Origin of the sequence: Serratia sp. CC22-02, assembly GCF_900182895.1 — a bacterium.
Lineage (GTDB): Bacteria > Pseudomonadota > Gammaproteobacteria > Enterobacterales > Enterobacteriaceae > Serratia > Serratia nevei.
Genome location: NZ_FXUD01000004.1, coordinates 387,530 through 496,522 on the forward strand (window position 1 = coordinate 387,530; position 108,993 = coordinate 496,522).

General features: G+C 61.4%; 100 protein-coding genes. 57 read left to right on the plus strand and 43 right to left on the minus strand.

The annotated features are described in order from the left end of the window. The 4 genes from rsxC to QOL81_RS16555 form a co-directional block, all read right to left on the minus strand. On the minus strand, nt 1-1,934 hold a 1,934-nt coding region (gene rsxC / locus QOL81_RS16540), incomplete at its 3' end, for an electron transport complex subunit RsxC (RefSeq protein WP_283439933.1). Continuing rightward, complete coding sequence (gene rsxB / locus QOL81_RS16545; RefSeq protein ID WP_004938428.1) at nt 1,927-2,499, minus strand: electron transport complex subunit RsxB; 573 nt, start codon at nt 2,497-2,499, stop codon at nt 1,927-1,929. The genes rsxC and rsxB, both read right to left, overlap by 8 nt. Next, on the minus strand, nt 2,499-3,080 hold the full coding sequence (gene rsxA, locus QOL81_RS16550) for an electron transport complex subunit RsxA (protein ID WP_004938443.1): 582 nt from the start codon (nt 3,078-3,080) through the stop codon (nt 2,499-2,501). The genes rsxB and rsxA overlap by 1 nt, the downstream gene beginning before the upstream one ends. Nucleotides 3,081-3,215: 135 nt before the next feature. Continuing rightward, nucleotides 3,216-3,656: a DUF2569 domain-containing protein gene (locus QOL81_RS16555; RefSeq protein WP_047567683.1), complete on the minus strand. Its 441-nt coding sequence runs from the start codon at nt 3,654-3,656 to the stop codon at nt 3,216-3,218. A 231-nt stretch (nt 3,657-3,887) separates the two neighbouring features. Here QOL81_RS16555 and QOL81_RS16560 point away from each other — a divergent pair, with 231 nt between their 5' ends. Together QOL81_RS16560 and QOL81_RS16565 are read left to right on the plus strand one after the other, a co-directional pair. Further along, nucleotides 3,888-4,928 (plus strand): oxidoreductase, encoded by a 1,041-nt coding sequence (locus QOL81_RS16560; RefSeq protein ID WP_159317965.1) that lies wholly within the window; start codon nt 3,888-3,890, stop codon nt 4,926-4,928. A 74-nt stretch (nt 4,929-5,002) separates the two neighbouring features. After that, the gene (locus QOL81_RS16565) at nt 5,003-6,007 is read left to right on the plus strand and encodes a bile acid:sodium symporter family protein (RefSeq protein ID WP_038873888.1); all 1,005 of its coding nucleotides are present in this window, start codon (nt 5,003-5,005) and stop codon (nt 6,005-6,007) included. Nucleotides 6,008-6,018: 11 nt separating this feature from the next. Here the strand turns inward: QOL81_RS16565 and QOL81_RS16570 are convergent, their stop codons facing one another. The 3 genes from QOL81_RS16570 to QOL81_RS16580 form a co-directional block, all read right to left on the minus strand. After that, nucleotides 6,019-6,564, minus strand: a complete 546-nt coding sequence (locus tag QOL81_RS16570) for an AAA family ATPase (protein WP_070914928.1) — start codon at nt 6,562-6,564, stop codon at nt 6,019-6,021. A gap of 113 nt (nt 6,565-6,677) precedes the next feature. Next, the gene (add, locus tag QOL81_RS16575; RefSeq protein ID WP_016927887.1) at nt 6,678-7,676 is read right to left on the minus strand and encodes an adenosine deaminase; all 999 of its coding nucleotides are present in this window, start codon (nt 7,674-7,676) and stop codon (nt 6,678-6,680) included. A gap of 136 nt (nt 7,677-7,812) precedes the next feature. Continuing rightward, on the minus strand, nt 7,813-8,568 hold the full coding sequence (locus QOL81_RS16580) for a DeoR/GlpR family DNA-binding transcription regulator (RefSeq protein ID WP_049201919.1): 756 nt from the start codon (nt 8,566-8,568) through the stop codon (nt 7,813-7,815). Between the two features lie 97 nt (nt 8,569-8,665). On the opposite strand from QOL81_RS16580, the gene QOL81_RS16585 reads away from it, so the two are divergent. Both QOL81_RS16585 and QOL81_RS16590 read left to right on the plus strand, forming a co-directional pair. After that, nucleotides 8,666-9,262, plus strand: a complete 597-nt coding sequence (locus QOL81_RS16585; RefSeq protein WP_060419136.1) for an NUDIX hydrolase — start codon at nt 8,666-8,668, stop codon at nt 9,260-9,262. Beyond that, a complete protein-coding gene (locus QOL81_RS16590; protein ID WP_060419134.1) occupies nt 9,259-9,627 on the plus strand; it encodes a hypothetical protein in 369 nt (122 codons plus the stop codon). The genes QOL81_RS16585 and QOL81_RS16590 overlap by 4 nt, the downstream gene beginning before the upstream one ends. Nucleotides 9,628-9,659: 32 nt before the next feature. Here the strand turns inward: QOL81_RS16590 and QOL81_RS16595 are convergent, their stop codons facing one another. Then, the gene (locus QOL81_RS16595; protein WP_060419132.1) at nt 9,660-10,841 is read right to left on the minus strand and encodes a MalY/PatB family protein; all 1,182 of its coding nucleotides are present in this window, start codon (nt 10,839-10,841) and stop codon (nt 9,660-9,662) included. Beyond that, complete coding sequence (malX, locus tag QOL81_RS16600; RefSeq protein WP_049201912.1) at nt 10,834-12,453, minus strand: maltose/glucose-specific PTS transporter subunit IIBC; 1,620 nt, start codon at nt 12,451-12,453, stop codon at nt 10,834-10,836. Before malX ends, QOL81_RS16595 begins: the two co-directional genes overlap by 8 nt. A gap of 221 nt (nt 12,454-12,674) precedes the next feature. On the opposite strand from malX, the gene QOL81_RS16605 reads away from it, so the two are divergent. Further along, the gene (locus QOL81_RS16605; RefSeq protein WP_047727638.1) at nt 12,675-13,706 is read left to right on the plus strand and encodes a Mal regulon transcriptional regulator MalI; all 1,032 of its coding nucleotides are present in this window, start codon (nt 12,675-12,677) and stop codon (nt 13,704-13,706) included. On the opposite strand, the gene QOL81_RS16610 is transcribed toward QOL81_RS16605, so the two are convergent. Then, on the minus strand, nt 13,703-14,584 hold the full coding sequence (locus tag QOL81_RS16610; RefSeq protein WP_049196838.1) for a LysR family transcriptional regulator: 882 nt from the start codon (nt 14,582-14,584) through the stop codon (nt 13,703-13,705). The genes QOL81_RS16605 and QOL81_RS16610 overlap by 4 nt on opposite strands. A 206-nt stretch (nt 14,585-14,790) precedes the next feature. Here QOL81_RS16610 and blaSRT point away from each other — a divergent pair, with 206 nt between their 5' ends. Then, entirely contained in the window at nt 14,791-15,927 is a 1,137-nt protein-coding gene (gene blaSRT, locus QOL81_RS16615; protein WP_060440035.1) for an SRT/SST family class C beta-lactamase, read from the plus strand. Nucleotides 15,928-15,953: 26 nt separating this feature from the next. Here the strand turns inward: blaSRT and QOL81_RS16620 are convergent, their stop codons facing one another. After that, nucleotides 15,954-16,862: a LysR family transcriptional regulator gene (locus QOL81_RS16620; RefSeq protein ID WP_225528848.1), complete on the minus strand. Its 909-nt coding sequence runs from the start codon at nt 16,860-16,862 to the stop codon at nt 15,954-15,956. Nucleotides 16,863-16,964: 102 nt separating this feature from the next. On the opposite strand from QOL81_RS16620, the gene QOL81_RS16625 reads away from it, so the two are divergent. Continuing rightward, entirely contained in the window at nt 16,965-18,119 is a 1,155-nt protein-coding gene (locus QOL81_RS16625) for a serine hydrolase domain-containing protein (RefSeq protein ID WP_060419721.1), read from the plus strand. 45 nt (nt 18,120-18,164) lie between these two features. Here the strand turns inward: QOL81_RS16625 and QOL81_RS16630 are convergent, their stop codons facing one another. After that, nucleotides 18,165-19,697, minus strand: a complete 1,533-nt coding sequence (locus tag QOL81_RS16630; protein ID WP_060419122.1) for a YdgA family protein — start codon at nt 19,695-19,697, stop codon at nt 18,165-18,167. 140 nt (nt 19,698-19,837) lie between these two features. Next, entirely contained in the window at nt 19,838-21,016 is a 1,179-nt protein-coding gene (gene manA / locus QOL81_RS16635) for a mannose-6-phosphate isomerase (RefSeq protein WP_060419119.1), read from the minus strand. 117 nt (nt 21,017-21,133) lie between these two features. On the opposite strand from manA, the gene QOL81_RS16640 reads away from it, so the two are divergent. The 5 genes from QOL81_RS16640 (at nt 21,134) to QOL81_RS16660 (ending at nt 24,663) form a co-directional block, all read left to right on the plus strand. After that, the gene (locus QOL81_RS16640) at nt 21,134-21,256 is read left to right on the plus strand and encodes a hypothetical protein (protein ID WP_255359321.1); all 123 of its coding nucleotides are present in this window, start codon (nt 21,134-21,136) and stop codon (nt 21,254-21,256) included. 237 nt (nt 21,257-21,493) lie between these two features. Then, a complete protein-coding gene (locus QOL81_RS16645) occupies nt 21,494-21,826 on the plus strand; it encodes a hypothetical protein (RefSeq protein WP_283439934.1) in 333 nt (110 codons plus the stop codon). A 229-nt stretch (nt 21,827-22,055) separates the two neighbouring features. Further along, entirely contained in the window at nt 22,056-23,453 is a 1,398-nt protein-coding gene (gene fumC, locus QOL81_RS16650) for a class II fumarate hydratase (protein WP_060419115.1), read from the plus strand. Nucleotides 23,454-23,514: 61 nt separating this feature from the next. Next, nucleotides 23,515-24,204: a helix-turn-helix transcriptional regulator gene (locus QOL81_RS16655; protein WP_060419108.1), complete on the plus strand. Its 690-nt coding sequence runs from the start codon at nt 23,515-23,517 to the stop codon at nt 24,202-24,204. A gap of 90 nt (nt 24,205-24,294) precedes the next feature. Continuing rightward, nucleotides 24,295-24,663, plus strand: a complete 369-nt coding sequence (locus tag QOL81_RS16660; protein ID WP_060419106.1) for a VOC family protein — start codon at nt 24,295-24,297, stop codon at nt 24,661-24,663. On the opposite strand, the gene tus is transcribed toward QOL81_RS16660, so the two are convergent. Further along, nucleotides 24,653-25,591 (minus strand): DNA replication terminus site-binding protein, encoded by a 939-nt coding sequence (gene tus, locus QOL81_RS16665; RefSeq protein WP_038873930.1) that lies wholly within the window; start codon nt 25,589-25,591, stop codon nt 24,653-24,655. The genes QOL81_RS16660 and tus overlap by 11 nt on opposite strands. A 331-nt stretch (nt 25,592-25,922) precedes the next feature. On the opposite strand from tus, the gene QOL81_RS16670 reads away from it, so the two are divergent. After that, a complete protein-coding gene (locus tag QOL81_RS16670) occupies nt 25,923-27,719 on the plus strand; it encodes a glycoside hydrolase family 3 protein (protein ID WP_060419105.1) in 1,797 nt (598 codons plus the stop codon). 129 nt (nt 27,720-27,848) lie between these two features. Continuing rightward, nucleotides 27,849-29,135, plus strand: a complete 1,287-nt coding sequence (locus QOL81_RS16675) for a glycoside hydrolase family 10-like protein (RefSeq protein WP_502950667.1) — start codon at nt 27,849-27,851, stop codon at nt 29,133-29,135. 51 nt (nt 29,136-29,186) lie between these two features. On the opposite strand, the gene QOL81_RS16680 is transcribed toward QOL81_RS16675, so the two are convergent. Continuing rightward, nucleotides 29,187-30,455, minus strand: coding sequence for an MFS transporter (locus QOL81_RS16680; protein ID WP_197757869.1), 1,269 nt, complete (start codon nt 30,453-30,455; stop codon nt 29,187-29,189). 147 nt (nt 30,456-30,602) lie between these two features. Here QOL81_RS16680 and QOL81_RS16685 point away from each other — a divergent pair, with 147 nt between their 5' ends. The 3 genes from QOL81_RS16685 to bioD all read left to right on the plus strand — a co-directional run bounded on the left by QOL81_RS16685 (nt 30,603) and on the right by bioD (nt 33,680). After that, nucleotides 30,603-31,493: a LysR family transcriptional regulator gene (locus QOL81_RS16685; RefSeq protein ID WP_047727629.1), complete on the plus strand. Its 891-nt coding sequence runs from the start codon at nt 30,603-30,605 to the stop codon at nt 31,491-31,493. Between the two features lie 159 nt (nt 31,494-31,652). After that, the gene (gene mlc, locus QOL81_RS16690) at nt 31,653-32,870 is read left to right on the plus strand and encodes a sugar metabolism global transcriptional regulator Mlc (RefSeq protein WP_060419101.1); all 1,218 of its coding nucleotides are present in this window, start codon (nt 31,653-31,655) and stop codon (nt 32,868-32,870) included. 144 nt (nt 32,871-33,014) lie between these two features. Continuing rightward, nucleotides 33,015-33,680 (plus strand): dethiobiotin synthase, encoded by a 666-nt coding sequence (gene bioD, locus QOL81_RS16695; RefSeq protein WP_049199186.1) that lies wholly within the window; start codon nt 33,015-33,017, stop codon nt 33,678-33,680. A gap of 6 nt (nt 33,681-33,686) precedes the next feature. On the opposite strand, the gene QOL81_RS16700 is transcribed toward bioD, so the two are convergent. After that, nucleotides 33,687-34,181: a DUF2938 family protein gene (locus QOL81_RS16700; RefSeq protein WP_169318394.1), complete on the minus strand. Its 495-nt coding sequence runs from the start codon at nt 34,179-34,181 to the stop codon at nt 33,687-33,689. Between the two features lie 69 nt (nt 34,182-34,250). Between QOL81_RS16700 and QOL81_RS16705 the strand changes: the two genes are divergently transcribed. Next, nucleotides 34,251-34,643 (plus strand): helix-turn-helix domain-containing protein, encoded by a 393-nt coding sequence (locus tag QOL81_RS16705; RefSeq protein ID WP_142109824.1) that lies wholly within the window; start codon nt 34,251-34,253, stop codon nt 34,641-34,643. On the opposite strand, the gene clcB is transcribed toward QOL81_RS16705, so the two are convergent. The 5 genes from clcB to QOL81_RS16730 form a co-directional block, all read right to left on the minus strand. Further along, nucleotides 34,640-35,941, minus strand: a complete 1,302-nt coding sequence (gene clcB, locus QOL81_RS16710) for a voltage-gated ClC-type chloride channel ClcB (protein ID WP_038873948.1) — start codon at nt 35,939-35,941, stop codon at nt 34,640-34,642. The genes QOL81_RS16705 and clcB overlap by 4 nt on opposite strands. 125 nt (nt 35,942-36,066) lie before the next feature. Continuing rightward, nucleotides 36,067-37,206, minus strand: a complete 1,140-nt coding sequence (osmV, locus tag QOL81_RS16715; protein ID WP_047727625.1) for an osmoprotectant ABC transporter ATP-binding protein OsmV — start codon at nt 37,204-37,206, stop codon at nt 36,067-36,069. Next, the gene (gene osmW / locus QOL81_RS16720; RefSeq protein ID WP_049199194.1) at nt 37,203-37,853 is read right to left on the minus strand and encodes an osmoprotectant ABC transporter permease OsmW; all 651 of its coding nucleotides are present in this window, start codon (nt 37,851-37,853) and stop codon (nt 37,203-37,205) included. Before osmW ends, osmV begins: the two co-directional genes overlap by 4 nt. A gap of 11 nt (nt 37,854-37,864) precedes the next feature. Then, nucleotides 37,865-38,722, minus strand: a complete 858-nt coding sequence (locus QOL81_RS16725; protein WP_204275976.1) for a glycine betaine ABC transporter substrate-binding protein — start codon at nt 38,720-38,722, stop codon at nt 37,865-37,867. Nucleotides 38,723-38,786: 64 nt separating this feature from the next. Further along, the gene (locus tag QOL81_RS16730) at nt 38,787-39,503 is read right to left on the minus strand and encodes an ABC transporter permease (RefSeq protein ID WP_004938551.1); all 717 of its coding nucleotides are present in this window, start codon (nt 39,501-39,503) and stop codon (nt 38,787-38,789) included. A gap of 509 nt (nt 39,504-40,012) precedes the next feature. On the opposite strand from QOL81_RS16730, the gene QOL81_RS16735 reads away from it, so the two are divergent. Next, a complete protein-coding gene (locus QOL81_RS16735; protein WP_055312384.1) occupies nt 40,013-41,500 on the plus strand; it encodes an MDR family MFS transporter in 1,488 nt (495 codons plus the stop codon). A gap of 50 nt (nt 41,501-41,550) precedes the next feature. Here the strand turns inward: QOL81_RS16735 and QOL81_RS16740 are convergent, their stop codons facing one another. After that, nucleotides 41,551-41,850: a DUF1161 domain-containing protein gene (locus QOL81_RS16740; RefSeq protein ID WP_049199199.1), complete on the minus strand. Its 300-nt coding sequence runs from the start codon at nt 41,848-41,850 to the stop codon at nt 41,551-41,553. Nucleotides 41,851-41,939: 89 nt separating this feature from the next. Further along, nucleotides 41,940-42,308: a DUF1283 family protein gene (locus tag QOL81_RS16745; protein WP_038873959.1), complete on the minus strand. Its 369-nt coding sequence runs from the start codon at nt 42,306-42,308 to the stop codon at nt 41,940-41,942. A 148-nt stretch (nt 42,309-42,456) separates the two neighbouring features. Here QOL81_RS16745 and QOL81_RS16750 point away from each other — a divergent pair, with 148 nt between their 5' ends. Next, nucleotides 42,457-42,783 carry a YnfA family protein gene (locus QOL81_RS16750; protein ID WP_025302721.1) on the plus strand — a complete coding sequence of 109 codons (327 nt, stop codon included), beginning with the start codon at nt 42,457-42,459 and terminating at the stop codon, nt 42,781-42,783. A gap of 36 nt (nt 42,784-42,819) precedes the next feature. Here the strand turns inward: QOL81_RS16750 and ydfG are convergent, their stop codons facing one another. From ydfG to fecI, 5 genes are all read right to left on the minus strand, one after another. Beyond that, entirely contained in the window at nt 42,820-43,569 is a 750-nt protein-coding gene (gene ydfG / locus QOL81_RS16755; protein WP_016927858.1) for a bifunctional NADP-dependent 3-hydroxy acid dehydrogenase/3-hydroxypropionate dehydrogenase YdfG, read from the minus strand. Nucleotides 43,570-43,694: 125 nt separating this feature from the next. Further along, nucleotides 43,695-44,216 (minus strand): GNAT family N-acetyltransferase, encoded by a 522-nt coding sequence (locus tag QOL81_RS16760; protein WP_060419092.1) that lies wholly within the window; start codon nt 44,214-44,216, stop codon nt 43,695-43,697. Between the two features lie 199 nt (nt 44,217-44,415). Continuing rightward, entirely contained in the window at nt 44,416-46,767 is a 2,352-nt protein-coding gene (gene fecA / locus QOL81_RS16765; RefSeq protein WP_070914942.1) for a TonB-dependent Fe(3+) dicitrate receptor FecA, read from the minus strand. Between the two features lie 115 nt (nt 46,768-46,882). Beyond that, complete coding sequence (fecR, locus tag QOL81_RS16770) at nt 46,883-47,839, minus strand: ferric citrate uptake sigma factor regulator FecR (protein ID WP_060419088.1); 957 nt, start codon at nt 47,837-47,839, stop codon at nt 46,883-46,885. Beyond that, nucleotides 47,836-48,360, minus strand: coding sequence for a ferric citrate uptake sigma factor FecI (fecI, locus tag QOL81_RS16775; protein ID WP_060419087.1), 525 nt, complete (start codon nt 48,358-48,360; stop codon nt 47,836-47,838). Before fecI ends, fecR begins: the two co-directional genes overlap by 4 nt. A gap of 429 nt (nt 48,361-48,789) precedes the next feature. Between fecI and guaD the strand changes: the two genes are divergently transcribed. Further along, a complete protein-coding gene (gene guaD / locus QOL81_RS16780) occupies nt 48,790-50,106 on the plus strand; it encodes a guanine deaminase (RefSeq protein WP_060419085.1) in 1,317 nt (438 codons plus the stop codon). On the opposite strand, the gene QOL81_RS16785 is transcribed toward guaD, so the two are convergent. Then, nucleotides 50,091-51,254 carry an MFS transporter gene (locus QOL81_RS16785; protein ID WP_283439936.1) on the minus strand — a complete coding sequence of 388 codons (1,164 nt, stop codon included), beginning with the start codon at nt 51,252-51,254 and terminating at the stop codon, nt 50,091-50,093. The genes guaD and QOL81_RS16785 overlap by 16 nt on opposite strands. A gap of 103 nt (nt 51,255-51,357) precedes the next feature. Between QOL81_RS16785 and QOL81_RS16790 the strand changes: the two genes are divergently transcribed. Then, nucleotides 51,358-52,272 (plus strand): LysR family transcriptional regulator, encoded by a 915-nt coding sequence (locus QOL81_RS16790; protein WP_060419082.1) that lies wholly within the window; start codon nt 51,358-51,360, stop codon nt 52,270-52,272. Between the two features lie 106 nt (nt 52,273-52,378). Next, a complete protein-coding gene (gene dcp / locus QOL81_RS16795; protein ID WP_060419080.1) occupies nt 52,379-54,580 on the plus strand; it encodes a peptidyl-dipeptidase Dcp in 2,202 nt (733 codons plus the stop codon). A 72-nt stretch (nt 54,581-54,652) separates the two neighbouring features. Here dcp and QOL81_RS16800 read toward each other — a convergent pair whose 3' ends face one another. The 5 genes from QOL81_RS16800 to QOL81_RS16820 all read right to left on the minus strand — a co-directional run bounded on the left by QOL81_RS16800 (nt 54,653) and on the right by QOL81_RS16820 (nt 59,455). Further along, the gene (locus QOL81_RS16800; protein ID WP_004938595.1) at nt 54,653-55,963 is read right to left on the minus strand and encodes an MFS transporter; all 1,311 of its coding nucleotides are present in this window, start codon (nt 55,961-55,963) and stop codon (nt 54,653-54,655) included. Nucleotides 55,964-56,105: 142 nt separating this feature from the next. Beyond that, on the minus strand, nt 56,106-56,735 hold the full coding sequence (locus QOL81_RS16805; RefSeq protein ID WP_055312376.1) for an N-carbamoylsarcosine amidohydrolase: 630 nt from the start codon (nt 56,733-56,735) through the stop codon (nt 56,106-56,108). Between the two features lie 9 nt (nt 56,736-56,744). Beyond that, on the minus strand, nt 56,745-57,497 hold the full coding sequence (locus QOL81_RS16810; protein WP_016927838.1) for a maleate cis-trans isomerase family protein: 753 nt from the start codon (nt 57,495-57,497) through the stop codon (nt 56,745-56,747). A gap of 15 nt (nt 57,498-57,512) precedes the next feature. Continuing rightward, entirely contained in the window at nt 57,513-58,307 is a 795-nt protein-coding gene (locus tag QOL81_RS16815) for an alpha/beta hydrolase (protein ID WP_283439937.1), read from the minus strand. Continuing rightward, nucleotides 58,304-59,455: an FAD-dependent monooxygenase gene (locus QOL81_RS16820; RefSeq protein WP_084826295.1), complete on the minus strand. Its 1,152-nt coding sequence runs from the start codon at nt 59,453-59,455 to the stop codon at nt 58,304-58,306. Before QOL81_RS16820 ends, QOL81_RS16815 begins: the two co-directional genes overlap by 4 nt. A gap of 327 nt (nt 59,456-59,782) precedes the next feature. Between QOL81_RS16820 and QOL81_RS16825 the strand changes: the two genes are divergently transcribed. The 5 genes from QOL81_RS16825 (at nt 59,783) to uilS (ending at nt 66,534) form a co-directional block, all read left to right on the plus strand. Continuing rightward, entirely contained in the window at nt 59,783-60,841 is a 1,059-nt protein-coding gene (locus QOL81_RS16825; protein ID WP_283439938.1) for a 2,5-dihydroxypyridine 5,6-dioxygenase, read from the plus strand. A gap of 66 nt (nt 60,842-60,907) precedes the next feature. Then, complete coding sequence (locus QOL81_RS16830) at nt 60,908-61,381, plus strand: MarR family winged helix-turn-helix transcriptional regulator (protein WP_197756521.1); 474 nt, start codon at nt 60,908-60,910, stop codon at nt 61,379-61,381. 85 nt (nt 61,382-61,466) lie between these two features. Continuing rightward, nucleotides 61,467-62,009 carry a (2Fe-2S)-binding protein gene (locus QOL81_RS16835; protein ID WP_197756522.1) on the plus strand — a complete coding sequence of 181 codons (543 nt, stop codon included), beginning with the start codon at nt 61,467-61,469 and terminating at the stop codon, nt 62,007-62,009. Beyond that, on the plus strand, nt 62,002-65,574 hold the full coding sequence (locus tag QOL81_RS16840; protein ID WP_283439939.1) for a molybdopterin cofactor-binding domain-containing protein: 3,573 nt from the start codon (nt 62,002-62,004) through the stop codon (nt 65,572-65,574). Before QOL81_RS16835 ends, QOL81_RS16840 begins: the two co-directional genes overlap by 8 nt. 99 nt (nt 65,575-65,673) lie before the next feature. Next, nucleotides 65,674-66,534, plus strand: a complete 861-nt coding sequence (gene uilS, locus QOL81_RS16845) for a UilS family quorum-quenching N-acyl-homoserine lactonase (protein ID WP_283439940.1) — start codon at nt 65,674-65,676, stop codon at nt 66,532-66,534. On the opposite strand, the gene QOL81_RS16850 is transcribed toward uilS, so the two are convergent. Beyond that, on the minus strand, nt 66,518-67,423 hold the full coding sequence (locus QOL81_RS16850) for a LysR substrate-binding domain-containing protein (RefSeq protein ID WP_283439941.1): 906 nt from the start codon (nt 67,421-67,423) through the stop codon (nt 66,518-66,520). The two genes, uilS and QOL81_RS16850, sit on opposite strands and share 17 nt — an antisense overlap. A gap of 106 nt (nt 67,424-67,529) precedes the next feature. Here QOL81_RS16850 and QOL81_RS16855 point away from each other — a divergent pair, with 106 nt between their 5' ends. The 4 genes from QOL81_RS16855 to QOL81_RS16870 all read left to right on the plus strand — a co-directional run bounded on the left by QOL81_RS16855 (nt 67,530) and on the right by QOL81_RS16870 (nt 71,126). After that, on the plus strand, nt 67,530-68,276 hold the full coding sequence (locus QOL81_RS16855) for a sulfite exporter TauE/SafE family protein (protein WP_060419064.1): 747 nt from the start codon (nt 67,530-67,532) through the stop codon (nt 68,274-68,276). Nucleotides 68,277-68,564: 288 nt separating this feature from the next. Continuing rightward, nucleotides 68,565-68,831 (plus strand): hypothetical protein, encoded by a 267-nt coding sequence (locus tag QOL81_RS16860; protein ID WP_283439958.1) that lies wholly within the window; start codon nt 68,565-68,567, stop codon nt 68,829-68,831. 395 nt (nt 68,832-69,226) lie between these two features. Continuing rightward, nucleotides 69,227-70,285, plus strand: a complete 1,059-nt coding sequence (locus QOL81_RS16865) for a P1 family peptidase (RefSeq protein ID WP_049199395.1) — start codon at nt 69,227-69,229, stop codon at nt 70,283-70,285. Nucleotides 70,286-70,301: 16 nt separating this feature from the next. Next, a complete protein-coding gene (locus QOL81_RS16870) occupies nt 70,302-71,126 on the plus strand; it encodes a M55 family metallopeptidase (RefSeq protein ID WP_060419052.1) in 825 nt (274 codons plus the stop codon). Nucleotides 71,127-71,138: 12 nt separating this feature from the next. Here the strand turns inward: QOL81_RS16870 and QOL81_RS16875 are convergent, their stop codons facing one another. Continuing rightward, complete coding sequence (locus QOL81_RS16875) at nt 71,139-71,630, minus strand: DUF1003 domain-containing protein (RefSeq protein WP_283439942.1); 492 nt, start codon at nt 71,628-71,630, stop codon at nt 71,139-71,141. A gap of 269 nt (nt 71,631-71,899) precedes the next feature. On the opposite strand from QOL81_RS16875, the gene QOL81_RS16880 reads away from it, so the two are divergent. The 6 genes from QOL81_RS16880 (at nt 71,900) to QOL81_RS16905 (ending at nt 77,416) form a co-directional block, all read left to right on the plus strand. Further along, entirely contained in the window at nt 71,900-74,122 is a 2,223-nt protein-coding gene (locus QOL81_RS16880) for a xanthine dehydrogenase family protein molybdopterin-binding subunit (RefSeq protein ID WP_197658298.1), read from the plus strand. Continuing rightward, nucleotides 74,122-74,580 (plus strand): (2Fe-2S)-binding protein, encoded by a 459-nt coding sequence (locus tag QOL81_RS16885; protein ID WP_060419049.1) that lies wholly within the window; start codon nt 74,122-74,124, stop codon nt 74,578-74,580. The genes QOL81_RS16880 and QOL81_RS16885 overlap by 1 nt, the downstream gene beginning before the upstream one ends. Before the next feature lie 11 nt (nt 74,581-74,591). Then, a complete protein-coding gene (locus tag QOL81_RS16890; protein WP_060419047.1) occupies nt 74,592-75,896 on the plus strand; it encodes a cytochrome c in 1,305 nt (434 codons plus the stop codon). A gap of 383 nt (nt 75,897-76,279) precedes the next feature. Beyond that, entirely contained in the window at nt 76,280-76,480 is a 201-nt protein-coding gene (locus QOL81_RS16895) for a lipoprotein (RefSeq protein WP_089185938.1), read from the plus strand. A gap of 317 nt (nt 76,481-76,797) precedes the next feature. Then, nucleotides 76,798-77,079, plus strand: a complete 282-nt coding sequence (locus QOL81_RS16900) for a hypothetical protein (RefSeq protein ID WP_060419045.1) — start codon at nt 76,798-76,800, stop codon at nt 77,077-77,079. 67 nt (nt 77,080-77,146) lie between these two features. Then, the gene (locus QOL81_RS16905) at nt 77,147-77,416 is read left to right on the plus strand and encodes a hypothetical protein (protein ID WP_197785361.1); all 270 of its coding nucleotides are present in this window, start codon (nt 77,147-77,149) and stop codon (nt 77,414-77,416) included. Here the strand turns inward: QOL81_RS16905 and QOL81_RS16910 are convergent. Continuing rightward, nucleotides 77,402-78,292, minus strand: a complete 891-nt coding sequence (locus QOL81_RS16910) for a LysR family transcriptional regulator (RefSeq protein WP_283439943.1) — start codon at nt 78,290-78,292, stop codon at nt 77,402-77,404. The genes QOL81_RS16905 and QOL81_RS16910 overlap by 15 nt on opposite strands. A gap of 110 nt (nt 78,293-78,402) precedes the next feature. Between QOL81_RS16910 and QOL81_RS16915 the strand changes: the two genes are divergently transcribed. The 6 genes from QOL81_RS16915 to QOL81_RS16940 all read left to right on the plus strand — a co-directional run bounded on the left by QOL81_RS16915 (nt 78,403) and on the right by QOL81_RS16940 (nt 84,203). Then, nucleotides 78,403-79,146 (plus strand): SDR family oxidoreductase, encoded by a 744-nt coding sequence (locus tag QOL81_RS16915; RefSeq protein WP_099782966.1) that lies wholly within the window; start codon nt 78,403-78,405, stop codon nt 79,144-79,146. 60 nt (nt 79,147-79,206) lie between these two features. Beyond that, nucleotides 79,207-80,157 carry an MBL fold metallo-hydrolase gene (locus QOL81_RS16920; RefSeq protein WP_283439944.1) on the plus strand — a complete coding sequence of 317 codons (951 nt, stop codon included), beginning with the start codon at nt 79,207-79,209 and terminating at the stop codon, nt 80,155-80,157. A 167-nt stretch (nt 80,158-80,324) separates the two neighbouring features. Beyond that, nucleotides 80,325-81,140 carry an AraC family transcriptional regulator gene (locus QOL81_RS16925; RefSeq protein WP_227818404.1) on the plus strand — a complete coding sequence of 272 codons (816 nt, stop codon included), beginning with the start codon at nt 80,325-80,327 and terminating at the stop codon, nt 81,138-81,140. A gap of 67 nt (nt 81,141-81,207) precedes the next feature. Further along, nucleotides 81,208-81,840 carry a LysE family translocator gene (locus QOL81_RS16930; RefSeq protein WP_084827841.1) on the plus strand — a complete coding sequence of 211 codons (633 nt, stop codon included), beginning with the start codon at nt 81,208-81,210 and terminating at the stop codon, nt 81,838-81,840. Nucleotides 81,841-81,967: 127 nt separating this feature from the next. Then, on the plus strand, nt 81,968-82,717 hold the full coding sequence (locus QOL81_RS16935; RefSeq protein ID WP_033634470.1) for an SDR family NAD(P)-dependent oxidoreductase: 750 nt from the start codon (nt 81,968-81,970) through the stop codon (nt 82,715-82,717). Between the two features lie 22 nt (nt 82,718-82,739). Further along, entirely contained in the window at nt 82,740-84,203 is a 1,464-nt protein-coding gene (locus QOL81_RS16940; protein WP_283439945.1) for an aldehyde dehydrogenase family protein, read from the plus strand. 39 nt (nt 84,204-84,242) lie between these two features. Here QOL81_RS16940 and QOL81_RS16945 read toward each other — a convergent pair whose 3' ends face one another. Beyond that, nucleotides 84,243-85,157 (minus strand): AraC family transcriptional regulator, encoded by a 915-nt coding sequence (locus QOL81_RS16945; protein WP_060439999.1) that lies wholly within the window; start codon nt 85,155-85,157, stop codon nt 84,243-84,245. Between the two features lie 225 nt (nt 85,158-85,382). On the opposite strand from QOL81_RS16945, the gene QOL81_RS16950 reads away from it, so the two are divergent. The 4 genes from QOL81_RS16950 (at nt 85,383) to QOL81_RS16965 (ending at nt 89,773) form a co-directional block, all read left to right on the plus strand. Next, entirely contained in the window at nt 85,383-86,585 is a 1,203-nt protein-coding gene (locus QOL81_RS16950; RefSeq protein ID WP_142109846.1) for an MFS transporter, read from the plus strand. A gap of 487 nt (nt 86,586-87,072) precedes the next feature. After that, entirely contained in the window at nt 87,073-88,128 is a 1,056-nt protein-coding gene (gene add / locus QOL81_RS16955; protein WP_203090049.1) for an adenosine deaminase, read from the plus strand. After that, nucleotides 88,125-89,090 (plus strand): nucleoside hydrolase, encoded by a 966-nt coding sequence (locus QOL81_RS16960; RefSeq protein ID WP_203090047.1) that lies wholly within the window; start codon nt 88,125-88,127, stop codon nt 89,088-89,090. Before add (QOL81_RS16955) ends, QOL81_RS16960 begins: the two co-directional genes overlap by 4 nt. A 272-nt stretch (nt 89,091-89,362) precedes the next feature. Beyond that, nucleotides 89,363-89,773, plus strand: a complete 411-nt coding sequence (locus QOL81_RS16965) for a GNAT family N-acetyltransferase (RefSeq protein WP_145957296.1) — start codon at nt 89,363-89,365, stop codon at nt 89,771-89,773. A 121-nt stretch (nt 89,774-89,894) separates the two neighbouring features. On the opposite strand, the gene QOL81_RS16970 is transcribed toward QOL81_RS16965, so the two are convergent. Continuing rightward, nucleotides 89,895-91,064, minus strand: a complete 1,170-nt coding sequence (locus QOL81_RS16970; RefSeq protein ID WP_283439946.1) for a cupin domain-containing protein — start codon at nt 91,062-91,064, stop codon at nt 89,895-89,897. Nucleotides 91,065-91,505: 441 nt separating this feature from the next. On the opposite strand from QOL81_RS16970, the gene hsdR reads away from it, so the two are divergent. From hsdR to QOL81_RS16990, 4 genes are all read left to right on the plus strand, one after another. Further along, nucleotides 91,506-93,938 (plus strand): EcoAI/FtnUII family type I restriction enzme subunit R, encoded by a 2,433-nt coding sequence (gene hsdR, locus QOL81_RS16975; protein ID WP_283439947.1) that lies wholly within the window; start codon nt 91,506-91,508, stop codon nt 93,936-93,938. A gap of 72 nt (nt 93,939-94,010) precedes the next feature. Then, on the plus strand, nt 94,011-95,483 hold the full coding sequence (locus tag QOL81_RS16980; RefSeq protein ID WP_283439948.1) for an N-6 DNA methylase: 1,473 nt from the start codon (nt 94,011-94,013) through the stop codon (nt 95,481-95,483). After that, nucleotides 95,483-97,108 carry a restriction endonuclease subunit S gene (locus QOL81_RS16985; protein ID WP_283439949.1) on the plus strand — a complete coding sequence of 542 codons (1,626 nt, stop codon included), beginning with the start codon at nt 95,483-95,485 and terminating at the stop codon, nt 97,106-97,108. The genes QOL81_RS16980 and QOL81_RS16985 overlap by 1 nt, the downstream gene beginning before the upstream one ends. Before the next feature lie 11 nt (nt 97,109-97,119). Then, nucleotides 97,120-98,223, plus strand: a complete 1,104-nt coding sequence (locus QOL81_RS16990; RefSeq protein ID WP_283439950.1) for a DUF8606 domain-containing protein — start codon at nt 97,120-97,122, stop codon at nt 98,221-98,223. A 27-nt stretch (nt 98,224-98,250) separates the two neighbouring features. Here the strand turns inward: QOL81_RS16990 and QOL81_RS16995 are convergent, their stop codons facing one another. After that, on the minus strand, nt 98,251-99,162 hold the full coding sequence (locus QOL81_RS16995) for a LysR family transcriptional regulator (RefSeq protein WP_283439951.1): 912 nt from the start codon (nt 99,160-99,162) through the stop codon (nt 98,251-98,253). Between the two features lie 103 nt (nt 99,163-99,265). Here QOL81_RS16995 and QOL81_RS17000 point away from each other — a divergent pair, with 103 nt between their 5' ends. Next, nucleotides 99,266-99,832, plus strand: coding sequence for a chromate transporter (locus QOL81_RS17000; RefSeq protein WP_033634481.1), 567 nt, complete (start codon nt 99,266-99,268; stop codon nt 99,830-99,832). Beyond that, nucleotides 99,829-100,350, plus strand: coding sequence for a chromate transporter (locus tag QOL81_RS17005; RefSeq protein WP_033634482.1), 522 nt, complete (start codon nt 99,829-99,831; stop codon nt 100,348-100,350). Before QOL81_RS17000 ends, QOL81_RS17005 begins: the two co-directional genes overlap by 4 nt. Before the next feature lie 4 nt (nt 100,351-100,354). Here QOL81_RS17005 and QOL81_RS17010 read toward each other — a convergent pair whose 3' ends face one another. Next, the gene (locus QOL81_RS17010; RefSeq protein WP_089185945.1) at nt 100,355-100,708 is read right to left on the minus strand and encodes an AprI/Inh family metalloprotease inhibitor; all 354 of its coding nucleotides are present in this window, start codon (nt 100,706-100,708) and stop codon (nt 100,355-100,357) included. A 411-nt stretch (nt 100,709-101,119) separates the two neighbouring features. Here QOL81_RS17010 and QOL81_RS17015 point away from each other — a divergent pair, with 411 nt between their 5' ends. Beyond that, nucleotides 101,120-102,736 (plus strand): serralysin family metalloprotease, encoded by a 1,617-nt coding sequence (locus QOL81_RS17015; RefSeq protein WP_084827835.1) that lies wholly within the window; start codon nt 101,120-101,122, stop codon nt 102,734-102,736. Between the two features lie 42 nt (nt 102,737-102,778). Here the strand turns inward: QOL81_RS17015 and QOL81_RS17020 are convergent, their stop codons facing one another. Continuing rightward, the gene (locus tag QOL81_RS17020) at nt 102,779-103,429 is read right to left on the minus strand and encodes a dihydrofolate reductase family protein (protein ID WP_084827834.1); all 651 of its coding nucleotides are present in this window, start codon (nt 103,427-103,429) and stop codon (nt 102,779-102,781) included. A gap of 69 nt (nt 103,430-103,498) precedes the next feature. Beyond that, nucleotides 103,499-104,500: an alpha/beta fold hydrolase gene (locus tag QOL81_RS17025; RefSeq protein ID WP_283439952.1), complete on the minus strand. Its 1,002-nt coding sequence runs from the start codon at nt 104,498-104,500 to the stop codon at nt 103,499-103,501. Between the two features lie 234 nt (nt 104,501-104,734). Here QOL81_RS17025 and QOL81_RS17030 point away from each other — a divergent pair, with 234 nt between their 5' ends. Both QOL81_RS17030 and QOL81_RS17035 read left to right on the plus strand, forming a co-directional pair. Further along, the gene (locus tag QOL81_RS17030; protein ID WP_033634486.1) at nt 104,735-105,166 is read left to right on the plus strand and encodes a DcrB-related protein; all 432 of its coding nucleotides are present in this window, start codon (nt 104,735-104,737) and stop codon (nt 105,164-105,166) included. A gap of 31 nt (nt 105,167-105,197) precedes the next feature. Next, on the plus strand, nt 105,198-108,993 hold a 3,796-nt coding region (locus tag QOL81_RS17035), incomplete at its 3' end, for a PAAR domain-containing protein (RefSeq protein WP_283439953.1).

Genomic DNA, 108,993 nt, shown 5'->3' on the forward strand with positions numbered 1-108,993 from the left:
GCCGCTTTCTTGGCCTTTACACGCGCCAGAGCGGCAGCGACCGCGGCCTTGCGCGGGTCTTCCTCGGCGGTTGCTGGCGTCGTTTCCGCTGGAGCAGGAGCGTCCGCCTGCTGCTCTGCTTTTTTGGCTTTGACGCGCGCCAGGGCGGCAGCGACCGCCGCCTTACGCGGATCGTCCTCTGTTACGGCAGGAGCATTGCCATCTGCGGCCGGCGCTTCTTTGCGTGCTTTCACACGGGCCAGCGCTGCGGCCACGGCGGCTTTGCGCGCGTCGTCGCCGGAAACGGCCGGTGAGGCTTGCTCTGCTTCGGCATCCAACTGGGCTCGGCGTTCGCGCGCCTGCGCTTTACGCGCTTCGCGGGCGGCGATCATCTCGCTGTTATCCGGCTGCTGGCCGTCGACCGGCGTGACCGCCGCTTCGGCATTTTTGCTGCGTACGCGCGCCAACGCGGCCTGCACCGCGCCCTGATCGTCGTCGGTCAGTTTGACGGCGGCTTTTTTGTGCCGCTCTTCGCGCGCCAGCTTCTCGCGCTCCAGACGGGCCAGTTTGGCTTCGTAACGCGCCTTGGCCTCGGCGGTGCGCGCTGCCTCCAGATCGATAGCCTTGATCTCGGCCTTTTCCTGACGGTAGTACTGCACCAGCGGGATGTTGCTGGGGCAGACGAACGCGCAGGCGCCGCATTCGATGCAGTCGAACAGGTTATGGTTGCGCGCCTTGTCGTGTTCTTGTCCGCGGCTGAACCAGTACAGCTGCTGCGGCAGCAGCCCAGCAGGGCAAGCGTCTACGCACAGGCCGCAGCGGATGCAGGACTGCTCCGGCTCCTGCGGCGTCATTTCATCGACCGTCGGCGCCAGAATGCAGTTGCTGATCTTGACGATCGGTACATTCAGCGCGGGCAGGGTGAAGCCCATCAGCGGGCCGCCCATGACTACCATCTGCTGCGCCTGCGGGCGGAAACCGGCGAAGTCGAGCAGGTGCTGCACCGGCGTGCCGATGCGCGCCCACAGGTTGCCCGGGCGCTCGATAGCCTCGCCGGTCAGGGTCACCACGCGCTCAATCAGCGGTTCGCCGTCGACGATTGCTCGTTTGATGGCGAAGGCGGTGCCGACGTTCTGCATCAGCACGCCGATGGCGGAGGAGTGCTTGCCGTGCGGCACTTCCTTGCCGGTCAGGATCTTGGTCAACTGCTTGGCGCCGCCGGACGGGTATTTGGTGGGGATAACGCGCAGCCCAATGCCGGACTGGCCGCGCAGCGCCTGCTTCAGCGCCGCGATCGCCTCCGGTTTATTGTCTTCGATGCCGATCAGCGTGACCTTGGGCTGCAGAATGTGTTGCAGGATCTGCGTGCCTTCGATGATCTGGTCGGCATGTTCCTGCATCAGGCGGTCGTCGGCGGTAATGTAAGGCTCGCACTCGGCGGCGTTGAGGATCAGCGTTTCCACGCCGCTCATGCCGCCCTGCAGTTTGCTGGCGGTCGGGAAACCGGCGCCGCCCAGACCGGCGATGCCGGCCTGATGAATACGTTGAATCAGCTCTGCGGCGGGCGCCTGGCGGTAGTCCGCCACCGGATCGCGCTCGCACCAGCGGTCTTCCCCGTCCGCCTCGATAATCACGCACAGTTCCGTCAGCCCGGAAGGGTGAGCGGTGATGTGCGGCGTGATGGCGCTGACGGTGCCCGAGGTTGGGGCGTGTACCGGCACGGTGCGGCCACGGCCGACGGTCAGCGGCTGGCCTTTCAACACCCGATCGCCGGCGTTGACGCACAGCTCGCCTTCCGGCCCCAGATGCTGCTGCAGCGGAATGATAAAGGTCTTGGGCAGGGGAGCGACACGCAGCGGCGCACCGCTGGACTGCGTTTTCATTTCCGGTGGATGGATCCCGCCGTCGAAATCCCAGATCCGGTCTTTTTTAAAGGCGGCGAACAGATTAAGCATGTTGCTCCACGTGGATCACTTGCACCGGGATCGTCTTCATGTCCCACTTCCAGTTGGCAGTGGTGGTGGCGACCGGTCTCATTTCAATACAGTCGGTAGGGCAAGGGGCGACGCACAGATCGCAGCCGGTGCAGAGGTCGGTGATGACGGTGTGCATGGCGCGGGTGGCGCCGACGATGGCGTCCACCGGGCAGGCCTGAATGCACTTGGTGCAGCCGATACAGTTGGCCTCGTCGATATAGGCCACTTTACGCTCCGGCTCGGCGGCGGCTTCGCTGCCCAGCGGCTGCGGCTCGACGTTGAGCAGCTCCGCCAGCTTCAGCATCACCTGTTCGCCACCCGGCGCGCATTTGTTGATCATCTCGCCGTTGGCCACCGCCTCGGCGTAGGGGCGGCAACCGGGGTAGCCGCACTGGCCGCACTGGCTCTGCGGCAGGATCGCGTCGACCTGCTCGGCGACCGGATCCTCTTCCACCTCAAAACGGCGCGCGGCATAGCCCAGCACCAGTCCGAACAGCAGCCCGAGCGCGCTTAAAGCCGCGATAGCTATCCACAACGCAGTCATTAGAATTTCACCAGCCCGGTAAAGCCCATAAAGGCCAGCGACATCAGCCCGGCGGTGATCAGCGCGATCGAGGAGCCGCGGAACGGCGCCGGCACGTCGGCGACCGCCAGGCGTTCGCGAATGGCGGCGAACAGCACCATGACCAGCGAGAAGCCGGCGGCGGCGCTAAAGCCGTAAACGGCGGACTGCAGGAAGTTGTAGCCGAGGTTGACGTTAAGCAACGCTACGCCCAGCACCGCGCAGTTGGTGGTGATCAACGGCAGGAAGATGCCCAGCAGGCGGTAGAGCGCCGGGCTGGTTTTGCGCACCACCATCTCGGTGAACTGCACGACGACGGCGATCACCAGAATGAAGGAGAGCGTGCGCAGATACACCAGATCCAGCGGAACCAGAATAAAGGTGTTGATCACCCAGGCGCTGACGGAGGCCAGCGTCATGACGAAGGTGGTGGCCATTCCCATGCCGATGGCGCTTTCCAGCTTCTTGGAAACGCCGAGGAACGGGCACAGGCCAAGAAACTTCACCAGAACGAAGTTGTTCACCAGTACGGTGCCGACAAACAGGAGCAGGTATTCGGTCATTGCGATGCCTAAAAAAATAAAAGCCGCCTATTATCGGGAATCGGCGGCCGGACGACAACATATGAATCGCAGGGGTATTGCCTTTTTTGGTGAAAATTTACACAAATCACCCAATAAAACGTGCTGCAAGCGCCTTTAACGTTCGGTAAAGGTCCCTTTGACCCGCTGCGAGCGCTTGATGTAAGGCACCAGCAACGCCGCCATCAGCAGCGGCCAGCCGAGGCTGCGCACCGCCACTTCATCCGGCACCGGCGCGAAGGCGAAGGCTTTCACCGCCAGGATCACCGTGATCAGCAGCCACAGCAAGAACAGCTTGGGGAAGCGCTGCGAGCGCTGGCAAAACAGCCACAGCAGCCACAGGGTGAAGCACCACATCAAGAGCGTGGTCAGCACCGAAAAGTACCATTGCAGGGTAAACGCCTGGGCGTTGGTCAGCAGGTAGTCGCGCGACTCGGGCATAAAGATCGCCATGGCGTACAGGAGCAGCATCAGGCTGGCGCTGAGCAGGGTGACGATCAGATAGGCCATCGGGGCCAGCAACCAACCGCCGATACGAGAGTATTCAGCTTGAGACATAAAGGCTTCCTGATTGAAACGGGGATCACAGGCGGCATAGCTTAGCGGGTAATACCGGCTTCGTCATCTCTATCAACCGGATAGCTCGGCATCGCGGCGCGTGGCAGCACGTTTGGCTACTCGACGCCGTATTGAGCCTGCTTCAAATTAACATCTCATTTACTTCTTGTTCCATCCGGCCGCATGGTGTCAAATCGAAAGGTCTGTCGTGAGCCTGCAAGAGGAAATCCCATGGCTGAAAAAATTCGTGTTGGGCTGGTCGGTTACGGCTACGCCGGCAAAACCTTTCATGCGCCGCTGATCGCCGGTACGCCGGGGCTCGAGCTGGCCGCCGTCGCCAGCAGCGATGCCGGCAAAGTGCACGCCGACTGGCCGTCGATGGCGGTGGTGGGCGATGCGCAGGCGCTGTTCGCCGATCCGGCCCTCGATCTGATCGTGATTCCTACCCCCAACGATACCCATTTCCCGCTGGCGCAGCAGGCGCTGGCCGCCGGCAAGCACGTGGTGGTGGATAAACCGTTTACCGTGACATTGTCACAAGCGCAGGCGCTGCAACAACAGGCGCAGCAGAGCGGTTTGCTGCTGTCGGTATTTCACAACCGCCGCTGGGACAGCGACTTCCTTACCCTGAAAGCGCTGCTGAATGAGGGCGCGCTGGGTGAGGTGGTCTATTTCGAGTCGCATTTCGATCGCTACCGGCCGCAGGTGCGCCAGCGTTGGCGCGAACAAGGCGGCGTCGGCAGCGGAATCTGGTACGATTTAGGGCCGCATCTGCTCGATCAGGCGCTGCAGTTATTCGGCAAGCCCGACCGGCTGTTCGTCGATTTGGGGGAGCTGCGGCCGGGGGCGCAGGCGGTGGACTATTTCCACGCGCTGCTGAGTTATGGCAATCGTCGCGTGGTGCTGCACGCCAGCATGCTGGCGGCGGCGGAGAGCCCGCGCTACGTGGTGCACGGCACCCGCGGTAGCTATATCAAATACGGCCTGGACCCGCAGGAAGACCGGCTGAAGGCCGGCGAGCGCCTGCCGCAGGCCGACTGGGGCTATGACATGCGCGACGGCGTAGTGACGCTGTCACGTGGCGATCTGCTGGCGGAGCAACCGCTGCTCAACATTCCCGGCAATTACCCGGCCTATTACGCCGCGGTGCGCGACGCGATCGCCGGCACAGGCGAAAACCCGGTGCCGGCCGCCGACGCCATTGCGGTGATGGCATTGATCGAACTGGGGTTGGAGTCGGCCCGGCTGCAGCAGGCGCTGCCGGTGGCCTGATACCGCCCGTTTCTCCAGTGGCCCGGCGCAACGTCGGGCCTTTTTACGACTTTACGTGCAAGGAAATCCGTTTCATGTCCTGGTTGCAGCGTTTGCGCATTGATAAATTTTTGCTGGTTCTGATTTTGGTGGTGATCGTCGCCTCGCTGTTCCCCTGCGAAGGCATCTGGAAAACCTTCTTTGAACACCTGACCACCGCCGCCATCGCGCTGCTGTTCTTTATGCACGGCGCCAAGCTGTCGCGCGAGGCGATCGTCGCCGGCATGAGCCACTGGAAGCTGCATCTGCTGGTGTTCCTCAGTACCTTTGCGCTGTTCCCGCTGCTTGGGCTGGCGATGAACCTGCTGGTGCCGGGCATTATGACGCCGACGGTCTATCTCGGCTTCCTCTACCTGTGCGCGCTGCCGGCCACGGTGCAATCGGCCATCGCCTTTACCTCGGCGGCGGGCGGCAACGTGGCGGCGGCGATCTGCAGCGCCTCGGCGTCGAGCATTCTCGGCGTGTTCCTGTCGCCGCTGCTGGTGGGGGCGTTGATGCATACCCAGGGCGGCAACACCGACGTGCTGCACGCCATCGGTTCAATCATTCTGCAGCTGATGGTGCCGTTCGTGGTTGGCCATCTGGCGCGGCCGCTGATCGGCAAGTGGGTCGATCGCCATCGCAAGCTGATCAACCTGACCGACCGCTCGTCGATCCTGCTGGTGGTGTACACCGCGTTCAGCGCGGCGGTGGTGGAAGGGATTTGGCACCGTATCGACGGCTGGTCGCTGCTGACCATCCTGGTGATGTCGCTGGTGCTGCTGACGGTGGTATTGGTGATCAACACCTATGCGGCGCGCTGGCTGGGCTTCAATACCGCCGATGAGATCACCATCGTTTTCTGCGGCTCGAAAAAGAGCCTGGCGAACGGCATCCCGATGGCCAACGTGCTGTTCCCGGCTGCAGCGGTGGGCGCCATGGTGCTGCCGCTGATGATTTTCCACCAGGTGCAACTGATGGTGTGCGCGGTGCTGGCGCAGCGCTATGCGCGTAAAACCGCCAAACAGCGGGCCGAGGCGGAGGCGCTGGTGGCCAAATAAAGCACAGGCCGCTAACGGCGGCCCAGCGCGTCGAGCAGAAAGTCGGCGCGCTCGTCGGGTGAGGCGCGCGGCAGTTCCTGCAGCCGATAACCCGATCGGCGGTAGACGGCCAGCATCGCTTGGTAGGTCTGCTCGGCTTCGGCGAAAGATTGTTTTCTCTCGCTGTCCTGCGCGTAGATCGCTTGCCACGGCGGGGCGATGAACACCGTATCGGCATAGCGAAAAGCGCCGATCGCCGCGGTTAAGGGGGCGGGGATCGGCAACCCGCACAGCGTCAGGTAACCGGCGATATCCGGCAGGCCGCGATCGAAGAACCAGCATGTTGCGCCCGTCGCTTCTCGCCATGAGCGCAGCTCCCAATCCAGCATCCGCTCGGCGAAAGCCTGGCGATCGCCCCATGGCAGCGCATTGCCGCCAATACCCACCTGATCCTGAATAATCGCCCGGCCCGCCTCCTGCGAATGCGGGTAACCTCGGCGATGAAGAACGTCGATGAGCGTGCTTTTGCCCGAACCCGGGCCGCCGGTCAGCACGATGCGGCGTAGTTTGTCAGACATACGGAATTCCTCTCTTGCGGCAGAGCTATGGGTGAAAACAGCGATAAAGACGAGCAGGCGGAAGAAAATGGGGGGGGGTGAGAAGAAGGCGCCGCTTGGCGCCTTGGGGAGATTTAACCCTGAACTTTGGCGCGCAGCGCCTGTTTTTCCTGCTCGCTGAGGAAGGCCAGCTTCAGGCCGTTTTCCTGTGCGGTGCGGATTTCCTCCGGCGTCAGCCCGGCCTGCGGCGCGGCGACGCGGTATTCGTGCTCGATCTCGATGCCCTGAACCGCCGGATCGTCGGTGTTGATCGATGCCAGCACGCCGTGGCGCAGGAAGGTGGCCAGCGGATGCTGCGCCAGCGAAGGCACGGTGCTGGTCTGGATGTTGGAGGTCAGGCAGGATTCGATGCCGATGCCGTGTTCCGCCAGGAAGTCCATCAGCGCCGGATCTTCGACCGCTTTCACCCCGTGGCCGATACGCTCGGCGCCCAGTTCGCGGATCGCCTGCCAGATGCTTTCCGGGCCGGCGGCTTCGCCCGCGTGCACGGTGATGCGCAGGCCGGCGTCGCGGGCGCGGTTGAAGTGGCTGAGGAACAGGCTGCCGGGGAAGCCCAGCTCATCGCCCGCCAAATCCAGCGCGGTAATGCCGTCGCGGTGCGCCAGCAATCCTTCCAGTTCCTGCAGACAGGCGGCCTCGCCGAAGGTGCGGCTCATGATGCCGATCAGGCGAATGTCGATGTCGCGATCGCGGCAGCCCGAACGGATCCCGTCGATCACCGCTTCCACCACGCCGGCGACCGGCAGCTGGTGCTTCATCGCCATGTAGTAAGGGGAAAAACGCAGCTCGGCGTAGTGCAGGCCGGCGTTGGCGGCGTCTTCGACGTTTTCGTAGGCCACGCGGCGGCAGGCGTCCAGATCGCCCAGCACCGCTACGCCCCAGTCCAGTTTCTGCAGGAAGCTGACCAGATCCGGTTCGGCGTGGGTGATCTGCACGTGCGGGCGCAGGCTCTCCAAATCGTTGGCCGGCAGGGCGAGATTGAACTGGCGACCGAGGTCGAGAATGGTCTGCGCGCGGATGTTGCCGTCAAGATGGCGGTGAATGTCGGTAAGCGGTAGGCGGGGATCGATCATGCTGGGCACTCGCTAGTTTATCGTAGGTAAAGTGCAGAACAGTATAAAAACAAATGAATGAAACTTGCCATCTCGTTGCATAAAAAAGTGACTTGCATCACAAATAATGCGAGGTGTATCGCATTATTGTCGTGAATCAGGCTTTCAACACGCTGACGCCCGCCTGCTGCAACGGCGCGATCAATGCGTCGTCGGTGGCGCGTTCAACGATGATGGTATGCGCCAGCGTAATGTCACCGATCGCATACTGCGAGGCGGCGTTAAGCTTGGCGGCGGAAGCCAGCACCACGGTTTCCGCCGCGCGGGCCGCCAGCGCCCGCTTGATGTAGGCCTCTTCCAGATCGCCGGTGCTCAGCCCTGCAGTGGGGTGCACGCCGGTCACGCCCATAAAATAGAGATCGGCGCGAATATGCGACATCGCCTCCACCGCGGCGGCGCCGACGCTGACGATCGAATGCTTGTACAGCCGGCCGCCGATCAGGATCACCTCCACCGTGGGGTGATCGACCAGGCCCACGGCGACGCTGGGGCTGTGGGTGACGATGGTGGCGTTCAGGTTGAGCGGCAGCTGCCGGACCAGTTCTGCAGAGGTGGTGCCACCGTCGATAATCACTACCTGGCCGGGGGCGATCAGCGCCGCTGCGGCTTTGGCGATCGCGCGTTTGGCGCCGGATTCCAACTGATTGCGCTCGGCGAAGCTGGCAATGGCAGAGGAAACCGGCAGGGCGCCGCCATGTACCCGCTGCAGCAACCCCTCGGCGTCCAGTTCGCGCAGATCGCGCCGGACAGTATCTTCTGACAACCCAAACATTTCGCTGAGCTGCTTGGCCAACACCTGGCCGTCCTGGGCCAGTTTTTCCAGGATGATCTTCTTGCGCTGGCTGGTCAACATGGCCATTTTCCTCTCAAATTTGGGTTGCACGAAATTTCTTGATCATACACGAAACTGCACGATAGTATCAATTTCCTTCCTCTGGCGGAGTAAACCGATGATAGCCACCAAAGACAGGGTTCGCATTGTCGAAACCCGGGTGTTGTCCGATGACTGGTACCTACTGAAAAAAACCACCTTTGATTTTCTGCGGCGCGACGGCGTTTGGCAGCGACAAAGCCGTGAGACCTACGATCGCGGCGATGGCGCGGTGATTTTGCTGTTCAACCGGCAGGCGCAAACGGTGATCCTGACGCGCCAGTTCCGTTTTCCGGTGTTCGTCAACGGCCATGACGGCATGTTGATTGAGGCCGCCGCCGGTTTGCTGGACAACGCGTCGCCGGAGGCGCGCATCCGCGCCGAAGCGGAAGAGGAAACCGGCTATTTCGTGCAGAGCGTGGAAAAGGTGTTCGAAGCCTACATGAGCCCAGGCTCGGTCACCGAGAAGCTGCACTTTTTCGTCGGCGAATATCAGGCGGGCGACCGCATCAACGAGGGTGGCGGGGTGGCGGCGGAGGGGGAAGATCTGGAGGTGCTCGAGCTGCCGCTGGCGCAAGCCCTGCAGGCGGTTCGCCAGGGCACGATCGTTGACGCCAAGACCATCATGCTGCTGCAGTTTGTCGCCTTGAACCGGACATTGGAGGAAGAACGATGAAAGCCCAACAAATCTTGATCGCCGGCCCCTATCGCAGCGGCACCGATGGCGATCCGCAGCGTATCGCCGCCAATCTGGCGCGCCTGGAACAGGCGGCGCTGGCGGTTTACCAGCGGGGGCACGTGCCGGTGATCGGCGAGTGGCTGGCGCTGCCGTTGGCGGCGGCGGCGGGTTCCACTCAGGTTGGCGATGCGGTGAGTGAGGCGTTTCTTTACCCGGTGGCGCATCGGCTGATTGCGCAGTGTCAGGCGGTGTATCGCATCGAAGGGGCGTCTGCGGGAGCCGATAACGACGTGCGGTTGGCCAACGAGTGGGGCCTGACGGTCTATCGCCGCCTGGAGGACATTCCGCCTGTTCAGGGGTAATCGAGGGGCGGGCAGAGGCTCGCCCCCTCGCGCTATTGCTCGCCCAGCACCAACCGCAATCCGGCGATCAGCTTGTCCATGCCGGCCTCCAACTTGCTGCGCGGGCAGCCGACGTTGAGGCGCAGGAACCCGCGACCTTCCTCGCCGTAGGTAAAGCCCGGCATGATCGCCACCTTTTCGCGCTCGATCAGCACCTGCTGCAGCGCCCGATCGTCAACGGCCAACGGCCGCAGATCGATCCAGGCCAGGTAGGTGGCCTGCGGCGGGCGCCAGCCCAGCGCCGGAAACGCCTGCTCCAACCGCTCGGCGACGTAGGTCAGATTATCCTGCAGATAGTCGCGCAGGGAATCCAACCAGGGTTCTCCGTGGCGATAGGCGGCCACGTGCGCGGCGACCGCCAGCACCGCCGGCGAGGAGAGGCCGTCGCGGGCTTTGAGCTGCTGGAAGTAGGCTTCGCGGCTGGCGTCGTCGCTGATGAAGCCGTAGGCGCCGGTCAGCGCCGGGATATTGAAACTCTTGGAGCCGGAGGTCAGCAGGGCCCAGCCGCCGGTCGCCACCTGGCTCCACGGCGTATGGCGGTGTTCCCCCCAGACCATGTCCATGTGGATCTCATCGCTGATGACGCGCACGTCGTGGCGCTCGCACAGTTCGGCCATCTGCTGCAGCTCGTCGCGGCGCCACACTTTGCCGGTGGGGTTATGCGGGCTGCACAGCAGCAGGATCTTGGTCTGCGGCCGCGCCAGCAAGGCCTCAAGGTGCGCCATGTCGCAGCGCCAGTCGTCGCCGGCTTTTTGCAGCGGGCAGGCCAACAGCTGGCGCTGGTTGGCGAGGATCACCTTGTAGAAGGCGTCGTAGGCCGGAGTATGGGTCACCACGTAGTCGCCCGGTACGGACCATTGGCGGATCAGCTGCGCCGCCATGTAGATAACGGAAGGGCCGTACACCGCCGTTGCGGTGTCGATGGCGGCGTTGAAACGTTGCTGATACCAGTGGCGCAGCGCGCCGAGAAAATCCTCGTGCTGCCAGCGGCTGTAGCCCAGCACGCCGTGCTGCAGGCGCTGCTGCAACGCCTCGAGAATGCACGGCGCGGTGGCGAAATCCATATCGGAGATGGTGAACGGCAGCAGATCGGCGCTGCCGAAGCGATCGGCGATATAGTCCCACTGGGTGCACCAGGTGCCGTGGCGGTCGATCGGGGTGGCGAAATCAAACATGGGTGGCTCCCTGCAGCGCCGCGGCAGGTTGCGCCGTGGCTATCAGTGAGTCTAATTCATCCTTCACCGATTGCACCTGTGGGCCGATCACCACCTGCAGATTATGCTCGTTGAGATGCACTACGCCGATGGCGCGGTTGGCCTTCAGCGCCGCGTCGTCCACCCGGCTCATGTCGTTGACCGACAGGCGCAGGCGGGTGATGCAGTTGTCCAGCGTGATGATGTTGTCCGGGCCGCCGAGCGCCGCCAAAATCGCCGGCACGTTGTAGCCGGATTTGCCCACCGCGCCGGCCGGCGCGCTCTGGCTGACGGCGCTGTCGCTTTCGCGGCCCGGCGTTTTGATGTTAAAGCGCTGGATGGCGAAGCGGAAAATGGCGTAATAGCCGACAAACCAGACGGCGGCCACCACCGGCACCAGATACCACTTGGTGGCGGTGCCGTGCAGAATGCCGAACACCACGAAGTCGATGATATTGCCGTCGGTGTTGCCGATGGTCACGCCCAGCAGCGCCATCACGGTAAAGCCCAACCCGGTGAGCAGCGCGTGGATCAGGTAGAGGAACGGCGCGACGAACAGGAACAGGAACTCGATCGGCTCGGTGGTGCCGCCGACCACACAGGCCACCACGCCGGAAATCAACAGCCCTTTGATTTTATGGCGGTTCTCAGGTTTAGCGCAGTGATACATCGCCAGCGCCGCGCCCGGCAGCCCGCCGAGGAACGCCGGCATTTTACCCTGCGAAAGGAAGCGAGTGGCGCTCTCGGCGAAGCCGGTGGTGGTTGGGCAGGAGAGCTGCGCCTGGAAGATGGTCAGGGCGCCGCTGACGCTGTGGCCGCACACTTCCATCGTGCCGCCCGCCTCGGTAAAGCGGATCAGCGCCACCAGTATGTGCTGCAGGCCGAACGGCAGCAGCAAGCGTTCGCCGGTGCCGAACAGCATCGGGCCAAAGGCGCCGGCGCTGTTGATCACCCAGCCCAGCCCGGTGATGCCGGCGGCGAACCACGGCCAGATCAGCGGGATCACCAGGCCGCACAGGCCCAGCACCACGGTGGTGACGATCGGCACGAAGCGCGTGCCGCCGAAGAACGCCAGCGCGTCCGGCAGGCGGATGGTGTGGAAACGTTCATGCAGGCGATAGACGATGATGCCGACGATCACCGCGCCGAGGATGCCGGTATCGATCGACTGAATGCCGAGAATGTTCTGGATGTTGTTGGCTTTCAGCACCAGCGGATCGCTGGTGGGCAGCACGCCGGCGGCGGTCAGGTAGAAATTGGTGCCCAAATTCAGCACGGCGAAGCCGACGAAGCCGGAGAAGGCGGCGACGCCCTTGTTTTCGCGCGCCATGCCCAGCGGAATGGCGATGGCGAACATCACCGGCAGGAAGCTGAAGGCGAAGGAACCGACCTTGCTCATCCAGGTAAAGATCAGCTGGAAGATCGGGTGGCCGATAAACGGCATCAGGGTGATCACGTCGCGGCTGCTCAGCGAGCTGCCGATCCCCAGCATGATGCCGCAGAAAGAGAGCAAGGCGACGGGCAACATGAAGGTTTTGCCCAGGCTCTGGAAGAACTCCCAGAGGGTGATTTTTGGTTTGTTGGCTGCTGACATAACCGACTTCTCCTGGCGAAAAGACGAGCAAAAAGGGGACTTCTGATTAGGTAAAAAGAAGATAAAACGTTTTACCTAGCAAAAATGCGCCGCCAATCACAAATCTGCCGCCCGGTTTTTGGCGACAATGCGGCAGGCAGTAAAACGTTTTACTGAGCTAACGGATTCGGTATACCCTTGATCATTACGGCGGGTTGCCCAGGAACGGGTTCGCAGAGACTATGAGCATCAAAAAAATCACCATCACCGATGTGGCGCAGCAGGCGGGCGTGTCGGTCACCACGGTTTCCCTGGTGTTGAGCGGCAAGGGGCGCATTTCGCCGACCACCGTCGAGAAGGTCAATCAGGCGATAGAGCAGCTGGGCTACGTGCGCAATCGCCAGGCGGCGACGCTGCGCGGCGGGGAGTCCGGAGTGATTGGCCTTATTCTGCGCGACATCTGCGAACCCTTCTATGCCGAAATGACCGCCGGGCTGAGCGAAGCGCTGGAGGCGCACGACAAGCTGCTGTTTTTGACGCAGAGCGGGCGCGACGGCCAGGGCCTGCAGCGGGCGTTTGACGCGCTGCTGGCGCAGGGCGTCGACGGCATCGTGCTGGCGGGCGGCATTCGCGCGGCGGCGGGCCTGAAGGAGAAGGCGGCCGAGCAGGGCGTACCGCTGGTCTGCGTGGCGCGCTCCAGCGGTCTCGATGGCGTGGACGTGGTGCGGCCGGACAACATGCAGGCCGCCAAGCTGGCCACCGAATTTTTGATCAAGCGCGGCCACAGCCAAATCGCCTACCTCGGCGGCCAGAGCGATTCATTGACGCGCGCCGAGCGGCTGGGCGGCTTTTGCGCCACGCTGGTGCAGTACGGCCTGCCGTTTCGCAGTGAATGGATCGTCGAGTGCGATTGCCGGCAGCGTGAGGCGGCGGAAGCGGCGGAGCAACTGCTGCGCCATTACCCGAACATTACCGCCATCGTCTGCCACAAGGCGTCGGTGGCGCTCGGCGCCTATTTTGGCCTGGCGCGCAGCGGCCGCAGCATCGGTTCGGACGGGGTAGACGCCTACTACGGACGGCAGGTGGCGCTGATCGGCTTCGGTGACGTGCCGGAAGCCGAACTGACCGAGCCGCCGCTGACCTTCGTCTCCAGCTCGGCGCGGGAAGTGGGGCGCAGCGCCGCCGCGCGCCTGCTGCAGCGCATCGGTGACGCCGACCTGCCGGCGCAGAACGTCATTCTGCCGCCGACGCTGATCCGGCGCGGTTCCGCCTAGCCCTGCCGCTGTTCCTCTTCCGCCTCCCGGCGGATCCAGCCGATAAAGGTTTTCATCGCCGGCGTCAGATCCCGCGATTTCAAATGGGTCAGCCAATAGGCGCCGAGCGCGGCCTCGGCGGCAAACGGCCGCTGCAGCGCGCCGGCGGCCAGTTCGCGGCGGAACATGCTGACCGGCGCCAGCGCCACGCCGTCGCACTGGATAGCGCCTTCCACCATCAGCCTTGACGAGTCGAACACCGGGCCGTTGATCCGCCACGGCGTCACCTGTGCCGCCGCGAACCAGCGCTCCCATTCATCCTTGCGGTAGGTGCGCATCAGCTGCTCGTGCTGCAGATCCTGCGGCGTGCGCAGGCGCGCGGCGACCGCCGGCGGGCAGAGCACCGTCAGCGGCGCGTCGAACAGCTTGATATTGCAGGTGGCGGGCCAGAGCCCTTCGCCGAAGCGGATGGCGAAATCCATGCCGTCGGCCGACAGATTGACCAGGTTGTTGTGGGTGAGCACCCGCAGATCGATAAACGGGTGCGCCGTGCGGAACGCCGCCAGCCGCGGCATCAGCCAGCCGACGGCGAAGGTGCCGACCACCGCCACCGTCAGCACCTCGTGGAAATGCCCGCCTTCGAACTGCTGCAGCACCGCCTCGATGCGGTCGAAGGCGTCGCTCAATACCGGCAGCAGCGCCTGGCCCTCTTCGGTCAGATCCAGCCCGCGCGGCAGGCGGCGGAACAGCTGAATGCCCAGCTGTTCTTCCAGCATGCGCACCTGCTGGCTGACGGCGGCCTGGGTGACGCGCAGCTCCAGACCGGCGCGGGTGAAGTTCAGGTGACGAGCGGAGGATTCGAACGCCCGCAGGGCGTTGAGGGGAAGTCGATTGCGCATTGTCGATAGCCATAAGTTTTTCTTTATGCTGGCTGAAATTATTATCGCTTGTCAACCCGGCGGCAAAATCCGATATTTGGCGCGGCTGCTCAGAGTGTCACGGCAGCCGTAAAGGAATGACATCATCAATCAGGGAAAGCGCCGTATATAACGCCAATAAAAACTTTTGGCCGCGGCCGATGCCCTGCAACCTAAGAGCTTCTATCATGACGAAAATGAACCGCCTGGCGGCCGCGCTGATCGCCGCACTGATCCTGCCGACCGCGCACGCCGCACAGCAGCAGGATATCGACGCCGTTATTCAGCCGCTGATGAAAAAATACGGCGTGCCGGGCATGGCGATCGCCGTGTCGGTCGACGGCAAACAGCAGATTTACCCGTATGGCGTCGCCTCGAAGCAGACTGGTAAACCGATCACCGAGCAGACGCTGTTTGAAGTGGGCTCGCTGAGCAAAACCTTCACCGCGACGCTGGCGGTCTATGCGCAGCAGCAGGGCAAGCTGTCGTTTAAAGACCCGGCCAGTCACTACCTGCCCGAGCTGCGCGGCAGCGCCTTCGACGGCGTCAGCCTGCTGAATCTGGCGACGCATACCTCCGGCCTGCCGCTGTTCGTGCCGGACGACGTGACCAACAACGCCCAGCTGATGGCCTACTACCGGGCCTGGCAGCCGAAGCACCCGGCGGGCAGCTACCGCGTCTATTCCAACCTCGGCATCGGCATGCTGGGCATGATCGCCGCCAAGAGCCTCGACCAGCCGTTTATCCAGGCGATGGAACAGGGGATGCTGCCGGCATTGGGCATGAGCCACACCTACGTGCAGGTGCCGGCGGCGCAGATGGCCAACTATGCGCAGGGTTACAGCAAGGACGATAAGCCGGTGAGGGTCAATCCTGGCCCGCTGGACGCCGAGTCTTACGGCATCAAGTCCAACGCCCGCGATCTGATTCGCTATCTGGACGCCAACCTGCAGCAGGTGAAGGTAGCGCAGCCGTGGCGCGACGCGCTGGCCGCGACGCACGTCGGTTATTACAAGGCGGGCGCGTTCACGCAGGATCTGATGTGGGAGAACTACCCGTATCCGGTGAAACTGTCGCGTTTGATTGAAGGCAACAACGCCGGGATGATCATGAACGGCACGCCGGCTACCGCCATCACGCCGCCGCAGCCGGAATTGCGCGCCGGCTGGTATAACAAAACCGGCTCCACCGGCGGTTTCTCCACCTACGCGGTATTTATCCCGGCGAAGAATATCGCCGTGGTGATGCTGGCCAACAAGTGGTTCCCGAACGACGATCGCGTCGAAGCGGCTTACCACATCATCCAGGCGCTGGAGAAGCGCTGACGGTCAGGGGCGTCGGCGAGGCGCCCCTACCACCGGTGCTGCCGTTCACGCCGCTCGCGCATGAAATCGATAAAGGCGCGCAGCTTGAGCGGCAGATGCTTGCCGGCGGGAAAGTAGATGAAAAAGCCCGACGCTTCGCTGGCGTAACCCGGCAGCACTTCCACCAGTTGCCCCTGCGCCAGCTCCTGCAACACCGTGCCCTGAAAACGCTGTGCGATACCCAGGCCCGCCAACGCGGCATCCTTGATCAGCCGATCTTCGTTAAAAATCAAACTGCCGCTGACGTCCAGCGCGCGTTCATCGTTGCCCAGGCTAAAATACCAGGGTTCCAGTTTGCCGCTGCCGGGGAAACGGTAGCGCAGGCAGTGGTGAGCAGGCAGATCGTCCGGCGTGGCCGGAACGCCGCAACGCGCCAGATAGTCGGGCGAGGCGACCAGCACCCGGCGCTGGCCGTTGTCGATCGGCACGGCGATCATGTCTTTTTGCAGCATGGCGTGCATGCGAATGCCGGCATCGAAACTGCCCAGCACCAGATCGGAAAAGCGGTCTTCGGTAAACAGCTCCAGCTGCACGTCGGGATAGCGCCGTTGAAATTCCGCCAGGTGCGGCATCACCAGCAGCGAGGCGGCCAGCTGCGGCAGCGTGATGCGCAGCAGGCCCGCCGGCTGTGCGCCCAGGGCGCGCACGTCGTCCGCCGCCACGTCGATCTGGCTCATCGCCGGCGACACCTTCTGATAGAACAACCGGCCCTCGTCGCTGAGGCGCACCGAGCGGCTGGTGCGGTGAAATAGCCGCACTCCCAGCTGATTCTCCAGCGCCTGAATGTTTTGCGACACCGCCGGCGGCGTGACGCCGAGCTGGCTGGCCGCGCGGGTAAAGTTGCCCAGGCGTGCGACGGCTTCGAAATAGGGCAGCAGCTGCAGGAGTGAACTCATCTATCAATAACCTGTGCTTAATGATTCATTAAATTATGCCTTATTTTAATTTATGACGAACCTTTTAGACTGATTTTACTTTCCATTCGCGAGATGAAAATCATGTCGGCAGAACAACGGGCGTTAACAGAACGGATCGCGGCGATCGATCAACAGGCGATGGCCGAAGGGCGCATCGTGGGTAGCGTGGTGCTGGTGGCGCGGCAGGGCGAGATTTGTTACGCCGGGGCGGCCGGCTATGCCGATCGCGAAGCGCGGCGGCCGATGCGGCGAGAAACGCAGTTCCGGCTGTCGTCGGTCTCCAAACCCTATACCACGCTGGCGGCGCTGCGCCTGATCGAACAGGGCAAGCTGAGCCTGGACGACGCGGTCAGCGAGTGGCTGCCGTGGTTTACTCCGGCGCTCGCCGACGGCCGGCGCCCGACGATCAAGATTCGTCATTTGCTGAGCCATACCGCGGGGCTGGACTACCGGCTGAACCAACCACCGGCGGGCGTTTATCATCAGTTGGGGATCCAGGACGGCGTGGAGCTGTCGACGCTGACGCTGGAGCAAAACCTGCGGCTGCTGGCGCAGGCGCCGTTGCTGTCGGCGCCGGGGGAGCGCTTCAACTATTCGCTGGCGATCGACGTGCTTGGTGCGGTGCTGGAACGGGTGACGGGCATGCCGCTGCCGCAGCTGTTTGTCGAATGGGTGGCGCAGCCGCTGGGGCTAGGCAATACCGCGTTCCATGCGACGGACGCCGCGAACCTGGCGACGCCGTATTACAACACCCCGCAAGGGCCGCAGCGCATGCATGAAGGCCTGCGGGTGGCACTGCCGAAGGAGATGGCGGGGGGCGAGGTGCTGTTTTCACCGATGCGGGCGCTCAACGCCGGGGCCTATCCTTCCGGCGGCGCAGGCATGGTCGGCGATGCCGACGACGTGCTGAAGCTGGTGGAGGCATTACGCAGCGGCGGGCAGGGCATTTTGCAGCCGGACACGGTGGCGTTGCTGCGCAGCCCGCACGTGGGCGCGCAGGCGCAAACGCAAGGGCCGGGCTGGGGATTCGGTTTTGGCGGGGCGCTGCTGGTGGACGCAGAAGCGGCACAGACGCCGCAGCATGCCGGCACGCTGACCTGGGGCGGGGTTTACGGCCACAGCTGGTTCTTTGACCCACAGGCGCAGCTGAGCGTGGTGATACTGACCAACACCGCGTTTGAGGGCATGTGCGGCCGCTATCCGCAGCAGATCCGCGATGCGGTTTACGCGGCGTAAATAAAAAGGGCCCCGCAGGGGGCCCTTGATCAGGCTTTCAAACGCTTACTGCGCCGGTGCCGGAGCAGGTTGTGCATCCTGCGCCGGTTCGCCGTCTTCCGCCGGGGCGCCCAGCAGGCCGAACTGGCCGATGAACTCCTGCAGCGACATTTTGTTGCCGTTCAGGTCAACCTGATTGTCGGCATAGTGGAACGTGCTCGCGATCACGCCGTCTTTCTGGGTGGTCAGCTTGAACATCTGGCCCATGGCCGCCAGGCCCTGCACTTGCTGCTGCGCCAGTTTCTGCGCGTCTTCCTCGTTGTAACCCTGCAACAGCGCGGTTTTCGCGGTCACTTCGGTAGCCATCGCTTCCGGAATGGTCAGGTTGATATCCAGCTTTTTAACCGCCTGCGCGATCAGCTGATCCGGCGATTGTGCCGGGGAAGCGGCCTTGCTCGGATCGGTCAGCGCCAGATCCAGCGTGAAGGTGCTCTCGCCCTTGCTGTTTTTCCAGCTCAGCGGTGCGATGCTGAGGCTCGGGTTGCCTTTCAGCAGCAGCGGCAGGTTCTTTTGCAGCAGTTCGGCGTTTTGCTGCTCATACACGGCCGGATCCAGGTTCTCGCCCTGTTGCAGCAGCGCCATGGTCTGGCGGTTGTAGCTGTCGGCGAAGTCTTTCAGCGCCTTGCCGTCGACGTTGTCGATTTTCAGCGCCAGCTTGCCGGCGCCGAAGTCGTTGCCCTGCACCTTGAGCGCGTCCATGGTGTAGTCGATCTGGCCGCCGATGTTGCTGCTGCCTTGCTCGCCGAACTTGCTCACCAGGTTGAAACCGTCCAACGCCACGGTATCTTTACCGTCGATCGTCAGTTTGAACTGCTTCAGCGTCATCGTCTGATCGCCGAGCTTCACGCCGAACTTGCTCTCGTTGCTGTTGCCTTTCAGGTTGAAGCCCTGGAAGGTGATCTGCTCGTTTTGACCGAATTCGTTCGGGCTGGCGAACACGATATTGTCGCTATTGGCGTCCAGCACGAATTTTTTCAGATCGCTGGACACGTCAGCGTTAATGGTGGCGCCGCTGAATTTCAGCGAAGACTTATCTTTTTGGTAGTCCAGCGGGATGATGTCGATGGCAGACGAGGTGTCCCCGCTGTAAGAGATGCGCGAATCGGCGGTAAACAGCGATTTGCCTTTGGTGGTGTCAAACAGACCTTTCACCGCCGGGGTATTTTCCAGCTCGGTATGCACCGACGCCATGCTCGGCAGCAGATTGAATTTTTTCAGCTGGGCGAAGGGGAACGGGCCGTGATCGATGGTTTCCAGGAACGCCACTTCTTCACCGGCTTTCAGCGCCGCGTTTTCACTGGTATCCGTGCCGTCGGAACGCAGCACATAACGCACTTTACTGCTGAACAGGCCGCGCTGGTAATTTTCATAGCTCAGCTTCACGCCGGCTTTCGGCAGGTAAGCTTTCAGCTGGCCGTTGGCGTTGTCGACGACTTCGCCCATGTGCTGCTCGATCAGTTTCCCGGTGTACCAGGATGCCCCGGTCCATGCTGCGCCAAGAACCACAATGACGCTGACAGCGACTAACGATTTTTTCATAGCTCTGTTTCATCCTTTTTTCTTATCACCCTCCGTTGCGCGGGAGGGGCAAATAGGGGCCGACAAAAAACGCCCGCAGGCGTTTAATTGTGGGGGTAGCTCTCGCTTTCAGCAAGCAATTTGCTGAAATTTATCAACGGTTAGGTCAGCTGGTTATAAACCCTGGCGATGCGGCCGCTGCCGCTGACGTTGACCGGGGATTCGAAAGCCCCGATAAAGCAGGATTCGCCCGGTTTGAGCGTCAGGCGTTGCCCGGATTTTTCCAGCGTCGCTTCGCCGGCGACGCAGAACACGATGGCCGCGCTTCGCTGCGCCAGCGCCTGCGGCGCGGCGGTTAAATCGTGCAGCGAGAAGGCGAAATCCTCCACCGGGATCGGGAAGAACAGCTCGTTGCCGCGTTGCTCCGGCTGGGTCAGCAGGCCGGACGCCGGCTGTGGGCGGAACTGCAGGTTGGCCAGCAGCTCAGGCACGTCGATGAATTTCGGCGTCAGGCCCGCGCGCAGCACGTTATCCGAGTTGGCCATCACCTCCAGCGCCACCCCTTTCAGGTAGGCGTGCGGCGTTTCCGCGTACAGGAACATCGCTTCGCCCGGCGCGAGCTGCACCACGTTCAGCAGCAGCGGTGAGAACAGGCCGCTGTCGTCCGGATAAAAGCCGGCGATAAAGCGCACGGTATCCCAGGGCTCGCCCTGCTGGTTGTTGAGCGCGGCTTTCAGCACGCCGAGCGCCAGCGACTTTTGCTCGCCGCTCATGGTCAACAGGCTGGCGAACAGGGTGGACAGATGCGCGGTGTCCGGCTGCTGCAGGAAGGTGGCGATGTCGTGGTGCGCGCCGGCGATCGGCTGCAGCAGGGAAACGATATCGGTCAGTTCGCGAAAGCCGTTCATCGCCAGGAACGGCGTCAGGGCGAACACCAGCTCGGGCTTGTGATTGGGGTCTTTGTAATTGCGTTCGGCGGCGCTCAGCGGGATGCCGGCGGCGTTCTCTTTCGCGAAGCCGATCTCGGCCGCCGCTTTGCTCGGGTGGACCTGGATCGACAGCGGTTGATCGGCGCACAGCACTTTAAACAGGAACGGCAACTCGCCAAAGCGGCTGGCGACGTCGGCGCCCAGTTGCTTTGGCTGGTCTTCATCGATCAGCTCGCGCAGCGAACGCAGTGCGCCATCGGCGCCCGGCACGCGGGAAGGGCTCTTGGGATGGGCGCCCATCCACAGTTCGGCCATCGGCTGATTATCGGGGTTGGCGATGCCGTAAAGACGGGTCAGCGCATCGTGGCTGCCCCAGGCGTAATTCTGTACCGCGTTGGTCATTTTTTGCATGTCGATAAACGTCCTTCTGCGTCATTGCCGCACTGCATAGCAATAACTCACTGATTTTATAAGATTAACTTAATCTATGCCGACGACCATCATACGCCCGCGTCGGCGGGAAAAATCATGGGCGCGATCAAAATAACGCCGGATAACGTCGCGCCCGGCAACGGGCCAAAGTATAACGTGATAACGATCGGCGCCTCAAATGGCGCACTGGGCCTCAAGGCGGCCGTCAAAAGCCGCTAATCGATTATTCTTTGGGGCAATGGGGTTATTGCCGATAGCCCGGGCATCCTGCCTCATTATTTATTTTTCAGCATGTCAAAATATGTCGGCTGAATTTATTTTTTACCGTCTGAGCCATTCCCTTATTATTATTTTCGCGCTGCGCGGGGCGATCACACGCCGAGCTTAAACCGGCGCGCCAGACCTCTTTACCGTAAGGGCTAACGAGTCGATTTAACGAAACCAGAGGTCTGTTGCATGAAAAAACTGTTGTTGCTGTTGGGGCTTTGCACCGGCGCAGCCCAGGCGGCGGTGATTGTCACCTATCCTTACGCCGCGCCGCGCACTGTGGTGATCGCGCCGGCGCCGATCGTCGTTGCACCCGCGCCGGTCGTGCTTCCCGCCGCGATCGCGCCCGCGGCCCATCCGCTGGCGCTCACCGCCGGCGCGGTGGCGACCGGGGCCTATCGCCATAATGAACGGCAGGACGCCTACGACGAAATCAATCATCTGCAGCAGCAACGCATCGATGAGCTCAATCATTTACAGGCCCAGCGCATCAATAATTTTAATTCGCGTCATCCGCGTTAATCGTGACCCACGCTTGTATTCTCCGGGGCATGCCCGGCCGTTTATTTTGGCGCGGGTTAACCGGCGGCAAATAACCGCGTCATGAAGGAGTAAAAGAGATGAAACGTGCTGTGAGATAACTCTCTTAATGCGAATAGTTATTATGTCACTATACTGGGAGTGCGTGCCGACGGGGGGGAGCGCGTCGGCCTAACCCTACAATTTTAGGAATTATGCTAAGGAGACAATGATGGCAGGCGTTCGTATCGAAAAAGACTCTATGGGCCCCATCGAAGTACCGGCCGACAAGCTGTGGGGCGCGCAGACCCAGCGCTCGTTGGCGCATTTCCGCATTTCCTCCGAAAAGATGCCGACCGCGCTGATCCATGCGCTGGCGTTGACCAAGCGCGCCGCTGCGCAGGTGAACGTGGATCTGGGGCTGCTGCCGGCCGAGCGGGGCGCCGCCATCATCAACGCCGCCGACGAAGTGCTGGCGGACAGCCATGCCGATCAGTTCCCGCTGTCCATCTGGCAAACCGGTTCCGGTACCCAGACCAACATGAACATGAACGAAGTGTTGGCCAACCGCGCCAGCGAGCTGCTGGGCGGCGTGCGCGGTGAAGAGCGCAAGGTGCACCCGAACGACGACGTCAATAAAAGCCAGAGCTCCAACGACGTGTTTCCCACCGCGATGCACGTGGCGGCGGTGATTGCGCTGCGCGAGCACCTGATCCCCGAGCTGAAAGTGCTGCACAAGACGCTGAGCGACAAGGCCGAAGCCTACCGCGACATCGTCAAAATCGGCCGCACCCACCTGCAGGACGCCACGCCGCTGACCCTGGGGCAGGAGATCTCCGGCTGGGCGGCGATGCTGGCGCACAACCTGAAGCACATCGAAGACAGTATCCCGCACATCGCCGAGCTGGCGCTGGGCGGCACGGCGGTCGGCACCGGCCTGAACACCCATCCTGAGTACGCGGTGCGCGTGGCCAAAGCGCTGGCGGAGTTGACCCATCAGCCGTTCGTCACCGCCCCGAACAAGTTCGAAGCGCTGGCGACCTGCGACGCGCTGGTGCAAGGGCATGGCGCGCTGAAAGGGCTGGCGGCTTCACTGATGAAGATCGCCAACGACGTGCGCTGGCTGGCGTCCGGCCCGCGCTGCGGCATCGGCGAGATTTCGATCCCGGAGAACGAACCGGGCAGCTCCATCATGCCGGGCAAAGTTAACCCGACCCAGTGCGAGGCGATGACCATGCTGTGCGCCCAGGTGCTGGGCAATGACGTGGCGGTGAACATCGGCGGCGCTTCCGGCAACTTCGAGCTGAACGTGTTCCGCCCGATGGTGATCCACAACTACCTGCAGTCGATTCGCCTGCTGGCCGACGGCATGCAGGGCTTCAACGAGCACTGCGCGGTGGGCATCGAACCGAACCGCGATCGCATCACCCAGCTGCTGAACGAATCGCTGATGCTGGTGACGGCGCTCAACACCCACATCGGCTACGACAAGGCGGCGGAAATCGCCAAGAAAGCGCACAAGGAAGGGCTGACGCTGAAAGCCGCGGCGCTGAAGCTCGGCTACCTGACCGACGCGCAGTTCGACGAGTGGGTGCGGCCGGAAGCGATGGTCGGCAGCATGCAGAAATGATTGATCTGTGAGGCAACCGGGGGCTTACTGAGGTAAGCCCCTTTTTTATGGAGAAATCAAGATGTCGCGCGCACAACGTTTACTCGATCTGATGCAGCTGCTGCGCAGCCACCGTTATCCGGTGGCGGGCCATGCGCTGGCGCAAACGCTGGGCATCAGCATGCGCACGCTGTACCGCGATATCGCTACGCTGCAGCAGCAGGGGGCGGAGATCGTCGGCGAGGCGGGCGTCGGCTATGTGCTGCGGCCCGGCTTTATGCTGCCGCCGCTGATGTTCTCGCAGGCAGAGACAGAGGCGCTGGTGCTGGGGATGCGCTGGGTCAGCCGCCGCGGCGACAGCCAGCTGGCGAGTGCGGCGGGCCAGGCGCTGGCCAAGATCGCCGACGTGCTGCCGCCGGCGCTGCGGGAGGAGCTGGAGGCCAACACGCTGTTGATCGCGCCGGTTCAGGCGCCGCCGGTGGCGGATGCGATGCGGGTGCTGATCCGTGACACCATCCGCCGCGAGCGCAAGCTGCATATCGACTATCTCGATCTGGCGGGGCAGCGCAGCGAACGCCTGCTGTGGCCCTTTGCGCTGGGTTTTTTCGACCAGTTCCAGATGCTGGTTGCCTGGTGCGAGCTGCGCCAGGCGTTTCGCCATTTTCGCCTCGATCGCATTCAGGCCGCTACACCTTTGGAACAGCGCTATCCGCGCGGCCGGCGGCTGCTGCTGAAAGAGTGGCGCCTCAGCGAGGGCATTGCGGAGCAATAGCGGCACGCTGCTGCCATAAACTGTCAGTCGCACCCCTTAGTCTGTGCCTATCGGGAACCGGCCGGTTCCCATCACCCAGAGGACAGACCGATGACCCTTCCCAGCATGACCCTGCTTTACGTCGACAACCCGCTGAACAGCGCTGCCTTTTATCAACGTTTACTGGGACAGGCGCCGGTAGAGCTTTCCCCCGGCTTCGCCCTGTTCGTGCTCAACAACGGCTTCAAGCTGGGGATGTGGGCCAAACAGGGGGTAAAACCTACGGCGACCCTGACCGGCGGCGGCGGTGAACTGGGCTTTTTGTGCCAGGATCCGCAAGAGGTCGAGGCGCGCTATAACCAGTGGCGCGAACTCGGGCTGCCGATTGAGCAAACGCCGACCGAGATGGAGTTCGGTTACACCTTCGTGGCGCGAGATCCGGACGGCCATCGCCTGCGGGTGTATGCCCTCAGCGAGTAGCGTCGTCGGTATACAGGTGCAGGCGCGGCACCAGCAGCCGCAGCGGCCGGGCGTCGGGTTTGTAGCGGTGTTTCACCGCGTCGACGTCGTAGTTGAGCAGCTCGCCAATCTTCGGCACTGTGGCGCCGCTCTCGGCCTGACACAGGGCGATCAGCGGCAGCGGGCAGGGGTGTTGCACCTGTTTTTGCTGCTGCTGATACCACACCCGGGCGATTGGCTGCACTTTGACCGGCCGCTTGATTTTCAGCGTCGCGTGCTGCGGCAGGCGGCTGACGTCGTCTATCTCGCGGCTGACCAGGGCAGCCCACTGTTCACGGCTGTGCGGCGGCACTGCACGGCCGGCTTTCAGGCTTTTCTCCAGCTGCGCCAGGATGTCGTCCCGCTTGACGTTTTTGATGATGTGCTTGTTGGCCCAGCCGAAGCGCACGGAGTCGGGATTGGTCAGGGCGGTGAGGGTGCGATAGGCGCTGAGGGTAATCAGCCCGTGCAGATGGGTGTGCACGAACTCGAAACGCTGCTCCGGCGCCAGGCCGGAATCGACGGTGATAATCTGTTCCAGTTCGCCCTTCAGTCGGTTGATGAGCGCCAGCTGCGTTTGCAGCGCCTGATACTCCGGCTGTTCCACCGCCAGGCAGATGACGCCGGGCAGGCGCACGGCGGCCTTGCTGCTGACATTCTCCCGGTTATGGTGGATGAATAGCCGCTGATAATGCTCCAGCGCCAGATCGCGCGCTGCTTGCCCCACATGTTGTTCGACCGCGATATGCGAGATAGCCTGATGCTCCTGACCTTTTTCAACCTCCGGCAGGCTGAACACCCGCGCCGCCAGCAACCGCAGCGGGGCGATCTGCTGCTGCAGCGCGCCGAGCGCCTGCTCCAGCTCGGTAAAGCAGGCGTTCATCCGGCCAATTACATCGTATCTGCTCATCGCATGCTCCTATATTAGTTACAACATACTATAGAAGAGTGGCGGACTGGGGGCAACATCGGCCCCTGAGCCGACGGCAGCTTCACCGGCCACCCGGCTTACCAGCGGAAAATGCGCCATAGCGGCCTCTACGGCAGGGCACGTAATACACCCGGTATGCGTAGTGTTTTGATTCATTGATGGATTTTCTCCTGTTTGTTTGCGTTTTGTTTAATCCATTTTCCGATCGCCGTTGTCCAATCACTGGAACAAACAGAATGGCAGGACGCTATGAGCCCTTGGGGTTATCTTTTCTTCTGTCATTAACGGGTGCTTTAAACGGAGGTTCACTGTGGATATTAAACAGAAAGTCAAAAACATGACGCTGGAAGAGAAGATCGGGCAAAAAATCATGCTGGATTTTCGCTACTGGGATCGGAACGGTAGCAGCAATCAGGATATGACCGTCCCCGATGAAGCCATTGGCAAGCTGATCGCCGATAACCACGTGGGTGGGGTGATCCTGTTCGCCAATAATCTGAAAGACAAGCAGCAGATCAACACGTTGACGGCCTGGTATGCCGCGATGAAAACCCACGCGGGCATTCGTTTGTTTATTGGCACGGATAACGAAGGCGGTAACGTTTTCCGGCTGCCGCGCGGCGACTATGCCTCATTCCCCGGCAATATGGCGCTGGCGGCGGCGATTGAAGGGGGAGCGGATGAACAGCTCGCCGTTGAACAGGGCAAGCTGATGGCTCAGGATATGCGCGCGTTGCATATCAATACCAACTTTGCCCCGGTCGTGGATGTCAACACCAACCCGTTCAACCCGGTGATTAACGTTCGCGCCTTCAGCGATGATAAGAACACCGTTTCTCGTCTGGCAGAGAAAATGGTGGCGGGCATGAAACACCAGGGGCTGATCACCGCGTATAAGCACTTCCCCGGCCATGGCAGCACCTCCACCGACTCACATACCGGCCTGCCGCGCGTCGATCGCACGCGGGAAGAGGCCTTTGCCATCGATATCGCCCCTTACAAGCAGGCCATCGATCGCTGCGTGGCGCCGGACATGGTCATGACCGCGCATATTCAGTATCCGGCATTGGATAACCGCCAGATAGATACCCGCAGCGGTGAAAAAATCACGGTGCCGGCCACCATGTCGCATGAAATTCAGACCCAGATCCTGCGCAATGAATTGGGGTATGCGGGCGTAACGATTTCAGATGCGCTGGATATGGGCGCGATTGCCGAGCATTTCAGCCAGCAAGCAGCGGCTGAAAACGTCTTTGCCGCCGGGGTGGATATTGCTTTGATGCCTGTCAGCATCGCCTCGCCGGCCCAGGCGAGCCTGCTACCGGCGTTGATCCGGTACCTTGCGGACAGAGTGAAAACGGGGCATCTCAGCGAGGCCGATATCGATGCCTCGGTCGAGCGAATTTTGCGCCTGAAATTACGCCATAGCCTGATGGACCATAGCGATAGGCCGTGTTCCAACGACGTTGCGTCGTCAGCGCACAAGCTGGAAAAACGCATCGCCGATCGTTCCATTACCGTGGTGATCAACCGCCACAGCCTGTTGCCGTTAAAGGACAAGGCGCTGCGCTACTTTATTCTGACGCCGTGGGGCGAGCAAGCCAGCGGCATTGCGCGCGTGATGGCGCAGGAGGGGTATCAGAACGTCGTTGCCGCGAAGGAAACGGAGCTGAGCGACGCCCAGGTTAGGGAACATATTGCCGGCTGCGACGTGTTCTTGCTCGGAACCCTATCAACCCGCTTTACGCCGGCTGAACAGGATGGGGTCGTTACCTCCGCAACCGGAGCGAGCAATGACAGCAGCCCTTATCCGGGCTGGTTGAAATACGCCGCCGAGCAGGGGAAGAAACGCGTTCACCTCTCACTGCGCGCACCTTACGATATCGTGAACTATGCCGCCGAGGTGGAGGCGGCCGTCGCCACCTATTCCTATTACGGTTATGACAGCGGCGTGTGGCGTGGCCCTTCGATGGTCTCTTTGGCGCAGGTGCTGACGGGCAAAATCAAACCGCAGGGCAAACTGCCGGTCAATACCTGGCATGACTACGATGTGGAAACCAATACGGGCAAGGTGGCGTTCCCTCGCGGCACGGGGCTGAGCTGGTAATGGGATAAGGACACCGGCGTCGTCTGAACAGGGCGGCGCCGGCAGCGAAATAGCACTGAGAAATCGGGCCGTTTCTTGCTCTGCACGCAACGACATGGGATAACCGTCACTCACGGAAGGAGAACCAGAATGCCGACAGGCGCAACAAAATTAGGCGGATGGCTGTTGATGGCCGCAATGCTCGGCGTGAGCGGATGCGCCAAGCCCCCCGAACCGGAGAAACCTGCACAGCCGACACCGCCTGTTACACCGATGCGGGGCATCTGGCTGGCCACGGTTATTGGGTTGGACTGGCCGCCGGCGGCCTCCCTGAAAGCGGAAACCGCGCAAGAGCGGGTTCGCCTGCAGAAACAGGGGCTGACGGACGCGCTGGACGACATGGTGAAAACCGGGATTAACGCGGTGTATTTTCAGGTTAAACCGGACGGCACGGCCCTGTGGCGCTCAAATATCTTGCCCTGGTCAGAAGTCTTGACCGGCACCGTGGGCCAGGATCCGGGTTACGATCCGCTGGCCTTTATGCTGCAAGAAGCGCACCGCCGCGGCATCAAAGTGCATGCCTGGCTGAATCCCTATCGGGTTTCTATGAATACCCGCCCACAAACGATTGACGCACTTAATCATACGCTGCAGTCGCCGCCGGCCAGCGTCTATGCGCTGCATCCCGACTGGATTCGCACCGCCAACGAGCGCTTCGTGCTCGATCCCGGTCTGCCCGACGTGCGCAACTGGATCACCAGCGTGGTGACCGAAATTGTCAAAAACTATGAGGTCGACGGCATTCAGTTTGACGATTATTTCTATTACGAAACGCCGCAATCGCCGCTGGATGATGAACGAACGTATCGCGCATACGGCAAAGGGTTTGCAGACAAAGCCGCCTGGCGCAGGGACAACACGCTGCAATTGATAAAACAGGTTTCAGCCACCGTGCGAGCCTTGAAGCCCGCGGTGGCGTTTGGCGTCAGCCCGGCGGGCGTATGGCGAAACCAGGCGGACGATCCTGCCGGCTCGGCGACGCGGGCCGGCGCGCCATCGTACGATACGGCCTATGCCGATACGCGCCAGTGGGTCAAACTGGGGCTGCTCGATTACATCGCGCCGCAGCTGTATTGGCCTTTTGATCGTGAAATTGTCCGCTACGACGTGCTGGCCCACTGGTGGGCCGAGGTGGTGAAAGGCACGCCGGTTCGGCTCTATGCCGGGGTGGCGTTGTATAAAGTGGGTACGCCTGCCGCCAGCGAGCCGGCCTGGACCGTCGACGGCGGCGTTCCCGAGCTGAAAAGGCAGCTGGATCTCAACGAGAGCCTGCCGGGAATGGGGGGAACCATTCTGTTCCGGCAACGTTATTTGACTGAGCCGCAAACGGACAAGGCGGTGGAGTACCTGCGCACCCGCTGGAAAACCGGTCAATAATCACAGGCACTGGCATGACGAGCCGCGGCAAATCGCCGCGGCTTTTTCTTTTCAGAGGCGGGCCGCTTCCGGCAGGCGCTTCAGGTAATGCACCACCAGCAGCGCCAGCAGCAGCATCAGGCTGATGAACGCCGCCACGCCATTCCAGCCGAAGCTGTGCCAGAACACGCCGCCGAGGGTGCCGGCTACGCTGGAGCCAACGTAATAGCAGAACAGATACAGCGACGACGCCTGGCCTTTGGCGCGGCGCGCACGGCGGCCGATCCAGCTGCTGGCCACCGAGTGGGCGGCGAAGAAACCGGCGGTGAACAGCATCATGCCGATAAAGATAGCCGGCACCTGCGGCAGCGCGGTAATCAGAATCCCGATCAGCATAATCACGATCGAGGCCAGCAGCACCGGGCCGCGCCCGAAGCGCGAGGTGAGCGCGCCGGCCTTGGGCGAGCTGTAGGAGCCGGTGAGGTATACCACCGACAGCAGGCCGACAATCGCCTGGCTCAGGTGGTAAGGATCCGCCAGCAGGCGATAGCCGATGTAGTTGAACAGGGTGACGAAGCTGCCCATCAGCAGGAAACCTTCCGCGAACAGCAGCGGCAGGCCCTTATCGTGCCAATGCAGCTTGAAGTTGATCAGCAGGGTGCGCGGGCGCAGCGAGCTGGCGCGAAAATGCCGCGAGGCGGGCAGGATGCGCCAGAACATGCAGGCGGCGGCGAGGGCGAACAGGCCGATGACCCCGAGCGATACGCGCCAGGAGAAGAAGTCGGTCACCACCCCGGTCACCAGGCGGCCGCTCATGCCGCCGATCGAGTTGCCGCTGATGTACAGCCCCATTGAGAAGGCGACGAAGCTGGGGTGGATCTCTTCGCTGAGGTAGGTCATGCCGACCGCCGCCACGCCGCTCAGCGACAGGCCGATCAGCGCGCGCATCAGCAAAATACCGTGCCAGCTGGTCATAAAGGCGCAGATCAGCGTGCAGACCGCCGCCAGCAGCAGCGCTACCACCATCACCGACTTGCGGCCAATGGCGTCGGACAGCGGCCCGGTGAACATCAGGCCGATCGCCAGCAGACCGGTGGAGACCGAAAGCGACAGGCTGCTTTCCGCCGGCGATACGCCGAAATCTTGCGACAGCACCGGCAGGATCGGCTGCACGCAGTAGAGCAGCGCGAAGGTCGCCAGCCCGGCGGAAAACAGCGCCAGCGTCACGCGCATAAACTGCGGCGTGCCGCGTTCGATATAGGGGAGTTTGTTGTTGAGGGTGGAGCGTTTTACTTTTGGCGCAGCGGCCGCGTCATCGTTGGCGGCCAGCGTCGACGGCATCGCGGCCGCAGAACGCACAGGGGTTGTCACAGCGTTTCCTTACCGAACTTCGGGGAGATAAACAGACACTTTACAGATAACAAAATGATAGGGAGCGGCGAATTTTTTGTCTAATATATTAATAATTCAAATTAAGACGTTTTAAATATGAATATCGAATTGAGACACCTGCGTTACTTTATCGCCGTGGCGGAAGAGCTGCATTTTGGCCGCGCCGCCGAACGGCTGCGGATCTCCCAGCCGCCGCTCAGCCAGCAAATCCAGGCGTTGGAAGAGATGGTCGGCGCGCGGCTGCTGGCGCGCAACAACCGCAACGTCAGTTTGACCCAGGCCGGGGAGATGTTCCTCAAAGAAGCCTATCAGGTGCTCGATCAGGTCGGACGGGCGGCGGAAAAGGCGGCGCGTCTGGATCGCGGCGAGCTGGGGGAAATGACCATCGGCTTTACCTCTTCCGCGCCCTTCATCGGCGTGGTGTCGCGCAGCCTGCGCGCTTTCCGTCAGCAGTCTCCGCAGGTGCACATCAAAATGCGCGAAATCAACACCAAACAGCAGATCGAGCCGTTGCTGAACGGTGAGCTGGATCTGGGGGTAATGCGCAACACGCGGCTGCCGGAGGCGCTCCACTACCAGCTGCTGCTGCGTGAACCGCTGGTGGCGGTGGTGCCGGAAGGGCATCCGCTGGCGGAAACGCCCGGCGGCGCGCTGCGTTTCCAACATCTGGCGCAGGAGCCGTTCGTGTTCTTCTCGCGCGAAGTGGGCACCGCGCTGTACGACGAAATACTGCTGTTGCTCGGCAAGGCAGGCATTACCCCGTACATCACCCAGGAAGTGGGGGAAGCGATGACCATCATCGGGCTGGTCTCCGCCGGGTTAGGGGTGTCGATTCTGCCGGCCTCATTTGCCCGGGTGCGGGTGGACGGCGTGCGCTATTTGCCGCTGGCGGAGCCGGACGCCACCACCGAAGTGTGGCTGGTGCATCACCGCCGGCGGCCGCTGACCGCCGCCGCGCAGGCGCTGATGGCGTTGATGCTGAAATGACGTTGAGCTTGGGCAAATAAAAATCAATTCACGCTGAAATTGCGAGGAATTTGTGCAGCAAATCACATAACGAATCAAATAGTTGACGCTGTATGACAAAAGCCCCACCATAACCCCTAGTCTTTATTTAGAAGCGCGAAAAATAGTAGGAGCAGGTTTGTGATTGCGGTTGGGCAGCCTGGGCATATCGATCAAATCAAACAGACCAATGCGGGGGCGGTTTATCGGCTAATCGATCAACTGGGCCCGATTTCGCGCATCGAACTGTCAAAACGCGCGCAGCTGGCGCCCGCCAGCATCACCAAGATCGTGCGCGAACTGCTGGAAGCCCATCTGGTCAAGGAAACCGAGTACCAGGAAATCGGCAGCCGGGGCCGCCCGGCGGTGGGGCTGGTGCTGGACACCGAGGCCTGGCACTACCTTTCCGCCCGCATCAGCCGCGGCAGCATCACGCTGGCGCTGCGCGATCTCAGCAGCAAACTGGTGGTTGAGGAGCAGCTGCCGCTGGCGGCCGAACACCCTGAACCGTTGCTGAAACGCATCCTGACCGAAGTCGACCAATTCTTTATCCGCCACCAAAGCAAGCTGGAGCGGCTGACGGCGATCGCCATCACGCTGCCGGGCATGATCGACGTGCAGTCTGGCGTGGTGCATCGCATGCCGTTTTACGACGCGCTGGAGATGCCGCTCGGTCCGGCATTGGAAACCCGCACCGGCCTGCCGGTTTACCTGCAGCACGATATCAGCGCCTGGACCATGGCCGAGGCGCTGTACGGCGCCTCGCGCGGCAGCCAGAACGTCATTCAGGTGGTGATCGACCACAACGTCGGTGCCGGGGTGATCACCGGTGGCCATGTGCTGCACGCCGGCAGCCACAGCGTGGTGGAGATCGGCCACACCCAGGTCGATCCCTACGGCAAACGCTGCTACTGCGGCAACCACGGCTGTCTCGAAACCGTGGCCAGCATCGAAAACATGCTGGAGATCGCCCAGCAGCGGCTGAGCGGCTCGATGAGCTCCAGCCTGCACGGCGCGCCGCTGACCGTCGAATCGCTGTGCGACGCCGCGCTGGCGGGCGATCAGCTGGCGCGGGACATCATTCTCGGCGTTGGGCACAGCGTGGGGCGCATTCTGGCAATCATGGTCAATCTGTTCAATCCGGAGAAGATCCTGGTGGGCTCGCCGCTCAACCGCGCGGCGGAGATCCTGCACCCGGCCATCGTCTCCTGCATTCGCCAGCAGGCGCTGCCGGCCTACAGCGAGCAGGTCAAGGTCGAATCCACGCAGTTCTTCAATCAGGGCACCATGCCCGGCGCGGCGCTGGTGAAAGAGGCGCTGTACAACGGTTCGTTGCTGGTACAGCTGCTGCAGGGCTAACATCAGAACTTCTTATTAATTCCGCAAAAGATTGAGCTACCTCAAGCCCCTATGGGGGCGCATCCCCTAGAATTTTTCCGAAAGACTTCTTCGCCGCCGATGCGGCGACACATTGTTAACGGGGCATTCTGGGGCATTTTATTCATGTTGAAGCGTTTATTTGTGACAGGCACGGATACCGACGTCGGTAAAACCGTGGTTTCCCGCGGGTTGATGCAGGCGCTGGCCGCCGAGGGCCGTTCGGTGGCCGGCTACAAGCCGATCGCCGCACGCTGCCAGGAAACCAGCGAGGGCATCCGCAATAAAGACGCTTTGGTGTTGCAGGCATCGTCAACCCTGCCGCTGTCCTACGAGGAGATCAATCCCATCACCTGCCTGGATGAGGTGTTTCACGCGCATGCGACCGAGGACATCAATTATGGTGTGATGAGCAGCGGTCTGCGGGATCTGTCCGCCAAAGCCGACACGGTGGTGGTGGAAGGCAGCGGCGGTTGGCGGGTGCTGATGAACGATCTGCGGCCTTACGCCGAGTGGGTGGTGCAGGAACAGCTGCCGGTGGTGCTGGTGGTGGGCATCAAGCTGGGCTGCGTCAGCCACGCGCTGCTGACCGCGCAGTCGATCATCAACGACGGCCTGCCGCTGCTGGGCTGGGTGGCCAACCGCATCAACCCGGGGTTGGCGCACTATGCCGAAACCATCGCGGCGCTGCAGCAGCGCATTCCCGCGCCGCTGCTGGGTGAAATTCCCTATTTGCCACGCGCGGAGCAGCGCGAGCTGGCGCACTACCTCGATATTTCCACGCTGCTGTAAGCCTGCTCAGGTGCACAGCGCCGCCAACAGCCGGGCGGCGATCAGCAGGCCCAGCCCATACACCGTGTGGGTGAGCAGGCTAAGGAGCCGCGCTTTTCGCGGGTAGGCGGTTTTCGCCGCCGCCACGCCAAAGCCCAGCGCGGGCTGCATCACCAGAAACGGCGCCGCCAGGCTCAGCCAGCCGCTCAACAGCGCGATGAGCGGCTCCGGCGCCGCATACCACCCGATGCCCGCCAAACCGATCGGGATAAAGGCAAACGCGATGCCGATGGCGTAATGCAATATCCAGCCGATTTCTCTCTCCCCCCGGCGCGGCGGCGCCGTAACGATGGTGGCGTGAAACCAGCGGCCGTCGAACATGCCGAGAAACCAGCGGCCCACCAGCGCATAATCGAGGGAAGGGATGCCGAAGCGCCGCCTCAGCAGCAGCGCCCACAGATCCATGCAGAGGGTGGCGCCAACGCCGGTTAACAGAATGCGCACTAACAGTTCAGGGGTCATAGGGGTGTCCTTGGCTCAGTGACGTGATAATGTGCGCACAGTGTGCAACTTAAAGTCGGCTTCAAGTCAATGGCAAAAGAACTGGATATCGGCGCGGTGGCGCGCCTGAGCGGGATCGCGCCTTCCGCGCTGCGGCATTACGAGAAGAAAGGGCTGATCGCGTCGACGGGCCGCCACGGTTTGCGTCGCCAATACGCCGCCGGCGTGCTTGACCAACTGCGGCTGATCGCGCTGGCGCGCCTGGCCGGTTTTACGCTGGACGAGATGAGCGCCTTGTTTGACGATCGAGGCAAGATAGCGCTCGATCGCGGGCTGCTGGCGGCGCGGGCGGATGAGCTGGATCGCCATATCCAGCGCCTGGTGCAGGTGCGCGACGGGCTGCGCCACTTGGTTGATTGCCCTGAACCCGAGCACCTGCAGTGCCCGCAGTTCAGGAACATCCTGCAGCAGGGCGAGTTCTAAGCCTCGCGTTTGGGCGGCGGCGCCGAATGATACACCGACACCGGCCGCAGGCCGCGCGACACGGTGGTGGCGATCACGCACGAGAGCAGAATGCCGGGCAGCAGGGCGTACTCGCCGGTCATTTCAAATACCATCAGCGCCGCCATGATCGGCGCATGGGTGGTGGCGGCCAGCAGGGTAGCCATGCCGGTCAGCGCCAGCAGCAGCGGCACCGCCGTATCCATGCCCGGCCACAGGCCAAACAGCTGACCGATGATCGAACCGAGCGCGGCGCCGACGAACAGCGTCGGGGTGAAGACCCCGCCCGGCGCGCCCGATCCGCTGCTGGCCAGGATCGCCAACAGTTTGCACACCAGGATCGCCCCCAGCAGCAGCACCCCCGGCGGCGCGATCAGCAGCGCCTGCACCACGCTGTAACCGTTGCCCCATACCTGCGGGAACAGCAGCGAAAGCAGCCCGACGATCAGGCCGCCCAGCGCCAGCTGCAACGGCGGCTTCAACCGCAGCGAGCGGAAGGCATGGCCGGTGGCGGTCATCAGCCATAAAAACAGCGGCCCGCCGGCGCCGGCCACCACGCCGACCAGCGCCATCAGCAGGTATTGCGTCGGCAAGGGAGCCGCGAGCGGCGTCACCAGATAGAGCGGCGCCTGGCCGCCGTTGAGCAGGTTGGTCATCAGCAGAGCGCTGACCGCGGCGATCACCACCGGGCCGAGCGAGGCCAGCATCAGGGTGCCGAACAGGATCTCGGCGATAAACAGGCTGCCCGCCAGCGGCGCATGATAGGCGCTGGCCATCCCGGCGGCGGCGGCGCAGGCCACCCACAGTTTCCACTCTTTCTCGTGCGTAAAGCGCTGAGCGAACAGTGAGCCCACCAGCGCCGCCAGCAGGATCATCGCGCCTTCGCGGCCGATGGCGCTGCCGCTCGACACCACCAGCAGCGACGCCAGGCACTTCACCAGGCTGGCGCCGGTGTCCAGCTTGCCGTTGCCGGTCTCGATCGCTTCCATATAGTCGGTGGGCGCCGCCGGGCGCTGGTGGCGGTAGCGCTGGTGAATATACAGCAGCAGGCCTGCCGCCAGGCCGCCCAGCGCCGGAGTGAGGGCGCGCCGCCAGCCGGGCAGCGCGGCGGCGGCGGCCACCAGGCTGCCGTCGGCATTGCCGAGCAGCAGCCACTCGAGGCCAATCATCGAACGGTGGAACAGCCACACCGCCAGAGCGGCGGCGACGCCGATGAACACGGCGATAAACAGGCTGCGCAACAGGGCGCGATAGTGGTGCAGGTGGACCAATCTTTTCATGCGTGGGCGGCGTCGTGAGAAAAATCAAAGGGTCATCAGCGCATTGTGCTTGGCGCTCCGGCCGATGACCAGTGAATCTTTAGCAAACTGCGGCGTGGGCGGGGCGGTGAGCGCCCCTGAGTGAGTTATTGCGGCGTCAGCACCCGGCGCGTGCGGCCGGAGCTGAGGTAGTCGGCGATGTAATCCTGCGAGATTTCGCCGCTGTAGCGGCCGTCTTCATCGACGATCGGCATCCAGGAGGTGTTGTGCTCGTACAGTTTCGACAGCACCACGCGCAGGTTCTCCTCCGCACGCGCGGTGACGCGGAAACGGTGCAGACTGTCGGCGCAGACGCCCGGTGCGCCGCGCGCTTCACGGCGTTTGACGTACCCCAGCGGCTTGCCGTCGGCGTCCACCACCGTCACCGAGCGGGCGTCGATATCGTCCATCAGCCCGAACGCTTCCACTAGCGGCGTCTCCCGCCGCACCGTCACCGTTTCCTGCCGATCGGCTACGTCGCCGGCCTGCACCAACAGCAGGCGCTTCAGCGTGCGGTCCTGGCCGACAAAGGAGGCGACGAACTCGTTCGCCGGCCGCGCCAGCAGCTCATCGGCGCTGGCGTTCTGTACGATTTTGCCCTGGCGGAACACCGCGATGCGATCGCCGAGCTTCAGCGCTTCATCGATGTCGTGGCTCACCAGCATCACGGTCTTTTTCAGCTGGCGCTGCATGTCGAGAAACTCGTTCTGGATGGTTTCGCGGTTGATCGGGTCCACCGCGCCGAAGGGTTCATCCATCAGCAGCACCGGCGGATCGGCCGCCAGCGCTCGGATCACGCCGATGCGCTGCTGCTGCCCGCCGGACATCTCTTTCGGGTAGCGGTGCAAAAAGCGCTTGGGATCCAGCGCCACCATGCTCATCAGCTCCTCGGCGCGATCGTGGCAGCGTTTTTTGTCCCAGCCCAGCATGCGCGGCACCACGGTGATGTTCTCTTCGATGGTCATGTTGGGGAACAGACCGATCTGCTGGATGACGTAGCCGATTTTGCGGCGCAGGCTGACGGTATCCAGTGCGCTGGTGTCTTCACCGTTGATCAGAATGGTGCCGCCGGTGGGTTCGATCAGGCGGTTGATCATCTTCAGCGTGGTGGTTTTGCCGCAGCCGGAAGGGCCGAGCAGCACGCAGATTTCGCCTTCCGGTACGTCCAGATTGATGTTGTCGACGGCGTTGAACGGCGTGCCGTTCTTCTGCATGAACTGTTTGGTCAGATTTTCCAATTTAATCATGAGCGGATCCCCTTGGGCGTAAGCGCAATTTGCAAGCGGTGCAATAACCAATCGAGGACGATCGCCAGCAGGCTGATCATCACGGCGCCGGTAATCAACTGGCGGATGTCGCTGCTGCTGATGCCGTTGAGCAGCAGCAGGCCGAGGCCGCCGGCGCCGATCACTGCGGCGATCGCCATCACGCCGATATTCATCACCACGGCGGTGCGAATGCCGCCGAAAATCACCGGCAGCGCCACCGGGATCTCTACCCAGCGCAGGCGTTGCCAGAACGTCATGCCGATGCCGCGGCCGGCTTCGCGCAGCCCGCCGGGCAGGTTGTCGAGCGCGGTGTGGGTGTTGCGCACGATCGGCAGCAGCGAGTAGAGGAACACCGCGGTGATCGCCGGCACGTAGCCGATGCCGTGGCCAATTAAGGAAAACAGCGGGATCATCAGCCCGAACAGGGCGATGGAGGGCACGGTCAGCACCAGCGTGGCCAGGCTCAGCACCGGCGTCGCCAGCCATTTGTGGCGGACGATCAGCACGCCGAGCGGTACGCCGATCAGGATCGCCAGGCCGACGGCGACGCCGACCAGCAGCAGGTGCTCCAGCGTCAATCCGGCGATATAGGCCCAGTTTTGCCAGGCGTAAAGTACAGTATTCATCACATGCCTCCCTAAATCAGGCCGCGCTGCTTGAGGAACGCGTCGGCGACCTGTTGCGGCGTCTGGTAGTCGATATCCACCCTGGCGTTAAGCTCGGTGATCACCTGATTGTTGAACTGTTTCGACAGCGTGTTCAGCGCCGCTTCCAGCCCCGGCGTGTTTTGCAACACGTCGGCACGCACCACCGGCGTGACCGCATAGCTCGGGAAATAGCCCTTGTCGTCTTCGAGCACCTGCAGATCGAAGCCTTTCACCCGGCCGTCGGTGGTGTACACCAGCCCGGCATCGACGAAGCCGTCGCGGATGGCGTTGTAAACCAGGCCGGGGTCCATTTGGCGGATTTGCGGGCGATCGAGCGGCATGTCGTACAGCGCCTGCATCGGCTTCAGGCCGTCCGAGCGGCCGGCAAACTCCAGATCCAGCCCCAGCAGCCAGTTGTGTTTCGGGTCGGTTTTACGCACCTGTTCCACTTTGGCCACCAGCTGCGACATGGTGCGAATCTGCTCTTTTTCCGCGCGCTGGCGCTGCATGGCGAAGGCGTAGGTGTTGTTCATGTCCGCCGGCTGCAGCCACACCAGGCCGAGTTTGGCGTCGAGCTTTTTCACCGTGTCGTAAGTTTCCTGCGGCGTCATGCGCTTATTGATGTGGTTAAAGATGATCAGCGAGGTGCCGGTGTATTCCCAGGTCATGTCGATCTGTTTGTTGATCATCGCGTTGCGGGTGATCACCGTGGCCAGATTGGTCTTGGGTTCGACCTGAAAACCTTTGGCCCGCAGGTATTGCACGGTGATCGCCGACAGAATGCGCTGTTCGGTAAAGTTCTTGCTCGCCAGCGTGAGCGGTGCGGCCCAGGCGGCCGCGCCGGTCATCAGCAAAGAGAACAGCAGCGCGTGGCGGAGGTGTTGTAACCATCGAGTCATCGCGTTTCTCCCATCAGGATGCGGTGTGCGGGCTGAGCCGGCGGCCGAGACCGGCCAGCGCCAGATCCAGCAGCAGGGCGATCAGCGCGGTGGCGGCGGCGCCGAGGATCAGCGTCGGGAAGTCGTTCAGGTAGATGCCGGGGAAGATCAGCTCGCCGTAGCTGCTGGCGCCGATCAAAAACGCCAGCGGCGCGGTGCCGACGTTGATCGCCATCGCGATGCGCACCCCGGCGAAGATCACCGGCAGCGCGTTGGGCAGTTCGACCTGGCGCAGCCGCTGCCCGGCGGTCATGCCAATACCGTTGGCGGCCTCGACCAGCGCCGGCGGCACCGAACGCAGGCCGGCATAGGTATTGCGCACGATGGGCAGCAGCGAGGCGAGGAACAGCGCCACCACCGCCGGCCGGTCGCCGATGCCGATAATCACCATCGCCAGCGCCAGCACCGCCAGCGGCGGCAGGGTGTTGCCGACGTTAAAGATCTGCATCACGTGCTCCGCCCAGCGGCGGGCGAAGGGGCGGCTCAGCAGGATGCCGCTGGGAATGCCGACCAGCAGCGACAGCAGCATGGAACACACCACCAGGAACATGTGCTGCTGGCCGAGGTAAATCAAATCTTCCCGGCGCGACTTAAGGGTTTCCCAACCGATGCCGTAAACCAGCAGCGCGATGACGGCGATAAACAGCAGGCTCCCGAGGAGCAGGCGCCGGTATGGCGCTGACTTGTGCATGATGTTGCGTCCTCCGTTGCGCGGAGCGGCCGACGAGACGGCGCATTCCGCTCTGATTGTTACCCACTGCCCGGCGGGCGTGGCGGTACAAAACGGGCGTTTCGCATGAGGTTAGCGACATTGAGCGAAGGGTGTGTTCGGCATAGCGTGCTGAACGGTGGCTCAATACGTGAGTTAATCAGCATAAGATACTGATATTTAAACTAGAGAAAGCACGAAGCCCAATGACCCCGGCTAGGGAAGGTATAGCACCCTGTCGTTGGCCATGCCAAGTTTTATGAACAAAATCAGTTGATTGAGATTGCGTGGATCGGCGCCTCAGCCCGCGTCAGCGCTGGGATGAGGGGAAAGTGAAAAAAATTCTCAGCAAAACGTTACGCCGTAACAATCAGTCCAAATGGTGCGATTCGCCGTCGGCAAAGACAGGATGTGAGGGCGGATAGACTTGGCACAGGCGCTTGCTGATATACTCAGGGAAAATAAAAACGCCAGGAAACCTGCATAACGCCATGACAAATAACGTTTCACCCGCACCCATCGCCCACCGCCCATTGATTCTGATCGCCTGCATGCTGGCGATGTTCATGTCGGCGATCGAAGCCACCATCGTCGCCACTGCCATGCCGACCATCATCGGCGATCTCGGCGGCTTCTCGCTGCTGGGGTGGGTGTTCGCGGTCTATTTGCTGGCGCAGGCGATCACCATCCCCATCTACGGGCGGCTGGCCGATCTCTACGGCCGCAAGCGGGTGTTCTTCTTCGGCGCTACGCTGTTCCTGCTGGGATCGGTGCTGTGCGGCTTCGCCCCCGACATGTATTGGCTGATCGGCTTCCGTCTGCTGCAAGGGTTGGGCGCCGGTGCCATCATGCCGATCGCCTCCACCATCATCGGCGATATTTACAGCGCCACCGAGCGGCCAAAGGTGATGGGCTACCTGTCGAGCGTGTGGGGCGTGTCGGCGATCATCGGCCCGCTGCTGGGCGCGTTTATCGTCCAGCATCTACCGTGGGCGCTGGTGTTCTGGGTCAACCTGCCGATCGGCCTGCTGGCGATGTTCTTCCTCTGGCGCTATCTGCCGGCGCATCAGCAGCTGCGGCGGCACGCGCTGGATCTGGCGGGCACCGCCTGGCTGACGCTGTTCGTTTCGGCGCTGCTGCTGGCGCTGTTGCAGATGGAAAGCCTGGGATGGTGGGTGGCGCCGTTGCTCGCGCTGGCGGCGGCTTCGCTGGCTTTGCTTGTCCGCCAGGAGCGGCGCGCGGTCGAACCGCTTTTCCCACTGGCGCTGTGGCAAAGCCGGGTGATCGTTGCCGGTAACATCGGCGGGCTGGTGATCGGCGCGGCGATGATGGGCATCAGCGCCTTCCTGCCGACTTTCATTCAGGGCGTAATGGGCGGCTCGCCGCTGGAGGCGGGCACCACGCTGGCGCTGATGTCGATCGGTTGGCCGCTGGCCAGCACGCTGAGCGGCCGTTTGATGCTGATGACCTCGTATCGCGCGACGGCGCTGCTGGGGGCGCTGCTGTTGGTGGCGGGCGGCCTGATCCTGCTGATGCTGCAGCCGAACGGCGGCCTGCTGTGGGGCCGGGTGGCGGCGTTTATGGTCGGCGCCGGCATGGGGCTGTGCAACACCACGTTTTTAGTGTCGGTGCAGAACGCGGCGCATTACAGCATTCGCGGCATCGCCACCGCCTGTACGGTATTTACCCGCATGGTGGGGTCGGCCATCGGCACCGCCATTCTGGGCGCCACGCTGAACCTCAACCTGCAGTGGCGCTTGCCGGAAATCGACGATCCGGTGCAGCGGCTGATGGAGCCGGCGGTGCGGCAGAGCATGGGGAGCGAAGCGCTGGCGCAGCTTATCCAGCAGGTGGCGGCTTCGCTGCATTGGGTGTTCCTGGTGTCGGCGCTGGTGTCGTTGCTGGCGCTGGCGGCGGCGATGCTGATCCCGGCGCGTTGTCGACCGCAGGGCGAAGAGGAAGAGGCGGAGCAGGCTTAAGGGAAAAGGAAAGGGCGCGGCTGTTGCGCGCCCTGGGTAGCCGAAGCGGCTTACTGCGTGTTGGAGGTGTCCTGGCTGGTGCCGGTCTGCGCCGCGTCACCGCGATCGTCGCCGTTGTTCAGGCGGGTATAGACGATCTTCTGGGTGTCGTTTTCGCAGTGGCCGACCACTTGGCCGCCGGCTTGATCGGCCTGATCGTTAGGCACGATCTCCAGTTTGAAGCCGGACTCCGGAACGCCGTTATTGATGATTTTTTGCGAAATGTCCGCTTTCACGCTTTCGCAGGAGGCCAGGGCCGCCAACGGCGCGCCGGCCAGCAATACAGCGGTTAATATCAGCGTTTTTTTCATCACGTCATCCTTTTAGACAATGGACTTCCTGTAACAGGATAGCAGTAACGGCGGCCGGGTTTCACGCTTGCCCGCCCGCCGCAGGCGGATTAAGGAATAATCCGACGCCCGGTCTGGCGATCCAGGCATTTACGGGTGTCCGGTTCCCAGTACGCGTTGACGTTGTTGCTGTCGTTGCAGCGGTCTTCGTCATCCGCCGCGCGATCGGCCTTGTCGAACTCTTTCTCGACGCGAGTGTTAACCTTGTGGCGCAGGGTTTTGGTATCATTCCACTGCTCTTTGCTCTGGCGCGCTTCTTCGGTGCTCATCGCGCCGCTGCCTTTGCCATCGACGGTGACGCAGGTGCTGCCCTGAGTGCAGGTGGCGGCCAGCGCCGGCGCCTGCCAGGCGCCCATGACGGCCAGCATGGCGACCGGCAGCATCCCGCGTAGCAGTCGTTGGGTCGAAAATGTTTTCATCGTTTCATCCTTATGAGTGAGTGCGCCTGATGATGGCGACACTGGCGTTACCTCGCCCGCAGGCGTGGTGACAAATATACCACTGCGTTCCTGGAATTCACCAGCCAAGCGCCGATTCGTTTAATTTACCGAGAGAAAACTGCGACCGATGTTAAAAACCACGCTGTTGTTTTTCGCCACTGCGCTCGCCGAAATTATCGGCTGTTTCCTGCCTTATCTCTGGCTCAAGAAGCAGGGCAGCGCCTGGCTATTGCTGCCGGCGGCATTGAGCCTGATGCTGTTTGTCTGGCTGTTGACGCTGCATCCGGCGGCCAGCGGGCGGGTCTACGCGGCCTACGGCGGCGTGTATGTAGCGACGGCGCTGCTGTGGCTGCGGGTGGTGGACGGGGTGAAGCTGTCCGCGCTGGACTGGGTGGGCGCCGGGGTGGCGCTGGTGGGCATGCTGATCATCGTTTCCGGCTGGCGTGCGGCCTGAGGAAACAGGGCGGGAGTCGCCTCCCGCCGTTGGAGATCAGGCGCCGCGGTGGATGTTCAGCCCGGCGAAGGACTGGCTGACCGGCATCATTTCCAGCGTGTTGATGTTGACGCGCGCCGGCAGCGTTGCGACCCAGAACACCGACTCGGCGATGTCTTCCGGCGTCAGCGCATCGGCGCCTTCGTAGGTTTTGTTGACCTTGCCGTCATCGCCCTTGAAGCGCACGTTGGAGAACTCGGTGCCGCCCACCAGGCCCGGCTCGATATCGGTCACGCGGATGCGCGTGCCGTGCAGATCGGCGCGCAGGCCCAGGCTAAACTGTTTGACGAACGCCTTGGTGGCGCCGTACACGTTGCCGCCGGCGTAAGGCCAGTTGGCGGCGGTGGAGCCGATGTTGATCACATGGCCGACGTTGCGCTCGACCATGGCCGGCAGCAGCGCGCGCGTCATGTTCACCAGCCCCTTGGCGTTGGTGTCGATCATGGTTTCCCAGTCATCGGCGTTGGCCTTGTGCGCCGGCTCCAGCCCCAGCGCCAGCCCGGCGTTGTTCACCAGCACGTCGATCTGGCGCAGCTCGGCCGGCAGCGCTTCGATCGCCTGTTGAATGGCGGCGCGGTTGCGCACGTCGAGCCGCACGATGTGCAGCGCTTGGCCGAGTTCTTCCTGCAGCTCTTCGAGACGTTCAAGGCGGCGCCCGGCGGCGATCACCTGATGGCCTTCACGGATAAAACGGCGCGCAATGGCCTCGCCGAAACCGGAGGTGGCGCCGGTAACAAAAATAATCATGTTGCTGTTCCTCAACTGTTTTTACCCTACATGCCTCTATCATTAGCACAAACCTGCAGGCAGTGGCAGCGGTTATCACGGCGCAGAGAAAAAAAGGTCACACCGGGCCGGCGGCCCGATGCTGATTAGCGCTGAGGCGGCAGGTGGTACACCACGGCGTCGTACTTGACGCGTTCGCAGCGGCCGGCCAGCACGCCGCCCAGCGACTCGGCCAGGCGGCGGCTGGCGGTATTCTGTTCGGCCACCGGGTAGACAAGGTGCGGCGGCTGAAAGCGCTCGGTGGCCCAGCGCGCGATACTCTGCACGATTTCGCGGCCGTAGCCCTGGCCGTGCAGGCCCTCTTTCACCCAGATGCCCAGCTCCGGGGTGTGGCTGCGCAGGTTATGTGCGCCGCCGACGCCGACGAACTGCCGGTCTTCGCGCCGGCGGGCGACGAAGATCACTTCTTCGCCTTCGCGCATCAGCGGCAGCCAGCCTTGCCAGACGTTGGCGAAATCTTCCGGCGACGCCTCCGGCTCAAAGGTCATAAAGCGTGTCAGAGTGGGGGTGATCGCCTGGTAAACATCGTCGGCGTCTGCTGCGGTAAAGGGGGCAATCAACAAACGGTCGGTGTCCACGCGGCACTGAGAAAGGTCATTATGATTCATCTTATTTTCCCTCGCTTTTCAGGCCAGAACGGCAAAAAATCCGCGCCCATAAATTAGGGCGGATCGTCGATATTACGCGCATTGGCGGCAGAAGCGACTTATTTTTCGTCGCTTGGGCAAGGTGGAAAGAACGGGTTTGGTGACAATGTCACGCTATTAGTGAGGCGGCGAGCGCGATAGGTGCGCACGCCGCCGGGGGTCAGAACTTCACCGAGCCTTGCAGATAGATCGTGCGCGGCTGGCCGACGTACAGACCTTTGTTATTGTCGTCATAGGCGCGGGTGAAATACTCGTGGTTGAACAGGTTTTTCACGCCGACGCCCAGATTCAGACCGGCCATTTCCGGGCCGAAATCATAGGCGGCGCGCACGCCCCACAGCATATAGCCGGGAATGCGGCCGGTGCTGCCGTCGGCGCTTTCCGCCACGGTGTTGGCGTTGTCGGCGAACTGGCTGGATTGGAACTCGCCGTTAAGGTTAAACGCCCAGTTGCCCGGCGTGTAGTCCAGCCCCAGCGTGCCTTTATGCTTCGGCGAGAACGGCACCTGATTGCCCTTGTAGCCGCCGTCTTCACGGATGGTGGCGTTGACGTAGGCGTAGCTGGCGTAGGCGGTCAGGTCGTCCAGTTTCGGCGTCAGCTGCGACAGATCGTAACGCAGGCTGCCTTCCAGCCCGGCGTGGCGGGTTTTGCCGCGCGCGGTCACGCTGTCGGTCACCTGGTTGGAGTCGTACTGGTTGTTGAAGTTGATCAGGAACAGCCCGATCTCACCGGTCAGCGCATCGCCGGCGTAGCGGGTGCCCAGCTCCCAGGTGCGCGCCTTCTCGGGTTCAATCTTGCCGCTGTCGACCGCTTTGCCCATCTGGCTGTACTGTACGGTGCCGAAGGAGCCTTCGGTGTTGGCGTACAGGTTCCAGTATTCGTTCAGGTGATACATCACGTTCAACGCCGGCAGCGGCGCGTTATAGCTAACGTCGAGGCGGTTGTTCTTGATGTAGTTGTTCTGATACGACTTGATGTACTCGTAACGCATGCCCGGCGTAATGGTCCAGTCGCCGATATCGATGCGATCGTCGATATAGAAGGCGTGCGCCTCGGTGCCGGACTGGGTGTCGCGATCGTACGGGCTGGCGGTGGACGGCAGCCGGCCGGTGCTGGCCTTGCTGGTGTAGCGCAACTCGTGGGTGGATTCGCTGACGTAGCGGTAGCCGACGCCCACCTCATGGGCTGAATCGCCCCAGCGGAAGCTCTGGCTGTAGCGCGGTTCCACGCCGCGCACCCAGTATTCGCGCGGCGACAGCGTCAGGTTTTTGCCCTGATCGAGATAGCCGCTGCGCAGGGTGTAGGTGTAGAAGCTCTGCACGTCGAACTTGTGCTGCTGATCCGGCTGATACTGGTAGCCGAAGTTCGCCAGCTGGCGCCGGCCCCAGAACTTGTCGTACGGGCGCGTCGACTGGAACGGGTTGGCGTTGTAGTCCGCCCGGCTCAGGCCGCCCGGCATGTCCGCTTCGCCTTCGTAGTATTGCAGCAGGCTGTTGAAGGTGTGCACTTCGTTCGGGGCGTAACGGCTTTTCAGCATCACATCGTCAATTTTGGTCGCGCTGTGTTCGCGCCAGTCGCTGCCGCGGGTGCCGGAGTAGAGCAGCGCCGCGCCGAGGCCGTTGTCGGCGGTGCCGCCGATCATCAGGTTACCGGTGCCTTTCGGGTGATCCTGGCGCGAGGTTGGGCTGAGCTGCCCCTGCATGCCGGCCTCCATGCCGAAGGTTTTCGGGATGGCACGGGTGACGAAGTTGACGACGCCGCCGACGCTCTGTGGCCCGTAACGCACCGCGCCGCCGCCGCGCACCACGTCAATCGCATCCATATTGCCGAGCGAGACCGGCGCCAGCGACAGCTGCGGCTGGCCGTAAGGGGCGAAGGGCACCGGGATGCCGTCCATCAACACGGTGGAGCGGCTGGCGAGGCGTGGGTTGAGGCCGCGAATGCCGAAGTTCAGCGCCATGTCATGGCTGCCGGTGCCGTTGTTCTCAGGTGCCACCACGCCCGGCACGCGGTTCAACGCTTCGCGCACGGTGGTGGTGCCGGTTTTGGCGAATTCTTCGCGGCGCACCACGTCGCGCGCGCCGGGATGTTCGAACACGTCTACCTGACGGCCTTCCGCCAGCCAGTCACCGACCACGGTGATGTCTTCTTCCTTCTGCGGCTGCGGCAGTTTGGCCAGCGTGTAACCGTGGTTGCCGAGCGCTTTAGCCTGCAGGCCGCTGCCGGCCAGCAGGGCGTTCAGGCCGTCATCGACGCCGTAGCTGCCGCTCAGGCCCGGCGAACGCTTACCGGCGGTCAGCGTGCCGTCCACCGAGAGCGCGATGCCGGCGCGCGCGGCGAACGCGTTCAGCGCGCCGTCCAGCTCACCGGCCGGAATGTGATAGGTTGCAGCGGCGCTGGCGGCGCTCGCCGTCAGCGGTGCGGCGAAGGCCAGGCCAATGGCCACGGCCAGCGGCGTGGCCCGTTTTCCCCAAAGCGAAGCCGGCGCTCCCTTTCCCCAAGCGTTGTTCATACCTTCTCCTGAATCATTTTTTATTTATTGCTGCAGTGTTTTCCTGGGAGTCGGATGAGCAAAGCAAAAGGGACAATCAAGAATGCGATTTTTTATCATTTTCATTTAAAAAGATTCAGGCGGGGACGATTTTCAGCCAATAGCGGGTAAAGCTCTGCAGGCGCACCGGCAGGGTCTGGCTGAGCAGGGCAAGGGCGCGATCGGTATCGTTGAGCGGGAAACTGCCGCTGACGCGCAGGCCGGCGACGGCCGGATCGCAGCTCAGATGGCCGCGCCGGTAGCGCGCCAGTTCGGCGATCACCCGGTCCAGCCGCCACTGGCTGACGCTCAGCACGCCGCGCAGCCAGCCGTCCTCCGCCGCAGCCGGTTGTTTGTCGCTGAAGGCCGCGGCGCTGAAGCTTATCTGTTCTCCGGCTTCCACCCGGCGAGTTTGCCGCGCGTCCTGCGCCAGCTGCGCTTCGACCGCATGCTCCAGCACCGTCAGGCGCGTCTCGCCGCCGTTCTCACGCACCAAAAAGCGGGTGCCGAGCGCGCGCATCGCTCCCTGCGGGCTTTGCACCCACAGCGGCCGGGGGTCGCGTCCGGTAACCAGGCTGATCTCCCCGGCGTGCAGGCGGATCAGCCGTTGGCGATCGTCGTAATGCACGTCCACCGCGCTGGCGGTGTTCAGCACCAGCTGGGTACCGTCGCTTAACACTATGGGTTTGATCTCGCCGGTGGCGGTGCGGTAGTCGGCGCGCAGCTCCCGGCCGAGCGGCGACTGGTAAAGGAAGCCGCCGCCGCCCACGCCGAGCAACAGCAGCAGGCTCTTCAGCAGGGTGCGGCGATCGATCGCCGATTGGCGGCCGGCGCGATCGAGCGCACGGTAGCTGAACTTGCCCGGTACGCCCTGCAGCTGGCTCTGCAACGCTTCGACGCGCTGCCAGGCCCAGCGGTGATCGTCATGCTGCTGATGCCAGGCTTGCCACTGTTGGCGCTGGCGGTCGGTGACGTGCTCATCGCACAGTAGCGCATACCAGTGTGCGGCCATCTTCAGCGCCTGGCGCTGCTCGGGGGTGATGGCGTTGCTCATGAGAAAACGTCGTTTTCCAGGCTGAACAGCAGGCAATGCTCGGTGGCCTTGGCCATGTATTTTTTAACCGAGCTGACCGACACGCCGAGGCGCACGGCGATGTCCGCATAGCCCAGGCCTTCGAGCTGCGACAGCAGGAAGGCCTGTTTCACCTTTGGCCCCAGGCCGTCGAGCATGGCGTCGATCTGCTGCAGGCTTTCCAGCAGGCTCTGGCGCAGCTCCGGCGACGGGGCATAGCCGTCCGGGATCAGCGCCAGCATCTCCAGATAGGCGCGCTCCAGCGTTCTGCGGCGAAACAGATCGACCATCACCCGCTTGGCGACGGTGACCAGAAAATCTTTCGGCTCGCGCAGGGTCGCCGCGGCGTCGCTTTTCAGCAGGCGCATGAAGGTGTCCTGCGCCACGTCGTCCGCGTCGAAAGCGCAGCCCAGCCGCCTGCGCAGCCATCCCTGCAACCAGGCATGGTGGGTGGCGTAAAGGCGCGACAGCGCGGTGTGCGGGGCAGAAGCGGTGGCGGACATGGTTTTCGCATTGCTGGTCAAAAAGATGCGCGGATGATAATTGAGAATGGTTATCGTTTCAAGTTTGTCGGGTGGCCTGCGGAATGGGGCAGACCGCTTTGCATCGCGTTAAAATAACCGCAGCGGCCGCGAAATTATCCGCTTGCCCGGTAAAGGTGCAGCGGCGCGGCGTTATTCCGGCAAGCAAACGGTTGCTATTGGTCTACCGTTGAAGATCGCCGCGCGTTTTATTCTTTTTCATCGGTTGTTTTTCTTTGATTAAATTAATATGTCTCTGTTTTTAAATGTAAATGTATTTTATGGCCGCCTATTGGCACACGGCTTGCTATGCTTAATCCGGTCTTTGAGTTTGGGTAATAAAAGGCATTGTTTCATCAGCGAAGATTATTACGCGGGTGAGCTTGGCCGGTCGTCACAAGGAAGAAAATAATGGCACTGCAATTCACCACGGCTATTCGTGGCAATTTTTTTGATATCACCGCCTGCGTGGAGGAAGCGCAACAGCTCGACGAACGCCTGCGGCACATTCCCGACGGTTTGTTGCTGCTCAACGAGGGCACCATCGTCTGGTTCGGCAGCTGGCAGCAGGGTGAGGCGCTGTTGCCGCCGGGTTTCGCGGTCACGGAGTATCGCGATAAACCGATCGTGCCGGGCTTTATCGACACCCATATCCACTACCCACAAACCGAAATGATCGGCGCCTATGGCGACCAGTTGCTGGGGTGGTTAAACAATTACACCTTCCCGACCGAAAGCCGTTACGGCTGCGAACAGCACGCCGACGAGATGTCGGCCTTCTTTCTGCGGGAGTTGCTGAGCAACGGCACCACCACCGCGCTGGTGTTCGGCAGCGTGCACCCGCAGTCGGTCGATGCGCTGTTCACCCAGGCGCAAGCGCTGAATATGCGCCTGATCGCCGGTAAGGTGATGATGGATCGCCATGCGCCGGAGGCGCTGCTGGAAACGCCGGAGCAAAGTTATCGCCAGACGCGTGAGTTGATCGAACGCTGGCACGGCAAAGGCCGCCTCGGCTACGCCATTACGCCGCGCTTTGCGCCCACCAGTACCCCGGCGCTGTTGGCGCAGGTGCAGCGGCTGCGCGAAGAATTCCCCGACGTTTGGCTGCAGACGCACCTGAGCGAGAATCCGCAGGAAGTGGCCTGGGTAAAATCGCTGTTCCCGCAGAGCCAAAGCTATCTGGACGTTTACCATCGCTACGGCATGACCGGTGGCAAAAGCGTGTTCGCCCACTGCCTGCACCTGGAGGAGCAGGAGTGGGACTGCCTGTGCGAGACCCGCTCGGCGATCGCGTTTTGCCCCACCTCCAACCTGTTCCTCGGCAGCGGGCTGTTCGACCTGCAGCAGGCCTGGCGCAAGCGGGTGAAGCTCGGCATCGGCACCGACGTGGGGGCCGGCACCACCTTCAATATGCTGCGCACGTTGGGGGAGGCGTACAAAGTCGGCCAGCTGCAGCATTACCGGCTCTCCGCCGTAGAAGCGTTCTATCACGCCACCCTGGGCGGCGCCCGCGCGCTGGCGCTGGACGACAAAATCGGCAACTTCAACGTCGGCAAAGAGGCGGATTTTGTGGTGCTCGATCCGGCGGTCACGCCGCTGCAGCAGTTGCGCTACGCCAACAGCGCCACGTCGGCGGAACAAGGGTTCGTGCTGATGACGCTGGGAGACGATCGCAACATTTATCGCACCTATGTGGACGGCAAGGTGGTTTATCAGGCGCCGCGCTGACGCAGCCGCGCCTGCAGCCAAACGCTGAGCGGCGCGACGGCGACCGCGCTCAGCGCGCACAGCCATAACAGGCGTTGCAGGCTAAGCGGGGTGAGGCCGCTGCTCAGCAACGCGGAGGAGAGCAAGAAGGCCGCCGTGGCGCTCAGGTGTATCAGGGCGGTTTGCAGTACGCCAAAGGCGGCGCGCTGCCGAGCGTCCGGCCAGCGCATGCTCAGGGAAGAGATCGCCACCAGCCGCGCATAGGCCGCCGCAAGAAACGCGACCATGAACAGCTCGCCGCGATCGCCACCGCGCGCCGCCAGCCACAGGCTGCCCAGCAGCAACAGCGTGGCGCCCACCGTCAGCGTCACGGTGCCAAAGCGTTGCAGCCAGCGGCCCGCCAGTACGGTCGCCAGATAGCCGGCCACGCCGCCGATGAGAAACAGCCAGGGCAAATGCGCGTCTGCCACCTGTAGCCGCTGGGTGAGCAGCGGCGCCAGCACCGGGATCAGCAGCATCGGGCTGAACTGCGTCAGGCCGGCTGCGGCGGCGAACAGCAGCAATCGGCGATCGAGCGCGACGGGCGCGGTAGCCCGTGGCTGCGGCGCATCCCTGGGAACGAACAGCGCGACCAAGACGGCCGCCAGCAGACACAGCCCGCCGATAGTCACCAGCGCGGCGCGCCAGCTCGCCACTTCGCACAGGTACAGCATGCCCGGCATGCCGACAATGCTCACCAACGAAAAGGACGCGATCACCGTCGCCAACATTTTGCCGTGCAGTGCGGCCGGTGCGGCGTTGAGCAGCAGGCCGATCCCGACGCCCATCGTGGTGCCGCCCAACAGCCCGGCCAACAGCCGCAGTGCCAGCAGCCAGTAAAACTGCTGGGTTGTGGCGATCAATAAGGTGGTCACGCCCAGCAGCGTGACATTGAGCAGCAGAAAGCGCCGCTTCTCAACGCCGCCGATCCAGAAAAATGCGCCGATGCCGGAAATCACCGCGGCCAGCGTATAGGCCGCGCTGACATAGCCGGCGAAGCTGACGGGCACGGAAAAATCGGCGGCCATGTAGAGGAATATCGGGTTGAATACCGTGTATTCCAGGGCATTGGTGAACTGAATAAAGGCGATGACCAGCGTTATCGCCGTCAGCTTTCTCGTGGGTGTCATAAGCATCTATCGGTTGCAGAGTCAGGCCGGCAGTGTAGCGCTTGGCGTTGATCGGGATTAGATGGTAGAAATGGCATGGTTTGTTATCAAATTAGGGATAATCATGCGCGATAAATTGGATTTAAACCTGTTACGCATCTTCGTGGCGGTGGTGGAGCAAGGCAGCTTCGTCGGGGCGGCGCGGGCGCTGGCGATGCCGACCTCCAACGTCAGCCGCTACATCTCTCAGCTGGAGCGCCAGCTCGAGCAGCGATTGCTCGAACGCAGCACTCGTTCGATGCGGCTGACGCCGAACGGCCAGCTGTTGCATGAACGCACCCAGCCGCTGCTGGCGTCGCTGGAACACACCGCGCAAACCCTCAGCGAGCGGCAGCAACAGCTGCGCGGGCCGCTGCGCCTGTGCGTGCCCAATGAAGTGGGGCCATACCTGTTGGGCGAGCCGCTGGCGGCGTTCGCCGTGCAGCATCCGCAGATCGAAATCAGCTGCGTGACCAACCTGGCGGGTATGGCGTCGCTGCTCGATGATGTCGATCTGGCGGTGATGATCAGCCGGGGCATGCTGGACGACAGCGACTATGTCGCGCAGCCGCTGGCGTCTTTCCCCTGCATCGTGGTGGCCGCTCCGGCGTTGCTGGCGCAGTGGCCGCCGTCGTCGGCGATTGAACAATTCACGCAATTGCCCTGCATCAGCACGGTGGATGCGCTGAAGGGGATGCCGTGGCAGTTCGTCCGCCCGGACGGAACCTTCGTTACCGTCCCGGTCAATACGCGCTATCGTGTCAACAGCGGGGAGATGGCGCTGAAGGCGGCCTTGGCCGGCGTGGGGTTCGCCATGCTTTCCGAGCTCGGCTGCCGGCCGTTTCTGGCCGACGGCCGTTTGGTTGAGGTGCCGCTGGCACTGCCGCCGGCGCCGTTGCAGCTGTATGCCGTTTACCCCGGCCGCCGCTATCTACCGGCCAAAACGCGCGCGTTGCTGACGTTCCTGATACAGCAGGTTGGCGAGGCGGCTAACTTCTAATCACTTGTTTTTGCTCAAACTGCCAACTGCACCTAAGCTAGGTGATGACTCAGAGGGAGCGATTCCCCGAGACCTTATTCCGTGAACATGGAGGAGTTTCGATTTGATGCGTTTATCCACATTGGTGCTGGCGATCGGCATGGCGCTGGGCTCGCAGGCACAGGCAGCAGAAACCCAACCTCACGCCGACCATAGCGCGCTGCCCAGCGGCCAGGCGAAGGAGGCTACCGTGACCGGTGAAGCCAATCAGCACGACAAGCAAAAGACTCAGAATCCGTTCTTCTATCAAAGCCGTCTGCCGTTCCAGGCGCCGCCGTTCAACCTGATCAAGGAGAGCGACTACGCGCCGGCGATCGAGGCGGGCATCAAGCAAAAGCGGGAAGAGGTGGAGAAGATCGCCAACAACCCGGCCAAGCCTAATTTCAAGAATACCTTCGTGGCGCTGGAGCAGGCCGGTTCGCTGCTGACGCGGGTGATGAACGTGTTCGGCGCCATGACTTCGGCCAACACCAGCGACGCGCTGCAGAAACTGGATGAAGAAACCTCGCCGAAGCTGGCGGCATTGAACGACGACATCATGCTCAACGGCAAGCTGTTCGCTCGCATCAAGGCCATCTATCAGGATCGCGATGCGCTGAAGCTGGATCCGGAATCGCGCCGGCTGGTAGAAGTGACCTACAAGAACTTCGAGCTGGCGGGCGCCAACCTGTCGGACGCCGACAAGGCCAAGCTGAAGGCGCTGAACCAGGAAGCGGCGACGCTGAGCACCCAGTTCACCAACAAACTGCTGGCGGCGAGCAAAAACGGCGCGCTGGCGATAACCGATCCGGCGAAGCTGGACGGCCTGTCGGAAGGCGAGCTGGCTGCGGCGGCCCAGGCGGCCGCCGAACGCAAGCTGGAGAAACAGTGGCTGCTGGTGCTGCAAAACACCACGCAACAGCCGCTGCTGCAGAGCCTGAAAGATCGCGATACCCGCCAAGCGCTGTTCGACGCCTCCTGGACGCGTGCGGAGAAGGGCGACGGCAACGATACCCGCCAGACCATCTCCCGTCTGGCCAAGGTGCGCGCCGAGCAGGCCAAGCTGCTGGGCTACCCGAACTACGCCGCCTGGAAACTGCAAAACCAGATGGCCAAGACGCCGGATGCCGCGCTGAGCTTTATGCGCAACATCGTGCCGGCGGCCACCGCGCGCGCCGAGCGTGAGGCCAAGGACATTCAGGCGGTGATCGACCAGCAGAAAGGCGATTTCAAGGTGCAGGCCTGGGACTGGCAGTTCTACGCCGAACAGGTGCGCAAGGCCAAGTACGATCTGGACGAGTCGCAGATCAAGCCTTACTTCGAGCTGAACAACGTGCTGAACAACGGCGTGTTCTACGCCGCCAACCTGCTGTACGGCATCAGCTTCAAGGAGCGCAAGGACATCCCGGTCTACCAGCCGGACGTCAAGGTGTATGAAGTGTTCGACAAGGACGGCAAATCGCTGGCGCTGTTCTACACCGACTACTTCAAGCGCGACAACAAGGGCGGCGGCGCCTGGATGAGCAACTTCGTCGATCAGTCGAAGCTCAACGGCACCAAGCCGGTGATTTACAACGTCGCCAACTTCACCAAACCGGCGCCGGGCCAGCCGGCGCTGCTGTCGTATGACGACGTAATCACCATGTTCCACGAGTTCGGCCACGCGCTGCACGGCATGTTCGCCGATCAGGAATACCCGAGCCTGTCGGGCACCAACACCGCGCGCGACTTCGTCGAGTTCCCGTCGCAGTTCAACGAGCACTGGGTCAGCGATCCGAAAGTGTTCAGCCACTTCGCCAAGCACTACCAGACCGGCGAGGCGATGCCGCAGGAACTGGTCGACAAGATCAAGAAGGCCGACAAGTTCAACAAGGGCTACAGCATGACCGAGCTGCTGTCCGCCGCGCTGCTGGATATGCACTGGCACATGCTGACGGCCGACCAGCCGCAGCAGGACGTGGACAAGTTCGAGGCCGAGTCGCTGCAAAAAGACAAGGTCGATCTCAGCTATGTGCCACCGCGTTACCGTTCCAGCTATTTCCAGCACATCTGGGGTAACGGCTACGCCGCGGGCTACTACGCCTATCTGTGGACGGAAATGCTGGCGGACGACGCCTTCCAGTGGTTCACCGAACACGGTGGCCTGACCGCCGAAAACGGCCAACGCTTCCGCGACATGATCCTGTCGCGCGGCAACAGCCAGGATCTGGAGAAGCTGTACATCGACTGGCGCGGCAAAGAGCCGAGCATCGAACCGATGCTGATCAACCGCGGGCTGAAGGACGAGTAAGTTCGGCCATTCCCGGTAAGTAAACAAAAGGGCGCGTTATGCGCCCTTCGTCTTTTTCGGCTTGGCCGACATTCAGCGGTTCACCACCTTGGCCGGCAGGGCCACCACCAGCAGCGAGCTGAGCAGCAGGCAGCCGGCGAAGGCCCAGAGCGCGCCGCCACTCTTGCCGGTCAGATCCAGCGCCAGCCCCATCAGCGAATTGCTCACCAGCCCGGCGATGTTGGCCAGCGAACAGGCCAGCGCGAAGCCGGTCGCCGCCGCCGTGCCGCGCAGGAAGGTGGCCGGCAGGCTGAAGAATACCGGCACCGCGCCGATGATCGCCGCCTGGGCGATGGAGAACAGCAGCACCGTGGCCAGCGCATTGTGGGTGAAGAAGGTGCTGCCGGCCATTGCCAACGCGCCGACGATAAACGGCACGATGATATGCCAGCGCCGTTCGCGCAGTCGGTCGGAACTGCTGCCGATCAGCAACATGCCGAGCAGGGCGGCGACGCTGGGGATCGCCGTCAGGTAGCCGATGGTGGTGATGTCGGTAACGCCGGCGGTTTTGATGAAGGTCGGCATCCAAAAGCCCATGGCGTAGGCGCTGAGCAGAATGGCGAAGTCGATGCCGCCGAGCATCCACACCTTCAGGTTGAAGAAGCCGTCGCGGAAGCTGTGCTTGCCGTGATCGGCCTCGGCGTCGTCACGCGCCAAATCGTCGGCGATGCGCTGTTTTTCCTCGGGCGTCAGCCATTTGGCCTGCTGATAAGTGTTAGGCAACAGCCAGAAGGTCAGCACCCCCAACAGCACGCTGGGAATGCCCTCCAGCAAAAACAGCCACTGCCAGCCGTGCAGCCCGTGGCGCATGTCGAAATGGCCCATGATCCAGCCAGAGAGCGGCCCGCCGATCACGCTGGACAGCGGCAGGCCGATCATGAACAGCGCGATGATGCGGCCGCGGCGATAGGTCGGGAACCACAGCGTCAGGTAAAAGAGCACGCCGGGCAGAAAACCGGCCTCCGCCACGCCGAGCAGAAAGCGGATGACGTAGAACTGGGTGGGCGTGGTGACGAACATGGTGGCGGTGGACAGCAGCCCCCAGGTGATCATGATGCGGGCGATCCACATCTTGGCGCCGACGCGCTGCAGGATCAGGTTGCTCGGCACCTCGAACAGAATATAGCCGACGAAGAACAGCCCGGCGCCCAGGCCGAAGGCCGCTTCGCTCAGCTGCAGCGCATCGGCCATCTGCAGCTTGGCCAGCCCGACGTTGATGCGATCGAGGTAGGCCGCCAGGTAACACAGGCAAAGAAACGGGATCAGTTTCCAGGTGATTTTGCGGTACAGCAGCAACGATTCTGCGTCCGCTTTCCCCGCCAGCGGGGTGTCGACAATGGCCATGATGTTGTCTCCAGGTGGTGCGTGTTGGCCTCCGCAGGAGGCGCCTGTTGTGTTTGCGTTGCAGGGGCGCCGCCCTGTTTCGGGCGGTCGCGTGAGGCGCTGTCTGCGCCTTCGTTATTGTCGTTGCAGGTGAGTCGTTGATTCATAACCGGTTCAGGTAGTCGAGCGCCTCCCGTTTGTGCACCACGTCGCCGTATTTGCTGTCGATGTCGAACAGGTTGGCTTCGTGCGGGCCGGGGTGACGATCGCCGACGCACTCGCGCACCACCATGGCGCGAAAGCCGTGCTGCACCGCGTCCACCGCGCTGGCGCGGATGCAGCCGCTGGTGGAGCAGCCGATCATCAGCAGCGTGTCGATCCCTTGCGCCACCAGCAGCGGCGCCAGCGCGGTGCCGAAGAAGGCGCTGGCGTATTGCTTGCTCAGCACCACCTCATCGGCCAGCGGCGCCACCGGCGGGCAGAACGCCGCCAGCGGGTTGCCCGCCACCATGTCCTTCATCACCGGCGCTTTTTTGACCCACAGGCCGCCATCGGCAAAATGGCCTGCATGATAGCGGATATGGGTATGGATCACAGGAATTCCCGTGCGGCGCGCACAGGCCAGCAGCTCGCGGCTTTCCTCGACCGCGCTCACCACGCCCGGCGCGAACAGCGGCGCGCCTTCGGTGGTGTAGGCCTGCATAAAGTCGATCGCCAGCAGCGCCGGGCGCCGGCCGAAGCCGAGGCGCTGGCCCCAGACGCCGCGATAATTGTCGCTGAGGGTGTCGTTCATCATGCCTCCTCAATAGGCGCCGGACAGCAGGGCGCCGGCGCCGGGGACGATCGGCTCCAGCTCCAGCGCGGTCAGCATCGCGTAAGTGGTGGCGATGGCGGCGGTGATCACCGGTTTGCCGGTTTGGGCCTCCACCGTCGGAACGGCCGGCAGCGAAGGCATCTGCACGCAGGCGGACAGCACGATAGCATCGACCTCGCGTAAATCCATCTCGGCGACGATCCCCGGCAGCCTGGCCGGATCGTGCCGGCCGACGTCGAGGTTGTCCGGGATCTCCAGCGCGCGCCATACCTTGACCTCAATGCCTTCGTGCTGGATGTAGTCCACCACCAGCTGGGTCAGCGGTTTCATATAGGGCGCCACCAGCGCGATGCGTTTGGCGCCGATCACCTTCAGGCCGTTGACCAGCGCGCCGGCGCTGCTGATAACCGGCGCGGCGGCCTGATTGTCTTTCGTCACCTGCGCCAGCCGGGCCTGCGATTCGCGGTGGTAGCCCAGCCCCATTGCCATGATGGCCACCAGGCAGGCGTAGCCGAGCACGTCGACCCGCGCGTCGGAGAGTTCCAGCGCGCAGCGATCGGACTCGGCGTCCATCGCCGCCAGCTCTTCTTTATTGACGTGTTTCATGCGCATGCGGCTGGAGTGAAAGGTGAAACGCTCCGGGCGTATCAGCTGGCGCGCGCCTAGCATCGCCGGGATCTCGGTTTCCATCGTGGTGTTGGAGCTGGGCACGATCTGGCCGATGCGGTAGTGGTTGCTCATGTCGGTGTTCCTCAGTTAATCCAGAAAATCGCCCAGGGCGCGGAAGAAGCCGTCGAAATTGTCCCACGGGATCATGTGTCCGGCGTTCTCGACCTCGACGATGGCGATCTCCGGCTGCAGCGCGCGGATCTCCGCCCGGTCTTCGGGCTGAATGACGCCGCCTTTGCCCGCGGCCATCAGCAGCGTCGGCATGGCCAGCAGCGGGTAGTCACGGTGGCTGTCCACCTGATGAAAATCGTCGTAGGCGCGTTGGATCGCCGGCTCGTAGCAGGTATGCAGCCACTCGGCGCGCAGCCGGCGCTGCTCCTCGCTCCAGGTCGGGCAGAAGGCGCGCATCTGCTCGGCACTCATGCCCGGCAGCGACTGCCGGATAGAGTCGGCGTACCACGGCCATTGGCCGGGATAGGCGCGGCGGCCGGGGCCGGAAACCGGCGGATCGACCAGCACCAGCCGCCGCACGCCGGCGGGCTGCAAAACGGCGGCGCGCAGGGCGAAGCGGGCGCCCATCGAATGGCCGAGCAGGGCGTAACTGGTCAGGTTCAGCGCGGCGGCGAAGGCGTTAACGTCCTGCGCGCAGGTCTCTGCGTCATAAGCCAGTTCCGGGCCGCTGGATGACAGACCGCGGCCGCGCACGTCGAGTACGTAGACGTCGTATTTTTCTCCCAGCCGCTCGGCGACGAAGCCCCAGGTGATCGCCGGGCTGGTGATGCCGGGGATCAGGATCAGCGCCGGGCCGTGGCCGCCGTAGCGCAGGTAGTGTTGGCGAATGCCATTGGCGTGAGCGTGGGCGCCGTAGAGGAAGGTGCTCATGCGGCGTTCTCCGATTTCAGCGCTTGCGCGTACAGGTCATAGCCGTAGACCCAGGCCGGATCTTCCTGAGTGCGCAGGAAGGTGTTGGCGTTGGACACCGCCTGCACCCTGGAGGCGCGCTCCTTGCGGTTGGCTTCATACAGCTGGAAGGCGGTGCGGTAGTCGCCGAGGCCGGTTTCCTGCAGGCAGCGGGTCAGCATGGCGGCGTCTTCGATCGCCATCGCCGCGCCCTGCGCCATGTGCGGTTTCATCGGATGGCAGGCGTCGCCGAGCAGCACCAGACGGCCTTCGCTCCACAGCGGCAGCGGTTTGCGGTTCAGCAATGGCCATTTGGTGACCTGCTCGCTGGATTCGATCAGCGCCTGCACGATCGGGTGGTAGCCGGTGAAGGTCTCGAACATCTCTTCGCGGCTGCTGTCGATGAAGCTGCCCTGGAAATCCCAGGCCGGGTGCGGCACGCCGCTCACGTAGTAATACTCGTCGCGCCGCTGGGTGGTGTAGTAGACCATCAGATGGCGATCCGCCGACCACCACTTCACGCAGTCTTCGAACGTCAGGTTGTATTTCGCCAGCTTCTCGCCGCGGATCAGCGCGCGGTGGGCCACCCAGCCGCTGTAGGTCGGCGCTTCCGCCCCCAGCAGATGTTCGCGGATGCGCGAATTGATGCCGTCGGCACCGATCACGATGTCGGCATGGGCCGAGGTGCCGTCGACGAAGTTCAGCACCACCTCGTCCCCGCGATCTTCAATCTTGCTCAGGCATTTGCCGAAGTGCAGGGTGCCGGGCTGCAGCGCGGAAAGCTGCAACGCCTGGAGATCGCCGCGGTGCACCGTCACATAGGCGGCGCCGTACTCCCGGCGGGCGAAGGCGCCCAGTTCGATGCGCGACAGATAGTCGCCGCTCTCGGCATCGCGGCTGAACCAGAAATCGGGATGAGACGCCATCTGCTCCAGCCGCTGCTCAATGCCGAGCCGGCGGAAAATCTTCAGGACGTTCGGCCCCATGTGAATGCCGGCGCCGAGGCGCGAGAACGCCGGGCTCTGTTCATACAGATCGACGGTAAAGCCGGCTTTTTGCAGCAGCCCGGCGGCGGCGGCGCCCCCCAGCCCGGCGCCGACGACGGCGATGCGTGGTTGTTTGCTCATCATGTTTCCCCTGTCTGTTGGCTTTTTTCAGCGTAGGCCCAACGCGTGGCTGGACGATCGATTTATAGTGTATGCGCTAAATAACGCAAAGTTGCAAAAGTGTTAAATCAGATCTTGCTCACGCTAATTGACGGCGAATTACTGTTAAACTCATGTTAATCACAGGATTGAAGAGGGATGAAATAGGACTTTCTTATGATGGATAGTCGCGACTTGCTTTCCTTTGCTTTTTTGACTTAGATAAAAATGAGTGTGTTCACTTTAAATTGTTTGAAAAATCACCGACGCCTTGCGGGCGTCGGACACCCTTGACGAGACAGGAGACAGGCCATGGCGGTCAATGAAACCCAGTTGGTACAGCTGTTCGAGCAGGTGCTTACGCTGTCGAAGGTCGATGCTTCGCAGAGCGTGGCGATTTTGAAAAGCCATTATTCCGATGCGCGCACGGTGCGCGCCGCGACTGACGCGGCGCTGCGGCTGGGCGCCAGGGTGTATGCCGTCGAGCTGCCGGCGTTCAACCATCCGCGGGCGATGGGCAACGACATGACCGCCTATTGCGGCGATACCGCGCTGACCGGCAACCTGGCGGCGCAGCATGCGCTGGAGGCTGCCGATCTGATCGTGGATACCATGATGCTGCTGCATTCGCCGGAGCAGGAGCAGATCCTGAAAACCGGCACCCGCATCCTGCTGGCGGTGGAGCCGCCGGAGGTGCTGGCGCGCATGTTGCCCAACGCGGATGACAAGGCGCGGGTGCTGGCCGCCGCCGCCGTACTGGAGCAGGCGAAGCTGATGCAGGTGACCTCCGCCGCCGGCAGCGATTTCCGCGCGCCGCTCGGGCAATACCCGACGGTGACCGAGTACGGCTATGCCGATGAACCGGGGCGCTGGGATCACTGGCCGAGCGGCTTCCTGTTCACCTGGCCGAATGAGGAGCAGGCGGAAGGGGTGCTGGTGCTGGAGGTCGGCGATATCTTGCTGCCGTTTAAAAGCTACGCGCGCGAACGCATCACGCTGGAGATCGAACAAGGGTTCGTTACCCGCATTCATGGCGGTTTCGAGGCGGAATACCTGCGCGAATACATGAAATACTTTGACGATCCGGAGGTGTACGGCATCTCGCACATCGGCTGGGGCCTGCAGCCGCGCGCCCAGTGGACGGCGATGGGCCTGCACGACAAGAACGACGGCATGTGCATGGACGCGCGTGCGTTTTACGGCAACTTCCTGTTCTCCACCGGGCCGAATACCGAAGTGGGCGGCACGCGCAAAACGCCTTGCCATATGGACATCGCGCTGCGCCGCTGCGACATCCGCCTCGACGGGCAAACGGTGGTGGCGGACGGGGAAGTGGTGGCACCGGAGGCCTCGCGCGTGCGCCGGGCGTAATCGTTGCTGCCAACGGCGGGGGTTTGTACTATTCTCGTGGATTCCATAGATGGTGAGAGTAACGCAATGACGCCCCCCGAATACCCGTCAGCCGTGAGCGGCCAACCCGAAAATTATCATTTTACCGAGCAAGTTGGGCACCTGCTGCGCAAGGTTTATCAGCGCCACCTGGCGATTTTCCAGCAAAACGTCGGCGATTCGCAGCTGACGGCGGTGCAGTTCATCACCCTGTGCGCGGTGCGCGATATGGGGCCGAGCTCGCTGACCGAGTTGGTGCAGGTGACGGCGGTGGATCAGGCCACCATACGCGGCATCGTCGAGCGGCTGAAGGCGCGCGATCTGATCACGGTGACGCCGGATCCGGTGGATCGGCGCAAGGTGGTGGTCGGCCTGACCGACACCGGCGCCGTGCTGCTGACGGAAACGGTGCCGCAGGCGGCGAAAATTACAGAGCTGACGTTCGGCACGCTCAACCCGGCCGAACGGATAGCGCTGATATTCCTGCTGAATAAAATGCTGGAAGATCCGCCCACCGGCTGATTCGCCCGCGCAACGTCGGTTGCCTGGTGGTCGGTGGCGAGAGGCCAGCCCATAAGACCATCAAGTGCAGGCGGAGACGCGAACAATGGCGATATCTGAAGTGCAGTCGCCCAGGGAAGGCGCGAACACCACGCTGACGGAGCATCCGCTGATGCTGTCGGTGAACGGCGAACAGCTTCATGCGCAGGTGATGGCGGATACGCCGCTCTTGCTGGTACTGCGCAACGATCTGGCGCTCAACGGCCCGAAATACGGCTGCGGCCTGGGCGAATGCGGCGCCTGTACCGTGTTGATCGACGGCGTGGCGGCGCGCTCCTGCGTGATCCCGGCGCTCGGTGTGTCCGGCCGGACGATCGTGACCCTGGAAGGCCTTGGCGATCGCCAGCGCCTGCACCCGGTGCAGCGTGCCTTTATCGAAGAGCAGGCGGCGCAATGCGGCTACTGCCTCAACGGCATGATCATGACCACCAAAGCCCTGTTGGATCGCAATCCCGCCCCGAGCGAGGCGGAGATCCGTCAGGCGCTGTCCGGCAACCTGTGCCGCTGCGGCACCCATCTCGAAATCCTGCGTGCGGTTCAGCGCGCCATCATTCTCTGCCGCGATGAGGACGCCCACGCTCATGACTGATTCCCGTCCCTCATCGCCGAGCCAGGCCGAATTGCTGCAGCGCGACGGCGTGCTGCTGATCGTCGACAGCGTGCAACCGCCTTCGGGGCCGGTGCCCAAAGGGCAAACGCCGGTGCTGAAGCCCAGGGAGCAAGGGCTGTTTATCGCCCTGTGCGGCAGCGGCGAAATCTATGCCTTTAACGGCCATGTCGATCTCGGCACCGGCGTGCGCACCGCGCTCGGCCAGATCGTCGCCGAAGAGCTGTACCTGCGCATGGATCAGGTGCGAATGGTGCTGGGCGATACCGAGCGCGCGCCGAATCAGGGCGCCACCATCGCCAGCGCCACGCTGCAGATCTCCGCCGTGCCGCTGCGCAACGCCGCCGCCGAAGCGCGCCGTTGGCTGTTGCGCCAGGCGGCGCAGCGCTTCGATGCGCCGGTGGAACAGCTGACGCTGGAGGAGGGCGTGATCCGCAGCCCGCAGGGGCAGGCGCTCAGCTACGCCGAGCTGGTGGCCGGCGGTCATGTCGAGCTGTCGATTTCCGGCGACGCGCCGCTGAAACCGCAGGCGGAGTATCGCCTGGTGGGCACCAGCGCCGCGCGCGTCGATATTCCGGCCAAGGCGACCGGCGAAACGACCTACGTACACGATATGCGCCTGCCGAACATGCTGCACGGCCGGGTGGTGCGGCCGCCCTATGCCGGTTACGACAGCGGCGAATTTGTCGGCACCAGCCTGCTGGCGGTGGACGAAACCTCGATCGCGCATATTCCCGGCATCGTCAAACTGGTGGTGATCGGCGATTTCATCGGCATTGTCGCCGAGCGCGAAGAGCAGGCGATCAAGGCAGCGCAGGCGCTGCAGGTCAGCTGGAAAGACTGGCGGCGCAATTTGCCGCAGATGACCGACGTGGCGCAGGCGCTGCGCGACAACCCGCATTCGACCCGGGTGGTGCACGATACCGGCGATGTGGACGCGGCGCTGGCGGCGGCCGACAGGCGTTTCACCCGCAGCTACCTGTGGCCGTATCAGCTGCATGCCTCGATTGGCCCTTCCTGCGCGCTGGCGGACTACCGGCCGGAGCGCCTGCAGGTCTGGTCAGGCAGCCAGAACCCGCACCTGCTGCGCGCCGATCTGGCCTGGCTGCTGGAATACCCGGAAGCGCAGATCGAGATCGTTCGCATGGAGGCGGCCGGTTGCTATGGCCGCAATTGCGCCGATGACGTCTGCGCCGACGCGGCGCTGCTGTCGCGCGCGGTGGGCAGGCCGGTGCGGGTGCAGCTGACCCGCGAACAAGAACATGTGTGGGAACCGAAGGGCACGGCGCAGCTGATGGAGGTGGACGGCGGGCTGGACGCTGCCGGGCACCCGGTCGCCTACGACTTTCGCACCTATTATCCTTCCAACGGCGCGCCGACGCTGGCGCTGCTGCTGACCGGTCGGGTCGAGCCGTTGCCGGTGGCCTATGAAATGGGCGACCGCACCTCGGTGCCGCCTTATGAATATCCGGCGCTGCGCGTCAGCATCGAGGACATGGCGCCGATCGTGCGCGCCTCCTGGATGCGTGGCGTTTCCGCCTTGCCGAACACCTTCGCCCACGAATCTTATATCGATGAGCTGGCCCACGCCGCCGGCGTCGATCCGCTGGAATACCGGCTGCGCTATATCCATGACGAACGCGCCAGTGAGCTGATGCGCAGCACCGCAGAGCGCGCCGGCTGGACGCCGCATACCGAACCGATGCAGACCCCGGCGGAAGACGGCGTGCTGCGCGGGCGCGGCTTTGCCTACGCCCGTTACATCCACAGCAAGTTTCCCGGTTTTGGCGCGGCCTGGGCCGCCTGGGTGGCCGACGTGGCGATCGACAAAGCCAGCGGCGAAGTGGCGGTGACGCGCATCGTGGTCGGCCACGACGCGGGCATGATGGTCAACCCGGACGGTGTGCGCCACCAAATTCACGGCAACGTGTTGCAATCGACCAGCCGGGTGTTGAAAGAGCGCGTGACCTTTGAGGAATCGACGGTCTCCGCCAAAGAATGGGGGGCTTACCCGATCCTGACCTTCCCGGAGGTGCCGGAGGTGGACGTGGTGATGATGCCGCGCCCTTACGATCCGCCGCTGGGCGCCGGGGAGTCGGCGTCAGTGCCCAGCGCGGCGGCCATCGCCAACGCGGTGTTCGACGCCACCGGCATTCGTTTTCGCGAGCTGCCGATCACCTCGGATAAGCTGCGAGAGGCGCTGAACGGGCCTGACACCGAGCGGCAGGCCGCACCGCCCAAGAAAAAGAAGCGCGGCAAATGGTGGTTCGGCGGTGCGGCGGGGCTGTTCGGCGCGGTGCTGGGCATCGCGGGCAGCGCCCTGCCATGGCGGGCGGAGATCGCACCGGTGGCGACGCCCGGCGCCGGCACCTGGTCGGCCGCCACGCTGGAGCGCGGCCGCCAGTTGGCCGCCGCCGGAGACTGCGCGGTTTGCCATACCGCGTCGGAAGGGGCGACCAACGCCGGCGGGCTGGCGATGGCGACGCCGTTCGGCACGCTCTACAGCACCAACATTACCCCGGACGTGGCAACCGGCATCGGCAACTGGTCGTTTACCGCGTTCGATCGGGCGATGCGCCAGGGCATCGCCCGCGACGGCCGCCATCTGTATCCGGCATTTCCCTACACCGCATTCAGTAAAATGACCGACGGCGACATGCAGGCGCTGTACGCTTATCTGATGTCGCAACCGGCGGTGCGCCAGAGCAATCCGGCCAATCAGATGCGCTTCCCGTTTAACCTGCGGCCGTTGATGGCGGGTTGGAACGCGCTGTTCCTGCGCCAGGGGGAATTTCAACCCGATCCGCAACAAAGCGCGCAGTGGAATCGCGGCGCCTATCTGGTCAATGGGCTCGGCCACTGCGCCGCCTGCCATTCGCCGCGCAATCTGCTGGGGGCAGAAAAGGGCGGCGCGGCTTTCCTGGCGGGGGGGATGGTGGACGGGTGGGAAGCGCCGGCGCTGAATCAATTGGCCAATGCGGACAAGCCCTGGACCGAGGAGCAGCTGTTTCAGTACTTCCGCAGCGGGCATTCCGCCGAGCACGGCGTGGCGGCCGGGCCGATGGGGCCGGTGGTCAGCGAACTGGCGACGTTGCCGCAGAGCGATCTGCGGGCGATGGCCAACTATGTGATGTCGCTGAGCACCAAGGCGACGCTGAATGTGGAGCCGCAGGCGCAGTTGGCGGCCCGCGCCTTGCCGGTGGCGGGGCAGTTGGCCGGCGAGCGGTTGTTCCAAGGCGCTTGCCAGGCCTGCCACAGCGCCGCTGCCGGTGGGCCGCAGCTGTTCGGCGTCAGCCCGGATCTGGCCAATAACACCAATATCTTCAGCGATCGCCCTGATAACCTGATCAAAGTGATCCTGCAAGGGATCCCCAAACCGGCCACCGCCGAATTGGGCTTTATGCCGGGCTTTAAGGACAGCTTTTCCGATCGGCAGGTGACGGCGCTGGTGAATTATCTGCGCCAACGCTATGCCGGCGACAAACCGGCCTGGCGCGACGTGGAGGCGCAGGTGGCGCGGCTGCGCGCGGAGCCGGGGAATCATTAACATTGTAAATTGTTACATTGGGTTATTGACTGGCGGCGCTCATTCGGGGATTAATGTTAGCCTGATTTTTACCTTACCTATAAAAAACAGGAAGTTAACATGACATTAACCACGCATAAAATGGAAAGCGGCCTGGCCGTAACAGTTCGTTTACCTGATAACCCGGCCAAGGTTCCGGCGATTATTCTGTGTCACGGCTTCTGCGGCATTCAGGAGCTGTTGCTGCCGGCCTTTGCCGAGGCCTTCGTCAACGCCGGTTTTGCGGCGGTGACGTTTGACTATCGCGGCTTCGGCGCCAGCGAGGGCGAACGCGGGCGGCTGGTACCGGCGCTGCAGATTGAGGATATCCTGGCGGTGAGCCGGTGGGTGCAAACGCAGCCGCAGATCGACAGCGAGCGCATCGGCCTGTGGGGCACGTCGTTTGGCGGCTGCCACGTGTTCGGCGCTGCCGCGGCCGAGCCGGCCATCAAGTGCGTCGTTAGCCAGCTGGCCTTCGCCGACGGGGAAACCATCGTGACGGGGAAAATGGCCGCCGATGAAAAACAGGCGTTCATCGCCACGCTGGACAAAATGGCGGAGAAGAAACAGGCCACCGGCAAAGAAATGTTTGTCGCCGTCACCCGGGTGTTGAGCGATGACGAGTCGAAGGCGTTCTTCGAGGAGAACAAGGTGCGTTACCCGGCGATGGGCATCAAGATCCCGTTCCTGACCGTGCGCGAAACGCTGCGCTATCAGCCGCGTGACAATGCGGCGCGAGTCACATGCCCGGTACTGGTGGTGGTGGCGGGCGGTGATACCGTGAATCCGCCGGAGCAGGGCATCGCGCTGTATGAGGCGGTAGGCAGCGCGAAGAAGGCGCTGCATGTCGAGCAGAATGCGAAGCACTATGACATGTACGCCGGCCCGCACTTCGCCGGCATCATCGGCCGTCAGATCGCCTGGTTCAACGACCACCTGTAATACCGCCTTCCCCCTGGCGCAGGAACGCCACCAGCCGCTGCGCCGGCAGCGGCAGCTGCGCCCATTCGCGCACCACCAGCGACAGGCGCCGGGTCGCCCAGTCGTCCGCCAGCGGCAGGGCGCCGTGTCGGATCTGCGGATGGCGTTGGGCGCTCTCTTCCGGCACCACCGCCAGCCCGGCGCCGCGCCACACCATGCGGCAGATGGCGTCGAAATTAGCGGCGCGCGCCCGTAGCCGCATCGGGCCGCCGCTGCGTATCGCCAGCTGTTCCAAATGCTGTTGCAGCGCGCTCTCTTCCGGCAGGCCGATAAACTCAAAAGACAGGGTGTCCGCGAAGCTGACCGTGCGGCGGCCGCTGAGCGCATGCCCCGGCGGCAGCGCCAGCACCAGACGATCCTGCCGGAAGGGGTAGCTTGCCAGCCCGCGCAGATCGGCGTGATCCGCCACGATGCCGATATCCGCCGCCTGTTCGGCGATCGCCTGCGCGATGACCGGGCTGGGCAGCTCCTCCAGCGCGATGTCGGTGTGCGGGTGCAGCACCAGAAAATCCGCCAGCAGCTCCGGCAGAAAAGCGTCGGCGGCGACGGTATTGGCGACGATGCGCAGCTGGCTGCGCTGGCCCGGCGCGAACTCGGCCATCTCGCCCCGCAGCCGGTCGCGCTGTTGCAGCAGCACGCGCGCGTGCTGCAACAGGCGTTCACCGGCCGGCGTCGCCTGGACGCCGCGCGGATTGCGCGTCAGCAACGCCACGCCGGCCTGTTGCTCCAGCCCGCGCATGCGTGCGCTGGCGGCGGCCAGCGACAGCCCGACGCGTTCGGCGCCGGCGGTGATGCTGCCGGTCTCGAGCACCGCCGCCAACAGCCGCAGATCGATAAAGTCAAAATGCATGCGTTCTTCCTCTGTCTTTGCCGCAGGCAGGCTCTGCCATTGCCGCATTGTGCCGCGCCGCGCCGCCGGCCACAATCGGGCCGTTGATTGCCATAAGGATAGACGCATGTCGCTGACGTTACTCGAGATTATCGCCCTGACGGGCATTTTTACGCTGGCCGGCACGGTCAAGGGAGCGATCGGCCTGGGCTTGCCGACGGTGTCGATGGGGCTGCTCAGCCTGATGATGCCGCCGGGGCAGGCCGCCGCGCTGCTGCTGTTACCTTCACTGGTCACCAATCTGTGGCAGTTGCTGTGCGGGCCGCGGCTGGGAGCGCTGTGCCGCCGGCTCTGGCCGATGATGCTGTGCGTCACGCTGGGCACGTTGCTGAGCGCCGGCGCGCTCACCGCCACCGACGGCCGCCTGGCGCCGCTGGCGCTGGGCGTTTGCCTGATCGGCTATGCGCTGTTGGGATTCACCCGTTTCGACTGGCGCGTTTCCGCCACGGCGGAGCCTTGGCTGGGGCCGCTGTGCGGCCTGGTGACCGGTGCGCTGACCGGCGCCACCGGCGTATTCGTCATACCGGCGGTGCCCTATCTGAACGCCTTGGGCCTGGCGCGTGACGATCTGGTGCAGGCGCTGGGGCTGTCGTTCACCGTCTCGACGCTGGCGCTGGCCGCCGGATTAGCCTGGCATCAGGCGCTGCCCGGCGCGCTGCTCGGCGGTTCGCTGCTGGCGCTGCTGCCGGCGCTGGGCGGCATGTGGCTGGGCGGGATCGTGCGTCGTCACAGCAGCCCGCTGATTTTTCGCCGCCTTTTCTTTATCGGGTTATTAATCTTGGGAATTGAGATTGTTTGGCGTTCAATTAATTAAATCGATAGCATTTATGTGTAATTAGGTCAGGTATATTATTCTGTATTTTATTCTAATATGATTATTTCCAGCATTGAGAATACACTTTCAGTCATTCTTGTCAAAAAACAGCCCTTGTAGCAGCGGTTACGGAGCCAGTGGTTTCTGGGGGAATGGCAGCTCTACAGGAAATGGGTATGGCGGCAATGGCACTGGACCGAGAGAGGCCAGAGAATCCGGAACCAAACGCTAATTAACCGCTGCAATCCTAGCACAGAAGTAAAATTCTGTGCTTTTATGGGGGATATGATGAGTAAATATGTTGTTTTTATAAAGGGTGATGAGTCAAGGGTGCTGAGAAAGGAAGTGGTTACACGAGAAATAATTAAAGATATGAAGCAAAAGGGGTTCAGAAAGCATCATGTTGAAGTAGACGCTGAGAACGAGAATGATGCCATTAACAAACTAAATAAGAACAGCAATGACTATTTGGACTCATTGAGAAACTTTTCCGGTGATTTATTACTCTGTTCTATTTTTGTCATTGCTATGGTCATGGTTTATTTATTCAGATGAGCCATAATCCAGTTTTGAATCATTCAATTTTTTATACTATACGATTGCCCGCTAACCCCCCAATAAGGCTCAGGCGTGCGGCCCACTCCAACTGGTCTCCTGTATGCCGGAGAGGAGGCCTTCGCCGATTTTGCTCTCCCGTTCTTCATACCCGCCGTGGGCGATGACCCTGCCTTTGCCGTGCGTGAGGTCGCAGCGCTTGCACGCTTTCAACACCCGTTGTTTCACTCGATAGCGGCGTCGCCCTGGCCGTAGAGGCGGCAAAAAAGTGGTGCAGGCAATGAACGGTGATGGGGCCAGGCTATTTTTTCTGCCCGCTCCGGTTTTCAATTTACGGCGCGGCGTATTGCGCGATATTCTGGTTTTCTGATGGGCTAACGGCGGATGAGGGAACCATGACAGACAGCCAGGTGTTTGAACAACAAAGCCTCGACAATCTGCTGAGCTATTGGCGGCGCCATCGCCGCCTGCCGGGCGCGCGCTATCCGGCCGGGCCGACCGACAGCCTGTGCGACGTGCCGGGCGTCAGCGTTGGGCATCACACCCTGACCGACGGCGAATGCCAGACCGGCGTCACCGCCATCGTGCCGCCGGGCGATCTGTTCAACCAGCCGCTGCCGTGCGGCAGCGCGGTGCTCAACGGCTTCGCCAAGCCGCTGGGATTGGTGCAATTGAATGAGCTGGGGGAGTTGCAGACGCCTATTCTGCTGAGCAACACCTTCGCCGTCGGCACGCTGTTCAACGCCATGGTGCGGCGCAGCTGCCTGCGCTACCCACAGATCGGCCGCGGCAGCGCCACCATCAACCCGCTGGTACTGGAGTGCAACGACGGCTACCTCAACGATATTCAGGCGATGGCGGTGCGTGAGGAGCACGTCTTCAGCGCGCTGGATAACCATTCCACCCGCTTTGCGCGCGGCAGCGTCGGCGCCGGGCGCGGCATGAGCAGCTTCGGCCTGAAGGGCGGCATCGGCACGGCCTCGCGCTATTGCCCGGGGTTAGGCACCATGCTCGGCGTGCTGGTGCTGGCCAACTTCGGCACCCTCGACTCGCTGACGCTGAGCGGCGTGCGCGTTGGCCCGGCGCTGGGCAAGCTGTTGGCGGATCCGCCGCCGCAGGTGGACGCCGGCTCGGTGATTATCATCATCGCCTGCGATCGGGCGCTGGACAGTCGCCAGCTGAACCGCATCGCCCGCAGAGCGGGCGCGGGCCTGGGGCGGGTGGGTAGCCATTGGGGGCATGGCTCCGGCGATATCGCGCTGGCGTTTTCCACCCGATTGCTGGGAGCCACGCTACCGGACGAAAGGCTGGAGCCGCTGTTTGCAGCGGCGGCGGACGCCACCGAATACGCGGTGCTGGATGCGTTGCTGAGCGCCGAAGGCGTCAGCGGCTTCCAGCAGCATGCGCGCGCAGCGCTGGGCCCGCTGCTCGACCGGCTGGCGGCGGCAAATTAAATAACGGGAGTGTGATGTGAAGGTCTTTATCTCTGCGGATATCGAAGGTATTGCCGGCGTGATGCGGCCGGAGCAGTGCAACCCGGCCCACGCCGACTATGCGGCGGCGCGTGAACTGATGGAGCAGGAGGTCAACGCCGCCATCGACGGCGCTTTCGCCGGCGGGGCCACCGAGGTGACGGTGGCCGACAGCCACGCCATGATGCAGAACCTGCGCGCCGATCGCATCGATGGGCGTGCGCGGCTGGTGCAGGGTAAACCGCGCGGGCTGTCGATGGTGGAAGGGCTGCAACACCAACGCTACGACGGCCTGATGTTTATCGGCTACCACAGCGCTGCCGGTGAACATGGCGTGCTGGCGCACACCATCAACGGCCGGGCCTTTTACCGCGTCAGCCTGAACGGCGAAGCGGTGGGCGAAAGCGATCTGTATGCAGCGGCGGCGGCCGAATTGAACGTGCCGCTGTGGCTGGTGAGCGGTGACGACGAGCTGCAACGCTGGATTGCTGAACGTTATCCTCAGTCTGGCTATGTGTGCGTGAAGCGCGCCATCTCGCAAACCGCCGCCGAATCGCTCAGCCCGCAGCGGGCGCGCGCCGAGATCCGTGAACGGGCGATGCAACAGGTGCGCCAGGGCGGGAAGCTGCCGGTGGAACGCCGCTTCATGCCGCCTTATCGGCTGACGTTGATGGCGGCCAAACCGGTGCTGGCGGATCTGTTCAGCTTGGTGCCCGGCGTGCAGCGCCAGGACGCGCTGACCGTGGCCTTCGACAGCGACAACATGGCGGCGCAAATCAACCTGCTCAGCGTCTTCTCCTATCTGGCGACGACGCAGAACTGAGGGATAACGCCGTTACAGGCGCTCGCGGTTGGCGAGCTGAAGGGTGAGGTTTTCAATGCGCTCGGCCATCTGTTTCGTCAGGGCGGTTAATTCCGTATTTTGCTTCAGCAGCTCGAGCAGCTGTTCGGACTGCCGTTCGGCCAGGGTTTGCCGCTGTGCCATCGCCTCATCCAGATCTTCCCGGTGCCGGGCATCGGCCAAGGCATGCGCCTGGTCGCGCTCGGCCTGGCGGGTTTGCGCCAGCAGGATCAATGGCGCGGCGTAGGCGGCCTGCAGACTGAACGCCAGATTCAGCAGAATGAAGGGGTAAGGGTCAAATTTGGTGAAGCCGGCGAGGTTGAGATAGATCCACACGCCGACCACCACCGTTTGTCCCACCCAAAAAGTCGGCGTGCCGAAGAAGCGGGCGAACGCTTCGGCTTTCAGGGCAAACCATTGATCGCCAAAGGTATGGCTTAACCCTTGCAGCGGCCGATACAGACGAAATTTCTTGTGTTCCGACATAGCGGTAAGGCTCATAGAGATTGGAAGTGTTTCATTTATAGCACAAATGCATTTAAAGACGCGCCCAGCGGCCGCCTGGCGCCGATGGCCCGCAGCGCACGATTCCTCAACGAAAAATCCCTTATCAAGATTAGGCCTGCTGGATAATAGGCTACGCTAATTATTGCTCTGTTGCGCTATATCACCTGACGGGCGCGGCAAGCCATTCCATAACAAGATTTGTTTCGCCGAAGGCAGTGACGCCTTCGGCTTTTTTGGAGTCATGAGCAATGAGCATATCCCAAGTTCCGCTTTCGCGGCGGCGGTTTATCGTCGGCGCCGGGGCGTTGGTGATCGGCGCCTATCTGCCGTCCACCGGCGCGCTGGCGCGTTCGGCTGCCCCGGCCGCCTCCGGCGCGGCGGCGTTTGACGCCAACGCCTTCGTTCAGATCGGCGCCGACGGCGTCGTCACCGTGATCAGTAAACACACCGAAGTGGGCCAGGGGGTCTATACCGGCATGGCGACGCTGGTCGCCGAAGAGCTCGATGCCGATTGGGCGCAGGTACGGGTCGTCGCCGCGCCGGTGGACACCAATATCTACAAAAACCTGACCTTCGGATTCCAGGGCACCGGCGGTTCCAGCTCGGTGGCCAATGCCTATGAGCAGATGCGGCGCATGGGCGCCATGGCGCGTGCGCTGCTGGTGCAGGCCGCCGCACAGCGTTGGAAAACCTCGGCGCAGGAAATTACCGTGCAGGCGGGCAAGATCCGCCATGCCGCCAGCGGGCGCGAGGCGGGCTTCGGCGAATTCGCCGCGCTGGCCGCCACGCTGCCGCCGCCCGATCCCGCCAGCCTGACGCTGAAGGATCCGGCCAATTTCACCCTGATCGGCAAAACGCGCGGCCTGCACCGCGTCGATTCGCTGGCGAAAACCAACGGCAGCGCGCAGTTCTCGCAGGATATCCATGAGCCGGACATGTTGACCGTCACCATCAAGAAGCCGCCGCGCTTCGGCGGCAAGGTGGCGACCTTCGACGCCGAACGGGCGCTGGCGGTGCCGGGGGTGGTGGCGGTGAAGCAAATCGCCACCGGCGTGGCGGTTTACGCCAAAAACACCTGGGCGGCGATCCAGGGGCGGGAGCGGCTGAAGGTGACGTGGGACGACGCGCAGGCCGAACGGCGCAACACCGAGGAGATCTACGCCGAATTCCGCCAGGTGGCGCAGAAAACCGGCGTGGTGGCGAAGAGTCTCGGTAAGCCGGACGAGGTGTTCGACAAGGCCGACAAGGTGATCGAGGCCGAATACACCTTCCCGTACGTCGCGCACGCGCCGATGGAGCCGCTGGACGGCTATCTGTTCTGGGACGGTGAGAGCGTCAAGGCTCGCTACGGCTGCCAAATCCAAACGCTCGATCACAAGCAGCTGTGCGATCTGTTCGAGTTGCCGCCGGACAAGGTGCAGATTGAAACCATTCTGGCGGGCGGCAGCTTCGGCCGGCGCATCGATTTAGGCAACCCGACGCTGGGGCCGGATCTGGCGGCCGACATGGCGGCGGCGGCCAAGGGCATCGGCCCCGGCCACGGCGTGAAGGTGGTATGGACGCGCGAGGACGACATCCGCAACGGCTGGTATCGCCCGATGATCCTGCACCGCCTGCGCGGGGCCATCCGCGGCGGCAAGGTGGTGGGCTGGACCGATACCGTGGTCGGCCACTCCTGGACGCGCCACAGCGCGATGGATGCGCTGGTGGTCAACGGCCTCGATCAGATGATGGTCGAGGGCGCCAGCGAGGTCTCATACACCTTCGAAGCCTTCCGCTGCGATGCGCACATTGTGCCGGGCAAGGTGCCGACCACCTCGCTGCGGTCGGTGGCCAGCACCCACACCGGCCACGCGGTGGAGAGCTTTATCGATCAGCTGTTGCAGGAAACCGGGCAGGATCCGGTCGAAGGGCGGTTGGCGCTGATGGGCGATGCGCCGCGTGCGGCGGGCGTGCTGCGCGCGGTAGCGAAAGCCGCTGACTGGCAGGGCGCGAAAGTGGTGGACGGACGCGCGCGCGGCGTGGGCGTCGCCAAGGCGTTCGATACCTATGTGGCGCAGGTGGCCGAGGTCTCGATCGGCGAAGGCGGCATCCCGAAAGTGCACAAGGTGTGGTGCGCGGTGGACTGCGGCGTGGCGGTGAACCCCGACGTGATCCGCGCGCAGATCGAGGGCGGCATCGGCTACGGCCTGAGCATGGCGCTGTACGGCAACATCACGCTGAAAGACGGCGTGGTCGAACAGTCCAATTTCAATAACTTCCGTCCGCTGCGCATCGATGAGATGCCGGAGATCGAGGTGATCATCGTGCCCTCGAGTGAGAAACCGACCGGCGTGGGCGAGCTGGGGGTGCCGACCATCGCCCCGGCGGTCGGCAACGCGCTGGCGCTGCTCGGGCGGCCGCGCACCTCGCTGAGCCTGCCGCTGCATAATCCTACCGCGAACCCGGCGTCTGACAAGGAGAGAACCTGATGATTCAATTAACCGTAAACGAGCAGCCGCTGACCTTCGAGGGCGATCCGCACATGCCGCTGTTGTGGTTTTTGCGTGACGAAGCCGGCCTGACCGGCACCAAGTTCGGCTGCGGCATCGCCATGTGCGGCGCCTGTACCGTGCATCTGGACGGTGTGCCGGTACGATCGTGCATGACGCCGGTCTCCGCCGCCGTCGGCAAAAAAATCACCACCATCGAAGCCGTGGGCGCCACGCCGGAAGGCAAGGCGGTGCAGGAAGCCTGGCTTGATCTGGATGTGGTGCAGTGCGGCTACTGCCAGTCCGGCCAGATCATGAGCGCCACCGCGCTGCTGGCGCAAAGCAAGGATCCGAGCGATGCGGACATCGACGCGGCGATGGGCGGCAACGTCTGCCGCTGCGCCACCTATGTGCGCATTCGCGCCGCCATCCACCAGGCCGCCAAGGCGTTGGGTTAGGGAGAGATGCGATGAGCAATGCCTTGAAAGGGCTGTTATGGCTGATTATCGCCGTGGTGGTGTTGGCGGGAGGATACGCGCTGTACACGCTGCTGCGGCCCACCGGCGCGGAGCCTGCGGCGCCGATCGCCGGGGCGCCGGCCGGCATCACCGATAAACTGGCGCGCGGCGAGTACCTGGCGCGCGCCGCCGACTGCGTGGCGTGCCACACCGCGCCGGGCGGCACGCCGTATGCGGGCGGCTTCGCCTTCAAACTGCCGTTCGGCACCATTTACGGCACCAACATCACCGCCGACAAGGAGACCGGCATCGGCAACTGGAGCGACGATCAGTTCGTGCGTGCGGTGCGTGAGGGCATCGGCCCGCAGGGCAACCTGTATCCGGCGATGCCGTACACCTCGTACACCGAACTGAGCCGCGACGACGTGCTGGCGATCAAGGATTATCTGTTCAGCCTGCCGCCGGTGAAGCAGGCCAACCCGCAAAACGATTTGTCGTTCCCGTTCAACCAGCGTTGGGGCATGAAATTCTGGAACCTGGCGTTCTTCCATGAGCAGCGCTTTGCGCCGGATCTCAACAAGGACGAGCAGTGGAACCGCGGCGCCTATCTGGCGACGGCGCTCGGCCACTGCGGCGAGTGCCATACGCCGCGCAATCTGGGGTTCGGCCTCAACCAGAGCAAGCACCTGAGCGGTGAAGTGGTGCAGGGCTGGTTCGCCGCCAACATCACGCCGGATAAGCAGACCGGCATCGGCGGCTGGAGCGACCAGCAGCTGTCGCAATATCTGGCCACCGGCCATGCCCCGGGGCGCAGCAGCGCCGCCGGCCCGATGGCGGAAGCGGTGGAAAACAGCCTGCAGTTCCTGACGCCGGAAGACAATCTGGCGCTGGTGAAATACCTGCGCGATATCGAACCGATCGCCGGCGACGGCGCAGCGGCGGTGAACCTGCAGCCGAAGGGCGCGGGGGCTTCCACACCGATCCTGCCGGGCGGGCAAGACAGTTCGCTCGGCCGGCGGGTGTTCGCCAACGACTGCAGCGGCTGCCACCAGTGGAACGGGCCGGGCCGCCAGAGCGAGTACGCGTCGCTGGTAGGCAGCACGGCGGTGAACGATCCGCAGGGGCGCAGCGTGGTGCAGGCCATCCTGAAGGGGACGAGCATCAGCATCGGCGATCGGCATGAAATGATGCCGGCGTTCGGCAGCGCCTATTCCGACGAGGAAGTGGCGGCGGTCGCCAACTTCGTGGTCGGCCACTTCGGCGATAAGCAGGGCAACGTCACCGCCAAACAGGTGGCGGAGCAGCGCAAGCAGTAGCGCATCGCGGCCGCCACGGCGGCGTGCAGGTTAAAGGCGGCGATATCGCGGATATTGCCGCTTTTTTTATTGCCGGCATGCCGGCGGCAGTGTGACGCTCAATCAAAAATCAGAGGGGGGACCGTGATAAAAATCGTAACGTTGTTAACCAATCAAAACTACCTGGCCTGTCTTGTAGCAGCATTACTCTTCATCGTTACGGCCGATACCAACCATCTGCGTGATAGCATTAACTATGGGCTGCAGACCGTCTTTGATGCTGAAGGATAACAGTAAACAAACCCACCGATGAGGTGGTTTTTTTGCTTTCTAGGGGGTGCTTTACCCAGCAAGTGAGATTCGTTATCATTTGCCTGGTTGATTGTTACTATAAGGATGTAGAAATGCAAAAGTCACTATTGGTTGCCCTGGGGGTGATAGTTCTATCAGGATGTGCAGGCCAGAACGATGATTATCAATTGAATAGCAAACAATCGTCTGCTCAGAAAGACAGCAAAGAGTGGAAGGAGTTTGTTGCTCCTCTGTCTACCAAAACGCAATCACCACAAGACAGACTGATGAAGCGTGCTGAGAGAAACTACTAACAGAGAAAAGCCCATTGGAGTGGGATTTTTGCTTTCTGGCATTAGTGTTTTTTTAATGGTATATCACTCCCAAAATTCGCTATGAACTCAGGGTTAAAAGCTATCGCGAGCACGACTGCTGCCAGAACCAGTATCAACATTTTCTTTTGCATAGTGACCTCATAGCTATTTAGCCAGAAGCCATGTTGTCACGCTGACCACACTTGATTCCAGGGAAAAGCCCGACAAATCGCGGGCGAAAACCGCTTTTCGTTGCCTACTTCATGCTCTCTGTTACCATGTAACGACTTGTTACTTGTCTATGGGAAAAGGACGAAATGCTTAAGTTGATTGGTGGGCTGCTGATTTTAGTTGGTGCAATTACTGTTGGTTACGCTATCGGCATGGAAGTTACTGTTGGCTACGTTGATAAGGTTTACAACAGTGGGCTGATGGCAAACCGAGAGATTTACACAATTGCAGGTAGTGCAACGGCTATCATCGGCACCTTAGTTGCTATGACTGGGGTGATTGCTGAGTTTTTGGAAAAAAGAGAAAACGAAAAGTTAGACATCTTGAAAAATATCAAGAATGGCTTAGCTGACCACCTAGAGAAATAATCTCTCTCGAAAAAATTATTTATAACCTCGCTTCGGCGGGGTTTTTTTTATGCCCGGAGAACACTAAATGTCAGAACAAGACGGCGGCAGCCTCGTCTATCAGGTCGATATCGACACTGCAAAAATGATCACCGGGAGCCGTAGGGTATCTGTTGTTCTTGAGGAGATGGAAAAACAGTCAGGAAAGGCAGAGGCCAGCTTATCAAAACTCGAGCACCAGGCTGGTTCTACAGGCTTAACTCTTGGCACTCTGCCACGTGTCGCTAAAGCTGAGCAGATGACCACCGGCGGCAGTGCGCAATATTGGGTGGGCAAGGCGGGGTTAGCCCTGGCTTAATTGATTGAAAAGATAGTCAAAGACCACGCGCACGCGCGCCGGGCAGGCGTGCTGATGCGTATGATAGAGGTTGACCGGCCAGGGCGGCGGGGCGTCGCCCGGCAGAACGGCTACCAGCTCACCCGCAGCGAGGTGTTTTTCAACCAAATACCCGGCCAGTTGGCCAAAGCCTAAACCGGCGAGCACCGCTTTACGCTCTATATCGGGCGTGTCGGTGACGAAGGCGGCGGACTTCGGGTAGAGATAACGTTTTTGGCTAAATTCCCAGGGCCAGTAGCGCCCGGTCTTGCGGTTCACCAGCGCGACAATCGGCAGATGGGCGAGTTGGTCTACCTGCTCCGGCGGCGGCAGGCGATCGAGCAGCGTCGGCGAGGCAACCAGATGGAAAGGCATGGTTCTGGGCTGGCGAACGATACAGGTTTGGTCGTGCAGAAAGCCGATGCGAATGCCGATATCAATTCTTTCTTCGACCAGATCGCTGTGGATATTCGACAGGTGGAACTCGATCGTAATCGCAGGATACTGGCGCGCGAATTCCGCCAGTATCGGCATGACGACCTCGCTGCCATAGGTATGCGGCGCCGTAATGCGCACCACGCCGCCGAGATCTTCCGCTGCTTTCCCCTGCGGCTGAAACAGCCTGTTCAACTGGTCCATCGCCGTTTTGGCCTGCTCAAGAAAGCCGAGGCCGAAATCCGTGATCTTCACGCCGCGGGTATTGCGGTGGAACAGCTGCTCACCGAGCAACGACTCGAGCTCTTTGATGGCTCGGGTGACTTTTTGCGGGGAAATGCCGAGCCTGGTCGCCGTGTGTTTAAAGTTCATCTCCTCGGCGGCGGCGCAGAAAATGCGCAAGGCTTCTTGTCTGTTTTGCACGTTGACCTCTTTGTTCCAAAAAATGGAATTCTCAAAGCATAACACTTCCATTTACCGGGCGGAAACGGCGGATAAAGTATTCGCACTGACCCTAACAAGAGGAACGAGAAATGAACCGTATTTCAGGCAAAGTGGTGGTGATTACCGGCGCCAGCAGCGGGCTGGGCGAGGCGACCGCATTACATCTGGCCGCGCAAGGGGCGACGGTGGTGGTGGCGGCGCGCAGGAAAGATCGTCTTGATGCGCTGGTTCGGCAAATCGTTGGCGACGGCGGCACCGCGTTGGCGCTGCAGGTGGATGTGACGAAGCGTCAGGAGGTCGAAGCGATGATCGCCCAGGCCGTCAGGCAGTTTGGCAAGATTGATGTCCTGGTCAACAACGCGGGGCTGATGGCGATCGCACCGCTGAGTGCCGTGAAGGTCGATGAATGGGAACGGATGATCGATATCAATGTGAAAGGAGTGCTGTACGGCATCGCGGCAACCTTGCCGCTGTTCGAAAAGCAGCAATTCGGTCATTACATCACCATTTCCTCCATTGCCGGCAAGAAGGTGTTCAGCCCCGGCGGCACGGTCTATAGCGGCACCAAATTCGCGGTCAGCGCGATCGCCGAAGGTTTGCGTCACGAAGTTGGCGGAAAGATCAGAACCACGACGATCGCCCCCGGCCTGATCGACACCGAACTGAAACAGGGCAGTTCGCACGCGGAAAGTTTGCAGGCCGTCGGCGAACTCTACCAGAGCCAGGCAATTTCCGCCGATGCCATCGCGCGCGCCATCGCCTATGCGATCGAGCAGCCTTCGGACGTGGACGTGAGTGAGATTGTCATCAGGCCGACCGTGCAGGAGTTTTAAATCGCCAGGGGGCATTCCCAGGGCTTTTAGCCGTATTTTCTTATCGTTATGAGGTTTTCTATGCGTCGCAATCTGCTTATTGGCGCCTTTTTCGCCGCTTTTTCTGCCGCTGCAATGGCCGCGGCGCCTTTTTCTACAATAGACAATCCCGGGTTCTACCGGATCATGCTGGGCGATGTGGAAGTGACGGCCCTGTCTGACGGCATCAGCCCGATGCCCGCCGATAAAATTTTGATCAATACCCGGCCGCAGCAGCTTGAAAAGGCGATGGCGGCCAACAACCTGTCGCTGCCGTTGCCGACCTCGGTGAACGCCTACCTGATCAATACCGGAAGCAAGCTGGTTTTGGTCGATGCCGGCACCGGTGCGCTGCATGGCGAAACGCTGGGCAAAATGATGAAAAACCTGAACGCTTCCGGCTATCAGGCGGAGCAGGTGGATGAGATTTATTTAACGCACCTGCATCCCGACCATGTGGGCGGGTTGATGGCGGACAAGCGTCTCGCCTTCCCGAACGCCACCGTCTGGGTGGAAAAAGACGAAGTCGCTTTTTGGCTAAGCGAAGAGAAAAAACGGCAGGCGGAAGAGAAAGATAAACGTTTCTTCGATGCCGCCATCGCCTCATTGCAGCCTTACGTCACGGCGGGGAAGCTGAAAACGTTTGAAGGCAATCAGGCGCTCACCCCGGGCATTTCGGCTATCGATACGCGTGGGCACACGCCAGGACACAGCGTGTTCGCCGTCGAAAGCAAAGGGCAAAAGATGGTGATTCTGGGGGATATGATCCACGTCGCCTCGGTGCAGTTTTCCGATCCGAATGTCGCCATCGCCTATGACATCGACGTCCCCGCCGCCGTTGCGCAGCGCAAGCGGCTGTTCGATGACCTCGCGCAGCAAAGGGCGCTGGTCGCAGGGGCGCATTTGTCCTTCCCGGGCCTTGGCTACATCAATAAACAGGGGAAAGGTTACGACTGGCAGCCGTTGAACTATGGCGCGATGAATCCACATTAATCGGCATGAGAGCAAGGCAAGAAGGCAAATGAACAATGCGAAGGGGCCAGCCGGCCCCTTTTTGCCGACGTTCAGAAAGCCGCTTCAGTACAGAGCGCAGGGCTTTCACACGGTACGTTGTGTGTTATTTTGGCCGCTGTGGATAACCGGCAATCGGGTAAAAGAGGATGGGCAATTCGGCATTTATGCATCGTTTTGACGCATTGGGCGGGCTTGAACTGCTCGTCGCGGACTTTTCAGACCATCGGTTTGACGTGCATTGGCATGATACCTGGTCGATTGGCGTGGTCCTGCGCGGCGCCAATAACAACAGCGCTAAAGGCGATGCCGACGGTATCGTCAGCCGCGGGCAAGTCAGCCTCATCGCGCCGGGGCAGATGCATGCCGGGACGGTGCTGGGAGAAGAGGGATGCCATTATTTCATGTTTTACCCCAGCCACGAGATGCTGCTGGACGTGGCGGAAAACATGGAGATGCCACTGCCGTCGGCAGTGAAGGAGAAGCATATCGACCATGCGCCTTTCGCCAACCGGCTGTGTGAGGCCGCGACGGTATTGACCGCGGCGCAATCCAGCCGTTTCGACCGGGAGGTGGCCTGGAGCCACTGTGTGGCGGATCTGCTGGCGGTGTGTTCCCCGCGGCGCGCGCCATTGGCAGATGCCGGCATCGCACCGGGCTTGCGCCGGGCGAAAGAGTATCTGCACGATAACCCGGCGCGGGAAGTGCGTCTGGAGAGGCTGGCGCAGGCCGCCGGTCTGTCCAGGTTTCACCTTTGCCGCCAGTTCTCGGCAACATTCGGCTTGTCGCCGAGCCGCTATCAGCGGCAGCTTAGGCTGCAGCAGGCAAAGGTTTTGCTATCCCGGGGCGGCGACATTGCGGAAATCGCCGTCGCCTGCGGGTTCGCCGATCAGTCGCACCTGGGCAGGGCGTTCAAGTCGAGTTACGGCGTGACGCCGCGCGGCTATCGCGATCGCTGCCTGTGAGCAATATCGTTCTATCTCGCCGACTTACGGGGGCCGACAATGCGCCTATTTACGACGCGAGAAAATCATGGTCATCGAATTATCCACGCTGGGTTTATTTGCCCTTTCTGCTGCCGTCTTAACGCTTATTCCCGGCGCCGATATGCTTTGCGCACTGTCCAACGCCGTCAGTCAGGGAACGAAAGCGGGGCTGATTACCGTATTGGGGGCGGTCACCGGGGTGATATGCCACGTATGTTTTGCGATTGCCGGCGTCACGGCACTGATCGCCTCTTCGCCGCTGCTGTATCAGCTTTTTGTCATCGGCGGCGCGCTGTACATCATGTGGGTCGGGTTGGGCATTTTTACCCAGGCAAATGCGATTGGCCTGGAAAGCCACGGCGAGCGCAAAAGTCGCAAAAGGCTCTATTCGCAAGGATTGCTGACCAACCTGCTTAACCCCAAGGCCATTATTTTCATGCTGGCGTTTATTCCGCAGTTTATTCGGGTGGACGCGGGCAGGCCGGGAATGCAGATGCTGATATTAGGCATTGAACTCATCGTCATCATGTTTCTGATTGAAGTTCCCCTGGTATTTCTGGCGGGAAAGATCGCGCTGAGTATAAAACGGCGTCCGGTCATCGGGATTTATATCAATAAATGCTTCGGTGGCGTCATTCTGTTATTAGCCTGCACCATTTTGGCCGCGCGTTTACTCTAAAAATGCCACTTCTCTTTTAGGCAAAGTTGTTCGTTCGATAAGGTTTTATGTTCGCCTCGCTATGCTGCACGGCGAGCATTTACCGTAATCTTCTCCCGAGTTTCACAGACACTGAGGAGAATGACGAATGAAACGCTTTGAAAATAAAGTTGCCCTGGTGACGGGCAGTTCAAAGGGCATTGGCGCCGCCATTGCTAAACGCCTGGCGGCGGAAGGCGCCGTGGTTTTCATTAACTATTCCCGCGGGCGTGAAGATGCCAACCGGTTGGTTAAAGAGATCAATGAGCAGGGCGGCGTCGCTTTTCCGCTGCAGGCCAATGTCGGCATTGAGGCCGAAGTCAACGGCCTGATGCAAAACATTGTCGAGCAGTATGGTCGCCTGGACGTGCTGGTCAATAACGCCGGGGTTTATGCCACCAATAGCCTGGAAGCCTTCAGCGACGCGGAATATGAAAGGCACTTCAATTTAAATGTCAAAGGGCTGATTTATTGCTGCAAGGCGGCGGTCGCCGCCATGCCTGAATCGGGCGGCAGCATCGTCAATATCAGCTCCAGTGTGACCTCGTTTACGCCGGCCAATTCGCTGGTTTATACCGCTTCCAAAGCCGCGGTGGACTCGATCACCAAGACGCTGGCCAACGAGCTTGGCGGGCGCAAGATCCGGGTCAATGCGGTCAATCCTGGCTTGGTCATCACGGAAGGCGTGCATGACAGCGGCTTTTTCGATACCGATTTTAAAACGCACATTGAATCCATCACCCCGCTGGGGCGCATCGGCACACCGGAGGATATCGCCCCGGCCGTGGCCTATCTCGCCTCGGACGAGGCGGGTTGGGTGACCGGCGAGAGCCTGATCGTCGGCGGCGGTTTGCATTAATTTAGCGAAGAATGGAACAGAAATGACATTAGATAAAGCCTACGGGCCACTGATTAACGGCGTATTCGAACTGGATGGCACGGACATTCATCCCGTGATTTCCCCCTCGACCGGGGAGCGCCTGGCGGATTTGCACTACTGCAACGAACGGGACGTCGAGCGCGCCGTGTTGGCGGCGGAAGCGGCTTTCCCCGCCTGGAAGGCATTCGGGCAGCAGGCCCGCGCTCGCCTGGTGGCGCAACTGGCGGATGTGCTGGAAAGCGATCTGGAAAGAATGGCGCAAATCGACGCGCGGGATGTGGGCCGCTGTATCAGCGAAGTGCGCCGCGATTATCAAACGGCGGTCAGACACTATCGCTATTTCGCCGCGGTTGTCATGGGGCACGAAGACAGCGGCAGAAGCATCGCGGACGGCTACAGCCTGGCGAAACGCGAGCCGCTCGGCGTCTGCGGGCAGATTATCCCCTGGAATGCGCCGGCGATCATGGCGGCGTTCAAGCTGGCGCCGGCGCTGGTGACCGGCAACACGGTGGTGCTGAAGGCCGATGAAAACGCCTCGCTCTCCACGCTGGAGCTGGGCAAGATGATCGCCAACATTTTCCCTGCCGGCGTCGTCAACATCATTACCGGGCTCGGGAGCGTGGCGGGGGCGGCGCTGACCGGCAACCGCAAGGTGCGCAAGCTTTCGTTCACCGGCAGCACGGAGGTGGGCAAGCGGGTGGCCAAGGCCGCCGCGGAGCGGCTGGTGCCCGTCACGCTGGAGCTGGGCGGGAAGAGCCCCAATATTGTGTTCCCGGACATCGAAGACCTGGACGCGGTGGTGGACAACGTGACCTTTGCCGCCATCCACAATAACGGTCAGTCCTGCCTGGCGGGCACCCGGCTGTTCGTCCACGCGGACATTTACGATTGTTTCAGCGCCAAACTGGTGACGGCTTTCGAACGGGTGCGCGTCGGTTCACCGCTGGCCGAGCAATCCCGGGTCAGCTGCCTGGTTTCTGAGAAGCAGGGCGAGCGGGTGCTGGCTTATATTCGGACCGGCCTCGAGGAGGGTGCCACCCTGCTGACCGGCGGCAAACGCCGCGCCGTCGCCGGCTGCGAGCATGGCTACTTCATTGAGCCGACGATCTTTGCTGCGGAAAATGGCATGCGCATTTGCCAGGAAGAAATTTTCGGGCCGGTGCTGACGCTGATCAAATGGTCAGACTACGACGAGATGATCGCCCAGGCTAACGACAGCGAATATGGGCTGGCGTCGGGAATTTACACCCGCAGCCTGAAAAACGCCCTGGCGACCGCAGACCGGCTGGAAGCCGGGTCCGTATGGATCAACCGCTACTCGAACATTACCGATGGCACCGCGTTCGGCGGTTACAAGAACAGCGGGATCGGCCGCGAGTTCTGCAAAGAAACGCTCGATGCCTACACGCAAATAAAAACCATCACGCTGCAGACGGATCTGCCCGCGGCCTGGTTTGCAGAATAAGGATAAGCCCGGCACAGGGACGTGCCGCCGTTGGCTGCTTCAGGAAATATGGCTGCCGATATAACTCCTTGGCGACGCGCCCATGCTTTTCTTGAACGCGGTGCTGAAGGCGCTTTCCGATTCATATCCCAGGTCAAAGGCGATCTGGGATATTTTTTCTTTATTGGCGACCATTCGCTCGATGGCCAGGCTAAAACGCCAGATGCGAATGTATTCGTTGACGCTGTAGCCGGCCAGCTTTCTGAAGCGGGTGGTGAAGGCGGTACGCGACATGCCGGCCACGCCGGCGAGCTCGTCCAGGCGCCATTTTCTGCCCGGTTGGTCGTGTATGCGGGTCAGCGCGAGGCCGATATGTTTGTCCGCCATCGCGTAAAACCAGCCCTCACCGCGGCCGAGCGCGCCGGAAGAGAGCAGCATGCGCAGCGCCTGCGTCAAAATGATCTGCAGCAGATGCTCGGTGATGAGTTCACTGCCCGGGCCGGGATTTTCTATCTCCGACGAGAGGCGGCTCAGGAAATCCTTGATGCCGGCGTTCTCCTCCCGCTGCGTTTTGATCACGATGGGTTCGGGCAGGCTGGTGATAAAGCGGAAGGTATCGTTGATCTGAAATACGAAGCGGCAACCCACAAAGGAGAAATCGCACCCGCCGTTGCTGAAGCAGGATGAGCGGTCTTTCATCACGTGAATTTTTGTTATATCGATGGCCGGCGCGTTAGGGTGATCAAAAATGCTGAATTCGCGCCCGCTGGATAAGATCAGCACATCGCCTTGTTCAATCGGGTAACTGTTGGCGTCGCCCGCCAGTTTAATGAAAAAAGATCCGCGCTTGGCGATATAAATTTTCATCCCGGAATAGTCGGGAAACAGCGCTTTGGTATTAGCGCTCATGTCAAACGTCACAATTTTCTGGCTGCTGATTTTTAGCCTGGAAACAATATCGGATAACGGATCCATTATTACCTGCTTGTCTGATACGTTTACTGTTGAGCATAGTCGCTATTGCGCCAGGGCTATGCATGATCCCGGCAGTGCGGCGAGGTGAACGCATTATGGGTGAGGCGCCAGCCGGTGTACAGGTTATCCCGCCGTCCTGTCCGAACGATAAGAAAAAAAGTGCGAACGCGAAAGTTCGCGATCCGGTCGGGTGCTACGATCGGTATTTTCCATGATGGTGGCATAATGACTTCTGACCAGACAAACCGCAGCCAGGTGAGCCTATTGGTGGCGTTGACGATCGCTTTATTTTTTATCTTGTTGAACAGCGGCTCTCCCACGCCGTTATATCCCCTCTATCAAGAAACCCTTGGCCTGAGCAATATCGACCTGACCTTCATTTTCTCTTCCTACGGGTTTGGCGTATTGCTGGCCTTGTTTTTATCACGCAGGCTCACCATCATCGATAAAAATGCCCGGCTGCTGGTGGTGGTGTCGCTGATGGTGGTGGTGGTGCCAACGCTGTGCTTTTCCTTTGCTCGTTCTTTGCAGGCGCTGTGCCTGTTCAGGTTTATTTCCGGTTTAGGGGCCGGTACGGCCACGGCCATCATCAACATCTTGTTGATCAACGTCAGCCGCGGTGACAGCGCCAAACGCGCCGCGCTGTTGGGCAGCCTGGCTTTGGTGACCGGCCTGGCGCTGGGCCCGGTGATCAGCAGCGTTTACGCCCAGCTGGCGTTTTACCCGCTCACTTCGCCGGCGGTGACCATCGCCGCATTGGTTTTCCTCTCCGCGATCGCCATCGTCCTGCTTTGGCCGAAGAAAGGATTGCCTACCCTCGGCGTTGCGGACACGAAAACGGCAGAAAAGGGCGCCGGTTTTAGCCAACCGCTGTTCTATCTGCTTGCGCTGTGCGTGTTTATCTCCTGGTCATACGCCGCGCTGATCCTGTCGTTGGGGCCGACGGCCGCGATCCAGGTCTTCGGGCTCCAGTCACCCGCGGGCTTTGGCTATATCGCCACCGGTTATTTACTGGTGGCCGGCGTGGTGCAGTTCACGATCCCGCGTTTTCTGAAGCCTGAGTTTTCTTTGGTGCTAGGGCTGATTGCGCAGGTTTTCTCCATGGTGATCATGACCATGGCTCTCGAGAGCGGTTCTGTGGCCAGCGCGGCGGTGAGTCTGGCGCTGTCCGGCTTCTCGTACGGCGCGGTTTTTGTGGGCGGTGCCATCCTGGTCAATAAGCTCTCGCTAGCGGCGCCAGGGTGGAACGCGGTGTCGAAGTTTTACTTTATCGTCTATTTGTTCAATATCATGCCGCCGGTCGCAGGTTGGCTGGCGGATAAAATAGGGGTAGTGGGCGCCTTGTTCGCCGCCATTGTCCTTTTTATGGCGATATACATCGCCTTTGCCGTGCTGGCGCTGTGGGCGCTGTTGCTGAGAAAGGCCTGACGTTACCTGCGTTGGGGAAGGGCTTTACAAGACCCCTTGGCTTTCATAAGCTTGGCGGCGTGTTTTGGCGCTGATGGCTGGCGATGGCCGCGCATAACAGCGGCTGCCGGCGAACACTCTGCTTTAACACGCCATGTTTTACATAGGTTCAGGTAAGAGAACGGCCCCATCGATGATTGCCGGCGCCCATAGAAATCGGGCGTTGCAGTGAGGATGGGGTGATGCCGTGCCGGCTTCGGTGATGAGAGGCGTGTCCGCCTTCACCGGTTGCCGCACGCATAGGTTACTGACCTGTTGATGAATTTTTGGATGGCCTGCCGTCTGACTCATTACAGGATTAACATATTGCGATGCTTACCCTAGATCATTCCTCGTCTCACCGCGTTTTTTACCGCATTCACTCCCCCTTCAGCGAGGCTTTCGCACCCATGCCGTCACGCGAAAAAGTGCTCGTTGGCCTGCATAAATAACCCTTGGGAGCCATTTTATGGAATGGAATGTAAACCAAACCACGCTCTCTCGAGCGCAGATGGTTTCCCTGCCGAAGGCGGAAGTGCACGTGCATCTGGAGGGCTGCTTTGAGCCGGAACAGCTCTCGGCCTGGGCGTTATCCTCGGGGATACCGATGCCCAGAAAGCAGGCCGAGCTGCTGAATTTTAACGGGCTTGCCGACTTTCTCGATTTCCTCGATTGGTCCTGCAGCCTGGTGAGCAGCCGCGAACGCCTGGCGCAGTTAAGCTACTCCTATGCACAACGGCTGTCGCGGGATGGCGGGCTGTACGCCGATCTGATTTTCAACCCGACCCATTGGAAAGCGTGGCGCGGCAGGCTTGGTGACATGATCGACGCGATTGACGCCGGTTTGCGCGCGGCCGAAGAGGATGGATTGGCGTCCGTTGGGCTGTGCGTCAGTTTGCTCCGCCGGCAAACCGCCGCCGAGGCGAGTGAGCTGGTGGATTTTTTAACCGCGCTGCGGCACCCCAGAGTGGTCGCGTTGTCCGTCGATGGCAATGAGGCCGTCACCAAAGGCAGCGGTGCGCGTTTCGCGCAGGCTTTCGCCCAGGCGGGCAGGGCCGGGTTGAAGCGAACCGTGCATGCCGGGGAGTCCAGCGGCGCAGAGGGCGTGCGCGACGCCATCTTGCTGCTGGGGGCCGACCGCATCGATCACGGCGTTCGGGCGATAGACGACCCGGCCGTCGTGGCGCTGTTGGCTGAACGACGTATCCCCATCGGCGTATGCCTGACCTCGAACATCAAACTGGGCGTCTATCCCGGCTACGCGGAACATCCGCTGCGCCGGCTGCGGGATGCCGGGGTCATCGCGACCATCAATACCGACGACCCGGTCTTATTGCACACCACGTTGGTGGATGAATATCTGATCTGTCAGAGCGAATTTGCATTTTCCACCCAGGATATCGTCGATGTGGCCCTGAATGCTTTTGCCGCCAGTTTTGCCAGCGACGAGGCCAAAATGACGTATCGGAAGAAAATGAATCTTTGGGTTGCCTCTCTTAATACAGAAAATGGAGATAAGCGGTGAGCGAGAAGAAAATAAAATTATATTTTGACTGCGATACCGGCATCGATGATGCGATGGCGTTGGGCTATTTGCTCGCAGAAAGTGACAAGGTGGATATTCTGGCGATCGGCACGGTTTGCGGCAACGTCGCCGCCGATGCCGGAGCCAGAAATACGCTGGAGCTTGCCCGCCTGGCCGGTTTTCCCGCGATCCCCGTCGCCGTGGGGGAACGGGACTACCTGCGCCAGGCGTATCTTTGCGATGTGCAGCATATACACGGAGACAACGGCATCGGCGACATCGCGCTGGAAGCCTCAAACGCCAAGCTGGCGCCGCTCTCGGCCCCCGAACTGCTGGTTGAGCTGGCCAGAGCGCACCCGGGGGAGCTGGACATCTTGGCGACCGGCCCGCTGACCAACATCGCCAAAGCCTTGCAGCTTGAGCCCGCGCTAGGGGAGCTTATCGGCACGCTGACGATCATGGGCGGTGCGGCACTGGCGCCCGGCAACCGAACGCCCGTTGCGGAGGCGAATATTGCCTGCGATCCGGAGGCGGCGGCCATGGTGTTTAAGGCGATGAAGAATATCGTGATGGTGCCGCTTGATGTCACCATGTCGCATACCTTTGAAGAGGCGGATCGGCTCAAACTGCTGTCGGCCGAGAGCCGGTTTGCGCAGGCGATAGGGCAAATGCTGGAGCGGTATATCCAGTTTTATATCAATACCTACGGCCGCAAAGCCTGCGCACTGCACGATCCGGTGGCTGCGGTGTTGGCGGTGCAGGGCATCGGCGCCTGCCTTGCGCCTAACGTGAAGGTGACGATCGATGATTCCGACGGGCCAGGCCGCGGGCAAACCCTGTGCGATATGCGGGGGCGATATATGAACTATCCGCCGCAGCGCGATGCCAACTGCCATGTGGTATTAAGCACCGAGCTTAATATGTCGGAGTTGCTGCTCGCGAAGCTGTTGTCATTAGCGTAATCCGTCTCTATCGACAATGTCTGAGTGTACAAGAGGCCTTTCCGGAGGCCTCTGAATGAGCACTGAAGAAGGGGGAAAGAGATCGGGGCTGGATTTATCTATCCGCAGGCGTGCGAATCCAAATCGATGGATGCGTTTGGTATTTGTTTAGCGCATGTTGAGTACAGTGTTTTCCCTGTGCAGTCTGATTATTGATGCGTTTTGCCGAATTCAGCCGGGCCATAAAGTATTAACCAATCCTCCTTTTTTATTTTATATATGCGGAACACGTTGTGGAAAATGAAAATTTAACGTTGCATTATGACAATGATGCACGCTCCTTTCTGGAGGGCCAGCTCGATAGATTTAATTCAAAGTTCATGGGGTTAAATGCTCACGAGTATGGTGTTTATTATAAAGACGGCGATGAGAAAATAATCGCGGGACTTTATGCAGAGTCTTACGGGGCCGTTTTTTACATCCATTATCTTTGGATTGATGAAGCGCAGCGCGGCCGTCGTTTAGGCCACCGTCTGCTGGAAGCTGCAGAGGCTCATGCCAGACAGTTGGGATGCGCCAGCGTCTCCGTGGACACGTTTAGCTTTCAGGCGCCCAATTTCTACCTGAAACAGGGTTTTCAAATGATTGGCGAGTTGGATTGCGGCAATGAAATAACACGCTCCTATCTGAACAAACAACTGTAATATCTGTTTTTTATAAAAGGAATTCGGTTAACTCACTGAGATCAATGTATTGTTCTTAATATTAAATATGACGCTTTGGCCGATGTGACGGAGGCGAGGGAGTCTCTCCCTCGCCGTGGCGTCAGCGGCTGCGGCGCGACATCACCCGTTTGTCTTTCGGCCGATCCTGCCAGTCCTCAGCCTGGTTGTTGAAGTTATCCGCCAGCAGGTAGGCCGGGGTTTTCGCCAGCCAGTCGGACAACGAAATATCCTGATAAATGCCGTTGTCCATCACGATCAGCACCTTCAAATCCTCATCGCCGATGTTCTCGATGTAATGGCCGAAGCCCTGCGGCACGTAGCCGACGTCTGAAGGGGCGTACTCTTCCGTCTGCGCGTGGCCGTGCGAGCTGAACACCGTCATGCGGCCTTTGCCGGCAATATAGTATTGCCATTCGTTGGCATTGGGGTGCCAGTGCAATTCCCGGATCGCGCCGGGTTTCACGATCTCGATGATGCCGGTCATGGTGGTGGAAATGGGAAATTCTTTCGATGACACCAAATGCACGCTGCCGGCGTCATTTTCAAAGAACGGCTTTTGCTTCATTAATTCATAGCGGTGGGTCAGCGGGGCGTTATTTAATCCGCCGTCGTTTTTCGGCAATGGCAGGGCGGGCGGGACGGCGCCGCCGACAATATAAGCTTCGCCCTGTTTGGCCTTGGAAAATACCGCCGCCGGCATGTCGACGCTTTTTTCCAATACCTCTTTCGGCATATGCGCCACCCAATCGGTGATGCTGAAGGTGCCGAATTCGGAGAAGTGGCCGTTATCGAATGCCAGAATAAAATGCGCGCCGTCCGCCAGCGCCTGAATGGAATGGCCGTAGCCTTTCGGGAAATACCACACGTCGCCGGGGCCGAAATCCGCCACTTCGCATTTGCCCTCGGGATCGAGGATGGTGATGCGCGCATGGCCTTCCAGCATAAACGCCCATTCGGCGGCGATGGCGTGCCAGTGCAGTTCTCGCACGCCGCCCGGCTCCAGCGTCATGTCTACGCCCGCCACGCCTTCGGATATTGGAAACTGCTCGACGGTGGCCTCGCGCGCCCAGCCGCTGGGCAGGCTGCGTTTTTTGCTGTCGGTGAATTTGTACTTATAGAGATGTTGCGCATTAGCAGGCGGCTGATAGCTGCTGAGGGGCACGATATTGCGATGGTCGTCGGCAGCGGCATTTTTAGCGATGCCGCCGATCATGCCGGCGGCGGCCGCGCTGACGGCGGAGACTTTCAATATATCACGACGCGATAGCATAGCATTTTCTCCAATATAAAACCGTGCGCCTGCAGAGGCAGGCAACAGGGAAGGCGCGATCGCCATTAAAATGATTTTTGTCATCGGCGGGAACAGGCTGTGACCCTTAAATCCTAGCGGCTGGAATTTATTGTGTAGGCGCTTATTTGTTTGCGTTTGTTACTAAGTGAGAGCGGGTTTGATTAATTCCCCGGAAGTTGAATAGTCATTAATTGGAATTAATTTTAGTCGCCGACCGGTTTAAATAAATAATAAACGAACGTCATTTTTTATTGGCCGTTCGGGCTTTTTATGACGCCCCCACGGTCTCCAGCACCAGCTGACGAAAGTGCTCGACGAGGCTGAACGGTGACAACAGCCTGAAAACCCGTTTCAAGTCATTACGTAAAGCATTAATTTGTGTAAAATCAGAGTTAACCCAATACCGTTGAGAACTTTGCTATGGCTGGCGTAAACAAAACACATCTGACCGAAACGGACATCATCACCAAATTTATTCTGCCGGCGGTCAAGGAAGCCGGTTGGGATGTGATGTCACAGATTCGGCAGGAAGTGAAACTCCGGGATGGTAAGATCGTGGTGCGCGGAAAACTGGCTTCCCGTATCAAAGTCAAATCCGCCGATATCGTTCTCTACCACAAGCCAAACTTGCCATTGGCGGTGATCGAGGCAAAAGCCAATCAGCACGCCATCGGCAAAGGGATGCAACAGGGGCTAGATTACGCCGGTCTGCTTGACGTTCCCTTTGTGTTTGCTTCCAACGGCGACGGTTTTATCTTCCATGACAAAACCAATCCGCAGCAGTTGGAGTCCGAAATTGCACTTAGCGATTTTCCGACGCCTGAACAGCTATGGCAGAAGTACTGTGTCTGGAAAGGGTTCACGCAGGAGCAATTGCCGGTCATCAGCCAGGATTATTACGATGACGGCAGCGGCAAGTCCCCCCGTTACTATCAGATGCAGGCGGTGAACCGAACAGTCGATGCCGTATCGGCGGGGAAAAACCGCGTTTTGTTGGTAATGGCGACCGGTACGGGCAAAACCTATACCGCGTTTCAGATCATCTGGCGGCTGTGGAAAGCGAAAAACAAAAAACGCATTCTGTTCCTGGCGGATCGCAACATTCTGGTAGATCAGACCAAAAATAACGATTTCCAGCCGTTAGGCAACGCCATGACCAAAATTACCGGGCGCACCATCGATCCGGCCTATGAGGTTCATCTGGCATTGTACCAGGCGATAACCGGCCCCGAAGCGTATCAAAAAGCCTACAAACAGGTGGCACCCGACTTCTTCGACCTGATCGTGATCGACGAATGCCACCGTGGCAGCGCTTCAGAGGATTCTGCATGGCGCGAAATTCTGGAGTATTTCGGCAGCGCCACCCAGATTGGCTTGACGGCGACGCCGAAAGAAACCGAAGACGTCTCCAACATCGACTACTTCGGTGATCCGGTGTACACCTACTCGTTGAAAGAGGGCATTGAAGACGGCTTCCTCGCACCGTACAAAGTGGTGCGTGTGGATATCGACGTTGACGTACAGGGATGGCGACCGCTTAAAGGACAGTTGGATAAATACGGCGCAGAAATTGAAGATCGTATTTATAACCTGAAAGATTTTGACCGCACGCTGGTGATTGATGAGCGCACCATGCTGGTGGCGCAGACCATCACCGATTACCTCAAGCGCACCAACCCGATGGATAAAACTATCGTCTTCTGCAACGACATCGATCATGCCGATCGCATGCGCCACGCGTTGGTGGTACTGAATGCGGAACAGGTCCTGAAGAACGAAAAGTATGTGATGAAAATCACCGGCGATGATGACGCAGGCAAGGCGCAGCTGGATAACTTTATCAATCCTAAAAAAGCCTACCCGGTTATCGCGACGACCTCCGAGTTGATGACTACCGGCGTGGATGCCCAAACCTGTAAATTGGTCGTGCTGGATCAGAACATCCAGTCGATGACCAAGTTCAAACAGATCATCGGGCGCGGCACGCGCATTAACGAAAAGTACGGCAAACTGTGGTTCACCATTCTCGATTTCAAAAAAGCGACCGAGCTGTTTGCGGATGAGCGCTTTGACGGCGTGCCGGAAAAAGTGCTGGTTGTGAAGCCTGACGATATTTCAGACGCGGAGTCTGATTTTAATGAACGGTTGGATGCCGAAGAGAACGCAGAAGAGACCTACGGCGCTGCGCATGAAGAACCGGCGGAATACCAGGCCAACCCGGATAAACCGGGGGGGAGCGGTGAATTCCATCCGAATGACGACGGCAAAACCCGTAAATTCTATGTCAATGGCGTGACCGTCAGTGTGCTGGCCAAACGCGTTCAGTATTACGATGCCGATGGTAAGTTGGTCACTGAATCTTTCCAGGATTACACCCGTAAAACCTTGCTCAAAGACGGTGAGTTCGCCTCGCTTGATAGCTTTGTGCGTAAATGGCAGGCGGCGCCGCGTAAACAGGCCATTATCGAAGAGCTGGAACAATTGGGTATCCTGTGGGATGTGTTGGCCGAAGAGGTGGGGAAAGATCTCGACCCGTTTGATTTGCTTTGCCATGTGGTGTACGGTCAGCCGCCGTTGACGCGCCAGGAGCGCGCCGCCAACGTGCGTAAGCGTGACTATTTCACCAAATACGCCGAACCGGCGCAGCAGGTGCTCAGCACGCTGCTGGATAAATATGCCGATGAAGGGGTACGGGAAATCGAGGACGTTCAGGTCTTGAAACTGAAGCCGTTCGATACGCTGGGGCGTCCGCTGGAAATCATCAAAACCCGCTTCGGTGACAAGCAGGCTTACGAACAGGCGGTTAACGAACTGGAAAACGAAATCTATCGGTTACCGCCGCGTTTCGCCTGATAGCGCATAAACATTTTGCCACGGGTTGCTCCCGCAGCCGATGGCATCCTTTTTTTAGTATGGAAAGAAAACATGTCGATTAGCTCAGTGATTAAATCCCTTCAGGACATTATGCGCAAAGACGCCGGCGTAGACGGCGACGCGCAGCGCCTTGGCCAGCTTTCGTGGCTGCTGTTTCTGAAAATTTTCGATACCCAGGAAGAAGAGCTGGAACTGGAGCAGGATGATTACCAGTTCCCGATCCCGCAACGCTATTTATGGCGCAGCTGGGCGGCGAACAGCGAAGGGATCACCGGGGAAGCGCTGCTGGAGTTCGTCAACGACGATCTGTTCCCGACGTTGAAAAACCTCACCGCGCCGATCGACAAAAACCCACGCGGTTTTGTGGTCAAGCAGGCGTTTAGCGATGCCTATAACTACATGAAGAACGGCACGTTGTTGCGCCAAGTGATCAACAAGCTCAACGAAATCGACTTCAGTAGCAGCCAAGAGCGCCATCTGTTCGGCGATATCTACGAACAGATCCTGCGTGACCTGCAAAGTGCCGGTAATGCGGGCGAATTCTACACCCCGCGCGCCGTGACGCGCTTTATGGTCAACCGTATTGACCCGAAACTGGGCGAGTCAATCATGGATCCGGCCTGCGGCACCGGTGGTTTTCTTGCCTGCGCGTTTGACCATGTGAAAGAACATTACGTCAAAACGACCGAAGACCACAAAACGCTGCAAACGCAGATTCACGGCGTAGAGAAGAAACAGCTGCCGCACCTGCTGTGCACCACCAATATGCTGTTGCACGGCATTGAGGTGCCGGTGCAAATTCGCCACGACAACACGCTCAATAAACCGCTGTCTTCCTGGGATGAGCAGATTGACGTGATCGTCACCAACCCGCCGTTTGGCGGCACCGAAGAAGACGGCATCGAGAAGAACTTCCCGGCCGAGATGCAAACCCGTGAAACGGCGGATCTGTTCCTGCAGCTGATTATCGAAGTGCTGGCCGATAAAGGGCGTGCGGCGGTGGTGTTGCCGGACGGCACGCTGTTTGGCGAAGGCGTGAAAACCAAAATCAAAAAGCTACTCACCGAAGAGTGCAACCTGCACACCATCGTGCGTTTGCCGAACGGCGTGTTTAACCCGTACACCGGCATCAGAACCAATATTCTGTTCTTCACCAAAGGTCAGCCGACTAAACAGGTGTGGTTCTACGAGCATCCGTACCCGGACGGCGTGAAGAACTACAGCAAAACCAAACCGATGAAGTTTGAAGAGTTCCAGGCCGAAATCGACTGGTGGGGCAACGAAGCGGACGGTTTTGCCGGCCGCGAAGAAAACAACCAGGCGTGGCAAGTCAGTATCGACGACATCATCGCCCGTAACTTCAACCTCGATATCAAAAATCCGTACCAGGGTGAAACCGTCAGCCACGATCCGGATGAACTGCTGGCGCAGTACCAGAAGCAGCAGGCGGAAATCAGCGATCTGCGCAACCAGCTGCGCGACATCCTCGGCGCTGCGCTGGCCAGCAACAAGGGGGCGAACTGATGACCATTGAGACGCTGATCACCGACCATATCGATATCTGGTCCTCGGCCCTGCAAACCCGTTCCACCGCTGGGCGCGGCAGTAATGGAAAAATTGACCTCTATGGCATTAAGAAACTGCGCGAGCTGATTCTTGAGCTGGCGGTGCGCGGCAAACTGGTGCCGCAGGATCCGAATGATGAGCCTGCATCGGACTTATTGAGATCTAATGAAAAAAGAAAGCAAGAATTAGCAAAAGATGGCAGCATGAAAACCGCTGCAAACGGTAATATCAATGTCGCCGATTATTATCTTGAAACACCTAAAAATTGGTCATGGATAAGACTGGGAAATTTAGCAAGGTTTATCGACTACCGTGGTAAAACTCCAAAAAAGACAGAGTCTGGCATCAGGCTTATAACAGCTAAAAATATTAAAAAAGGCTTTATCGATCTTAATCCAGAGGAGTTCATTGCTGAACAAGATTACCAATCATGGATGACAAGGGGTTTTCCTAAGAATGGTGATATTTTATTCACCACAGAAGCTCCTCTAGGTAATGCAGCAATTATTGATTTGAATGATAAATTTGCGCTTGCACAACGCTCTATATGTTTTCAATGGCATATTCCAGAAATAAGCCCATTTATGCTTATTCAAATTTTAGCAAAACCATTCCAATCACAGCTTAATGATCAATCTACGGGGATGACAGCTACGGGTATTAAGGCTGCAAAACTCAAAGAGATTCCAGTAATATTACCGCCAATTCTTGAACAAAAAAAAGTCGTAGCGAGGGTCAAAGAGCTAATGTCCCTCTGCGACCAATTGGAACAACACTCACTAACCAGTCTGGAAGACCATCAGCAACTGGTTGAAACCCTGCTGGCAACGCTGACCGACAGCCAAAATGCCGAACAACTCGCCGAAAACTGGGCGCGAATCAGCCAGCATTTCGACACGCTGTTTATCACCGAAGCGAGTATTGACGCACTTAAGCAAACCATTCTGCAACTGGCGGTGATGGGAGTTTTTAGCAAAAAATGTGACTTTGGCCAAAAAGTCCATTTAAAAAGACATCTATCCTTTGGACCCAAAAATGGGTTATCCCCCAGTGAGGTAAAATATAAGACTGATATTAAAGTTTTAAAGCTAGGTGCAACATCTTATGGTTCCTTGAATCTGAAGGAGGCTAAGCATATTGATGTTATGTTAAGTGACGACTCTCATTTATTTTTGAAAAAAAACGACATTCTAATTCAGCGAGGCAATTCACCTGGTTTTGTGGGTTGTAGTGTGTTAATTGAAGATAACTATAATAAATTCATATATCCAGATTTAATGATGAAAATTAGAACGAAAAATGAATTATCACCTGAATATGCTGCAATATGGTTGTCATCACCATTAGCTCGTTCTTACATGTGGTCAAGAATGACCGGAACCTCAGGGACAATGCCTAAAATAAGTAAAAAAGTCGTTGAGGAAGTACCAATAGTGGTGCCTAGTTTAGATGTTCAGAATGATTTAGTTATAACGGTCAAAAACCTCTTATCGGTTTGTGACCAACTTAAATCCCGCCTCCAATCCGCCCAGCAAACACAGCTGCGCCTGGCGGATGCGCTTACCGACGCTGCGTTAAACTGAGGAACATAACGATGCCACTGCATCATGCAATCTGGCGGGTGGGGGATGCCCCCCAGCCACTGGCTATCAGTAAGCTCCCCAGCGAACAGTTGCTGGAGAAGATGATCTTAAGCGATCCTACCATTCTCTCCGATCAGTGGATGCTGATCGGCCATCAGGAAAATACCCTCGATAAGGGGCGTATCGATCTGTTGGCTATCGCGCCGGATGCCTCGTTGATTCTGATCGAGCTGAAGCGCGATCGCACGCCGCGCGAGGTCGTGGCACAAGCGTTGGACTATGCCTCCTGGGTAGATGATCTCACCGCCGATCGCCTGTCGCAGATTTACGAAAAATTCTCCGGCGGCGGCAATCTGGGGGAGGCGTTTAAGCAGCGCTTCAACACCGAGCTGGAAGAGGACTCCCTGAATCAGTCACATCAGATCATTATTGTGGCGGCAGAGCTGGATCCTTCGACCGAGCGCATCGTGGACTATCTCAGCAAGAATGGCATCTCGATTAACGTACTGTTCTTTAAAGTGTTCCAGCACGGTGACGATCAGTTCTTAAGCCGCGCATGGCTTCTCGATCCGAGCGAGACGCAAACCAATGCTGCGCAGGCCACCGCGGGAACCAGCGCCAAAACTAAAGAACCCTGGAACGGGGAGTTCTATGTTTCATTTGGCGATCCGTTAAGCCGGAGCTGGGAAGAGGCGCGTCGCTACGGGTTTATCAGTGCTGGTGGCGGCAGTTGGTACAGCCAGACCTTAAAACAGCTCCAGCCGGGTAATCGGGTCTGGGTGAACATTCCGAAAACGGGTTATGTTGGCGTCGGCATCGTTCAGAGCGCGGTAGAACCCGCCAGAAGCTTTACTATTGATACGGAAGACGGCGAAAAGCTGGCGATGGATGTGCTTAAGTATCGCGATCTGTATCGCCGCAATGCCGATGATCCGGATAAGTCAGAGTATTTTGTCCCCGTGCAATGGCTTGAAACTCGCAGCGAAAATGACGCGATTAGTGAGGTTGGCTTTTTCGGTAACCAAAACACGGTGTGTAAGCCAACTACACCGAAGTGGCGGCATACCATTGAGAAGCTGAAACGCTATTTCCGCCATTGGGATGCGGACGCGTAATTGAGCTAGGCGATGGGATCGTCATCATCAACTCTCCCCCACGGTCTCCAGTACCAACTGACGAAACCGCTCGACGATCGGCGAAGCCGGGCTGCGGCGCAGCGCCAGGTAAAGCGGGGCGCTGAGCTGCGCCTCTTCGGCGAGGGTGCGGTAGACGATGCCGTCGCCGCCCAGCCGCCGCATTGAGCCGGGCACCACTGACAGCCCCAGCCCGGCGCCGACCAGGCTGAGGGTGGCCGGCAGGCGCGGCGCTTCCTGCACGATGCGCGGGCTGAAGCCGGCGCGGTGGCAGGCGGCCAGGATGGCGTCGTACAGCCCCTGGCCGGCCGGGCGGCGATAGAGAATAAACGCCTCGTGGGCCAGTTCGGCCAGCGGCAGCGGCTGCTGCGTTTCTTGCGCCAGCCGGTGGCCCAGCGGCAGGGCGACGATCATCGGTTCGCTGAGCACCGGCTCCACGCTCAGGCCGGGAATGCCGCTGGCCGGTGAGCGCACGAAGGCGGCGTCGAGGCGCTGTTCCAGCAACGCCTCCATCAGTTCGCCGCTGCCGGCTTCTTCCAGCTGGGTGGTGATGCCCGGCAGGATGTCGCGGTAGCGGCGCAGCAGGTTGGGCACGAACGGGTGCAGCGCGGCGGAGCTGGTGAAGCCGATGGCGATGTGTCCCTGCTCGCCGCGAGGGGCGCGCTGCACCGCTTCGCGCAGGCGTTCGGCGCGCGCCAGCAGGGCGCGGGCCTCTTCGAACAGCACGCCGCCTGCTTCGGTGACGCGCACGCCGCGCGGCAGGCGCTGCAACAAGGTGACGCCCAGTTCATCTTCCAGCCCTTGCAGCAGGCGGGTCAGCGGCGGTTGCTGGATAAACAGCCGCTCGGCGGCGCGGGTGATGTTGCCTTCTTCCACCACGGTGACGAACGCCCGCAGGCGACGCAGTTCGATCATAGCCATACCTAAAAGGTATCTTTGGTTGTTCCGGAATGCATTAGACATCATGGCACGGCGGCGCGCATGATACCAGACATCAAAATAAGCGATGTGGAATGGCAATGTCATGTCAGATATCAATACGTTAAAACCGCACCCGGCGGCAGCGCCGGGCAACGCAGAGCTGTTTGTGGGCTTTCTGTGGCTGGGGCTGATCGGCTTCGGCGGCGTGCTGCCGTTGGCGCGCAGCATGCTGGTGGAGCGCCGGCGCTGGCTGAGCGGCGAACAGTTCACCGAGCTGCTCGGGCTGTGCCAGTTTCTGCCCGGCGGCAACGTGATCAACCTGTCGGTGGCGGTGGGCATGGAATTTCGCGGGCTGCGCGGCGCGCTGTGCGCCTTGCTGGGCCTCATCAGCGCGCCGACGGCGATCGTGGTGGGGTTGGGCGTGGTCTACGCCCGCTTCCAAAACGATCCGCATGTGCAGCATGTGTTCGCCGGGCTGGCCGCCGCCGCCGCCGGGCTGCTGCTCTCGACCGGGATCAAGATGCTGCTGCCGCTGCGCGGTAAATGGCCGGCGCTGGCGATCGTCGCGCTGGCCTTGATCGCCATCGCCTGGCTGCGCCTGCCGCTGCTGCCGACCATGCTGGTGCTGGCGCCGCTGAGCATTCTGCTGATGTGGCGGTGGCCGTCATGAGCGGGGTGTTGATTGCGCTGGCGCTGATCTTCACCGAGCTCTCTCTGCTGGCGTTTGGTGGCGGGATGACCATTTTGCCGGAGATGCAGCGGCAGGTGGTGGAAGTGCATCAATGGATGAGCGCCCAGGAGTTCAGCGCGCTGTTCGCCATGGCGCAGGCCGCACCGGGGCCGAACATGATGATCGTGCCGCTGGTCGGCTGGCATGTGGCCGGCTGGGCGGGGCTGTTGGTTTCTTCGGTCGCCAAGTTCGGGCCGTCTTCCATCGTCACGCTGCTGGTGATGGGCGCCTGGCGGCGCTTTAAGGATCGCCCGTGGCGCCGCATCGTGCAGGCCGGGCTGGTGCCGCTGACCGTGGGGTTGGTGGCGGCCAGCGGTATCTTGATCGCCGAGGCTTCCGCACCCAGCTGGCGGCTGGCGGCGATCGTGGCGCTGGCGACGGGATTGAGCATGAGCAAGCGCCTCCATCCGCTGTGGGTGCTGGCGGGCGGCGCGCTGCTCGGGTTGCTGTTCGCCTGAGGGGTTAGCGCGGGATCAGCACAAAGCGCGAAGGGCCGCCGCGATCGATCAGCTCATAGCGCTTTGGCGCGGTCAGGGCCAGAAACGCCACCATGCCGCCTTCGGCGTCGGTCAGCGTCATGCCGTCCGGCGTCGGCCGCCAGGCGACCGGCAACGTTTGCAGCGCCAGCGGTTGCAGGCACTGGGCGGAGGCGCTGAAGCGGAAGGCGTTGGTGTTGGCCACCGCTTCGTCGCTCAGCTGCACCTCGCAGACGGTTTTACCGTCGCCGATGGCGGCGAGCTGCCAGTCGCCCTTCAGCGCGGCGGGTTCCAGCAACGGCAGTGAACTGCCCAGGGCACTGCTGCACAATACGCTCATAACGACTCCTGTCAGGCTGGCGCGGCGCAAGGCGCGCATAAGGAAATGGGTTGGCATCGGGTCACTCCTTTCGGCTGTCCGTTCACACCTTAGCACGTTCCCAGCGGGATGATGAGGCAAGGATTAGCTTTTTTAATCCTCGATAATTCTGATCTAACCGGCGATAACATGCCCATAAAGACGAGTCATTAGCCCGCCTATACGCTTATCTTTCTCATTAATACTGCGCTAATACAAATCGTTATGATTATTTCCGTCTTAACGCCCGGCGCGATGATGCACGGCGGCGTCGGGTCGCGCCGTCGGGGTTAATTACTATACTGGTCAATCCTAAGCCTTGGCTTAGATTAGAACGACTGATGAATAGTCTTACAAAGCGAGTGGATTCCTACTGTGTAAAAGGAGAATGCAATGAGCAGTCGCCACAACGATATTTTGCAAGATGACGATGAGTTCACCAGCCTGTCCGCCACATCCCCCAACGATCATAACTATCAGTTTTACTATCACCGACCCGGCAGCCTCTATGATGGGTTAGGGTACGGCGCGCTGTTTACGCTGGACAACGCCAACCTGTACAGCAACCAGCGCGGCGGAGCAGCCATCAACAATCTGGGTAAAATCCGCGATAACTTCAGCTTCGATCGCGCCGCCGATCAGCTGACGCGGCCGGGCCTGACGCACAACGGCGATCAGGTCTATCACCAGCCGGTGGCGCTGACCTATTCCTTCCTGACGCAGAGCGCGCTGAACCGCATCGGCCAAACCGGTGACGGTGACAAGGGGCTGCAACCGCTGACTCAGGCGGCGCAGGCACAGGCGCTGAAATCGATGCAGGCCTGGGCCGACGTGGCGAATGTGACCTTTACCGAGGCGGCGTCCACCGATATCAACCACCGCGCGGACATCACCTTCGCGTACTTCACCCAGCGCGCCGACGGCAGCACCGCCGCCGGCAGCGGCCCGAATGCCATCAACGCGTACGCCTATTACCCGCCGAGCTCCAAGCCGGGCAGCGATAACGCCTTTGCCGGCACGGTGTGGTTCAACAAAAACTTCGCCACCCATCAGGCGCCGGTTAGCGGCGACTTCAGCAGCCAGACCTTCACCCACGAGCTGGGGCATGCCCTGGGGCTGGCGCACCCGGGATCTTATGACGCCTCGTTGGGCAACCCGAGCTACCAGAACGATGCCGCTTACTATCAGGATTCGTTGCAATACTCGATCATGAGCTATTTCAACGCCGGTTATACCGGCGCCGACACCAAAGGGGTGTACGGCTATGGCCCGATGGTGGATGACATCGCCGCGATCCAAAAATTGTACGGCGCCAACATGAGCACCCGCACCGGCGACACGGTGTACGGCTTCAACTCCAACACCGGGCGCGATTTCCTGACCGCCACGGCGGACAACGGCAAACCGGTCAACTTCGCGGTGTGGGACGCCGGCGGCAACGACACGCTGGACTTCTCCGGCTACAGCCAGCAGCAGATGATCAACCTGAACGACGGCGCGTTCTCCAGCGTCGGCGGCGGCACGCAGAACGTCGCCATCGCGCGCGGGGCGATCATCGAGAACGCCATCGGCGGCAGCGGGCGCGATGTGATCATCGGCAACGATCAGGACAACCTGCTGGCGGGCAACGCCGGTTCGGACATCCTGTACGGCGGGATGGGGGCGGATCATCTGTGGGGCGGCAAAGACGCCAACAACTTCACCGACTATTTCGTCTATCTCAATGCCAAAGAGTCCACGGTGGCGGCGTTCGACGTGATTGAAGACTTCGAGCACGGCATCGACAAGATCGATCTCTCCGGCCTGCGCTTCAACAACAGCCTGAGCGAGCTGCGCTTTATCGACAGCGGCAGCGCCTTCAGCGGCCAGAAAGGCGAGATCCAGCTCAACTTCGACGCCTTCAACGGCACCACCGATCTGCTGATGAACACCCACAGCAACAGCTACGCCGCCGACTTCAAGATCCATGTGGTCGGGCAGGTGGAGCAGAGCGATATTCTGTTTGCCTGAGGGTGAGGAAGGAAAAGAGAAAAGGGCCGAACGGCCCTTTTTTTACGCCTGGGCCGCCGCCGCGCTTTCCGCCACGAAGGAGCCGGTCGCCACCGCGCCGGCGCGGCGGTAGTGGGCCACGATCACGCCGCCGGGCGAGACCACCGATTGGGCCAGCGTAAAGGCCGCCGGCGCCGCGTTGTCATCGAACAGCCGCTTGCCGCCGCCGAGCAGCACCGGGTAGGTGAGCAGGCGCAGTTCGTCCACCAGATCGTTGGCCAGCAGCTGCTGCATCAGCGTGCTGCTGCCCTGCACCAGCAGCACCGGCCCCTGGGTGCGCTTCAGCTCGCGCAGCCGGGCGATGATGTCCCGCCCCAGCCACTGGCTGTTCTGCCACGCCAGCGTCTCGCCGTGGTGGGTGGCGACGTACTTGGTGGCCTGATTGAACACGCGGGCGATATCGGCGGAAAACGGATCGGCCTCGTCGGTGATCTGCGGCCAGTAGCCGGCGAAAATGTCGTAGGTGCGCCGCCCCAGCAGCAGATCGAACGGCGCGGAGAAAAGATCGCCCATCGTTTCCGCAATGGCGTCATCCCAGTAGGGGGCTGTCCAGCCGCCGAATTGAAAGCCGCCGCTGCGATCTTCGTCCTGCCCGCCCGGCGCCTGCATCACGCCGTCGAGGCTGACGAAGGCGCTGGCAATAATCTGTCGCATGGCTGTCTCCTGCCGTTGAGTGCCAGCTGAAAGTTTAGCCGCCGCGCGGCGGCTACGCCAACCGGCCGCTCAGGGCTGCAGCGCCTTGAGCAGTGCCTGATGGAAACGCTCCGGCTCCTCCATTTGCGGCGCATGGCCCAGCCCGGCGAACTCGATCAGCGTGGCGTGCGGGATCAGCTTCGCCGCCTGTTTGCCCAGCTCCGCGTAGTGGCCGATCCTGGCCTTGACCGCCGGCGGGGCGATATCGCTGCCGATGGCGGTGGTGTCGGCGGTGCCGATCATCAGCGTAGTGGGGGTTTGCAGATCCTTGAACTCGTAATACACCGGCTGGGTGAAGATCATGTCGTAGATCAGCGCCGAGTTCCACGCCACCAGGCGATGGCCCGGCCCGTTGTTCAGCCCGGCCAGCATATCCACCCAGCGATCGTACTCCGGCTTCCAGTTGCCACCGTAGTAGGTGCGCTGCTCATAGTTGCGGATGCCCTCGGCGGTGGTGTTCAGCTCGCGCTCGAACCATTGATCGACGCTGCGCCACGGCACGCCTTTGGCCTTCCAGTCCTCGAGGCCGATCGGGTTGACCATGACCAATTGCTCCACTGCCTGCGGATACATCAGGCTGTAGCGCATGGCCAGCATGCCGCCGGTGGAGTGGCCGATGACGATGGCCCGGCTGATTTTCAGGTTCTGCAGCAGGCCGTGGGTGTTTTGCGCCAGCTGCTGGAAGCTGTACTGGTAATGCGCCGGTTTTGTGGAGGAGCAAAAGCCGATTTGATCCGGCGCGATCACGCGGTAGCCGGCCTTGCTCAGCGCCTTGATGGTGTCCTGCCAGGTGGCGGCGCAGAAGTTTTTACCGTGCAGCAACAGCGCGGTGCGGCCGTTGGCGGCGCCTTCCGGCGGCACGTCCATATAGCCCATTTTTAACGGCTGCCCCTGCGAGGTGAAGCTGAACTGCTGCAACGGATAAGGGTAGTGAAAACCCTGCAGCTCCGGGCCGAACTTCGGCGTTTCGGCGGCGGCGGGGAACGCGGCCAGCGTGGCGCACAGCAGCGCGCTACGGGTGAATCTCAGCATCCTGATCTCCTGAAAAACGGACGATAGCCGAGTATAGCCATAATCAGGGCGTCGGCGCGCCGATGGTTTCAGATAATTCTGTAATGTTACGGCCCGATCCCGGGCAAGGTTCCGGCCACGGCCTTGCACACAGTGAACGCGGTCACGCCGCGCAACATTGGCGGTGCCTGATGGTTTTATTTCAAGGCTAAGTTATGCGATGCTTAAGCATTATTTATGCAAAAGGATCCTCGCATGTCCGCTTTATCCCGCTGCGCTTTCAGCGAAGGCAGCGTCGCTTTGCCGGAAGGCTATGCCGATCGCACCGTCAACGTGCTGTTGGCCGGCGATGATGTTTCCCCCTCAATCAATATTTCCCGCGATGCGCTGCAGCCGGCGGAAAACCTGGAAGGCTACGTCACCCGCCAGCTCGATGCGCTGGCGCAGGGGCTGAAAGGCTGGGCGTTCAAAAGCCGCGAGCCGGCGACGCTGGGCGATGGATTAACCGCCGGTGAATGGGTGCGCGCCAGCTACCTGCGCGACGGCAAGCGCATCTGGCAAAACCAGGCGGTGTTCGCGCTGGCGGAGGGCCGGGTGCTGGTGTTCACCCTGGCGATGGCGCGCAAGCTGACGCCGCAAGACGATGCGCTGCTGTTGCAGGTGCTGAGCAGCTACCGGGCGGCATAACGATGAACCCTTCACGTAAAAGGACCTTACGATGACCGAAGCGGCCCGCGTCGGCGATACCATCGGGCATTCCCATGCCCTGGCCGGCATGATTGCCGGCACCCTTGTCGGCGGCCTGATCGCCGCCGCAGGCGCGGTGGCGGCGGGGGCGCTGTTCGTCGCCGGCCTGGCGGCTTCCTGTATCGGCGTTGGCGTGTTGCTCATCGGCGCCAGCCTGGCGGTGGGGTATCTCACCGGGGAGGCGGCCACCGCGGCGCGCGACGGCATTGCCGACGCCGGTGCCGGTAGCCTGACCCCCAAAGGCAATATCGTCACCGGCTCCCCCAACGTCTTCATCAACGGCAAACCCGCCGCGCTCGCCACCAACAGCCAGGTGGCCTGCAGCGACGACGGCCCGAGCATGCAGATGGCGCAGGGCTCTGACAAGGTCAGCATCAACGGCCAGCCCGCCTCGCGCGTGGGGGACAAAACCAACTGCGACGCGCAGGTAATGGAAGGCTCGCCCAACGTGTTTATCGGCGGCGGCACCGTCACCACCTTGCCGATCAAGCCCGAAGTGCCGGATTGGCTGTACAAGGTCTCTGATCTGACGCTGCTGTTCGCCGGCCTGGTGGGTGGCGTGGGCGGCGCCGCCGGCAAGCTGGGGGCGCTCGGCAAACTGTTGGGCAAGCTGCCCGGCATCAACAAGCTGGCGCGCATCGCCTGCCGCGCCGGCACCCTGATGACCGCCACCGCCGCCGTCGGCATTATCGCCCGGCCGGTGGATATCGTCAGCGGCCAGAAATTCCTCGACGGCGAAGACGATCTCGATTTCGTGCTGCCTTCGCGCCTGCCGGTCGCCTGGCAGCGCTATTGGCGCAGCGGCAACCCCGGCGACGGCGTACTGGGCCGCGGCTGGAACCTGTTCTGGGAGAGCAGCCTGCAGCCGTATCAGGACGGCCTGGTGTGGCGCGCCCCTTCCGGCGACTTCGTCGCTTTCCCCAGGGTGCCGCGCGGCCACAAAACCTACTGCGAAGCCGAAAAATGCTGGCTGATGCACAACGACGACGGCAGCTGGCAGCTGTTTGACGTCGGCGAACAGATTTTCCACTACCCGCCGCTGGCGGGCGACCAGCCGAGCCGGCTCAGCATGATCACCGACGCCATCGGCAACGCTACCTCGCTGTTTTACGACGACGAGGGGTTGCTGAGCGAACTGGTGGACAGCGCCGGGCAGCGCCTGATGTGCCGCTATGCGCAGGGCCGCCTGCGCGAAGTGGCGCTGCAAACCGCCGAAGGCGAACGGACGCTGGCGCGCTACGGCTACGATGAGCAGGGCCAACTGACGACGGTGAGCAACCGCGCCGGTGAGGTAACGCGCCGTTTTGGCTGGCGCGACGGCCTGATGATCAGCCACCAGGACGCCGCCGGGTTGCTGAACGAATACCAATGGCAAGAGATCGACGGCGTGCCGCGCGTGACGGCCTACCGCAACAGCGCCGGGGAATCCCTTGAGTTCGGCTATGACTTCGCCGGCGGGCGCCGCAGCGCGGTGCGCGGCGACGGCAAGCGGGCGGAGTGGCGGCTGGATGACGACGACAACGTGGCGCAGTACACCGATTTCGACCAGCGCCGCTACGGTTTTATCTACCAACGCGGCGAGCTGTGCAGCGTGCTGCTGCCCGGCGGCGCGCAGCGCCAGAGCGAATGGGATCCTTACGGCCGCCTGCTGTCGGAGACCGATCCGCTCGGCCGCGTGACGCGCTATCAATATTCGCGCAACAGCGGCCGGCTGTTCGCCGTCGCGTACCCGGACGGCAGCAGCGAAGCGCAGCACTGGGACACGCTGGGGCGCCCGACGCGCTATGTCGATGCCCTGGGCCACGCCACGCTGTACCGCTATCCGGATGACGAAGAGAGCCTGCCGGCCGGCGTGATCGACGCGCTGGGCGGGGAGGTGAAGCTGGAGTGGGACGCCCGCGGCCAGCTGACGCGCTACACCGACTGTTCCGGCAGCGTCACGGCTTATACCTACGATGCGCTGGGGCAACTGACGGCACAGACCGATGCCGAAGGCCATCAGACCCATTACCGGTGGGATAACGGCGGCCGCCTGCACACCCTGATCCACCCGGACGGCGGCGAAGAGCGCTTTAACTGGAATGCGCACGGCCAGCTGGCAGAACATCAGGACGCGCTGGGCAGCCTGACCCGCTGGCAGTACAACGCCCTGGGGCTGCCGGTCAGCATCACCGACCGCATTAACCGCACCCGACGCTATCACTACAGCCCGCAGGGCTGGCTGACGCGGCTGGAGAACGGCAACGGCGGCGAATACCGCTTCAGCTACGATGCGATGGGCCGCGTGCTGGCCGAAGAGCGCCCGGACGACACCCGCCACTATTATCGCTACGGCGCAGCCGGGCTGCTGGAGGAGCACCGCGAGGTCGGCCTGCCGGGCAGCGCGGGTGAGCTGACGCAGCGCGAACAGCGCTTCCGCTTCGACGAGGCCGGGCAGTTGGTCTGGCGCGGCAACGCCAGCGCGGAATGGCATTACCGCTTCGACGCCATGGGACGGCTGCGCGAGCTGAACCGCCTGCCGACGGCGAGCGGCGCGGCGCTGGGCATCGAGCCGGACAGCGTGCAGATGCACTATGACGCCGCCGGGCGGCTGCTTGGCGAGCAGGGCGTGAACGGCGAGCTGCAATACCAGTGGGATGAGCTGGCCAACCTGCAGGCGCTGACGCTGCCGCAGGGCGATCGCCTGCAGTGGCTGTATTACGGCTCCGGCCACGCCAGCGCCATTAAATTCAACCAGCAGGTGGTGAGCGAATTCACCCGCGATCGCCTGCACCGGGAAACCGGCCGCAGCCAGGGCGCGCTGCAGCAGCAGCGGCGTTACGACGCCATGGGGCGCCGCAGCTGGCAGAGCAGCGCCTTCGGCCACGACAAACTGACCCGGCCGGAAGACGGCGTGCTGTGGCGCGCTTATCGCTACACCGGCCGCGGCGAGCTGGCCGGAGTGAGCGACGCGCTGCGCGGCGAAGTGCACTACGGTTACGACGCCGAAGGCCGCCTGCTGCAACACCGCGAGCCCAATCAGGGCAAACCGGGCGCGCGGCTGGTGTACGATCTGGCGGATAACCTGCTGGGCGAGCGCAGCCCGCAGAGCGACATCGACGCGCACCTGCCGCTGGCGCCGATCGCCGATAACCGGCTGACGCACTGGCAAAAACTGTTTTACCGTTACGACGCCTGGGGCAACCTGATCAGCCGGCGCAACGGCCTGTACGAACAGCACTACCGCTACGACGCCGACAATCGGCTGGTGCAGGCGCACGGCCGCGGCCCGCAGGGCGAGTTCGAGGCGCAGTATCATTACGATGCGCTGGGCCGCCGCAGCCGCAAGGCGGTGCGCTACAAGGGCAAAACCGAACAGACGACCCGTTTCCTGTGGCAGGGTTACCGGTTGCTGCAGGAGCAGCGCGACGACGGCAGCCGCCGCAGCTGGAGCTACGATCCGGCCAGCCCGTGGAGCCCGCTGGCGGCGCTGGAGCAGGCGGGCGACAGCCGCTCGGCAGATATTTACTGGTATCACACCGATCTGAACAGCGCACCGCTGGAGGTGACCGACGCGGCGGGCAACCTGTGCTGGTCCGGGCAATACGACACCTTCGGCAAGCTGCAGGGCCAGACGGTGGCCGGCGCGGCGAAGCGGCAGGGTGCGCAATACCAGCAGCCGCTGCGCTACGCCGGGCAATATCAGGACGACGAAAGCGGCCTGCACTACAACCTGTTCCGCTACTACGAACCCGAGGTGGGGCGTTTCACCACGCAGGATCCGATAG

Bases quoted from the DNA above. Each gene is read 5' to 3' on its own strand.
- rsxB (WP_004938428.1), bottom strand. From the start codon at position 2,499: ATGACTGCGTTGTGGATAGCTATCGCGGCTTTAAGCGCGCTCGGGCTG.
- rsxA (WP_004938443.1), bottom strand. From the start codon at position 3,080: ATGACCGAATACCTGCTCCTGTTTGTCGGCACCGTACTGGTGAACAAC.
- QOL81_RS16555 (WP_047567683.1), bottom strand. From the start codon at position 3,656: ATGTCTCAAGCTGAATACTCTCGTATCGGCGGTTGGTTGCTGGCCCCG.
- QOL81_RS16560 (WP_159317965.1), top strand. From the start codon at position 3,888: ATGGCTGAAAAAATTCGTGTTGGGCTGGTCGGTTACGGCTACGCCGGC.
- QOL81_RS16565 (WP_038873888.1), top strand. From the start codon at position 5,003: ATGTCCTGGTTGCAGCGTTTGCGCATTGATAAATTTTTGCTGGTTCTG.
- QOL81_RS16570 (WP_070914928.1), bottom strand. From the start codon at position 6,564: ATGTCTGACAAACTACGCCGCATCGTGCTGACCGGCGGCCCGGGTTCG.
- add (WP_016927887.1), bottom strand. From the start codon at position 7,676: ATGATCGATCCCCGCCTACCGCTTACCGACATTCACCGCCATCTTGAC.
- QOL81_RS16580 (WP_049201919.1), bottom strand. From the start codon at position 8,568: ATGTTGACCAGCCAGCGCAAGAAGATCATCCTGGAAAAACTGGCCCAG.
- QOL81_RS16585 (WP_060419136.1), top strand. From the start codon at position 8,666: ATGATAGCCACCAAAGACAGGGTTCGCATTGTCGAAACCCGGGTGTTG.
- QOL81_RS16590 (WP_060419134.1), top strand. From the start codon at position 9,259: ATGAAAGCCCAACAAATCTTGATCGCCGGCCCCTATCGCAGCGGCACC.
- QOL81_RS16595 (WP_060419132.1), bottom strand. From the start codon at position 10,841: ATGTTTGATTTCGCCACCCCGATCGACCGCCACGGCACCTGGTGCACC.
- malX (WP_049201912.1), bottom strand. From the start codon at position 12,453: ATGTCAGCAGCCAACAAACCAAAAATCACCCTCTGGGAGTTCTTCCAG.
- QOL81_RS16605 (WP_047727638.1), top strand. From the start codon at position 12,675: ATGAGCATCAAAAAAATCACCATCACCGATGTGGCGCAGCAGGCGGGC.
- QOL81_RS16610 (WP_049196838.1), bottom strand. From the start codon at position 14,584: ATGCGCAATCGACTTCCCCTCAACGCCCTGCGGGCGTTCGAATCCTCC.
- blaSRT (WP_060440035.1), top strand. From the start codon at position 14,791: ATGACGAAAATGAACCGCCTGGCGGCCGCGCTGATCGCCGCACTGATC.
- QOL81_RS16620 (WP_225528848.1), bottom strand. From the start codon at position 16,862: ATGAGTTCACTCCTGCAGCTGCTGCCCTATTTCGAAGCCGTCGCACGC.
- QOL81_RS16625 (WP_060419721.1), top strand. From the start codon at position 16,965: ATGTCGGCAGAACAACGGGCGTTAACAGAACGGATCGCGGCGATCGAT.
- QOL81_RS16630 (WP_060419122.1), bottom strand. From the start codon at position 19,697: ATGAAAAAATCGTTAGTCGCTGTCAGCGTCATTGTGGTTCTTGGCGCA.
- manA (WP_060419119.1), bottom strand. From the start codon at position 21,016: ATGCAAAAAATGACCAACGCGGTACAGAATTACGCCTGGGGCAGCCAC.
- QOL81_RS16640 (WP_255359321.1), top strand. From the start codon at position 21,134: ATGGGCGCGATCAAAATAACGCCGGATAACGTCGCGCCCGGCAACGGG.
- QOL81_RS16645 (WP_283439934.1), top strand. From the start codon at position 21,494: ATGAAAAAACTGTTGTTGCTGTTGGGGCTTTGCACCGGCGCAGCCCAG.
- fumC (WP_060419115.1), top strand. From the start codon at position 22,056: ATGGCAGGCGTTCGTATCGAAAAAGACTCTATGGGCCCCATCGAAGTA.
- QOL81_RS16655 (WP_060419108.1), top strand. From the start codon at position 23,515: ATGTCGCGCGCACAACGTTTACTCGATCTGATGCAGCTGCTGCGCAGC.
- QOL81_RS16660 (WP_060419106.1), top strand. From the start codon at position 24,295: ATGACCCTTCCCAGCATGACCCTGCTTTACGTCGACAACCCGCTGAAC.
- tus (WP_038873930.1), bottom strand. From the start codon at position 25,591: ATGAGCAGATACGATGTAATTGGCCGGATGAACGCCTGCTTTACCGAG.
- QOL81_RS16675 (WP_502950667.1), top strand. From the start codon at position 27,849: ATGCCGACAGGCGCAACAAAATTAGGCGGATGGCTGTTGATGGCCGCA.
- QOL81_RS16680 (WP_197757869.1), bottom strand. From the start codon at position 30,455: ATGCCGTCGACGCTGGCCGCCAACGATGACGCGGCCGCTGCGCCAAAA.
- QOL81_RS16685 (WP_047727629.1), top strand. From the start codon at position 30,603: ATGAATATCGAATTGAGACACCTGCGTTACTTTATCGCCGTGGCGGAA.
- bioD (WP_049199186.1), top strand. From the start codon at position 33,015: ATGTTGAAGCGTTTATTTGTGACAGGCACGGATACCGACGTCGGTAAA.
- QOL81_RS16700 (WP_169318394.1), bottom strand. From the start codon at position 34,181: ATGACCCCTGAACTGTTAGTGCGCATTCTGTTAACCGGCGTTGGCGCC.
- QOL81_RS16705 (WP_142109824.1), top strand. From the start codon at position 34,251: ATGGCAAAAGAACTGGATATCGGCGCGGTGGCGCGCCTGAGCGGGATC.
- clcB (WP_038873948.1), bottom strand. From the start codon at position 35,941: ATGAAAAGATTGGTCCACCTGCACCACTATCGCGCCCTGTTGCGCAGC.
- osmV (WP_047727625.1), bottom strand. From the start codon at position 37,206: ATGATTAAATTGGAAAATCTGACCAAACAGTTCATGCAGAAGAACGGC.
- osmW (WP_049199194.1), bottom strand. From the start codon at position 37,853: ATGAATACTGTACTTTACGCCTGGCAAAACTGGGCCTATATCGCCGGA.
- QOL81_RS16725 (WP_204275976.1), bottom strand. From the start codon at position 38,722: ATGACCGGCGCGGCCGCCTGGGCCGCACCGCTCACGCTGGCGAGCAAG.
- QOL81_RS16730 (WP_004938551.1), bottom strand. From the start codon at position 39,503: ATGCACAAGTCAGCGCCATACCGGCGCCTGCTCCTCGGGAGCCTGCTG.
- QOL81_RS16735 (WP_055312384.1), top strand. From the start codon at position 40,013: ATGACAAATAACGTTTCACCCGCACCCATCGCCCACCGCCCATTGATT.
- QOL81_RS16740 (WP_049199199.1), bottom strand. From the start codon at position 41,850: ATGAAAAAAACGCTGATATTAACCGCTGTATTGCTGGCCGGCGCGCCG.
- QOL81_RS16745 (WP_038873959.1), bottom strand. From the start codon at position 42,308: ATGAAAACATTTTCGACCCAACGACTGCTACGCGGGATGCTGCCGGTC.
- QOL81_RS16750 (WP_025302721.1), top strand. From the start codon at position 42,457: ATGTTAAAAACCACGCTGTTGTTTTTCGCCACTGCGCTCGCCGAAATT.
- ydfG (WP_016927858.1), bottom strand. From the start codon at position 43,569: ATGATTATTTTTGTTACCGGCGCCACCTCCGGTTTCGGCGAGGCCATT.
- QOL81_RS16760 (WP_060419092.1), bottom strand. From the start codon at position 44,216: ATGAATCATAATGACCTTTCTCAGTGCCGCGTGGACACCGACCGTTTG.
- fecA (WP_070914942.1), bottom strand. From the start codon at position 46,767: ATGAACAACGCTTGGGGAAAGGGAGCGCCGGCTTCGCTTTGGGGAAAA.
- fecR (WP_060419088.1), bottom strand. From the start codon at position 47,839: ATGAGCAACGCCATCACCCCCGAGCAGCGCCAGGCGCTGAAGATGGCC.
- fecI (WP_060419087.1), bottom strand. From the start codon at position 48,360: ATGTCCGCCACCGCTTCTGCCCCGCACACCGCGCTGTCGCGCCTTTAC.
- guaD (WP_060419085.1), top strand. From the start codon at position 48,790: ATGGCACTGCAATTCACCACGGCTATTCGTGGCAATTTTTTTGATATC.
- QOL81_RS16785 (WP_283439936.1), bottom strand. From the start codon at position 51,254: ATGACACCCACGAGAAAGCTGACGGCGATAACGCTGGTCATCGCCTTT.
- QOL81_RS16790 (WP_060419082.1), top strand. From the start codon at position 51,358: ATGCGCGATAAATTGGATTTAAACCTGTTACGCATCTTCGTGGCGGTG.
- dcp (WP_060419080.1), top strand. From the start codon at position 52,379: ATGCGTTTATCCACATTGGTGCTGGCGATCGGCATGGCGCTGGGCTCG.
- QOL81_RS16800 (WP_004938595.1), bottom strand. From the start codon at position 55,963: ATGGCCATTGTCGACACCCCGCTGGCGGGGAAAGCGGACGCAGAATCG.
- QOL81_RS16805 (WP_055312376.1), bottom strand. From the start codon at position 56,735: ATGAACGACACCCTCAGCGACAATTATCGCGGCGTCTGGGGCCAGCGC.
- QOL81_RS16810 (WP_016927838.1), bottom strand. From the start codon at position 57,497: ATGAGCAACCACTACCGCATCGGCCAGATCGTGCCCAGCTCCAACACC.
- QOL81_RS16815 (WP_283439937.1), bottom strand. From the start codon at position 58,307: ATGAGCACCTTCCTCTACGGCGCCCACGCTCACGCCAATGGCATTCGC.
- QOL81_RS16820 (WP_084826295.1), bottom strand. From the start codon at position 59,455: ATGATGAGCAAACAACCACGCATCGCCGTCGTCGGCGCCGGGCTGGGG.
- QOL81_RS16825 (WP_283439938.1), top strand. From the start codon at position 59,783: ATGGCGGTCAATGAAACCCAGTTGGTACAGCTGTTCGAGCAGGTGCTT.
- QOL81_RS16830 (WP_197756521.1), top strand. From the start codon at position 60,908: ATGACGCCCCCCGAATACCCGTCAGCCGTGAGCGGCCAACCCGAAAAT.
- QOL81_RS16835 (WP_197756522.1), top strand. From the start codon at position 61,467: ATGGCGATATCTGAAGTGCAGTCGCCCAGGGAAGGCGCGAACACCACG.
- QOL81_RS16840 (WP_283439939.1), top strand. From the start codon at position 62,002: ATGACTGATTCCCGTCCCTCATCGCCGAGCCAGGCCGAATTGCTGCAG.
- uilS (WP_283439940.1), top strand. From the start codon at position 65,674: ATGACATTAACCACGCATAAAATGGAAAGCGGCCTGGCCGTAACAGTT.
- QOL81_RS16850 (WP_283439941.1), bottom strand. From the start codon at position 67,423: ATGCATTTTGACTTTATCGATCTGCGGCTGTTGGCGGCGGTGCTCGAG.
- QOL81_RS16855 (WP_060419064.1), top strand. From the start codon at position 67,530: ATGTCGCTGACGTTACTCGAGATTATCGCCCTGACGGGCATTTTTACG.
- QOL81_RS16860 (WP_283439958.1), top strand. From the start codon at position 68,565: ATGAGTAAATATGTTGTTTTTATAAAGGGTGATGAGTCAAGGGTGCTG.
- QOL81_RS16865 (WP_049199395.1), top strand. From the start codon at position 69,227: ATGACAGACAGCCAGGTGTTTGAACAACAAAGCCTCGACAATCTGCTG.
- QOL81_RS16875 (WP_283439942.1), bottom strand. From the start codon at position 71,630: ATGTCGGAACACAAGAAATTTCGTCTGTATCGGCCGCTGCAAGGGTTA.
- QOL81_RS16880 (WP_197658298.1), top strand. From the start codon at position 71,900: ATGAGCATATCCCAAGTTCCGCTTTCGCGGCGGCGGTTTATCGTCGGC.
- QOL81_RS16885 (WP_060419049.1), top strand. From the start codon at position 74,122: ATGATTCAATTAACCGTAAACGAGCAGCCGCTGACCTTCGAGGGCGAT.
- QOL81_RS16890 (WP_060419047.1), top strand. From the start codon at position 74,592: ATGAGCAATGCCTTGAAAGGGCTGTTATGGCTGATTATCGCCGTGGTG.
- QOL81_RS16895 (WP_089185938.1), top strand. From the start codon at position 76,280: ATGCAAAAGTCACTATTGGTTGCCCTGGGGGTGATAGTTCTATCAGGA.
- QOL81_RS16900 (WP_060419045.1), top strand. From the start codon at position 76,798: ATGCTTAAGTTGATTGGTGGGCTGCTGATTTTAGTTGGTGCAATTACT.
- QOL81_RS16905 (WP_197785361.1), top strand. From the start codon at position 77,147: ATGTCAGAACAAGACGGCGGCAGCCTCGTCTATCAGGTCGATATCGAC.
- QOL81_RS16915 (WP_099782966.1), top strand. From the start codon at position 78,403: ATGAACCGTATTTCAGGCAAAGTGGTGGTGATTACCGGCGCCAGCAGC.
- QOL81_RS16920 (WP_283439944.1), top strand. From the start codon at position 79,207: ATGCGTCGCAATCTGCTTATTGGCGCCTTTTTCGCCGCTTTTTCTGCC.
- QOL81_RS16925 (WP_227818404.1), top strand. From the start codon at position 80,325: ATGGGCAATTCGGCATTTATGCATCGTTTTGACGCATTGGGCGGGCTT.
- QOL81_RS16930 (WP_084827841.1), top strand. From the start codon at position 81,208: ATGGTCATCGAATTATCCACGCTGGGTTTATTTGCCCTTTCTGCTGCC.
- QOL81_RS16935 (WP_033634470.1), top strand. From the start codon at position 81,968: ATGAAACGCTTTGAAAATAAAGTTGCCCTGGTGACGGGCAGTTCAAAG.
- QOL81_RS16940 (WP_283439945.1), top strand. From the start codon at position 82,740: ATGACATTAGATAAAGCCTACGGGCCACTGATTAACGGCGTATTCGAA.
- QOL81_RS16945 (WP_060439999.1), bottom strand. From the start codon at position 85,157: ATGGATCCGTTATCCGATATTGTTTCCAGGCTAAAAATCAGCAGCCAG.
- QOL81_RS16950 (WP_142109846.1), top strand. From the start codon at position 85,383: ATGACTTCTGACCAGACAAACCGCAGCCAGGTGAGCCTATTGGTGGCG.
- add (WP_203090049.1), top strand. From the start codon at position 87,073: ATGGAATGGAATGTAAACCAAACCACGCTCTCTCGAGCGCAGATGGTT.
- QOL81_RS16970 (WP_283439946.1), bottom strand. From the start codon at position 91,064: ATGCTATCGCGTCGTGATATATTGAAAGTCTCCGCCGTCAGCGCGGCC.
- hsdR (WP_283439947.1), top strand. From the start codon at position 91,506: ATGGCTGGCGTAAACAAAACACATCTGACCGAAACGGACATCATCACC.
- QOL81_RS16980 (WP_283439948.1), top strand. From the start codon at position 94,011: ATGTCGATTAGCTCAGTGATTAAATCCCTTCAGGACATTATGCGCAAA.
- QOL81_RS16985 (WP_283439949.1), top strand. From the start codon at position 95,483: ATGACCATTGAGACGCTGATCACCGACCATATCGATATCTGGTCCTCG.
- QOL81_RS16990 (WP_283439950.1), top strand. From the start codon at position 97,120: ATGCCACTGCATCATGCAATCTGGCGGGTGGGGGATGCCCCCCAGCCA.
- QOL81_RS16995 (WP_283439951.1), bottom strand. From the start codon at position 99,162: ATGGCTATGATCGAACTGCGTCGCCTGCGGGCGTTCGTCACCGTGGTG.
- QOL81_RS17000 (WP_033634481.1), top strand. From the start codon at position 99,266: ATGTCAGATATCAATACGTTAAAACCGCACCCGGCGGCAGCGCCGGGC.
- QOL81_RS17005 (WP_033634482.1), top strand. From the start codon at position 99,829: ATGAGCGGGGTGTTGATTGCGCTGGCGCTGATCTTCACCGAGCTCTCT.
- QOL81_RS17010 (WP_089185945.1), bottom strand. From the start codon at position 100,708: ATGAGCGTATTGTGCAGCAGTGCCCTGGGCAGTTCACTGCCGTTGCTG.
- QOL81_RS17015 (WP_084827835.1), top strand. From the start codon at position 101,120: ATGAGCAGTCGCCACAACGATATTTTGCAAGATGACGATGAGTTCACC.
- QOL81_RS17020 (WP_084827834.1), bottom strand. From the start codon at position 103,429: ATGCGACAGATTATTGCCAGCGCCTTCGTCAGCCTCGACGGCGTGATG.
- QOL81_RS17025 (WP_283439952.1), bottom strand. From the start codon at position 104,500: ATGCTGAGATTCACCCGTAGCGCGCTGCTGTGCGCCACGCTGGCCGCG.
- QOL81_RS17030 (WP_033634486.1), top strand. From the start codon at position 104,735: ATGTCCGCTTTATCCCGCTGCGCTTTCAGCGAAGGCAGCGTCGCTTTG.